This window comes from Psychrobacter sp. FDAARGOS_221, assembly GCF_002313155.2.
Taxonomy (GTDB): domain Bacteria; phylum Pseudomonadota; class Gammaproteobacteria; order Pseudomonadales; family Moraxellaceae; genus Psychrobacter.
The window spans coordinates 2,076,174-2,191,516 of the sequence record NZ_NWFK02000001.1; the positions used below are offsets into that span (position 1 = coordinate 2,076,174).

General features: G+C 43.0%; 86 protein-coding genes, 2 tRNA genes, 3 rRNA genes and 1 pseudogene (2 of these 92 cut by a window edge). 61 read left to right on the forward strand and 31 right to left on the reverse strand.

What is annotated here, in order from left to right:
- Positions 1-879, reverse strand: partial view of a phosphoserine phosphatase SerB gene (serB, locus tag A6J60_RS08740; protein ID WP_096065651.1) — the 5' portion only. It extends 435 nt beyond the left edge of the window; only the first 879 of its 1,314 coding nucleotides appear in the window; the start codon lies at positions 877-879; its stop codon lies beyond the left edge, outside the window.
- 99 nt (positions 880-978) lie between these two features.
- Here serB and A6J60_RS08745 point away from each other — a divergent pair, with 99 nt between their 5' ends.
- The 5 genes from A6J60_RS08745 to A6J60_RS08765 all read left to right on the forward strand — a co-directional run bounded on the left by A6J60_RS08745 (position 979) and on the right by A6J60_RS08765 (position 5,011).
- Positions 979-2,463 carry a hypothetical protein gene (locus A6J60_RS08745; RefSeq protein ID WP_096065652.1) on the forward strand — a complete coding sequence of 495 codons (1,485 nt, stop codon included), beginning with the start codon at positions 979-981 and terminating at the stop codon, positions 2,461-2,463.
- 357 nt (positions 2,464-2,820) lie between these two features.
- A complete protein-coding gene (locus tag A6J60_RS08750; protein ID WP_096065653.1) occupies positions 2,821-3,078 on the forward strand; it encodes a PA3496 family putative envelope integrity protein in 258 nt (85 codons plus the stop codon).
- Between the two features lie 296 nt (positions 3,079-3,374).
- Positions 3,375-3,926 carry a YecA family protein gene (locus A6J60_RS08755; RefSeq protein WP_096065654.1) on the forward strand — a complete coding sequence of 184 codons (552 nt, stop codon included), beginning with the start codon at positions 3,375-3,377 and terminating at the stop codon, positions 3,924-3,926.
- Between the two features lie 27 nt (positions 3,927-3,953).
- Positions 3,954-4,418, forward strand: a complete 465-nt coding sequence (locus A6J60_RS08760; RefSeq protein WP_096065655.1) for a YbjQ family protein — start codon at positions 3,954-3,956, stop codon at positions 4,416-4,418.
- Between the two features lie 92 nt (positions 4,419-4,510).
- Positions 4,511-5,011, forward strand: coding sequence for a YbjQ family protein (locus A6J60_RS08765; protein WP_096065656.1), 501 nt, complete (start codon positions 4,511-4,513; stop codon positions 5,009-5,011).
- Positions 5,012-5,119: 108 nt separating this feature from the next.
- Here A6J60_RS08765 and A6J60_RS08770 read toward each other — a convergent pair whose 3' ends face one another.
- The gene (locus A6J60_RS08770; RefSeq protein ID WP_096065657.1) at positions 5,120-6,337 is read right to left on the reverse strand and encodes a formate/nitrite transporter family protein; all 1,218 of its coding nucleotides are present in this window, start codon (positions 6,335-6,337) and stop codon (positions 5,120-5,122) included.
- Between the two features lie 321 nt (positions 6,338-6,658).
- On the opposite strand from A6J60_RS08770, the gene A6J60_RS08775 reads away from it, so the two are divergent.
- From A6J60_RS08775 to A6J60_RS08790, 4 genes are all read left to right on the forward strand, one after another.
- Positions 6,659-9,589, forward strand: coding sequence for a valine--tRNA ligase (locus tag A6J60_RS08775; RefSeq protein WP_096065658.1), 2,931 nt, complete (start codon positions 6,659-6,661; stop codon positions 9,587-9,589).
- A gap of 520 nt (positions 9,590-10,109) precedes the next feature.
- Positions 10,110-10,745: a hypothetical protein gene (locus tag A6J60_RS08780; protein ID WP_096065659.1), complete on the forward strand. Its 636-nt coding sequence runs from the start codon at positions 10,110-10,112 to the stop codon at positions 10,743-10,745.
- A 25-nt stretch (positions 10,746-10,770) separates the two neighbouring features.
- Positions 10,771-11,226, forward strand: coding sequence for a hypothetical protein (locus A6J60_RS08785; protein WP_096065660.1), 456 nt, complete (start codon positions 10,771-10,773; stop codon positions 11,224-11,226).
- Positions 11,227-11,682: 456 nt separating this feature from the next.
- Positions 11,683-12,903 carry a hypothetical protein gene (locus A6J60_RS08790; RefSeq protein ID WP_096065661.1) on the forward strand — a complete coding sequence of 407 codons (1,221 nt, stop codon included), beginning with the start codon at positions 11,683-11,685 and terminating at the stop codon, positions 12,901-12,903.
- A 208-nt stretch (positions 12,904-13,111) separates the two neighbouring features.
- On the opposite strand, the gene A6J60_RS08795 is transcribed toward A6J60_RS08790, so the two are convergent.
- On the reverse strand, positions 13,112-14,161 hold the full coding sequence (locus A6J60_RS08795; RefSeq protein ID WP_096065662.1) for an ornithine cyclodeaminase: 1,050 nt from the start codon (positions 14,159-14,161) through the stop codon (positions 13,112-13,114).
- Between the two features lie 168 nt (positions 14,162-14,329).
- On the opposite strand from A6J60_RS08795, the gene A6J60_RS08800 reads away from it, so the two are divergent.
- Positions 14,330-14,761, forward strand: a complete 432-nt coding sequence (locus A6J60_RS08800) for an Lrp/AsnC family transcriptional regulator (protein WP_096065663.1) — start codon at positions 14,330-14,332, stop codon at positions 14,759-14,761.
- Between the two features lie 223 nt (positions 14,762-14,984).
- Here A6J60_RS08800 and A6J60_RS08805 read toward each other — a convergent pair whose 3' ends face one another.
- The gene (locus A6J60_RS08805; protein ID WP_096065664.1) at positions 14,985-15,278 is read right to left on the reverse strand and encodes a colicin immunity domain-containing protein; all 294 of its coding nucleotides are present in this window, start codon (positions 15,276-15,278) and stop codon (positions 14,985-14,987) included.
- Positions 15,279-15,608: 330 nt separating this feature from the next.
- Here A6J60_RS08805 and A6J60_RS08810 point away from each other — a divergent pair, with 330 nt between their 5' ends.
- The 5 genes from A6J60_RS08810 (at position 15,609) to A6J60_RS08830 (ending at position 21,400) form a co-directional block, all read left to right on the forward strand.
- Entirely contained in the window at positions 15,609-17,093 is a 1,485-nt protein-coding gene (locus A6J60_RS08810) for a peptide MFS transporter (RefSeq protein ID WP_096065665.1), read from the forward strand.
- A 166-nt stretch (positions 17,094-17,259) separates the two neighbouring features.
- Entirely contained in the window at positions 17,260-17,736 is a 477-nt protein-coding gene (locus tag A6J60_RS08815; RefSeq protein WP_096065666.1) for a hypothetical protein, read from the forward strand.
- Between the two features lie 558 nt (positions 17,737-18,294).
- Positions 18,295-19,677, forward strand: coding sequence for a branched-chain amino acid transport system II carrier protein (gene brnQ / locus A6J60_RS08820; RefSeq protein ID WP_096065667.1), 1,383 nt, complete (start codon positions 18,295-18,297; stop codon positions 19,675-19,677).
- 207 nt (positions 19,678-19,884) lie between these two features.
- Positions 19,885-20,907, forward strand: a complete 1,023-nt coding sequence (locus A6J60_RS08825) for an ornithine cyclodeaminase family protein (RefSeq protein WP_096065668.1) — start codon at positions 19,885-19,887, stop codon at positions 20,905-20,907.
- Between the two features lie 52 nt (positions 20,908-20,959).
- Positions 20,960-21,400, forward strand: coding sequence for a YbaN family protein (locus A6J60_RS08830; protein ID WP_193778047.1), 441 nt, complete (start codon positions 20,960-20,962; stop codon positions 21,398-21,400).
- Between the two features lie 204 nt (positions 21,401-21,604).
- Here A6J60_RS08830 and A6J60_RS08835 read toward each other — a convergent pair whose 3' ends face one another.
- The gene (locus A6J60_RS08835; RefSeq protein WP_096065669.1) at positions 21,605-22,066 is read right to left on the reverse strand and encodes a universal stress protein; all 462 of its coding nucleotides are present in this window, start codon (positions 22,064-22,066) and stop codon (positions 21,605-21,607) included.
- Between the two features lie 550 nt (positions 22,067-22,616).
- On the opposite strand from A6J60_RS08835, the gene A6J60_RS08840 reads away from it, so the two are divergent.
- The 6 genes from A6J60_RS08840 to A6J60_RS08865 all read left to right on the forward strand — a co-directional run bounded on the left by A6J60_RS08840 (position 22,617) and on the right by A6J60_RS08865 (position 27,535).
- Entirely contained in the window at positions 22,617-22,826 is a 210-nt protein-coding gene (locus A6J60_RS08840; protein WP_096065670.1) for a cold-shock protein, read from the forward strand.
- 501 nt (positions 22,827-23,327) lie between these two features.
- Positions 23,328-23,537, forward strand: a complete 210-nt coding sequence (locus A6J60_RS08845; protein WP_096065670.1) for a cold-shock protein — start codon at positions 23,328-23,330, stop codon at positions 23,535-23,537.
- Positions 23,538-24,030: 493 nt separating this feature from the next.
- Positions 24,031-24,240, forward strand: a complete 210-nt coding sequence (locus A6J60_RS08850) for a cold-shock protein (protein ID WP_096065671.1) — start codon at positions 24,031-24,033, stop codon at positions 24,238-24,240.
- 470 nt (positions 24,241-24,710) lie between these two features.
- Entirely contained in the window at positions 24,711-25,028 is a 318-nt protein-coding gene (locus tag A6J60_RS08855) for an SH3 domain-containing protein (RefSeq protein ID WP_096065672.1), read from the forward strand.
- Positions 25,029-25,140: 112 nt separating this feature from the next.
- Complete coding sequence (locus A6J60_RS08860) at positions 25,141-26,016, forward strand: D-alanyl-D-alanine carboxypeptidase family protein (RefSeq protein ID WP_096065673.1); 876 nt, start codon at positions 25,141-25,143, stop codon at positions 26,014-26,016.
- 469 nt (positions 26,017-26,485) lie between these two features.
- Positions 26,486-27,535, forward strand: a complete 1,050-nt coding sequence (locus tag A6J60_RS08865; RefSeq protein ID WP_096065674.1) for a lysylphosphatidylglycerol synthase domain-containing protein — start codon at positions 26,486-26,488, stop codon at positions 27,533-27,535.
- 174 nt (positions 27,536-27,709) lie between these two features.
- Here A6J60_RS08865 and ccmE read toward each other — a convergent pair whose 3' ends face one another.
- From ccmE to ccmA, 5 genes are all read right to left on the reverse strand, one after another.
- On the reverse strand, positions 27,710-28,237 hold the full coding sequence (gene ccmE, locus A6J60_RS08870) for a cytochrome c maturation protein CcmE (protein ID WP_096065675.1): 528 nt from the start codon (positions 28,235-28,237) through the stop codon (positions 27,710-27,712).
- A 78-nt stretch (positions 28,238-28,315) separates the two neighbouring features.
- Positions 28,316-28,516, reverse strand: a complete 201-nt coding sequence (gene ccmD / locus A6J60_RS08875; RefSeq protein ID WP_096065676.1) for a heme exporter protein CcmD — start codon at positions 28,514-28,516, stop codon at positions 28,316-28,318.
- Positions 28,517-28,553: 37 nt separating this feature from the next.
- Positions 28,554-29,342, reverse strand: coding sequence for a heme ABC transporter permease (locus tag A6J60_RS08880; RefSeq protein WP_096065677.1), 789 nt, complete (start codon positions 29,340-29,342; stop codon positions 28,554-28,556).
- A gap of 326 nt (positions 29,343-29,668) precedes the next feature.
- A complete protein-coding gene (locus A6J60_RS08885; RefSeq protein ID WP_227526103.1) occupies positions 29,669-30,421 on the reverse strand; it encodes a heme exporter protein CcmB in 753 nt (250 codons plus the stop codon).
- Positions 30,418-31,158: a heme ABC exporter ATP-binding protein CcmA gene (gene ccmA, locus A6J60_RS08890; RefSeq protein WP_096065678.1), complete on the reverse strand. Its 741-nt coding sequence runs from the start codon at positions 31,156-31,158 to the stop codon at positions 30,418-30,420. The genes A6J60_RS08885 and ccmA overlap by 4 nt, the downstream gene beginning before the upstream one ends.
- Before the next feature lie 272 nt (positions 31,159-31,430).
- On the opposite strand from ccmA, the gene A6J60_RS08895 reads away from it, so the two are divergent.
- The 4 genes from A6J60_RS08895 to A6J60_RS08910 all read left to right on the forward strand — a co-directional run bounded on the left by A6J60_RS08895 (position 31,431) and on the right by A6J60_RS08910 (position 44,621).
- Entirely contained in the window at positions 31,431-32,531 is a 1,101-nt protein-coding gene (locus tag A6J60_RS08895; protein WP_096065679.1) for a hypothetical protein, read from the forward strand.
- A 1,304-nt stretch (positions 32,532-33,835) separates the two neighbouring features.
- Positions 33,836-42,628, forward strand: a complete 8,793-nt coding sequence (locus A6J60_RS08900) for a YadA-like family protein (protein WP_096065680.1) — start codon at positions 33,836-33,838, stop codon at positions 42,626-42,628.
- Positions 42,629-42,723: 95 nt separating this feature from the next.
- Positions 42,724-43,554: an OmpA family protein gene (locus A6J60_RS08905; RefSeq protein WP_096065681.1), complete on the forward strand. Its 831-nt coding sequence runs from the start codon at positions 42,724-42,726 to the stop codon at positions 43,552-43,554.
- A gap of 164 nt (positions 43,555-43,718) precedes the next feature.
- Entirely contained in the window at positions 43,719-44,621 is a 903-nt protein-coding gene (locus tag A6J60_RS08910; protein ID WP_096065682.1) for a histone deacetylase, read from the forward strand.
- A gap of 159 nt (positions 44,622-44,780) precedes the next feature.
- Here the strand turns inward: A6J60_RS08910 and A6J60_RS08915 are convergent, their stop codons facing one another.
- Positions 44,781-46,574 (reverse strand): sensor histidine kinase, encoded by a 1,794-nt coding sequence (locus tag A6J60_RS08915; RefSeq protein ID WP_096065683.1) that lies wholly within the window; start codon positions 46,572-46,574, stop codon positions 44,781-44,783.
- A gap of 293 nt (positions 46,575-46,867) precedes the next feature.
- The gene (locus tag A6J60_RS08920; protein WP_096065684.1) at positions 46,868-47,590 is read right to left on the reverse strand and encodes a response regulator transcription factor; all 723 of its coding nucleotides are present in this window, start codon (positions 47,588-47,590) and stop codon (positions 46,868-46,870) included.
- A gap of 630 nt (positions 47,591-48,220) precedes the next feature.
- Between A6J60_RS08920 and pilG the strand changes: the two genes are divergently transcribed.
- From pilG to A6J60_RS08965, 8 genes and pseudogenes are all read left to right on the forward strand, one after another.
- Complete coding sequence (gene pilG / locus A6J60_RS08930) at positions 48,221-48,607, forward strand: twitching motility response regulator PilG (RefSeq protein WP_096065686.1); 387 nt, start codon at positions 48,221-48,223, stop codon at positions 48,605-48,607.
- 141 nt (positions 48,608-48,748) lie between these two features.
- Complete coding sequence (locus tag A6J60_RS08935; RefSeq protein WP_096065687.1) at positions 48,749-49,117, forward strand: response regulator; 369 nt, start codon at positions 48,749-48,751, stop codon at positions 49,115-49,117.
- Positions 49,118-49,119: 2 nt separating this feature from the next.
- Positions 49,120-49,683, forward strand: a complete 564-nt coding sequence (locus A6J60_RS08940; protein WP_096065688.1) for a chemotaxis protein CheW — start codon at positions 49,120-49,122, stop codon at positions 49,681-49,683.
- Positions 49,684-49,958: 275 nt separating this feature from the next.
- Positions 49,959-51,197 (forward strand): annotated as a pseudogene (locus tag A6J60_RS08945) (methyl-accepting chemotaxis protein); the annotation flags it as partial.
- A 10-nt stretch (positions 51,198-51,207) separates the two neighbouring features.
- Positions 51,208-56,862, forward strand: a complete 5,655-nt coding sequence (locus tag A6J60_RS08950) for an Hpt domain-containing protein (protein ID WP_096065690.1) — start codon at positions 51,208-51,210, stop codon at positions 56,860-56,862.
- Complete coding sequence (locus A6J60_RS08955) at positions 56,855-57,898, forward strand: hypothetical protein (RefSeq protein WP_127891443.1); 1,044 nt, start codon at positions 56,855-56,857, stop codon at positions 57,896-57,898. Before A6J60_RS08950 ends, A6J60_RS08955 begins: the two co-directional genes overlap by 8 nt.
- Positions 57,889-58,482 (forward strand): hypothetical protein, encoded by a 594-nt coding sequence (locus A6J60_RS08960; protein WP_096065692.1) that lies wholly within the window; start codon positions 57,889-57,891, stop codon positions 58,480-58,482. Before A6J60_RS08955 ends, A6J60_RS08960 begins: the two co-directional genes overlap by 10 nt.
- A gap of 179 nt (positions 58,483-58,661) precedes the next feature.
- On the forward strand, positions 58,662-59,210 hold the full coding sequence (locus A6J60_RS08965) for a cytochrome b (protein WP_096065693.1): 549 nt from the start codon (positions 58,662-58,664) through the stop codon (positions 59,208-59,210).
- Between the two features lie 159 nt (positions 59,211-59,369).
- Here A6J60_RS08965 and minE read toward each other — a convergent pair whose 3' ends face one another.
- The 5 genes from minE to A6J60_RS08990 all read right to left on the reverse strand — a co-directional run bounded on the left by minE (position 59,370) and on the right by A6J60_RS08990 (position 64,034).
- On the reverse strand, positions 59,370-59,651 hold the full coding sequence (gene minE, locus A6J60_RS08970; RefSeq protein WP_096065694.1) for a cell division topological specificity factor MinE: 282 nt from the start codon (positions 59,649-59,651) through the stop codon (positions 59,370-59,372).
- 1 nt (position 59,652) lies between these two features.
- Positions 59,653-60,465 (reverse strand): septum site-determining protein MinD, encoded by an 813-nt coding sequence (gene minD / locus A6J60_RS08975; RefSeq protein WP_096065695.1) that lies wholly within the window; start codon positions 60,463-60,465, stop codon positions 59,653-59,655.
- Positions 60,466-60,866: 401 nt separating this feature from the next.
- Positions 60,867-61,742, reverse strand: a complete 876-nt coding sequence (minC, locus tag A6J60_RS08980) for a septum site-determining protein MinC (protein ID WP_096065696.1) — start codon at positions 61,740-61,742, stop codon at positions 60,867-60,869.
- A 228-nt stretch (positions 61,743-61,970) separates the two neighbouring features.
- Positions 61,971-63,050: a hypothetical protein gene (locus tag A6J60_RS08985; protein ID WP_096065697.1), complete on the reverse strand. Its 1,080-nt coding sequence runs from the start codon at positions 63,048-63,050 to the stop codon at positions 61,971-61,973.
- A gap of 15 nt (positions 63,051-63,065) precedes the next feature.
- On the reverse strand, positions 63,066-64,034 hold the full coding sequence (locus A6J60_RS08990; RefSeq protein ID WP_096065698.1) for an acyltransferase: 969 nt from the start codon (positions 64,032-64,034) through the stop codon (positions 63,066-63,068).
- A gap of 803 nt (positions 64,035-64,837) precedes the next feature.
- On the opposite strand from A6J60_RS08990, the gene A6J60_RS08995 reads away from it, so the two are divergent.
- The 6 genes from A6J60_RS08995 (at position 64,838) to A6J60_RS09020 (ending at position 72,728) form a co-directional block, all read left to right on the forward strand.
- The gene (locus tag A6J60_RS08995; RefSeq protein ID WP_096065699.1) at positions 64,838-65,494 is read left to right on the forward strand and encodes an OmpA family protein; all 657 of its coding nucleotides are present in this window, start codon (positions 64,838-64,840) and stop codon (positions 65,492-65,494) included.
- A 239-nt stretch (positions 65,495-65,733) separates the two neighbouring features.
- Positions 65,734-67,194 (forward strand): imelysin family protein, encoded by a 1,461-nt coding sequence (locus tag A6J60_RS09000; RefSeq protein ID WP_096065700.1) that lies wholly within the window; start codon positions 65,734-65,736, stop codon positions 67,192-67,194.
- Between the two features lie 333 nt (positions 67,195-67,527).
- The gene (locus A6J60_RS09005; RefSeq protein ID WP_227526190.1) at positions 67,528-69,144 is read left to right on the forward strand and encodes a di-heme oxidoredictase family protein; all 1,617 of its coding nucleotides are present in this window, start codon (positions 67,528-67,530) and stop codon (positions 69,142-69,144) included.
- A 130-nt stretch (positions 69,145-69,274) separates the two neighbouring features.
- The gene (locus A6J60_RS09010) at positions 69,275-70,429 is read left to right on the forward strand and encodes an imelysin family protein (protein ID WP_096065701.1); all 1,155 of its coding nucleotides are present in this window, start codon (positions 69,275-69,277) and stop codon (positions 70,427-70,429) included.
- Complete coding sequence (locus tag A6J60_RS09015) at positions 70,429-71,829, forward strand: DUF1513 domain-containing protein (protein WP_096065702.1); 1,401 nt, start codon at positions 70,429-70,431, stop codon at positions 71,827-71,829. The genes A6J60_RS09010 and A6J60_RS09015 overlap by 1 nt, the downstream gene beginning before the upstream one ends.
- Before the next feature lie 182 nt (positions 71,830-72,011).
- The gene (locus A6J60_RS09020; RefSeq protein WP_319830061.1) at positions 72,012-72,728 is read left to right on the forward strand and encodes a SprT family zinc-dependent metalloprotease; all 717 of its coding nucleotides are present in this window, start codon (positions 72,012-72,014) and stop codon (positions 72,726-72,728) included.
- A 29-nt stretch (positions 72,729-72,757) separates the two neighbouring features.
- On the opposite strand, the gene A6J60_RS09025 is transcribed toward A6J60_RS09020, so the two are convergent.
- Together A6J60_RS09025 and A6J60_RS09030 are read right to left on the reverse strand one after the other, a co-directional pair.
- A complete protein-coding gene (locus tag A6J60_RS09025; RefSeq protein ID WP_096065703.1) occupies positions 72,758-73,522 on the reverse strand; it encodes a hypothetical protein in 765 nt (254 codons plus the stop codon).
- 48 nt (positions 73,523-73,570) lie between these two features.
- Positions 73,571-74,485, reverse strand: a complete 915-nt coding sequence (locus A6J60_RS09030) for a hydrogen peroxide-inducible genes activator (protein ID WP_096065704.1) — start codon at positions 74,483-74,485, stop codon at positions 73,571-73,573.
- A 786-nt stretch (positions 74,486-75,271) separates the two neighbouring features.
- Here A6J60_RS09030 and ahpC point away from each other — a divergent pair.
- Positions 75,272-75,838: an alkyl hydroperoxide reductase subunit C gene (ahpC, locus tag A6J60_RS09035; RefSeq protein WP_096065705.1), complete on the forward strand. Its 567-nt coding sequence runs from the start codon at positions 75,272-75,274 to the stop codon at positions 75,836-75,838.
- Positions 75,839-75,998: 160 nt separating this feature from the next.
- Here the strand turns inward: ahpC and A6J60_RS09040 are convergent, their stop codons facing one another.
- From A6J60_RS09040 to frdA, 7 genes are all read right to left on the reverse strand, one after another.
- The gene (locus A6J60_RS09040; RefSeq protein ID WP_096065706.1) at positions 75,999-77,255 is read right to left on the reverse strand and encodes a toxic anion resistance protein; all 1,257 of its coding nucleotides are present in this window, start codon (positions 77,253-77,255) and stop codon (positions 75,999-76,001) included.
- Between the two features lie 432 nt (positions 77,256-77,687).
- A complete protein-coding gene (gene infC / locus A6J60_RS09045; protein ID WP_096065707.1) occupies positions 77,688-78,191 on the reverse strand; it encodes a translation initiation factor IF-3 in 504 nt (167 codons plus the stop codon).
- A gap of 23 nt (positions 78,192-78,214) precedes the next feature.
- Positions 78,215-80,149, reverse strand: coding sequence for a threonine--tRNA ligase (gene thrS, locus A6J60_RS09050; RefSeq protein ID WP_096065708.1), 1,935 nt, complete (start codon positions 80,147-80,149; stop codon positions 78,215-78,217).
- A 385-nt stretch (positions 80,150-80,534) separates the two neighbouring features.
- A complete protein-coding gene (gene frdD / locus A6J60_RS09055; protein ID WP_096065709.1) occupies positions 80,535-80,885 on the reverse strand; it encodes a fumarate reductase subunit FrdD in 351 nt (116 codons plus the stop codon).
- Positions 80,886-80,959: 74 nt separating this feature from the next.
- A complete protein-coding gene (locus A6J60_RS09060) occupies positions 80,960-81,352 on the reverse strand; it encodes a fumarate reductase subunit C (RefSeq protein WP_096065710.1) in 393 nt (130 codons plus the stop codon).
- A 2-nt stretch (positions 81,353-81,354) separates the two neighbouring features.
- On the reverse strand, positions 81,355-82,302 hold the full coding sequence (locus tag A6J60_RS09065) for a succinate dehydrogenase/fumarate reductase iron-sulfur subunit (RefSeq protein ID WP_413772364.1): 948 nt from the start codon (positions 82,300-82,302) through the stop codon (positions 81,355-81,357).
- A 1-nt stretch (position 82,303) separates the two neighbouring features.
- Positions 82,304-84,112 carry a fumarate reductase (quinol) flavoprotein subunit gene (frdA, locus tag A6J60_RS09070; protein WP_096065711.1) on the reverse strand — a complete coding sequence of 603 codons (1,809 nt, stop codon included), beginning with the start codon at positions 84,110-84,112 and terminating at the stop codon, positions 82,304-82,306.
- 430 nt (positions 84,113-84,542) lie between these two features.
- Between frdA and A6J60_RS09075 the strand changes: the two genes are divergently transcribed.
- From A6J60_RS09075 to yjgA, 19 genes are all read left to right on the forward strand, one after another.
- Positions 84,543-85,256, forward strand: a complete 714-nt coding sequence (locus A6J60_RS09075; RefSeq protein ID WP_096065712.1) for a hypothetical protein — start codon at positions 84,543-84,545, stop codon at positions 85,254-85,256.
- Between the two features lie 309 nt (positions 85,257-85,565).
- The gene (locus A6J60_RS09080; RefSeq protein ID WP_096065713.1) at positions 85,566-86,258 is read left to right on the forward strand and encodes a hypothetical protein; all 693 of its coding nucleotides are present in this window, start codon (positions 85,566-85,568) and stop codon (positions 86,256-86,258) included.
- Positions 86,258-89,419 (forward strand): YjbH domain-containing protein, encoded by a 3,162-nt coding sequence (locus A6J60_RS09085; RefSeq protein WP_227526104.1) that lies wholly within the window; start codon positions 86,258-86,260, stop codon positions 89,417-89,419. The genes A6J60_RS09080 and A6J60_RS09085 overlap by 1 nt, the downstream gene beginning before the upstream one ends.
- An 842-nt stretch (positions 89,420-90,261) precedes the next feature.
- Positions 90,262-91,796, forward strand: a 16S ribosomal RNA gene (locus A6J60_RS09090).
- 62 nt (positions 91,797-91,858) lie between these two features.
- Positions 91,859-91,935, forward strand: a tRNA-Ile gene (locus A6J60_RS09095).
- Between the two features lie 11 nt (positions 91,936-91,946).
- Positions 91,947-92,022: transfer RNA gene (locus tag A6J60_RS09100), tRNA-Ala, on the forward strand.
- 327 nt (positions 92,023-92,349) lie between these two features.
- Positions 92,350-95,199 (forward strand): 23S ribosomal RNA (locus A6J60_RS09105).
- Between the two features lie 136 nt (positions 95,200-95,335).
- Positions 95,336-95,449 (forward strand): 5S ribosomal RNA (rrf, locus tag A6J60_RS09110).
- Together the 16S, 23S and 5S rRNA genes with 2 tRNA genes alongside form the textbook arrangement of a ribosomal RNA operon.
- 392 nt (positions 95,450-95,841) lie before the next feature.
- Positions 95,842-96,918 (forward strand): TRAP transporter substrate-binding protein, encoded by a 1,077-nt coding sequence (locus A6J60_RS09115; RefSeq protein ID WP_096065715.1) that lies wholly within the window; start codon positions 95,842-95,844, stop codon positions 96,916-96,918.
- A gap of 16 nt (positions 96,919-96,934) precedes the next feature.
- Positions 96,935-97,462 (forward strand): TRAP transporter small permease, encoded by a 528-nt coding sequence (locus A6J60_RS09120; RefSeq protein WP_096065716.1) that lies wholly within the window; start codon positions 96,935-96,937, stop codon positions 97,460-97,462.
- Positions 97,459-98,748 (forward strand): TRAP transporter large permease, encoded by a 1,290-nt coding sequence (locus A6J60_RS09125; RefSeq protein ID WP_096065717.1) that lies wholly within the window; start codon positions 97,459-97,461, stop codon positions 98,746-98,748. The genes A6J60_RS09120 and A6J60_RS09125 overlap by 4 nt, the downstream gene beginning before the upstream one ends.
- A 209-nt stretch (positions 98,749-98,957) precedes the next feature.
- Positions 98,958-99,989, forward strand: a complete 1,032-nt coding sequence (locus A6J60_RS09130) for a 5'-nucleotidase (RefSeq protein ID WP_096065718.1) — start codon at positions 98,958-98,960, stop codon at positions 99,987-99,989.
- Positions 99,986-100,588, forward strand: a complete 603-nt coding sequence (locus tag A6J60_RS09135) for a rhomboid family intramembrane serine protease (protein WP_096065719.1) — start codon at positions 99,986-99,988, stop codon at positions 100,586-100,588. Before A6J60_RS09130 ends, A6J60_RS09135 begins: the two co-directional genes overlap by 4 nt.
- Positions 100,589-100,992: 404 nt before the next feature.
- Positions 100,993-103,188 carry a polynucleotide adenylyltransferase PcnB gene (gene pcnB / locus A6J60_RS09140; protein ID WP_096065720.1) on the forward strand — a complete coding sequence of 732 codons (2,196 nt, stop codon included), beginning with the start codon at positions 100,993-100,995 and terminating at the stop codon, positions 103,186-103,188.
- 48 nt (positions 103,189-103,236) lie between these two features.
- Positions 103,237-103,764 (forward strand): 2-amino-4-hydroxy-6-hydroxymethyldihydropteridine diphosphokinase, encoded by a 528-nt coding sequence (gene folK / locus A6J60_RS09145; RefSeq protein WP_096065721.1) that lies wholly within the window; start codon positions 103,237-103,239, stop codon positions 103,762-103,764.
- Between the two features lie 256 nt (positions 103,765-104,020).
- On the forward strand, positions 104,021-104,833 hold the full coding sequence (panB, locus tag A6J60_RS09150) for a 3-methyl-2-oxobutanoate hydroxymethyltransferase (protein WP_096065722.1): 813 nt from the start codon (positions 104,021-104,023) through the stop codon (positions 104,831-104,833).
- A 66-nt stretch (positions 104,834-104,899) separates the two neighbouring features.
- Positions 104,900-105,760: a pantoate--beta-alanine ligase gene (panC, locus tag A6J60_RS09155; RefSeq protein WP_096065723.1), complete on the forward strand. Its 861-nt coding sequence runs from the start codon at positions 104,900-104,902 to the stop codon at positions 105,758-105,760.
- 25 nt (positions 105,761-105,785) lie between these two features.
- Positions 105,786-106,766: an RNase adapter RapZ gene (rapZ, locus tag A6J60_RS09160; RefSeq protein ID WP_096065724.1), complete on the forward strand. Its 981-nt coding sequence runs from the start codon at positions 105,786-105,788 to the stop codon at positions 106,764-106,766.
- 83 nt (positions 106,767-106,849) lie between these two features.
- Entirely contained in the window at positions 106,850-107,359 is a 510-nt protein-coding gene (gene yjgA / locus A6J60_RS09165) for a ribosome biogenesis factor YjgA (protein WP_096065725.1), read from the forward strand.
- A gap of 92 nt (positions 107,360-107,451) precedes the next feature.
- Here the strand turns inward: yjgA and A6J60_RS09170 are convergent, their stop codons facing one another.
- From A6J60_RS09170 to dapA, 4 genes are all read right to left on the reverse strand, one after another.
- Positions 107,452-107,763 carry a YqfO family protein gene (locus tag A6J60_RS09170; RefSeq protein WP_096065726.1) on the reverse strand — a complete coding sequence of 104 codons (312 nt, stop codon included), beginning with the start codon at positions 107,761-107,763 and terminating at the stop codon, positions 107,452-107,454.
- A 201-nt stretch (positions 107,764-107,964) separates the two neighbouring features.
- A complete protein-coding gene (gene purC, locus A6J60_RS09175; RefSeq protein WP_096065727.1) occupies positions 107,965-108,684 on the reverse strand; it encodes a phosphoribosylaminoimidazolesuccinocarboxamide synthase in 720 nt (239 codons plus the stop codon).
- A 155-nt stretch (positions 108,685-108,839) separates the two neighbouring features.
- Positions 108,840-109,190 (reverse strand): hypothetical protein, encoded by a 351-nt coding sequence (locus A6J60_RS09180; protein WP_096065728.1) that lies wholly within the window; start codon positions 109,188-109,190, stop codon positions 108,840-108,842.
- Positions 109,191-109,274: 84 nt separating this feature from the next.
- Positions 109,275-110,183, reverse strand: a complete 909-nt coding sequence (gene dapA, locus A6J60_RS09185) for a 4-hydroxy-tetrahydrodipicolinate synthase (protein ID WP_096065729.1) — start codon at positions 110,181-110,183, stop codon at positions 109,275-109,277.
- Between the two features lie 618 nt (positions 110,184-110,801).
- Between dapA and A6J60_RS09190 the strand changes: the two genes are divergently transcribed.
- Together A6J60_RS09190 and A6J60_RS09195 are read left to right on the forward strand one after the other, a co-directional pair.
- The gene (locus A6J60_RS09190) at positions 110,802-112,115 is read left to right on the forward strand and encodes a saccharopine dehydrogenase family protein (protein WP_096065730.1); all 1,314 of its coding nucleotides are present in this window, start codon (positions 110,802-110,804) and stop codon (positions 112,113-112,115) included.
- A 367-nt stretch (positions 112,116-112,482) separates the two neighbouring features.
- A complete protein-coding gene (locus A6J60_RS09195; protein WP_193778048.1) occupies positions 112,483-113,358 on the forward strand; it encodes a hypothetical protein in 876 nt (291 codons plus the stop codon).
- Between the two features lie 131 nt (positions 113,359-113,489).
- Here the strand turns inward: A6J60_RS09195 and A6J60_RS09200 are convergent, their stop codons facing one another.
- A protein-coding gene (locus tag A6J60_RS09200; protein WP_096065731.1) for a Tex family protein crosses the window boundary here: on the reverse strand, positions 113,490-115,343 show its 3' portion. It continues 651 nt past the right edge of the window; the window shows 1,854 of its 2,505 coding nt (coding positions 652-2,505); its start codon lies beyond the right edge, outside the window; its stop codon occupies positions 113,490-113,492.

The window sequence follows — 115,343 nt, forward strand, 5'->3', positions numbered from 1 at the left end:
GCTTTGTTGAATCTCATCCAATACATCGGTAGACAAGCCTTCTAATAAAGCGACACGCTGACTAAATGAGGTATCAAAGTCAATCTCACCGCGCATTGCTGATTCAGTAATCTCGCTGACCTGATCGCCAATATTGGCATGCTTGGCCAACTCGACAATCACTTCTTGCTCAATTAAGGTTGAATCCATATCAAACACAGCGACTTTGTGAGGACGCAGCATTTTGGCCAATGAAACGATATGACAGTCAATTGCAGCGTCGCCGCCTAAGTTTTCTGTAATCGGTAGGGTAGCGATAAATTGACGCAGGTGTGAGGTCATGCCATCATCTAGTAAGCGTGCTGCCGCTGCCTTTTTGCCAGGTTGCATGGTTGCTGTATCCGTCGGCATTAATACGTAACGATAAGTCAGTACTGGGGTCAAGCGGTCGCTACCACTGATGTCTTGCAGGGCATCGACAGTGTGCGTCACTCTAATAATCTGCCATGACGGGTTTTGACGTGCCCAGTCATCAATATGAGCTTCAAACGCTGCCTTTTGATCGGTATCTGCATTGTCAGGGGTGATAAGCGCTTGTTTTTGCACCACTACTGACAAGGCAAACACTGGCAAGGTTTCTAATTGTTCGATCAGGCTTAGCGAGATTTGACCTGCTTGCTTTTCACGACACTGCAATTGAACGTCATCAAAGCGTAATTGTTGCGGCAATAAGTCGTTGGCTTTTTGTAAGGCAGTCAGCCAAGATTGCAAGTGTGCGGTCATACCGGGACCGAAGGTAGCAAAACTGGCCTTGCTTTGACCTTCATTGGTCACGTTAATATCCATTTGTGGTGTCAAATTAGACGTATTTTGGTAATTAGTTGTACTATTTTTTGTCATGGTGAGCGATGCCTCTTGTAAGCGTAAGCAAGATTAGGAATAATAGAGCGTGCTGAAAAATCGCGCACCCCCTACCTATTAACAAAAGTTTAGCATAACATGACCTATTTAGCGCCACGGCAAGGCTTGTTTGCCATAATTATTCTTATCAGCTTTTTTATACAGACGCTTTTACTGTTGATCAGTAGCAGTCAGCAAATTGATGAGCTAAAGATGCAAACAGGCGAGCGAATGTTGGTACAGCTTATTGAAGAAGTAAAGCTGCCTTTATTGAGTAAAGACAAGGTGAGCTTGAGTGTCTTAACTGGGCGCTACACCAGTGAAAACAATGTTGCCAGTCTCACCATCAAAGACATCGATAACGAGGTGTTATTACAGACCGGGCAAGCTCAGATGCTAGAGGGTGATAATATCGAGCAATCGGTTATCTTAGGTGATACGGTGATTGGTTCGGTACAAATGACGCTGCGCAAAACCAGCAACGGTGAGATTATTGCCTCGCAGTGGATGTTCATCTTAGGGTCATTTATTACCCACTTGTTAATCTGGCTATTATACGGCTACATTGCGCGTCCAACACGGGCACAGCTTGCTGCCTTAAGTCGTGAAGTACAAGACTACCTGATTCATCAAAAACGCATCCCTGCGACGCAACATCTGCCGTCGACAGCTGGGTTAGATACTGACAATGAGCAGACACAGTCAGGCGGCAGTATTCATGAGGCGCTTGGCCAATATATTAAGTCGCACCAAGAAGGCGGTGAGCACGCTGATGTGCAGTCAGCAGAGACTCAGACGCAAGCTGGCGTGAATATCAATGCCGCGCTTGATGCCAATAGCAGTGATAACGTTGAAAGTAGTATTAACAATGCTAACGCCAATGCCAATAGCAATGCTCAAGGTGCCACAGAAGACAGTGATGCCGCTAATGACACTCAAGCAGGCGCATTAACCAGTAACAAGCCAAAAGCGTTAGCAGCCAATAGACCGTTAGATGTGGCCAGTGTTCAGATCCATTTTCATGATCCTAACTTATTGTTAAATACTTTGGCCTTTGAAAAGTCGACGCCATATTTTGCATTATGTACTCAGCTGCTACAGCGCACTATTGATGAACTGTTAAAGCAACCGATTTTATTTGGTATTAAGCTAAACAATAAGCCGGTATTTGATGAAAACGGAGCAACGGTTGAATTTATCGGTACTACCAGTCATAGTAAGGCAGGCTTAGCGGCTATGATGTTGGCCAAAGCGTATGTTATGCTCAATCAGGTGACTTACATTAAGCACCGTGAGTTGCAGCGTTTTGCGTTAGAAGTTATGGTTGGTGTTAGTGATAAAGAAAGCAGTGATAAGCTAGAGCAGTTGATGGTCAATAACGCCAAAGCCAATGATGTGTTAACGCTGTTACCGGTTGAAGGTATTAAGCAGCTGCGTGGCTTGATACAGTTAAGCAGCTTAAAAAATCCAACCACTGTCTATGAGCGTGATTGCGCTTATTTAGATGGGGTGAGTGATTCTATGATGCAGCGCTTGATTGATGTCAGAGATGCGGTATTACTGTCTGCATTAAGCGCCAATTAATATGCTGCTGCTGGCTTAAAAAAGTAAAATTTTTGAGCCATTTTTAGAATAACTTTGATTATAGATCAAGGACTTATGTGCCATTACGTGTTGTCTACTGTTCTTTAGCTATTGCCTAATTAAGCATGGCTGTATAGAATTCGACCCTTGATTCTGAGTGAGGCTGTTTTTACACTGATTTTTGATGGTTTTGGTGACTTAGTTCAATGTCATGAGAATAACATTGCATAACAATTGTTGAGGATTTAGACTAAGTCCTGGTTTTGGATTAACCAGAAGCCAGATGACAATCAGATAACAAGCAGAAACTAATAATTACTAGGTCAAATCAGGCCATTAAGATAAGAGGAAAATGACATGAGTGACAATGATCTTGATGATTTCGATGATGATAACTTTGAAGACGATGATGATGCCAAAAAGGTAGATGAAGTAGAGGCAGAAGCAGAAGCGGCTCGCTTAACGAGCTTAGAAAAGCGTCGTTTAATCGATAATATGTTAGAAGAGAAGCGCTTGGCTCAAGAGCTTAAAGACGGCTTTGATGACGACTTCGATGATGACTTTGATGACGACGATTTTGATGACGACTTTGACGATGATTTAGAAGACGAATAATAGTAGCGGTTGGCTGGTGCTGGCCGCTTCTTTTGTTCATTGTCCTCTGTATTAGTCCTAATGTTTGCCAAGCCGTCAGCGTCATCTCCTTTCTTGCTTGATACTACTCCCTTTGTGATATCTTCCTAATTACGATTACAGCTTTAACGGTGCTTGTACTGTCATGTTGAAGTAAGCTGTTAATACTATGATAGCTTGATGATTCATCGTTCATCTATCAATCGTATGGCCATAATCACATCACCGCATCACCATAAATAAATAGAATAACCATAAATTTAGTAAAAGAGACTACTATGACCTTAGATGAGCTACTACACTTTTTAGATTCAGATGCAAACGAATTTGGATTAGATTCTGTTGCTACCCACGGCTTTTTGACGGCGACAGTGGTTGGCAAACCTTTACCAAACTGGTTGTCACATCTGTTCGAAGGACAAGACAGCAAAGTCGATAAAGACGTTAAACAAGCCATTAAAGACTGGCGAGAAGCGTTACTAGAAGATTTACAAAGCGAAGAAGGCATTGCTTTGCCGTTAGAAGTGGATGATGAGTCAGGTGAGATGGACTTTTCACCAGAGTCTGAGTTAACCGCTTGGTCAATTGGCTTTGTCGATGCCATGTATGGCGATGAAAATGTCGACTGGTTTAGCGATGATGAGATCAGTGAAGACGTGGCGATGCTAACCTTACCTATGATGGTATTTAGTGGCATTGACGCTGTTGATGGCGAAGAAGATGAAGATTTGGCGGCCATTCGCCAAGACGATGATGCACTGGCACAAATGGCCAACAGTATCGAAGCCAATTTAAGCGAACTTTTCTTGTTATTTAATACAGATGAGTAGCGTTAACACCTTACAAAAGAGTCAGACATGAGCGTGCAGTTATCCAATTTAGAACATTTACCCGGTTACACCATCACTGAGCGATTGGATGTGGTCTATGGCAGTACGGTGCGCTCAAAGCATGTGGGCAAAGATATTTTTGCCAGCTTGAAGAATATTGTCGGCGGTGAGTTGACCGCATACACTGAGCTGCTTGAAGAATCACGTCAAGAAGCCATAGATAGAATGCTGGTAAAAGCCGAGGCGTTAGGCGCAGATGCCATTGTCGGCATTCGCTTTTCGACCTCAAGTATTGCTCAAGGTGCCTCTGAGCTATTCGTATATGGTACTGCAGTAAAAGCAGTGCCAGAGAGTCAAGCGAATCATCAGCTTGTAGCGGCTAATCCGGCTTTTTCTGTAAGCGCTGAGTCTCAATCGCCACATCCCGCACACGCAGCAACAGTCACCCCACCACCGATTCCGCCCATATCATCATCGACTGAATCTGATTAAATTTGATGTATAAGATAACGCTTAAGATAAGCGTATGCTGAAAGGAGAAGGGCGGTGACAGTGGGTAGAGTGTACAAGCAGGCAGATAAACGATGGATGTGATTATTGATTTTTTGATTAATAATGGCGTTTTTATTGGACTGTTTTTTATCGGTTGGTTTTTTGGCCGTTACAATGAACGTGATCATTTCAAAACCTTAGCCATCGCTGAAAAAGAGCTCGGTCATATTGTGGTCTCTAGCGAACGTTTTTATCAGCCAAAGATTGCTGATGACACTCAAGGCGAGCTGGTCATGGGCAGTGTGGTCATCGCCCAAGATTATTTCAAAATGATTATTGCCAGCATCTTTAACTTGTTTGGTAAAAACCTAGTCACTTACGAAAGCTTGCTTGATCGTGCCCGCCGTGAAGCGATTGTGCGTATGAAGTTAGAGGCGAGCTTTAGAGGTTATAACCAAATATTTGGCGTGCGTTTGGAAGTTACTAGCATTAATCTGACTGGTAGTATGGTTGAGGCCATTGCTTATGGCACCGCGGTATATGCGGTTGATAATCCGAAGATACCACCGCCGCTACCGAGCCTAACGTCTTAATAGTTTTAGCACAGCAGCGACTTAATACAGGACCAGCCCAATCTAGAGTTTCATCTGAATACAGACAGCAGTCTAATAACCTCAACTGGCTATCAGTCAAGTTTGGTATTAGTCATGACCTGGCCAGGTGTTACGCAGCTCATCTAAGCGGTCTTCTTTTAGTTTGTTGATGTCGTATTTTAAGCTACCAAACTTCAATACCGTCACAAATACCACACCGCCAATAGTATTACCCAGTAGAGCTAGCAGTAAAAAGCTGATGTAATCGACAAAGCTGGTATCACCAAATACAAGCCCTGAGAATATCTCGATATTACCGACAATACTGTGGTGCAGACCTAATACACCGATACAGGCGGTGATCAATGCCACCAGTACCACACGGCTTAACGTGTCGCGAGCAGAGGTGGCGAGCCAAGCGGCAAGTCCCATCATCCAACCTGCAACAATAGAGCTTGCGAGTAGTATCCACCACGGGTATTCCAACACATGATGCGCTAAGAAATTAATATCAGCGACCTCAAACCACTCCATATTGAGCCCTAGCCAAACCACAAACAAGCTAAACACACAGCCGCCGATAACGTTACCGATAATCACGATACCCCAAAGCTTAGCCAATTTAGAAACCGTCTCAATGCCTGCCACAACCGGTAAACTCAAAAGCGAAGTCTGTTCGGTATACAGAATAGATTGGCCGATAACAACGGTAATAAAGCCAATCGGGTATAACAGCGAAGCCAGCGTTATCGCGTACTGTGACGGAATGAGGTCAGACAGTATGGCGTACACGGTGATGAGCATGATAAAGCTAATACCAATCTCAAGACCGGCGATAAAGGCACTGGTAAACAGCGAGCCATAAGAGCGTCTGAACGTAGCGCGGGCATGGACAAATTCTTCGGCTAAGATGCTGCCGTAGCTTTTGGGTTGGCTAAAGCTTTCATCTTCAGCAAGCTCTTTAATCGACTCTTTTTCGACTTGGTCGATGTCATCGCCTAAGTCTTCATCTTCAATGCTGTTGGTCAGGCTTTGCTCGCCGTCTCTTTGTTTGCTACTCTCTTTAGCGTCTGCTGCGTTATTATGATCTGCATCGACCGATCGAACATGCTTCAAAAAATCATCGCTGATGGGAACAAATACTCTATCTGAGCAGCTGATTTGTGACGCATCGATAATCAATGCGCCTCTGACAAGCGACTGTCTTAATTCAGTACTATTGTCTGAAGCAGGGGTATTCACTGAACCAGAGCTATTCACTGAACCAGAGTCTTTGTCAGTTGCTTGTTTCACGTTAGATTGAGAGTTTGATTTTGAAGAATCCATAAGCTCGCTTTAATCGTTAGTCAGATGGGATGGGGCGCTATCAGTCGTTGTCTGTCAACAGCGGCTGTTAAGGCTATCAGATAAGAGTATCAGGTTTATCATAATTCTCATTAGTGATTAAGTTACCAATACACACCGAATACAGAGTGTTAATTGCACGCAGCATCTAACAAAATTTCGTCATCTGCGTTAAAATCATAGTATTGCGTCCATCTTGTTTGTATTGAACCCAGATGGCAGACAACCCATATAGTATTTAAGTCAGATAACCTTTAATCAATTACCTTTAACCATTCATCATTAATATAAGACACTTCTATTATGAGCAATCAAAATTTGACGGCATCCATCCAATCGGCATTGAAACAATTAGAAAATGCGTACAACCCAGGCGAAGTCGAAAAGGGCATGTATCAAAATTGGGAGGAAAGTGGTTATTTCCAGCCAAAATACGACAGCGATAAATCATTCTCTATCGCCTTGCCACCGCCGAACGTCACTGGTAGCTTGCACATGGGTCATGGCTTTAACAACGCCATTATGGACTCGTTAACCCGCTATCACCGTATGCTGGGTGACAATACCTTATGGCAACCAGGTACAGACCATGCCGGTATTGCTACCCAGATGGTTGTAGAGCGTCGTCTGAATGCTGAGGGCATTAAGCGTACTGACCTAACTCGTGAAGACTTTATCGATAAAGTGTGGGAATGGAAAGAAGAGTCGGGCGGTAACATTACCAGTCAGATTCGTCGTTTGGGCTCATCGGTAGATTGGACGCGCGAGCGCTTTACCATGGATGAAGGCTTATCGAATGCCGTAAAAGAAGTATTCGTACGTCTGCATGAAGATGGTCTGATTTATCGTGGTAAGCGTCTGGTGAACTGGGATCCTAAATTCCAAACTGCCTTATCTGATCTAGAAGTTGAAAACCATGACGAGAAAGGCTCACTGTGGCACTTCCGTTATTACTTCACTGACAAATCAGTGAAAACCCAAGACGGTAAAGATTACGTCGTAGTTGCGACTACACGTCCTGAAACTTTACTGGGTGATACTGCGGTTGCGGTTAATCCAAAAGATGAGCGTTACGCACATCTAGTAGGCAAGACTATTACGCTACCGATTACCGGTCGTGAAGTGCCTATCGTTGCTGATGATTATGTTGAAAGTGACTTTGGTACCGGTGTGGTAAAAATCACCCCTGCGCATGACTTTAATGACTACGAATTAGGTCGTCGTCATGACATGCCACTGATTAATATCTTTGATGGCAATGCACACATCTTGCCAGAGATGGAGATTTTCCCAGATCTACAAACGCGCGACCCACAGATTGAGAAAACGCCAGAAGCGTATGCCGGTGTTGAGCGTTTTGAGGCGCGTAAGCAATTGGTTGCTCAAGCCAAAGAAGAAGGCTGGCTAGAAGACATCGAAGATTATCAACTAAAAGCCCCACGCGGTGACCGCAGTGGTGTTATCGTTGAGCCATGGCTAACCGACCAGTGGTATGTGGCGGTTGAAGAGCTTGCTAAGCCATCGATTGAAGCGGTAGAAAACGGCGATATCGAGTTTGTACCAGCTCAATACAAAAACATGTATATGGCGTGGATGCGCGACCTGCAAGACTGGTGTATCAGCCGTCAGCTGTGGTGGGGTCACCGCATTCCTGCATGGTATGACAACGACGACAACATCTATGTTGCCCGTGATGAAGCCGAAGTTCGCACTAAGTACAACTTAGATGACAGCGTTGAATTACGCCAAGACGAAGACGTGCTAGACACTTGGTTCAGCTCAGGTTTATGGACATTCAGCACCCTAGGTTGGGGCGACCCACAAGCGGACAAAAAAGTGCTTGAGACCTTCCACCCAACCAGCGTGTTGGTGACCGGCTTTGACATCATTTTCTTCTGGGTTGCCCGTATGATTATGATGACCATGCACTTCATGAAAAATGAAGATGGCACACCGCAAATTCCGTTCAAGACTGTGTATGTACATGGCCTAGTGCGTGATGGTCAAGGTCAGAAGATGTCGAAGTCAAAAGGTAACGTACTAGATCCAATCGACTTGATTGACGGTATCGACCTTGAGACCTTGGTTGCCAAGCGCACCAGCAACATGATGAACCCGAAAGATGCGGCTAAGATTGAGAAGCAAACCCGCAAAGAGTTCCCAGAGGGTATCCCATCTTACGGTACCGATGCGCTGCGCTTTACATTCACATCGCTTGCCAGCACTGGTCGTGATATCAACTTTGACCTAAAACGTGTCGAAGGTTACCGCAACTTCTGTAATAAAATCTGGAACGCCAGCCGTTTTGTATTGATGAACTGTGTGGACAAAGAAGGCAATGCGCTACCGATTGATAGCCAAGCGAATGTAGATGTGTGGGAATTGCCAGAAAAATGGATTATGAGCCGTCTAAACTCAACGGTTGCCAATATCCATCAGCATTTTGAGCAGTATCGCTTAGACATGGTCAGCCATGATATCTATGAGTTCATCTGGAACGAATACTGTGACTGGTATGTTGAGCTTGCCAAAGCCAGCCTAAACGATGACACCGTGGCAGACGAGCGTAAAGCTCAGATTCGTTATGTATTACTTCACGTATTAGAAACAGCGATGCGTTTTGCACACCCAATGATGCCGTACATCACTGAAGAGATTTGGCAGACGGTTGCCCCATTATTAGGCCGCAAAGACACCGACAGCATTATGATTGCCGACTTCCCAAGCGTCAATCAGTCACAAATCAATGACCAAGTCGAAACCGACATGACCTGGCTGCAAGAGCTTATCGCTGGCGTGCGTAACATCCGTGGTGAAATGAAGCTTGGCAACGCGGTACGTCTACCAGTACTGCTTGAGAACATCACTGATGAGCAGACTGAGCGTCTAAACCGTATCGAAAACCAGTTCAAAGCACTGGCTAAAGTCGAGAGCTTAACCCTGCTTAAAGAGGGCGATGAAGTCCCATTATCATCATCAAGCATGGTCGGCAAACTGCGTGTCTTAGTACCAATGAAAGGTCTGATTGACCCAACAGCGGAGCTAAAACGTCTGGCTAAGTCTCAAGAGAAGCTGCAAAAGCAAGCTGATGGTATCGCGCGTAAGCTTGCCAATGAAGGCTTTGTGAGCAAAGCGCCTGCTGAGGTTGTTGAAGCAGAGAAAGTGAAATTAGAGGAGCTAGAAGGTCAGCTAAAAGTGATGGCAGATCAAATGGCGCAGTTAGAAGCGTTGTAGAGTCTAATCTGAAAGTTCAGATTTAAACTTTATAATTAAGTCGTAGCTTACTTTCATTATCTAAAATTAAGTTTTTAGATTGCCTAAGACAAAAAGCCGCTACAGTATTATGCTGTGGCGGTTTTTTATATTTAGAATAATGCTGTCTCTTAAAATCAACCCTCACCATGTAAAACCAATAACAAAACCATAAGGACTTTCATACCATTACAATTCTTAAATTAATCCAAATCCAAAACCAAAAAGTAAATCTCGCACCTGCTCTAACCGTCATAATACTCATCACAGGTTACTCAACCATTGATACAACTTTGAAAATGATTCAGTAACCAACCTCTACATCCTCCTAGCCGATCTAAACAGTGGTATTAACTTTATGGTTAATAGCGAATTATTTGCCATTTGTTTGGCCACATCTGGAATAAAGAGGTTGAATTAAAATAATCTTTATACTTTTCTTTTAAGTGTATTAAAATAGACTTTTTAAGTCAGCCTGTTTTAAATTCTGAGGATACTTAATATGATAAGAAAAATTTTAGCTGTTTTAATTACAGTAAGTTTAACGGCTTGTACTGCCTTTACGAGTCCGACCACGCAGCGGGGTAGAGATTCAAGTTTACCTCTATTAAATGTTGACGGTACTAGCTATGAACAAAGATTAGATAAGTATGCTAATCAATTCGTATCACAGGATAACGAAGAGTATGCCACTGTTAGAGGTTACCCTTATGCTAAGCTTGCTAGTGGTGTATTTGCAACCGATCCGCTGCGTGTAGTCAAAGTAGATAATCAATGGGTAAAAAATATTCCCATTAGTTTTAACATTGGACATTTATTAAATACTTATCGTATGAGTATTACACCAATTAAAATACCTACAGGTAATCATCAGTTACTGATAACAGGTACTGGGTGGGAAAATAAGGCGTTATATACGCAGCTACCTGTTATTAATTATGAAAGCGGTAAATACTATGTATTTAAGCCAAACTTTGTCAAAGGGGGAGGTAGTACGCTGGAAGTATATGAATATGAACCGGATTCAAGATTTGAATTAGATGATAAAGATGGCATTGTTTTAAAATCTCCTGTTAGTGAGCCGGTCGCAATAGGTAATTACGACAATCAAAAAGTTGCAGATGTTTTTGTAAAATAATTAGCTATTAGAATAGGGTATAACAATGTTTTTTAATAAGAAACCGATGGCTATTTGTAGCGTATTTTTATTAAGTGCTAGTTTGACAGGTTGTATAAGAGCTGTGTTACCAACTTCTGAAATAGATCTTGAGAACAGAGCGAGAATTGTGTCAGGTGATGTAGACTTAGATGTTGTTTCAACTTACGCTAATTTGAAGACATATATGCAAAAATGCCTAATATACTCAAATCAGTATGGCTATCATGACATTGATGCCAAGCTTGATAGAGAAGAGGGTCGTGCTAGATTTATTGGTAAATCAAATTATAATACATATACCTTTAAGGTATCATTGGAGGAGATAGGAAAGAATAAGACCAAGATAACCTACTTTTCTCCAAAGAAAAAGATAGGGTTTAGTGAGTCTAATCCGCAAAAAAGACTAGACGAATTCACAAGATTTGCGCTTTATGATGGTAAAGCAACTTGTAAACTTTAAATAGATAGCTCACTAAGTTAATCAATGAGTTGACTATAATCGTAGTCGGATAATAGAGGTGAACGAGCGTAAGCTTGCCAATGAAGGCTTTGTGAGCAAATGGCGCAGTTAGAAGCGTTGTAGTAGCTTTAGAGCCAAAAGCAAAACCCTAAAGAGCATGGCCTTAAAATCGGGGACTCTTTGACCACTGAAATATGCGTGTCGAAGCCCCGATTTTCTTTTATAGTTATGTCCGCGCTTCGTCCCTCAGAAAAAGCAAGCATAACGTAAAAGCCACCATTTCTATGGTGGCTTTTCTATTCAATTATTCTAATAATAAAAGAGTTATTTCATTGATATTAGCTTCATTATAGTTTATTAATACTTTTTTAAAACTAAATATTGCAGTATTGTCATAAAGGTAATTGAGTACTTAAAGTTATAAGTTTATTTTTCGATATAAGAGGATAGTTCAGAATGACACCTGAAAGCTTTAATGAGCACATAGTATTTCAAAAAATAAACTCATTAGAAGATATACTTTCTAGCGATGACTTGGAAAGCGAACTAGAGCCTGAGGAGTTACTGTTTCTTCAATCTGCTTATAGTTTTATAAACCAAAGAATTAAGCTAGTAATTCCAAGTTTAATTCAAAAGTCTGAACTCGATAGTTTAAGTAATGAAATAAACTCTGCTTTTTCGAATTTAAATCAGTTCGTTAGTTCAAATAATAGAAACGTACTGAACAGTGTGATAAATAGTCTCAATAATGCTGTTAGTAAAAGTAGGAACTTACCTCTAAAAATAGTTGAACAGGATTTTAATTTCTCTAAGGAAGTAGCTAACTTTCAACAAGTTGTAAGTAGTAAGTATAAAGTTCTTAATAAAGAAAAAGATGCCCTTGAGAGTAAAGTAAACGAATTGACTGAAAGCCTATCTAATCAAAAAGCAGAGTTAAAAAGACTTAGCGATATAATTGAAGATAAAGAAGTAGAGATAAAGAATCTAAACTCTATTTTTCAGACTAATTTTGAGAATATAGAATCAAAGCATGAGCAACAATTCACTAATGCTCTTGGGATTTATCGTAATGAAATAGATAAATCTAAAGAACAGTTTCGTAATGAAATAGACGAGATTAAAAATAATTTAGAGATGAGCGCTACAGAGATAGTCTCAGAATTAGAAGCTAAGCATGACGAAGCGAAGAAACTAGTTAACCTGATAGGTAATGTTGGTATAACAGGTAATTACCAGAATATTGCTAATAAGCATAAAGAAGACGCCGATTGGTGGAGGTGGGCTGCAGTTGTATTTATGATTATATTTTCAGGTTTATTAGTTTGGGCAATTTATGATTTAAACTCAGATAATTTTGATTGGGTTAAGTCTTTATTGAGGATTATCGCAGCCGCTGCCTTATCATATCCAGCCACTTATGCAGCTCGTGAATCGACAAGGCATCGAAAGCTTGAAACTATTAATAGAAACGCTGAACTGGAGTTAGCTTCTATTAATCCATTCATTGAGGGTTTAGATAATGATAAGCAGCAAGAGGTTAAAGAGAAACTAGTAGAGAAGTATTTTGGTAATAATAGTGGCGATATATTTGAAGAAAAAAAAGATAGTGAAAAGTTGTCGGTTAAAGATGTAAATAAGTTGTTAGAAACAATACTAAACTCTATGAAAAATAAATAAGACTACATTTAATTGATTTTAGGAGAGATTTCCGTCGACTCTTGTCTAATGTTTAAATCAATGCGACCTGACAATGGTACTGCGGTACTGCGTCAAATGACGACTAGCATGTATTAATCAAAAAAAGGCTCTAGATTATCTAATAATCTAGAGCCTTTAAAATAACTGACCATAACCAATATATTTAAATATGTTGGATAACCAAATACTATGTATTGTTTATCACAGAGTAGAGGTTTTTAGGGTTTGATTGCTGAGGGATCATATCCAATATTTCATAATCAGCTTGGTCTTTGATTAAATCGCGCAAAAATACCAGACCCGTATAATCTTCTGAAGCAAAGCCTACGCCATCAAAAATAACCAATTCATCGTCTGATGTACGTGCTTTTTCTTCACCTTTAAGAATACGATGAAACTCGATAACAGGGAAGTCTTCAGATTGATGTTGAATCTCGCCTTCAACACGGGTTTGAGGTTCAAACTCTACAATAACGCGGTCTGCACGTTGCATTGTGTTGCCATCAAGTTCTGTTTTGCCTGGGCAATCACCACCTATCGCAATTAAACAGACGCCTTTCTTAACCAACTCATCTTTTAAGACAGTTGCGTTTCGTTTGTCTGCTGTGCAAGTAATAATTATTTGTGCCCCTTCTACCGCTTCATCAGAAGAGTTGCAAGCGACTACTTTTAAACCAGAGTCTGATAAGTTTTCAACTGCTTTTTTGGTCGCTTCAGGGTCAGTATCAAATAAACGTACCTCGGTAATACCCATCACTGCTTTCATGGCTAATGCTTGAAATTCGCATTGGGCACCATTACCGATAACCGCTAAAGTTTTTGCGTTTTTAGGCGCACATTGTTTAGCAAGCATTGCAGACGTTGCCGCTGTGCGCAGCGCAGTAAGCAGGCACATCTCTGTTAGTAGAATGGGATAACCGGTATCAACGTCGGATAAGATGCCAATCGCTGCGACAGTTTGTAAGTCACGTTGGGTATTAATGGGATGGCCGTTGACATATTTACAAGCAAACATTTTGCCATCACTAATAGGCATAAGCTCAATGACGCCATCTTTAGAGTGGGTGGCATAGCGAGAAGACTTTTCAAATTCATCCCAGCGTAGAAAATCTTGTTCTAAAGCATCTACCAACTTTAAGAGACACTGTTCAACGCCATAAGACTTAATGATTTTTGCCATCATTTGTACGCTAACAAATGGTACGCCTTGTTTTGGCGATATGATGAAATTCGACATACTTCTTTCCCTGATTGTATTAATTAAATTGTATAGCCTATGATAACAAAGCGAAATGTTAGTTAAAATGTAATAAACATACCAAATTATCGTTAATAGTTATCAATTTGATAATAGTAAGTGTACAATTTGATAAACATTCCCTTTAATGACGTATTTTGAGAATTTATGAGTCGATATATCTATGACGATTTAGATAGGCAGCTGATTGCTGAATTAAGAGCAGATGGACGGGCGACAATTTCATATCTTTCCAAAGCCCTAGGTGTCTCTAGAGCCACTGTACAAAAACGCCTTGATCGTTTGACGTCAAGCGGCGCGATTTTGGGTTTTACAGTGCGTGTACATGAAGCATTAGAGAAAGATGCCGTCAAGGCAATTATTATGATTGAGATATCAGGTCAATCAACCTCTCAAGTGATACGAAAAATGCGGGGAATACCTGAGCTTTCAAGAATACACACAACGAATGGTCGGTGGGATCTTATTGCCGTGATACAGACCAATACACTCAGCGAGTTTGATGAGGTTTTGAGTAAGGTAAGAGAGGTCGATGGTGTTTCAAGCAGTGAAACCAGTTTAATACTGTCTACTTTTTAATCTCTTAACCTCTAACACTGCAAATCACAAGTTTCAGTATTCAAAAGATAATCTAGTGCCGCACCCAAGTTCAGTGGGTCTGCTATATAAGAAAACCGCGACAGCCAAGCTGTCGCGGTTTTTTTGACTCCTTATGACTATGCAAGTAAAGCTATAAGCTGGTATCGTCAACTTTGATGATTTACTTAATTTTAAACATATATAGTACGGGCTACTGTCGAAATTATATAAAGTTAATGGGATATCCTTCTTCTTTTAGTTTTTCTAACTCTTGTTTAACGTTTAGGCGCAATTCTTCTTCGTCAAATTCATAATCATCTCTATCAGACTCAGGATTATAAAGGTCTGCCATTAGAAATATTGTTGAGTTAACCTGACTTAATATCCCTGCATCTTGTGAGGCTAATCCTAAATCTCTTTCAATATTCCAAAGTTCAATATACGCATCTGCAAATATATCAGCAGTTAGTCTTTCATTGACAAAAGACTCAGCAAACTTAGGTAAAACCATACTCATCTGCATACTCCATTTTTTTACACTATTTTTATTTTCCATTCAGCAGAAGAATTATTTTATATTATTTAAATCTAGTTTAGTGTCTAAACCTTAAACAGTTGCAAAACTAAAACCAAAAAATAGTCGGTTATTCAAAGCATTGGTATAAACTAGGCGCGTCAAATTTTAGGGCATATTTGTAGTATAAAAGCCCAACACACACGCTATTGTGTAGAACGTTAGACATTATTCATCTATCTAATGCTCTAATTATTTAAACCACAAATTTCGATATTAAAACTTCAATATTCAAAATACACCAACCATTGCTCCCAACAGTCGAGGTGCTCCATGTTTAATCAACGAAACCTGACCATGATGCTGTGTCAGATGATATTTGGTCTGTCTTTTTATGGCGTTATGATTATTCTAACGCCGTTCTTTTTGGATAGGCTAGAGTACAGCGAAGCCGACACCTTGATGGTAATTGGTGCGTTTAGTGCAGTGGGGACATTTTTCTCGATTGCAGGCGGGGTGATAGGTGACCGTTATTTGGGTGCATATCGCTCGCTTATCATTGGCTATGGCGCGTTTACGCTCGGTTATGTGTTACTGATGCTCAGTGCGGTAGACATTAATATTCCGCTAAGCTTAATCGGTATTGCACTGGTCAGTTATGGGCGGGGCTTGATGTCGCCAAACTATCCGACCTTGTTCCAGACCACATTCAAGTCGCAACAAGACTTTGAGAAGATATATCCCATTAACTATTCGGTAAACAATGTTGGTGCGTTTTTAGGTCAATACGTGTTCCCGTTCTTGACGCTATATATCGCCTACAAAGGCAATTTTATGCTTGCCGCTGGCATGTGTGGACTGGGCGTGTTGTCATTGATACTTGTACGTAAGCCATTAATCGCAGGGGCGGATAAAATTGACCAAGCCAAAGTGCCACTGCAAAACTGGCTTAAGTTTTTAGGCTTAAGTGCGATTATGATTGCGGTTGTGTTCTATATGTTCAGTGACATGGATATGGGGCAGTATATTGTTTATGTCATTAGCGCCGCTGCCATTGGTTACTTTGTTTATTTAACGCTCAAATCAAATCGTGGCACCGCACTGCGTATGGGCACTGTATTAATCATGATATTGCTGACCATCGCTTTCTTTATCTATTACAGCCAGATGATGACTTCAATGAATATCGTGGCGATTAACACCATGCGTGGCGATTTATTTGGCATTATCCCGATTCAGCCCGAAGGCTCTATGGTGATGAACCCATTATGGTGTGCGGTAGCAGGGCCTATTATCGCACTGATTACCAACCGTTTAGAGAAGCGCGATATCTTTTTGAGTACCCCGACCAAAGTCAGTGTTGCTTTTGTGGCGACGACCATTGCCTTTGCGGTATTGACGTTCTCACTATTAAATATCAATGAAGATGCAACTTTAAGCCCAGAGGTGTTTATGGTGGTGCATTTCTTCCAAGCCTTTGCAGAAGTGATTGTCGGCAGCTTGGTAGTGGCTTATATCTTATCGGTCACGCCTAAGGCGATTTCGAGCTTCTCAGTGAGCTTATTTATGGTAGCGATGGCGGTGAGCGGCATTATCGGGGCGGTATTCTCGACCAGTATTGCGCTAGAGAAGGGCACTCAAGTCACCCAAGCCATTGCGGTCGAAAACTATGGTAGCTTCTTTATGACCCTAACTCTGTTTGCGCTAGGCATCACTGTTGTTGCGTTTGTTTCATCTCATATCATTAAAAAGATGCTGCATGCTGCTGATGAGTGGGACAAAAACAACCCACAGCCAGAGAGCGAGTCTACGCTATAACTATAAAAATCCTACAGTAGTGTAAGACAGGGTAGCTGCGAGGCTGGCTGTTTTACGCTAAACTGTTATTGCAATAAATAGGCTATTGTTGGGTGGCTGTTCAGTGATTGTTCAGCAAAAGACCAAAAACTATAAAATCCACAACTACAAAATCAAAGGAACGATTATGAGTAAAACTATTAAACTTTCAACCGCTGCTATGATAGGTGGCGCATTACTGTTATCAGGCTGTGCCAGTACCGGTGCGGCACCAACCATGCCCAACCAAGGCGCCAATGGCTATCAATTGCCTCAATCTATCTCTGATGGCTATTGGGCAATGACTGAAAAAATGAGCGGTCAAGCGACTGTTATCAGCTTCAAAAATGGCAAGACCTATAACTACCGCTTTAACTGTGGCGTAAATGGCAGCTATCAGCAGGCAGGGCAAGAGGTATACAACCTAGTACCGCATCCAAATTCAGTCGGCTTGCAGTACGGCAATGAGCCTGAATTCTCAACAATTAAAGTGGTGAACTTTAAGCCTAAACAGTCGCTGACGTTAAACCAGATGTTTAATGCACCTGATTTAAAACAAGCGTATCCAAATGGTCAAAACTATAGCTATGTTTATAAATCACAATTACAGCCAATTTGCCGTTAATAGCGTTTGCTTTTAATCAAGCAAACCAGAGGCTGAGCTTTAAAAAACAGAAAAACCGTTATAGCAAGATGCTGTAACGGTTTTTGACTTTATCAGCCTGTGATATCAGCTACCATTTTGAATGAACTGGTTTAATCAACTGGTTTTCATAAACCAACTTTTAATAAATGAATCAATCAACAGTCAGCAGCATACGCTAAGGATGAACCATGTTTACACTGTTTAATAAAACCAAAATGATATTGGCATTAGTAGTCACCAGCTCATTATTTCTGACCGCTTGTACTGTCACCGGTATGGCAGGTGGTATGACTGGGCACTAATGGCTAATCAGCGATCACCACAATCCCATATATCATTTACTCAGAGCTTCAATTAGAGCCAATAATCAGGACTAAAAAACTACTAATGCCCAAAAAAATCGCAATCACTTTTTGCCAACCGCTTTAGGTTACTATACAATTCCCCATTTTTTAGCCGTTAGTTTTTACACTTAATCACCGGTGTTTAGGAATTAACTAAAAGCTTTTTAGAAACCAAATAAGGGCGCATATTGCGATGGGAAAACTAACATCTGAGACACAACGATCAAAAGCAAACCCTCTGTTTTTAGGATTTATGCTACTGTCATTCTTTTTTGGCGCAGGTAACCTTATTTTCCCGCCAATGTTGGGAATGGAATCAGGCACTCAATTTACACCAGCGGTGATCGGCTTTATTGCCACTGGCATCGCGCTGCCTTTGCTTAGTCTGATTGTGGTGGCTAAGTCGCCAACCGGACTGTTGGGTATCGGTCGCCGTGTGCATCCACTATTTGCCTATTTTTTTGCGATATTAGTCTACTTGTCAATCGGGGTGATGTACGGTATTCCACGAGCGGCTAATGTCGGCTACGAGATGGGCTTTCAGCAGTTTGTGGATTTGCCAGATAAGATGAGTCTGGTGATGTATGTTGTGGTATTTTTTAGTATTTGTTATTTATCTTCCATAAAATCTGGGCGCTTGATTGATATTATTGGTAAGTTTTTGACACCGATATTATTGGTATTTATCGCCCTGTTATGTGGCTTGGCTTTTTTGAATTTAACGCCTGGCTCGCAAGCGCCAACAGAGAAGTTCGCTAGCAGTCCTTTCTCAGCGGGTATCATCGAAGGCTATTTTACTTTAGATGCTTTAGCGGGCTTGGCCTTTGGTAGTGTATTATCAGCTTCTATTATTGAAGCGATGCGTCCTAAATCGTTAAGCGCAGAAGATACACAGGCAGGCCAAGCAGTGATTAATGATGGCGTCGATAATCAGCAGTTGGTTAAAACAATGATTCAGTCATCATTGGTCGCAGGATTTTTCTTAGGACTGGTGTATTTAGGTCTGGCATGGGTTGGTCTGAGTATGTATCAGCCCGAAAGCTATGAAAATGGAGCGGTTTTATTATCGAGCGCAGCACGGTTATTGATGGGAGATTTGGGTAACTTTGTACTGGGTATGATTGTATTGCTGGCGTGTTTGACGACCTGTATCGGTCTTATTAACGCCTGTTCAAGCTTTGCACAACGTCTTTTTCCGAAAGTCAGTTATAAAGCCTATGTGCTGTTATTTACGGTTACTGGTGCGGTTATCTCAAACCTTGGCCTAGAGCCAGTTTTAGCCATTGCGGTGCCGATTATGATGTTTTTATATCCTATTAGCATCGCCTTAGTGCTATTGTCTTTGATACACCCATTGATTGCGCATCGCCCGTTAACCTATGTGTTGGGTGTCGGTACAACCACGCTATTTGCCTTCAATGCAACGCTTGCCAATCTTATCTCTACGTCTTTGCCATGGCAGGGATTGGTTGATACACTGCCTTTAGCTGAGGTGGGATTGGGCTGGATTGTTCCTGCTTTGGTGATGGCCTTGGTTGGCTTTTTAATCAAGCGAACAGATCAAGCGGCAGCTTAAGCCATGGCTATGAATATAACCATAACCATAACTCGATAATACAGTGATGATTACCTAGAGCCCTAATTCTAGAGCTATGATTAACGCATCGAATCAACAACGGTCTTCACAATAGGCTCGTATTATTATTAGTCATTATCATCATTAGCCACTATTATTATTAGCTACTGACGCAATTAATCAATATCAGGATACTAAGGAAGGATCATGCAAGTATTAGACCTAGCGACCGTAAAGCAGCAATTGACAATGCCAATGGCGATTGAAGCCATTGAAGACTTACTTAAAGTGCAGCATAGCCATCCCAACTGGGTTAAAACGCCAGAGCGATTGGTAATACCAACCTATAAAGACAGCGACGCGCATCAAACTGGCTCACACCTGTCGATGCCTTCGGTGGTATATGATGGCACAGATGAATATGCGGTGGTTAAGCTGGTAACTATTTGCCCTGATAACCCGAAGCAAGATAAGCCAACAACGGTTGCAACCATTACCGTTTCTGATACTGCGACAGGCGATACTTTGGCATTTATGGATGGTATCTACGTCACTCAGGTACGTACCGCTGCTTTATCAGGGGTTGCCACAAAGTACTTGGCCAATCCTGAAAGTCAGACAGTGGCTGTGGTGGGTACCGGCGGTATGGCGTACGAGCAGCTAAATGCCGTATTAACCGTCTGCCCAAATATCAAGCAAGTCAACTTATGGAATCGCACCGAAGAGACGGCACATACCTTTAAACAGAACTTTGAGCGTGACTATCCGCAGTGGGATGTGAGTATAACGGTTTGTGACACCATGCAAGCCGCAATCAAAGAAGCAGACGTTATTAATTTGGCGACCCGTGCTACTGAAGGCTTGTTCGAAGCGGATGATATTAAGCCAGACGCACATATCAACGCAGTAGGCGCTTACCAGTCGCATATGAAAGAAGTTAGTGATTCAGTTATTGAGGCCTGTGCTTATGTGGTCATTGATGATTTAGCAGGCGGTAAGCATGAAGCCGGTGATCTGATTCAGGCTGATGACAGCGCCGCTTGCAGTTGGACATGGGATGAGCTTAGTGGTGAGCTGATTGATCTAGTGAGTGGTGAGCTTGAAATAGGTAACCGCTCTGGCATGACATTGTTCAAATCAGTTGGCGCGGCCAGCTTTGATGCGGCTGTTGCCTTAAAAGTGGCTCAGTTAGCAGTTGATAAAAACTTAGGTGAAACCGCCAAAATCTAAGCTCAATCTTCTAGCTGCTGACTGAACAAAATAAATGACAATGTGACGGCTTATGACCAAACCCGATGATCCTATTACCGAAGGCGAACAGCCCCGTTATACTGGTAATATCAGCCAGTCTGAATATGCGCATATGCGCTGGATTTATCTGATATTGGGTTTTTTGTTCTTTGGGTTAGGAGTTATCGGAGCCGTGTTACCTGTGATGCCAACCGCTCCATTTGTGTTATTGGCAGCAGCTTGTTGGGCTAGAGGCTCGAAGCGATTCTATTTGTGGTTAATCAACCATCAATATATGGGTAAGTATGTGCGTGATTGGGAGCAGCGCCGAGCAGTACCGCGCCGAGGCAAGTGGCTGGCCTGTACCATGATGAGCATCTCTAGCACTATGCTGTTTTTCACAGTACCTGCTGCCATGATATGGGTCGCTTGGGCGGTTGCTTTAACTTGCTTTAGTGTGGCCATCTATTTATGGCGGTTACCCGACGCCTAGATACTTCTAACGTTAGGTTTAAGCTGTTATCTAATCGATAACTATCTAACTCATACTCTAAATAACGTAACCATAAAGGGCGCTCGGTCGATTGAAAGTTTCAACCGCTGGCGCCCTTTATCGTTTAATCAGACAATTGCTGATTCAAAAAAAGTCAAAACAACTCAAAAATAGTCATGCATAGTCAAATATGCCCTAAAGACACTAGTCTTTGACTGGCTTATCTAGCTTCACGACCAATACATCACAAGGCACATTTGGCAAAATGCAATCTGCAGTGGCGCCATTGATCCATGCTGAGATACCGTGACGTTCATGGCGGCCAATGACCACAAGATCCACATCGTGCTTATCACAGTAGTTAATAATGCCTTCACTATTAGAGATAGCAGTGGTCACTTCTTGTGAGTTACAGTCAAGTCCATTACGCTCAAGGAATTTTACCAAGTCAGACTTCGCGCTTTCACGGCGTTCATCATCAATTTCATCATAAAGGCTGGCCGCTGGAACCATCTCATAACCAAAACCAACGACGGTATCTTTAATAATGTGTAATACAGAAAACTGCGCATTGGTCTGACGTGAATGGATGATTTTTGCTTTTTGGGCAACCACATCGGCGTCAGAACGTAGGTCAGTCACTAACAAAATATGTTTATAGCTCATGGCAATACCTATATAAGTCAGGTGAATAGAAGTCGGGCGGATAGAGACATCTATAGTATAACGAACTATCAGTACGCTCATCAGGCCCAGTTGGTTGTTTTACTGTTCAACACAATGCTGCTTATCTATTAATATCATAAAACTTATTGATTACGCTGGCTAGGTGCTTTGGTAGATTTGTTGGGCTAGATTTCTGTTCTGCTAGCGTTTACGATGACATTTGGACTAAAGTCACTAATTATTCAGCAGTTATACAGTTTATTCAGAAGTTATATAGTGCTCCGTTATCTCTCTAAAGTCAGGTTATCAGAGGCCTGCAGTAAAATTAAGCATAATTTTTAATTTAATTTTAACTATTATTTATAATTATTTAAAAATAAAGCTTGCATAGCGGGGGTGCTCAGCATATACTGTGCTCCTGCTTAAGAGAACCGCAGCAAATCATTACCTCGTAGTATTAGCATTAATCCTCCGTTTTAAGATTTACAGAAGTTGCTCAAGCGTTACCCGACCGAATTGGTCATTATGTTTTAAAATTAGGATTATATATATGTCAGATACTATTAAAGGTACAGTAAAGTGGTTTAACGAAGCTAAAGGTTTTGGCTTTATTGCTCCAGAATCAGGTCCAGACGTTTTTGCTCATTACAGCGAAATCGCTAGCTCAGGTTTCAAAACCTTAGCTGAAGGCCAAGAAGTTGAGTTCACAGTAACTCAAGGTGCTAAAGGCCCACAAGCCCACGGTATTACTGCAGTATAATTATTACTCATACTGCTTAAGTGCAGATTGAGAATAGATATACAGTAAAAGAACGAGCCTAACGGCTCGTTTTTTTGGTTTATGCAAAGTGATTTTGATCCGTGTTTAAAGCCAGCTTGGTCAAAAGGGTAGGGTGATAAGCGAATAGGTGAGCTCTACGATAAATAAACATGCTAGAAATCGACATGCTGATTAGCCAAACATCTCAAAACATTTAATATTTTGCTGTTAGGCACTAATAGCTCTCAGACCATACCAGACATAGCCTACAGGTGTTACTTTTAAAGAATTTAAATTAAATAATTGAATTATTTAAGTTTATTTTAAAATAAAGCTTGCTTAACCGTGGCATTGGTATATACTGGGCACCTGCTTAAGAGAACCGCAGCAAATCACTACCTCGTAGTATTAGCATTAATCCTCCGTTTTAAGATTTACAGAAGTTGCTCCAAGCGTTACCGACCAAATTGGTCATTATGTTTTAAAATTAGGATTATATATATGTCAGATACTATTAAAGGTACAGTAAAGTGGTTTAACGAAGCTAAAGGTTTTGGTTTCATTGCTCCAGAATCAGGCCCAGACGTTTTTGCTCATTATAGCGAAATCGCTAGCTCAGGTTTCAAAACCCTAGCTGAAGGCCAAGAAGTTGAGTTCACAGTAACTCAAGGTGCTAAAGGCCCACAAGCCCACGGTATAACAGCAGTATAATTATTACTCATACTGTGTAACCACAGATTGAGAATAGATATACCATAAAAGAACGGGCCTTGCGGCTCGTTTTTTTGGTTTGTGCAAAGTGGTTTTAATCAATGTTTACAGCCAGCTTGGTAAAAAGAGGTGAGTGATAGGCGAGCTCTACGATTAATAAACATGCTAGAAATCGATATGCTGGTTAACCCAACATCTCAAAACATTAAATATTTTTCTGTTAGGCGCTAACAGCTCTCAAGCCATACTGACAATGACTCACAGAGATTGTTTTCAAAATATTTAAACTAAATAATTGAATTATTTAAGTTTATTTTAAAATAAAGCTTGCTTACCTGTGGTATTGGTATATACTGGGTACCTGCTTAAGAGAACCGTAGCAAATCATTACCTCGTAGTATTAGCATTAATCCTCCGTTTTAAGATTTACAGAAGTTGCTCAAGCGTTACCCGACCGAATTGGTCATTATGTTTTAAAATTAGGATTATATATATGTCAGATACTATCAAAGGTACAGTAAAGTGGTTTAACGAAGCTAAAGGTTTTGGTTTCATTGCTCCAGAATCAGGCCCAGACGTTTTTGCTCATTATAGCGAAATCGCAAGCTCAGGTTTCAAAACCTTAGCTGAAGGCCAAGAAGTTGAGTTCACAGTAACTCAAGGTGCTAAAGGCCCACAAGCCCACGGTATTACAGCTATCTAATAGCTAAGATAATTTAAACTGTGGTTATACTAATAACACAGTTCTAAATGAATCAAAAAAAGCGAATCCTGAATAAGGGTTCGCTTTTTTTATGGGCATTGTTTTCTATAGGCTCTTTTTTTTATAACCGCAATAACAGCCATTTATTACCGCTGTTATTGCTTGGAACACCTTATAAATCCTTATCTGCTAATGACTAAAATCAGTCGGTTAAAGCTACCGATGTAAGAGTTTTTATCATTGTAAGAGAGAGTTAAACAATGTTTTTTATTGTAAAAAAAATTAGTTCTGATATTATTATATATAAGTAGAACTTAAATGGTTTAGTATGTGTTAAGCCTTTTAGGTCGCTTTTTTAGTCTTTTCTTTGGTCATCCCTAGTCTTGCTATGAGTAATAGTCTAGATAACTTATGTGGGTGGTAGGAGATGTCTCTTACGATTTGTATACTTTACTAATAGAGAGAAAAATATGAAAAAGAATATGATTTATCTTTCTGCTGCAGGTTTAATCGGTTCAGCAGTTGCTATGACTGGTATGAGTGCACAAGCAGCAGTAGGCCCAGCATATTATGGCTCAGCCGCATATGCTTGTACTCACAGCGTTAACGGTAAAGTTACTTTACGTACTGGACCAAGCAGAGGCTATAAAGCAAGATTGTATATGCCTAATGGTAGAGATGTACAGATTATTGATAGCGTAAATGCCAAAGACGGTTTTGTTTGGTACAAAGTACGCTATGGCAAATATATCGGTTGGAGCCGTTCAGATTATATCTGTACTTACTAATCCTCTGATCTCTTACCGAGCGTCTCTTGTCTTGTTAATCACATAGTGATGATAGCCAGCAATAATGTCTGGCTATTTTAATGATTAATCATATTTAATATTAGGTATCTAGATGAAACTAAGAAAGAATGGATTGGGTGGTATTGGTGCCGGTGTGGCGTTATTCGTGGTTGGTCTTGGTATCATCCCTTTGGCCTATTGCCATGACAATGTTGGTCTGATTAATAATCAAGAAACCACAAAATATACGCAAATATCTAACTCAAATACAAATACAATGGGTCACCAGCAGTCAGGTGATACTATTAACTATCAAGGCAACAATACCAACTATCAAGGCAATAACAATCATGCAGCTGGTCAACAGCTTGGTCCAGCAGCAACGCAAAATGCACCTGCTACGCAATCTCAGGATCGCTTAGGTGGTTTTATTGACCAATTAGAATCTAACCCAGGTCAAGGAAAAAAATATCCGACAGGGGAGTGTAATCCTGATGCTCTTGCGGTTGGTATCCAGCATTTCCGTTATGATAATGCCAAATCTAGTGACTTAGTCAGCTTCGGTAGTCGTAAGTTGCATCGTGATGCTGCTGCTTCAATGAGACAGATGCAAGCTGATGCCAAGCGTGATGGGGTAACGTTAACCGTGGGTTCTGCCTACCGATCTATCAACTATCAGCAAGGCATTGTTAACCGTAAGAAGCAGCGCGGCATGTCAGATCTTCAAATTTACTCAGCATCAGCGCCAGCAGGTTACTCAGAGCACTCAACTGGCTATGTGGTTGACTTCACTCCGATTGAGTCAAGCTTTGGTAATACTCGTGCCTATCGTTGGTTGACCCAAAATGCACATAGATATAATTGGGTTCAAAGCTTCACGCCAGAAGTTTCTCGGGTATCAAATGTGATGGTAGAGCCATGGCACTGGCGTTATGAAGGTACTGAAGAAGCACGTCAATTGTTTACACCAAGAAGTTGTTATCGATAGTAACCGCTATTAAGATTAAGATGTACTATTTGAAATAGTAACTATTGTTTAAACGCAAACATTATTTAAAAGCGAATATCGTTTAAAAGTGAGTGTTTAAAAGCGAGCCCATGGCTCGCTTTTTTAGTTTTTAGCATTTAAATGATTTAAATGATTCAAATGATTTATAAATGATATTTTTTGTATTTGGATACCGCGAAAATAAGGATTAATGCACAAACCTAGGCCTTAGACTGTTATTATAATAACTCTGAATAATAACCTATCTGCATCAATCCCGTTTAGCCTACAGTTTATAGCACTCACATCCGTTTTCCTCGGCATGTAAATTCTCAGAAGTGCTATGATATGCATTATAATAAATCACCGCATCGGTTTAACTTGTATACGTCCACTAGAGCCAGATAAATGCAGTTGTTAGTCCGTTATATGTTTTTTTAAAATTTATAGCATCTCAATAAGTGTCTATATGTCTATTAACCTAAAGAAAATTCTTAATCCTAAAGTAATCTTGCTGCGTGGTGCCCTGTTTCTATTGGCGCTGGTTATTTTTGTGCTTGCTATAAAGACACTATATACCATCACTCAAACCATCCAAATTTCGGAAGTATTTGAAGCAATCGAGCAGATTCCTAATATGGATATTTTTTTGGCGGTTATTGTGGTCGCTTTTGGGTATTTAGTGCTCACCTTGTATGACACCATTGCTTTTAAGCATATGAATATCAATTTACCGTTTAAAAAGGTAGCGTTTACCTCTTTTACCGCCTATGCCATTGGGCATACGATGGGATTGGCTATTTTGTCTGCCTCAGGGGTACGGTTTCGGATGTATGGGGTCAACAAGGTGCCGGCTGAGAATATTGCCAATGTGGTGTGGTTGGTGTCTATGGCCTTTACCTTTGGTATTACTACCTTGGTATCGATGTCATTAGCCTTTAACCCAGAGGCGACGGTTACCATGATGGCGCAACTGGACACACAGTTAGAAGATTTGTCGCTAGATATACCCAATATATTGCATAACGTGGCAGTGATACGTGGTATTGGCTTGGCATTACTGGCATCAGTAGTGGCTGCTATCGCTTGGTCAGGTAAGCAGGGTCGGCATGTACAGATTAAAGGATGGCGTTTTGATATGCCGCCAGCGACCATGCTCATCAAGCAAATTATTATCTCGATTATTGATTTGGCCAGTGTGGCCTTTGTTCTATATTTGCTGTTGCCTCATGGGGCAGGAGTCGGCTACTTTACGGTGTTCTCCGCCTTTGTTCAGTCTATGATTTTGGCCATTTTAAGCCATGTTCCTGGTGGACTGGGTGTGTTTGAGCTGACCATGATTGCCTCGTTACCTCAGGTAGATAAAGCGTATCTGTTGGCAGTATTACTGGTGTTTAGATTGTTATATTATATTCTGCCTTTCTTTTTAGCGGTATTTTTCTTTATTACTCATGAAATATGGTTACGTTGGTTCCATCGTGAGGACGTTAACTCAGTTGAATTAAACAAAAAACCTTAGTTATCGTATTCAAAAGCTGGCATTTAAAAAGCGGCTATTTAAAGTGTCAATAGTTAAAGTCTCCTTATCTAAAATGCCAGTAGTTAAAAGGTCAGTATCGAAATAAAAAAGTGCGCCATAACATTGCTATGGCGCACTTTTTTAATTCTATATTTAACCTTTTAAGTTTAGCGTTTATTCAGCTAAAGTCTCAGTTTTATGTTGACCATCTTTAATAGATTCTTTCACCGGAATGGCTGGGCTAAACTGTTCAGAGTCTGGGTTAACTCCTTTGGCCGCATGTTCCTCTTTTAAAGACGCAGCAACTTCAGGCGGCATATAGTTTTCATCGTGCTTGGCAAGCACTTCACTGGCAACGAACACGTCGCCTTGCATTGTACCTGTTGCTACAACACCAGAGTTCTCAGCGAACAAATCTGGCAAGATGCCTTGATAACTGACCGGTACTTTGGCATTGAAGTCGGTAATCTCAAACTGCACCTTAAGGTCATTGTTTGGATCACGTTTGACACTGTCTTTAACTACCATGCCACCGGCACGAATACGCTTATCTTGAGGCGCTTCACCGGCTGCGATAGCCGTTGGATCAAAGTAGTAGTCAGTTTGTTGACGCATGGCATAAAGCACCAATAGCACCGCTATGATTGCGCCTGCTAAGGTGGCTGCGACCCATATTAATTTTTTACGACGTACAGCATTCATAGAATTGCCTTCTGATTAAAATGTCTGTTTTGACAGTGGTAACTGTTTTGCTGTCTGAATGGATGTTTTGTAATAGCGTTAGCGTTTGGCTGCCTGTTTGCGTTGCTGTTGACGCGCTTGTTGTACTTTTAAATCTTTTAATAAACGGCGGCGCTGATGAATACTATAAAAGATAAAGCCGATGACCGCAGCAACGGTAATTCCCCATGTACTCCAAACGTAAGGGCCATGCTCACCCATGGCTAAAAACTCTTGTATGCTATAAAAATAGGGCTGCATTACATACTCCTTAAGGGCTGAATAGGATGAGGGTCAATTACTTAGACAAACGCACATACTCTTTGACCCAGGCCTTATTCTGATCGCGGCGTAAGATCAAGGTATTGGTACGATAAATGGCCAAAGCAGCAACCAACAAATAAGTGCCCAAAATCATCAGTAGTAAGGGTGCTAGCATATTAAGCGACATCTTTGGGGCTTCGGTAATGGTCAATGTTGAACCCTGATGCAGTGTATTCCACCAGTTTACTGAATACTTGATAATAGGTAAGTTAACCGCGCCAACGATGGATAATACAGCGGCTGCTTTACCTCGGTTGGGGCTGTGTTCAAAGGCGGCGAATAAGGCCATCACCCCGGCATATAAAAATGCCAAAATGAGCATCGAGGTTAAACGAGCATCCCATACCCAAAAAGTACCCCAGGTTGGTTTTGCCCAAATAGAGCCTGTGATTAAGCTTAAAAAACACAGCAAAAAGCCAATAGGCGCAATGGCTTGTGCGACTAAGTTGGCCGTCTTGATACGCCAAACCAAAAATATCACACCGAGTATGGCCATTGCTAAATAAATCGATAAGGCAATACTGGCTGCTGGAACGTGAATGAAGATAATGCGATAGCTGTTGCCTTGTAGGTAGTCAGGCGGAGCAAATCCCAGCCCCCAGACACTGCCTATTGTCAGGCAAATGATTGCTAAGCCTGCTAGCCACTTTATCCAAGGGGTGAAAATGCGAAAAAATTCACGCGTACCTACGGTAACTAAGAAGCCCTGCCAAAGACGTGACAAAAAGCTAGGGTTTTTGGATGATCGATTAGCGTTCGGCATAATAAAACAACCTTGTAAGCCACAGTGTGAGTAAAGTCATACTCTGCAAAATGGAGGCTACGTGAGTCTGTGTGATACCACGTATCCTATAAAGTGGGTGCAGTTAAGTGGGTGCAGTTGCAAGCAAACCTATCACAAACCGCGAATAGTCGGGGTGTTCATTAACGGGTATGGTCGATAACTCTAGCACATGATTCACGTGAATTAAGACATGAGCCACGTGAGCATCATCATGGTCGGTCATCATTAAATACTAACGTTGTAAACCTGTTCGAAGCCAACCGTTCGACCCGCCCTAAGAGGCCCTATTATAGCAAATATTGTGACTAGTTCAGCCATGCCATCTTCAGAGTCATAGCAATGGCCCAAGGCATGATAATCACCGAAATGATACTGCCAGCGGCAAGTAGGGCTAAGATAGGTAAGCCATTAAGACCAGTGGCATATAGATCAACGGCGCCGGTCGCAAAAATTAGCACTGGCAGCTGCATGGGTAAAGCAATCAGAGGTACCAATACCGCGCCATTTTTAAGAGATAAGGTTAAGCTACTGGCAATAGCGGATAGCATCAAAAGCATGGGACTGCCGACAACAATCGACACCAATAGTGCGCCTGCTTCAGACCAGCTTAGACCAAACAAAGGCACTGCCAATAGGCTAAGTAGCGCAACTAGACCGCTACTGAATATCCAATGAATGGTGAGTCGGATCAGAACCCAAATCGGGATTGACGCTCGAGAAACGACCAATTGAGCAAGTGTGCCATTATCCAGCGCCGGCTTAAAGAGACTGTCAACACCCATGACTAAGGACAGCAGTGCTGCAATCCACACAGCGGGCACACCAAGACGATGTAGTAGCTGAGGTTCACTACCTACCGCCAATGGAAACAGGGTAATTATCACCAAAAATAGCACCAATGGATATAGCCATTGAACCGCACCTTGCTGTTTAACTTGCCATTCACGACGCCAAAGCTGGCGGGTAGAGATGACATTCTCTAGATGTTGATTGGCTAAGTGCTGACTGGCTATGTGCTGACTGGCTATGTGCTGAGGCGTTGTATTGTGTTGAGTCATACTGCCCCCTGAGTTGAGTCAGAGTCAGTCACGTCATCAGAAAAATCATCTGATAAATAGTCATCTGGCTGCTCTGATGGGAAGTCAGAAGGCAAATAGTCAGACAGGTTGAGACGCTTATTGGCCACATCTACTGGCTGGTGACTGGTCATCAATACGGTGCCTCCAGCACTCACAAACTGCTGTAATCGTTGCTGTAAGCGCGCAACCATACTGACATCTAGCGCCGTAAATGGCTCATCTAATAGCCACAATGGCGTTTGCTGTGGCGTCATCAGATATAGACGCGCCAAGGTCACGCGGCGGGTCTGACCTGCTGACAGTTGATTGCTACCCATTGACTCAAACCCTGACAAGTCGACCCAATCTAGTGCTTCTTCAATTTGATCGGCAGTCGGATGAATACCGTACAGATTTAATAAAAAGGTAAGGTTTTGTTGTACGGTTAGGCTAGGGTGTATGCCCAATTGATGCGACACATATAAAGGCGCAATAGGCAGGCTGAATTCACCCTGATACAAGATATCCCCTTGCAGCACAGGCAGTAGTCCAGCAAGTTGCATTAATAACGTGGTCTTGCCCGTACCGTTGGCACCGACTAAGTGACAGATCTCTCCTGATTTTAAAGATAAGCTGACACCAACGCACAAGGGGAAATCGCCCCGCTGTACCGTAAGATTACGTAAGGCTAATATAGGCGGTAGGCTGTCAGCTGCATCGGCAGGTTGAGCGTTCATCTTAGAGTGCATGTTAACCTAAATATTAATGGGGTTAAGGGTTAGATTACCGGTCAATCTAGCATTGATGGCAAATATAACATAGTATAACAAACCTAAGCCCATAACTAACCTATTGTCCTACTTTTTAACCGGTAAGTCTTAAAGTTATTAATTGTTAAAGTTATCAATACGGACGTGTCTTAGAGTCAATATCAGTGATCAACAGCATAAGTGATTAATACTAACATCAGCCATACTATAAGCAGCAACACGATAAGCATGTATAAACTATGAGCAGAAATAAAAAACCTTCGTTTTGGCAGCGATTAAAGTATCTAATAACCGCCAAACAAGAAAGCACTCAAGTAGATAGTACTGGCGCTGAATCAGGCGCCTCTGAATCTCAGCCGCTAACGCAAAAAAAGGCGCAAAAACCGACGCAACAACAAGCGTCAAAGCAGCCGTCTGAGGGCTCTAAACAGTCCCAACAGCAATCATTGTCGTCACCATCATCAGAGGAGGAATCAGTTAAGTTTATTCGCTTAGAAGATTTGGATGCTGCCGATACCAAGGCTTCTTTTGACAAGGCACAGCACAACGAAAATCAGCTTTATTCTGATAGTCCAATTACCGACAGTATTTTAGATTATCTTGAGGCGAGTGGGCTTAGTTATTACTATCACGATCCCAATGACCGAAAGCCGGAACAGCAACAGGATCAGAAAGGCACTGGAGATAATGCAGCTCAGGATAGAAGCGCTCATGATAATGAGATAGCGAGAAACGTGCATCATATCTCGATGGCCATGCGTTATCACAAAGATAAGCAGCCCGATGAAGATCCAAATAATGCGGCTAGGCACGACCAAGATTACAGCCAAGAACACCGCCAAGACCACGACCAACAACATACGCCTTGGCAACAACAGCAAGAAAAAGGGGATGATGCAAGGGTAGACGTAGAATCTGAACAGGTAGAGTGGGGCTGTGTCATTCGCATCCATGAGCACACCCAACTTGTTGCTATGTATGGTGTGCTACCGTTTCAATTACCTGCAACTCACTTGCAGGCAGGACTAACGTTAGCCGCACAGCTCAACTATGACATGATGCTCGGTTGTATCGAGATAGATATTCGTGATGGTGAAATTCGATTTAAAAACTCGTTGGACTTTGAACCGATTATTGAGTCACATCAGGGTGAAATACCGGCAGTTGTGATCAGCTACTTATTAAAAGGGGTGATGGCAATGACTGCCTCTTTTGCCCCTTTATTCAGTGATCTTATTAATAGTGATCCACAAGACTTTGAATTGTCTAACATTCTTGAGCAGCGGCATCAGCAACAAATCGAAAACCTATTCTTTTTAGCCAGTACCACACCGCAGTAGATATATTGTTTAAAGACGTCTATTAGATATGCCCCTGGTGGTTATCAACCATCAGGGGCATTTTTTGGTCTTTTTTGGCAATTATAATGGTTTTATGCAGTCGTTTAGGGTTATCAAAATAAGTGGGTTTAAATCAAAACGAGACAACCAGCATTAGCACTGCGAAGCTGGGATAAATTAAAGTTAAACAATTATTTCTGTTTATGGTTGAAATGTTAATTAATCTAATAAATTGGGGCTATAGATAGTGTCAATGATAGTGCAAATATGAGTCATTAAAATCTATTAAATACGATGTTATATAGCGGAACAGGTTAATAAATGATGAGCTGCGATAATACTATGAATAGTTCTCAAAGAATTTAACCTATTGATTTAAAATATATTAATTATTCTTGTTTTTTTATTTCTTTATATTTAGTGGTATTTCCCATCTATTAATTGGTCAACTTTAGTCATATTTTAAGTTGTACTAATAAGTCCAGCGCTAACGGAGTCTGAGAAAAGTTTGATTGATAAAACTGAATTACACAAAAGCTACGATAGCCACTTGTGTAGCTTTTATTTACATAAAATAAGAGTAAACTAAATGTAATGCAAGCAGAAACATTTGTTAGTGTCATACTACTGTAATAAACAAGCGTTCATGTGATTTTAAGTTTTTATATATTTAGATTTAAACATTTAGAGTTAAGCTTAAGATAAAATGCATGTCTTCACTACTTTATTTTCCTACCGCATTAATAGACTGTTAGACAACTAATACGTCTATCTGATCCATAAGATCTTTGAGTCTATGATTTGCAAGGCTTGATTTGACTTACTCCTCACTTTATTTTCTCACTATTTACTTCACTCCTTACTAAGCTGTTGCGAAAGCTTACTGTAACGACTTCTATTTTTTATATTGTTAAGTTATTATAAATTTGGTATTTATAATACTATTTTATTTGGTTTGCTGGTTTTAGATAACCAAGTGAAATACGACATACTGATGGAACACAATCATTAAGTGTTCATCGCTATAGATGCGATATTAAATAGTAGTTGCCCTTAAGCAATCAGCGCCACACTCAAGATAGTGTTAAGGCTGAAATCGAATCTTAATATGCCATTGTTTGTATAGGTGGAAAACGAAGTAATACAGGAGAAGATATTACAGTTGATAGTGTGACTTACGGCATTTACTAACATTCTAATGTAAAGGATGATGGTCTAAATGTATTTATCGAACAGGGTATTATCGCTATTTAAATACCGGTTATTTATGTTAGAAAAAAATTAATTAAAAAAAGGCGTTCATTATGAACCATATTTATAAAGTTGTAAAATGTAGAAGTACCGGTGTTTTTAAAGCGGTTCCAGAGTTTGCTAAATCAGGCAAGAAAAGTAAATCAGTCTCTATCGCAGCGGCATCATTTGCAATGGCAATGGCTGCCTCTCCTGCATTTGGTTCAGGAATTATAGCTGGCCAAGGTAATGTATGGGATAATGCTACCCACATGATATTAGGCGATCGCAATGAAATAACTGGAGAGTTACACGACATTTATGGTGATGACAATGTTGTTGAGGGCGGTGAGTCTCACTTAGTAACAGGTGATGGCAATATTGTTGAAAGTGACACTTTTAATAACACCATTTTAGGTGATGATAATACCGTTGAGCAGTTTGCTGAAAATAATACTGTCGTAGGTAATGGCACCACAGTAGGCCTAAATGCCAACAATATAACTTCAGTCGGTAACGATAATGAGTATGTTGATGGACCTTCAAAAGCAGCTGTACTAGGCTCTAGAAATACTATAGATGGGCTTGGCTCTGATAGAAATACAATTACAGGGTTTGAGAATGTCGTTACGGCTGTCGATACCTTTACAGCTGGTAATGGCAATCTTATGGATGCTGATCGCTCAGCTATTGTTGGTTTTGAATCAGACATACAAGTAGGATCTGAAGACTCATATCTGATGGGCTCAAATGCTTCTATATCATATGAATCTTCAAAGTCTGTAGCACTTGGTAGCGATTCAAAAATTGGAGAGCTCTCTCCAAATGCAGTCGCTTTAGGTAGTGGCGCTTCCGTTGTTGATGAATTACCTGATGCCGTTGCATTAGGCTCTCAATCCATTGCAGATCGCGCCGCTCTAACTATTCCGACCACCAGTGACAGCGCAATTACAGATTTTTCCACTAATAACGTTTACGCCTTTTTAGATGATACAGCAGTAACGGATACTGTCAAAGGCACTTTAAGCGCTGTGTCTGTCGGTAATGATGATAGTACGCGTCAAATTACCAATGTTGCTGCTGGCTCATTAGATACAGATGTGGTAAACGTTTCGCAGCTTAGAAATGTTGCTACTAATTTAGACAAAAATACTTATTTTCATGTAAACGATGGCACGAATGCCGGTACAGGAAATGCAGCAACAAACCTAGGAAAGGTTGACGAAGCGGCCGGTGCGACGGGTGAAAGTACATTGGCAGCAGGTATTAATGCTAGAGCTCGAGGTGCTAAAACTGTTGCTGTGGGACTGAATTCAGGTGCGTTTGGCACTGAATCCGTTACCATTGGCAATAACGCACGCACTCATCCAAATGCGATTCAAGGTTATCAAGGGGTTGCTATTGGTTCTAATGCTTATGTTAAAGATAAACGTGGAGTTGCAATCGGTGGCAATGCTTCTGCAGCTGGTTCTTCGGTTTCCATTGGACCTGACTCTACGTCTACCACAGGGGGCTCTGCATTAGGACATAGATCTAATTCTGGTGTACGCGGCGTTTCTGTTGGTCAAGTGAGTAAATCAACGACAGATGCTGTTGCTGTTGGCTATGAGTCTAGTGCTAGTGGTGCTAGGGGTATAGCTATTGGACGCAGAGCTGGAGCTGCTAGTAGCAATTCTATTTCTGTAGGTGCTTTTTCTCGTGCTACTTCTGATTTTGGCGTAGCATTAGGTAATAACTCTATTGCGAACAGAGCTGCTTTAAGTGGTGCCTCAACATCTGAAACTCCCATTCTAAAATCAAATCAAGTATACAGCCTTGATGAAGCAAGCCAAACTGATAAAGAAGCCATTGGTAATACTGTAAAAGGTAGCTATGGTGCTCTTTCAGTGGGTAATGCAACCAATACTCGTCAAATAGCTAATGTTGCGGCAGGTTCAGAAGATTCTGATGCCGTTAATGTTAGCCAGTTAAAAGCGGTAGCAAATGCCTCTGATGAAACTTACTTCCACGTTAATACAGGTAGTAATACAGGTGGCGATGCTAATACTAACTTAGGGAGCATTGAAGAGGCAGCTGGTGCAACTGCTAAGGGAGCTATTACAGTTGGTGTTAACGCTTCTGCAACAGGCGAGTCTAGTGTTGCTATAGGCCAGAGCGCCACAGCTACCAACGGTGGATCTTTAGCCTTTGGTGAATCAAGCCAATCAACTGGCGCAAATAGCATTGCTATGGGTGAAGCAGCACAATCGCTCGGTAACAATACGATTGCTATCGGGGCTGACAGTAATGCGGATACTACTTATGCAACAGCATTAGGTCGTGCTACCAGTGCCACAGGGTCAGGTTCAACGGCGATAGGCGGTGGTACTAATAATGGAGCGGCTACGGCTAATGGCTCAGGCGCTACCGCTATTGGTGGTGGGTATAATAGCAATCCAGGTGCAAATGCAGCAGGGACACGCTCACTTGCATTAGGCAATGCCTCTTCTGCTACTTTTGATGACTCAATAGCTTTAGGCTCTCAGTCTATTACTAGTGTAGATGCTGGTGTGACAGGCGCAAACCCTCTGGGAGCTCCTGTTGCAGATTTGACCAACAGTACTTGGACATCAACTCGTGCTGCTGTATCAGTAGGCGATGTTAGCAATAATATTACTCGTCAAATTACCAGCGTTGCCGCAGGTACTGAAGCTACAGATGCGGTAAACGTGGCTCAACTGGAGTCAGTAGCAGAAGGCGCTGATAGACAGACTTACTTCCACGTTAATGATGGTACGAATGCAGGTACAGGCGATGCAACTACTAATTTAGGCGGTATTGAAGAAGCAGCTGGAGCAACAGAAAATGGGGCACTAGCAGCGGGTATAGAGGCATCTGCTGGCTATATAAATGCTACCGCAGTGGGCACGCAAGCCAAAGCAACAGGTGAAGATAGTGTTTCTATCGGTTATTTAGCTGGCTCAGGTGCCAACTCGTCAGGCAATAACACTGCATATGTGGGTTATAAAGCAGGAGAAAACGCAGCGGGCACCTATAACGTGGCTGTTGGTGCTGATGCAGGTGCGGAGGTGACAGGGGACAATAATGCTGCGCTAGGGGTTGATGCAGGTAGAAACATTACTGGTGACAATAATGTCTCTTTCGGTAGAAACACAAACGTAAACGCAGTAGGCTCATCCAACGTCTCTATTGGCAATTTAGCCGGTTCAAATTTGGAGGGTGACTCAAATATATCTATAGGTAACAATACAAATAATGGTGTCAAAGGTTTAACCAACGGTATTGCCATTGGTAATGGTGCTAAGTCTGAAAAGAATGTAGGTATTGCGTTAGGTAATTTAGCAAAGTCTCAAGCCGTTTTTGCCACAGCGATTGGTCATAATAGTACAGCGTCTGGCAGCAGTTCGGTCGCTATTGGTCCATTGGCAAAAAGCATCCAAACCGGGTCAGTGGCTTTGGGTCAAAGCAGTGTGGCTGATACAGCTGCAGGCGTTACAGGCGTAAACCCTCTAGGAGCTCCTGTTGCGGATTTGACCAATAGTACTTGGAGATCTACACGTGCGGCAGTATCTGTTGGTGATATTAGTAAAAATATTACTCGTCAAATTACCAGCGTTGCCGCAGGTACTGAAGCTACAGATGCGGTAAACGTGGCTCAACTGGAGTCAGTAGCAGAAGGCGCTAATAGACAGACTTATTTCCACGTCAGAAACGCAGATCAATCAAATACAGGCACAGGTGACGCTACTAATAACTTAGGTAGTATAGACGATGCTGCTGGAGCTACAGGTCTAACCTCAGTTGCAGCAGGTGAACGAGCAATCGCTAGTGGAGATCGCGGTGTTGCGGTCGGTTTTGCAGCTGCAGCTTTAGGCCAAGATACAACCGCTGTTGGCTATCGTGCTACTGCTCAAGATATGCAAGGTGTTGCTGTCGGTTATCGCACAGAAGCGAATGGAACTGGATCTACCTCTTTAGGTTCACAAAGTGGGCGTGGGTCAACTGGTAATGCTCAAACAAATGTTGGTGCGTTAGCGGGTGCCTATGCCAATGGCTACTCTAATACATCTTTAGGTATGCAAGCTGGCTCAGGAACTGCTAATAACAATAATACAGGCCATGATAATGTATCGGTTGGCTATCAAACCGGCTCTACAGTAACAGGAAGTTGGAATACGGCGATAGGTTCTCAATCCGGACGTAAAGTCACAGGCGCTCAGAATACAGCAGTAGGTCGCTGGTCTGGTCAAAACGTAACGGGTGCAGATAACTCTACTCTAGGTGTTCGCTCAGGTCAAAACATTACAGGCAAAGATAACGTAGCTTTAGGAGCTGGTGCTGGTAACAGCATAGTTGGTAGTACAAATATCGCTATTGGTGAAAGTGCAGGTAATAATATTGGTAGTACAGACGCTTCTGTGAGCAGCACCATTTCTATTGGTGAGCGTGCACAAGCAAATAATGAAAGCTCTATTGCCATAGGAACAAGCGCAATTGCTAGTACTGATAATAGTGTTGCATTAGGTGCTAATTCAGTCGCTAATAGAGATGTGCCTACGGTTAGTGGCTATGATATGGCTACTGAAACAAACTCTACACTAGAGACACCAGTATGGCGTGCTACTCGTGCTGCAGTATCTGTTGGTGACGTGGATGGTGAGACATCAATTACACGTCAGATTACTAGCGTTGCCGCAGGTAGTGAAGATACCGATGCAGTTAATGTTGCACAATTAAAGACAGCGCGTACGGAAGTTGAAGCTGGTACTAACGTTACTGATGTTGTCTCTGAAGTTGGTGATGATGGACAAACTATATACACTGTAAATGCAGATGGCACAACTGCCTCAGCAGGCTCAAATGCCGTGAAAGTGACTAAAGGCACTAAAGATACTAACAATGTCACAGACTATGCCGTTGATCTGTCACAAGACAGTAAAGACAGCTTAGCCAAAGCTGACAGTGCCTTGCAAACTGTGATTACTCAAATTGATGGTAGCGACGTTAAAACACTCACTAAAGATGCCAACACCGCTAACTTTGTCACAGGCGACAATATGGTACTGAGCGATGATGGTAATGGTGGTATTGAAGTTGCCACAGCCAAAGACGTTACCTTTGATAGCGTGACTGCTGACAAAGTCACAGTTGGCCCTGTGACTATTAACAAAGACACCGGTATCAACGCTGGTGATACCGTTATTACCGGTGTTGCGCCAGGCACTATTAGTGACACATCTACCGACGCTATTAATGGTAGTCAGTTAAACACTGTCCAAGACCTAGCCAACCGAGAACTTACCTTCACTGGTAATACTAATGCTGATACTGATAATAACGGTACACAGCAACAGTTAGGTTCTACATTGAATATTATCGGCTCAACAACTGCTATTGGCGGACTATCAGAAGATACCTCTGCTGAAACAGCAGGTACCGAGTATTCAGCGACTAACCTGCAAACGGTTGTCACTGATGGTCAGGTACAAGTACAAATGTCAGATAATCCAATATTTAAAGATGTTACTGCCGATAGTGTGACCACAGGCAATACAACACTAAATAGTGATGGTGTCACGATTGCAAATGGTCCAAGCCTCACTAATACCGGCCTTGATAATGCAGGTCAAACCATTACCAATGTTGCCGCAGGTACAGCTGACACTGATGCAGTAAATGTTAGTCAGTTAAAAGACACCAATACCAATGTAGCCAAAGGCTTTAATGTTGGCGATGGTAATACAGACAATAATTATGCATTAGGCGATACCGTTAACTTTACTGAAGCTGACGGTAATGTATTGACGACCACAACAGCAACCGGTGTTGAATTTGGTTTAGCAAATGTTGTAAACGTCGGTAAAGCCAAACCAGTTACCATCAATGGTGATGCTGGTACCGTTAATGGTCTAACCAATACCACTTATGACCCTGCTAATATCGTAACCGGTCAAGCTGCCACAGAAGATCAGCTACAACAAGCGGCTGCTGCTTCACAAGAAGAAGTTACCTCTGAAGATGGTTCGATTACCGTTGCAACCACACAAAACACTGATGGTGCAGACGTATTCGACTTAGCGGTTAACACTGATGGCACGACCATTACTAAAGATGATGATGGCAACATCATGGCAAACACCTCACCTATCACCACAGATAGCAGTGGCTTAGTAAATACTCCAGCGAATCCAAAAGCCCTAGCCACTTCAGGTGATATTGCTAACGCCATTAATAACTCAGGTTTTAATGTCATTGCTGCAGGTAATGAAACGGGTGCCCAAACAACATTAGTTAAGCCAAGTGAAACAGTGACCTATGCTGCTGGTGATAACCTAACAGTTGCTCAAGACGGCACTACGTTCACCTATGCCACTGCGAAAGATGTGGTGTTTGATAGTATGACTGCTGGGCCGGTGGTTATTAACAGTACTGGCATCAATGCAGGTAATACTAAAATTACTAATGTTGCCCCAGGTACTGATGCAACCGATGCAGTAAATGTGAGTCAGTTAAACGATACCAATACCAATGTAGCTAAAGGCTTTAATATTGGTGATGGTGATACTGACAATAATTATGCATTAGGCGATACCGTTGACTTTACTGAAGCTGACGGCAATATATTAACGACCACAACAGCAACTGGTGTTGAATTTGGTTTAGCGAATGTCGTAACCGTCGGTACATCTAATCCTGTTACTATCAATGGTGATGCTGGTACCGTTAATGGCCTAACCAATACCACTTATGACCCTGCTAATATCGTAACCGGTCAAGCTGCCACAGAAGATCAGCTGCAACAAGCGGCGGCGGCTTCACAAGAAAAAGTGACCTCTGAAGATGGCTCTATTAAAGTTACTGAATCTGTAGATGCAACGACAAAAGCTAAAACCTTTGATGTATCGGTTAACACCGATGGTACAACCATCACTAAGGATGCTGATGGCAATCTTACTGCGAACACAAATGGCTTTATACCAGACAGTAACGGTACAGTAATGGCAAACACGCCTAGTGCCCTAGCCACTTCAGGTGATATCGCAAATGCTATTAACAGCTCAGGTTTTACCGTTAAAGCCAATGGTGATGCAGGCGAGCTGATTAATCCAAGTAATGAAGTTGAATTCATTGACGGTAAGAATGTCGCTATTACTCGCGATGGTGGTCAGTTTACCGTTGCAACTAAAGCAGACGTTGATTTTGATAATGTCACTGTTGGTCCGGTAACGATTAATAAAGACACAGGCATTGATGCTGGCGATACCGTTATTACTAATGTTAAAGCAGGCACAGCTGACACTGATGCAGTAAATGTGAGTCAGTTAAAAACTCAGGTAGCATCAGCTAAAACTGAAGTCAAGGGTGGTACTAATATTGCCAATGTTACTGAATCTGCAGGCGCTAATGGCCAAACCGTATACACGGTAAATGCTAAAGGCACTACTGTGTCATCAGATAGCTTAGATGTGTCGCAAACGGTAGATTCAACAACGAATACAACTGACTATAAAGTAGAGCTTACGGCAGATGATAAAGCCAGCCTAGATAAAGCAGACAGCGCTTTACAAACGGTTGTGACTCAGATTGATGGTGGAAATGTTAAAACCATTGATAAAGATAACAACACAGCGAACTTTGTCACTGGCAAAAACATCAAGCTTGAAGATGACGGTAAAGGCGGTATCAAAGTATCAACCGCTGATGATGTGACCTTCACTAACGTTACCTCAGAGAATGTTGCTGCAGACAATATGACTGTAGAGAATGTCGGTGATACGCCAAACTCAGTGACTAACAAGCAGTATGTTGATGATGGTCGCACACAAGTGAAATCTAGCAATGGTACTGTGTCCGTGACTAAGACGTCTTCTGGCAACGCCAATGTATACGACTTGTCTGTAGATTCACAAGGTGTGATGAACAACTCACAATTGCCAGTTGTTTATACAGATGCCGAGGGTAACAAAGTCTATAAGCAAGCTGATGGCACCTTTAATACTGCTATCAATGGCTCGGGAGACATGGTTAATGCTGGAGAGATTATCACTAGCATTAATAGCGCTGATGGTTCTACCACCACACCGACCAAGCTTAGCAATGTCGCTGATGGTGAAATTAGTGCAACATCTAAAGATGCGGTTAATGGCTCACAGTTATTCGCTACCAATGAAAAAGTTGAGAAAAACGCAGGGGATATCGCTACTAACGCCGGTAATATCGCTAACAACACCACCAATATTGCGGGTAATACCGCAAGCATTAACAAAGGGTTAAACCTTGGTGATGGCGTGACCGCGAATAATTATCAGCTTGGAGATACTGTTGAAGTCACGGGTGATAGCAATATCACGACTTCTACCACGGCAAAAGGTGTTGAAGTTGGCTTAGCAAAAGACATCACTGTTGATAGCGTAACCGCAGGCAATACTACGGTTAACAACGAAGGTGTTGTGGTCAAAGCTCCCGCTAATGATGCGGGTCGTACAGATGTAGCTGTTACAGCACAAGGACTTAATAACGGCGGTAATACTATCACTAACCTTGCTCCAGGTATTAAACCTACCGATGCAGTTAACGTTAGCCAGTTAAGCGATCTTGGTTATAAGCTAAGTAATAAGATTGATGACATAGAAGACGATGCCAACGCAGGTGTTTCTTCAGCCATGGCAATGGCAGCATTGCCACAAGCGTATCTGCCTGGTAAGAGTATGTTGACTGGTGGTATGGCGTCTTATAATGGAGAGGCTGCGGTTGCTGTTGGTCTGTCTAAGTTGTCAGATAATGGTCGTTGGGTATTTAAGATCAGTGGTAGTGCCGATACAGAAGGTAACGCCGGTGGTGCAGTCGGTGCAGGCTTCCATTTTTAATCGGAAATCAAACTAGCGAAAGCACGCACACTTTGATATTTAAAGTGTGCGTGACCTAAATATCAAAATAACAACGATTCAAATAAGGAAGTTTTATGAAACACGCACATAGCAGTAAATTAAAAGGTATCGGTATCGCCTCACTGGCGTTATTGGCAATGACAGGCTGTATGGGAACCAAGTATCTGAGTCAAGGGATTAGCGACGACGGACATGTACAGCAGAAAGACATTGTTTTTCCAGATATTGAAGATGCTTGGCAACATCAGGGTCAATTTGCGAACAGCGAAAACCTTTCAAAAATTAGACCTGGCGTTGCCAAAGATGAGCTGTATCAGCTCATCGGACGCCCTCACTTTAGCGAGGCTCAGTATGCTCGAGAGTGGGATTATATTATGAAGTTTTATATGCCTGATGACTCGGTCAAAATATGTCAATACAAAGTGATTTTTGATAAAGACTATCGTGGTCAAGAATTCTATTGGAAACCGGCTGATTGTCCGCCACAGCAGGCTGAGACAGTTGCTGCAGCACCTGAGCGTATTAATTTAAGTGCAGATGCTTTGTTTGCGTTCGATAAGTGGCAAACCCAGGATATGTTACCTCAGGGTCGCAATGAGTTAGATGCTTTAGCTGCTAAGCTGAGTGAATATCAACAAATGGGCAAGGCTCAGATTATTATTACAGGTCATACCGATCATCTTGGTGATGACATGTATAATATGAACTTATCACAGTTGCGTGCGCAAACGGTACGTAGCTATTTGGCCAGTCGTGGCATTAACCCTGATGCAATGTTAGCCGTAGGGGCAGGAGAGACTCAACCTGTTACGCAGTGTTCAACAGGTTTATCTCGTGAGCAGGAAATTAATTGCTTGCAGCCAAATCGTCGCGTTACGTTAGATGTGACAGTTATTCAACAGTAAACAGATATCACTATTGATTGATGATTTTAAAGAGCGCTAACTTGATTAGCGCTCTTTTTTTTATTTTATATTTTTGACACTCGGTTTTATAAATCGCTATAGTGAGCGTTATTTATTATTTGTCAGCATGTTTTAATCCAATAAAAAGAAGCCAGGTCACATATATGTTAAAAATTGCCTATTCTCCAATCTACGTTTACCAAGTGCCTGAACGACATCGTTTTCCCATGCAAAAATATCCGTTGATTGTGCAGCAGTTATTGCAAGAGAAAACCATCAGCACTGACAATTTATTTGCACCCAATAAACTAAGTGAAGAGGAGATACTGACCACGCATACTGAAGAATATTGGCATAAATTAAAAACCCAAACCTTGCCACGCAAAGAGGCAAGAGCAATAGGGTTTGAGATGACACCACAGCTGGTGGAACGCGGACGTTACATCGCTCATGCGACGTATGAGTGTGCGCTCTATGCCAAGCAATATGGCATCTCATTGAATGTGGCAGGCGGCACTCACCATTCGTTTGCCGATCATGGGGAAGGGTTTTGTGTCTTTAATGATGTGTGTATTGCTAGCAATTTGCTATTAGCTCGCGGGGAAGCAACGCGTATTTTAATTGTCGATTTGGATGTGCATCAAGGCAATGGCAATGCCAGTATTATGGCCAATGAGCCAAGAGTTTTTGTGTTTAGTATGCATGGTGAAAAGAACTATCCATTTCGCAAACAGGCTTCTGATCTAGACATTGATCTAGCAACTGATACTGGAGACGAAGCCTATCTAGAGCAGTTGCAGCAGACTTTGCCAAAATTAATAGAACAGCATCAGCCTGACATGATTTTTTATCAATCGGCAGTGGATGTATTGGCAACTGACAAATTAGGAAAACTGGCGTTGACTAAAGAGGGATGTCGGGCACGCGATGAGTTTGTATTACAGCAGGCAAAGATGCATGCCATTCCTATCGCAGTGGTAATGGGCGGTGGTTATTCTGAGAGTGTCGAGGATGTGGTTGAAGCACACTGCAATACGTTTAGATTGGCGCAGCAGATGTTTTTTTAGTGGTTGTTAGTGTTGCTATTCTATTGTTGATTAACGTTTTTAACGCCTGTTTTTAGGGCAGTGCTGTACCATTTATAAGCTTAAGCTAAGCGCAGCCAAGTCTTATTCAGCTGCGCGGTTCTTAGATTACGGGTTATAATTAGAGAAAATAAGGCGGCTCTAAGAGAAGTTAGGTCGCTCTACCTCTACTGTATCATCAACCGGTAAAAGCACGATAAAGCGAGTGTGACCTTGATAAGTATCGGTGCGAATTCGGCCATTATGCGCTTCTACAATTTGTGATACCAAAGACAAGCCCAGACCTGAGCCTTTTTTCTTTTGCTGTAAGCGCACAAAAGGACTAAATATCTCTTCTCGTTTGTCTAAAGGAATGCCTTTACCTTGATCAATAACGGCCAGTACAGCGTATTTAGGCACTTCTACCGGCTCGGCTTTCACACGGCGTAGTCGTCTTGCAAAGCCAGTTTCATTTGACTTAGTGCTGTTATTTTTCGCTTTTTTAGAGGCGTTCTTTTTGCTATTAGCTTGTGTCTCTGAAGACTCTACAGCAGAAGCGCTCAAGTTGTCACCTTCACTGTGTTCAGTGTTATTTGCACTGATAGAGCCGTTGGCCTCTTTTAAATCAGTTTGCTCAGTATCATTGCCAGTGCCTGCCTCATTTTGAGCCAAATCATCTTCAGATTCGGAGAGGTCGGCGTTGAGTCTCAATGCTTCGGCATCGCTTTCGGCTTTCAGTTCTGCTTTATGTGCAGCAATTTTATCAGTCAGTTGTTTTGGTGGTTGCAGCGCATCTTTTTGCTGAACCACGCTGTATACCTGAACTTCGATAGGTGGCTCGCCGTGAATCAGGGCGTTATTAAGCAAATTGCGCACTAGGTGAATCAGAAGCTTGGGCTGTCCTTCAATCACCAGTGGATCACCGTATAGTGTGGCTTCTGGGTAATGTTGACATTCCTGACTGACCAAGTCATAGAAGTCCAGACGCTCATTTGCCTGTGCAGCATGACCGGCGTCCAAACGACTGACCAATAAAATACTCTCTACTAAGTCATTTAATCCAGTAAGATCACGGTTGACTGCTTGAGCGCGTTTATTAAACTGTGCTTTGGTCTTTTCGGACAGCTCATTGGTCAGCATGTCCATCATTTCAACTTGTAGGCGAATACGAGTAATGGGAGTGCGTAGCTCATGTGAGGCATGCGCCAGTAGTAGATTATTGGCATTGATTAGTTGCTCAATCTTTTGCGCCGCTTGGTTGAAGCCACGCGCTAAGCTGGCAATCTCATCGTTACCTTCGGCAGGAACACGCACGCTAAAGTCACCTTCACCCAGCTGCTCCATTTGCTTGCTCATTTGATTGATACGCCATGTCATAGAGCGTGCGATCTGCCATAGTACCAGTGACATTAGCCCGACCAACACAACGGTCCCAGTAAACCAGTTCAATACGGCCCATAGCTCTGAACGCTTCGGAGGATTGCGTGGTTCATACAAGATGGTATAGCCGCGATCGCTCATGGCAGTCACATGCAAGGTATCTGATGAGAAGAATGCTGGCAGGATGCGCGTCATTAATGACGGGTCTGCAGGCAGCTCTTTAGGCAAGTCACTGTCATCGGTCTGGATTAATAGATGACCTTGACGATCATACAGTCCCATTTTTGCCTGAAGCGATTCATCGAAGATGTCGAAGCTTTTTTTGATCACTGCCAACATAAAACGAGCCTGTAGCAGCTCATTCATAGTGGTCGCATTATCCAACTCATCGACAAAAGGGTCGACTTGAGTGATGATTTGTTTGGCAAGCACTTCCCAGCGGGCATCGACTGAGTTGTTATGCACCATGTTCATTAGTATTACCATACAGGTGGCGAATAACACTAAGGTCAACATCACACTGGAAAACAGCTTACTAAAGACAGATTTAAGACCAAAGCTAGGCATTCGAGGCATAAGGGTATCTAACTATAGGTTGGGTTTATGAGGGTTGGGTGATTCAGCTCAGCATTGGCTGCACTTTAAATTAGCCCTGTGCTTTATGCGTTAAGCTGGTACGGTGCAGGTTAAGCTAATAGGGGGCTTGAGGTAATCAGTAGTTTGGTTATGCATTAGCCGATTATGAGTCTTTATAATTGACCCGGTATAACTGATTCTATATAAGTAAACCCGTTATGAACCGAGTTGTGATAAACACTCCTCGATTCATAACAGATTAGCCTATAACCAGCAATAATTGAGACTAGGGCTTATACCTGATCGGTCGCAAATTGATAACCGACACCACGAACCGTAATAATACGTTTTGGTTGACGTGGATTGTCCTCAATTAAGGCTCTTAAGCGTGAAATATGCACGTCGATGGCACGGTCAATGTTGTCCGAGCTGTCATCATTTGGCATCGCTTGCCACAGCTGTTCACGGTTCAGTACTTTACCCGCATGCGTTGCAAAGTAGTGTAGTAGCTGGAACTGGTGGGTGGTTAAGCGTACAGGTTTGTCATCAATAGTAACTTCATGGCTGTCTGGGAATACGCTTAAACGACCAAAGGTCAGGCTGTCTGATTGACCATCTGCTTGGTTTGGCTGCTCATGACGGCGTAACACTGCACGGATACGTGCCAGTAGTTCACGAGGCTCAAATGGCTTGGCGATATAATCATCCGCACCCATTTCAAGACCCAGTACGCGATCGGTGGTATCACCTTTTGCCGTCAGCATCACAATTGGCACTTTGTTAATCTGGCTGTTTTTGCTGCCACGGATTTTTTGGCACACTTGCATACCATCCATATCAGGTAGCATTAAGTCCAAAATAATCAGATCAATGGCACGCTCTTTGGTATCTAGAATGTCTAGACCTTCTTGACCCGTTGGCGCGTGATGTACTTCATAATAGTTCATCGCCAGATAGTCACTGATTAGCTCTGCTAAGTCTGGATCGTCTTCGATTAATAATATTTGTTTGCTCATGATAATCCTTAAATAATTTAAAATAAAAAATGGTTGGGGGTATTTTGTGATTAATTTTTGTTTATTCAACCCGTACTGTTATAGCGCCTGTAATTAAGTGCGAAGTCTATAAAAAGCCTGTAATAAAAATTATGGCTAGCTAGCTTAGCCTGTATTATAGCTATAATGCCCAGTCTCTGTCTGTCTTAACAATACACAGTTTGTTACTTTATCTTCGCTATTGTTACACATCCATGCATTGCTGCGTATAATGACGATGTAGTGATACGATTTAAGGCTGGTAATCGCGATGCCATTAATTGGCTTTAAGCGTGTAAATTGGTAGTAAAGGCCGTTAATTTGTGCTAAAAATGGCATCAAATTTATCAATACTTATCAGCACCACGGCTGTATATCAATATTATTAACGTTACGCTGTATTAATAACAGTTTAAGCTTAACCTATATTATTATAAATAATACAAATCAGTTAAAAGATATTGGTTAGTAATACCCTGATAAAGCCAAAGAATACAGAGTGTTATTTTAACATTATAAATTTACTCAGCAGTTGATATTTACAGTCTATTTAATAGATATATATGATACCGTTGTTGAGTGCAAGCATTGACATTAATAAAGGTAAATACAATGGATATTCGTTTTGAAGGCTTAAAGGTGATGGTGATTGATGACTCAAAAACCATCCGCCGCACCGCAGAAATGCTATTACAAAGAGTCGGTTGCGAGGTAGAGACAGCAGTAGATGGCTTTGAAGCATTGGCCAAAATTGCAGATTATAAGCCAGATATTATTTTTATTGATGTGATGATGCCGCGTTTAGATGGCTATCAAACCTGCGCCATTGTGAAGAACAACAAAGCCTTTGCAGATACGCCGATTATTATGCTGTCATCGAAAGATGGGTTGTTCGATAAGGCCAGAGGACGCATTGTTGGTGCCGATGAGTATTTGACCAAGCCGTTTAGCAAAGATGAGCTGTATGCTGCTATTCGTCAGCATCATAAGGTTGCTTAAGTTAAAGCTGTTTAAATAAAGGCTTCTTAAGTTGGAGCAGCTTAAATTAAGGTTGTCATTAAGACTGTAGCTAAGGCTGAATTTAACTAAGAGTAGTCATCGGTATAGTCCGCGTTGTCCGTCTAATAATGAGAGAAAGTAATGCATAAAAAGGTGTTAGTGGTTGAAGACTCACAATCTGAAATGGCACGTTTTCGTAATATTTTGAGCAACAGTAACTTTGAAGTCCTAGAAGCCAATAATGGCCAGCAAGGGGTTGAGATGGCAGCGCAGCATCTGCCAGATGTCATCTTAATGGATATCGTGATGCCAGAAATGAACGGTTTTCAGGCGACACGTAAGATTACCCGTAATGACGCCACTGCGCATATTCCTGTGGTTATGATCAGTACCAAAAACCAAGAAACCGATAAGGTATGGGGCAAGCGTCAAGGCGCAAAGGCTTATTTGACTAAGCCAGTCTATGAAGCTGAGTTACTGAGCACCATTGAATCCGTGATAGGACAGTAACTGTGGCTTTAAAGGGATTTATCGAGTTATTACGTTTACAACATCTGGCTGAGTCGCGTCAGCAGACAGCGCCGCAAACGCCGCAGTGGCAGGGTGTGGCATTTAGTATTGCTGGCATGCAATTCGTGGCGCCTATCGGTGAGGTTACGGAGGTAATCGCCAGTCCGCAGCAAATAACACCAGTGCCTTTATCCAAGTCTTGGCTGCTGGGTATTGCTAATGTGCGCGGGCAGTTATTGCCGATTATGGATTTGGCCAAGTTTTTAAATTTAAACAGCCGAAACAGTCGCTCACACACGCCAGGCGCTGCTTATACCGCATTGCAAGAGCGCCAAAAAGTATTGGTGATTCGTCAGCAAGATATATCGGTCGGACTGCTGGTCGACGCCGTGACCCAAATAAAAAAGTTCTTACCTGAGCAATACGTTGCTAAAAGTCTGCCGACCGATTCGCCTTTTTTAGCGTATAACCATGGTCAGTTTGTGGCAGATGATCAGCAGCAGTGGCCAGTATTTATGCCCAGTTTATTAATCGAAGATCCCCGTTTTTTAGAAGCGCGGATTTAATATAAATCTGAATAAATGAACTGATTAGCCAAATAATTAATCAAAAGCCAAATACCAAAAAATAATTCAATCAAATAAAAAACAGTCAGAAATAAGCCGCATAAAAAAGACTTATTTTAAGGATAGCCTGAATGAAAGACGCCACTAACTCGCCCACACGCCACGTCTCGTATTTTGAAAATAAACAATTATTAGCTGATCAAGAAGGCCATCAAAAAAAATGGATTTATGGCCTCGCTATTTTGGGTGTCATTGCGGTGCTCAGTCTTATTTACTTATTGATTAATGTCAATAAAGTGGCGGACTACCTGCTATCCAGTAACCAGATTGTTTGGCCGGCAGCCCTGTTTATCATCAGCCTATTAGGTGCCACTTATATGCTGTATCGCTTATATAAAGCGGGCAGTACCACACAGCGACTGTTAATTGAAAAAGAAACCTTGCGTCAACGTGATGAAATGGATGCTCAGGCTCAGCGGGCACGTGTGGTAGAAGAAGAAAACCAGCAAAACCAACAAGCAATTTTACGTTTACTTGATGAGCTTGAGCATTTGGCAGATGGTGATTTGACGGTCAATGCCACTGTGTCAGAAGACATCACTGGTGCCATCGCTGATTCGGTTAACTATGCCATTGATCAGCTGCGGCAACTGGTACAAGCTATTAATAATACCGCGGCCAACGTTGCTGAGTCGTCAAGTCAAACTCAGCTTACCGCAACTGAGTTGGCTGAATCATCTGAACAGCAATCACAAAAGATTGTTGAAGTATCTGCTGCTATTAACAAAATGGTGGACTCTATCGAACAGGTATCGACCAGTGCTACCGAATCTGCTTCAGTTGCGCAGCGCTCAGTGGCCATTGCGCATAACGGTGCACAAGTGGTGCAGCGCTCGATTGATGGTATGTCGACCATTCGTGAGCAAATCCAAGAAACCTCTAAGCGTATCAAGCGCTTGGGTGAGTCTTCACAAGAAATTGGAGATATTGTTGGCCTGATTAATGACATTGCCGACCAAACCAACGTATTGGCGTTAAATGCAGCAATTCAGGCTTCTATGGCTGGCGAGGCAGGACGAGGCTTTGCGGTTGTTGCTGATGAAGTACAACGTCTGGCTGAACGTTCAGCCAATGCGACCAAACAGATTGAAAGCTTGGTAAAAACCATTCAGGCCGATACCAACGAAGCGGTGAGATCGATGGAGTCGACGACCAGTGAAGTGGTGCAAGGTGCGAAGCTGGCTGCCGATGCTGGTGAGGCGTTAACTGAGGTGCAAAGCGTTTCGAATAACTTGGCCGATTTGATTCAGCGCATTTCAAACGAAGCGCAAATACAGGCGACCTCAGCCGGTCATATTTCGCATACCATGGATGACATTCAACAGGTGACCTCTAAGACAACTTCAGGGACGCTAGCCACGGCACGATCAGTTGGCCAGCTCAACGAGATGGCGGCAGCGTTACAAGAGTCAGTATCTGGGTTCAAACTCGATCAAGATGATGTGGCTGTTTAAAGGATAAATAATGAGTCGTTCTTCAAGCCCGTCATTTACCTTTGAGTGGATGTTTCCGTTAGTAAAAGAGCAGCTATCGACGCTGCATGAGCAGCTGTATACGCTACAGAACTCAGAGCTGGATACCAGTCAGTCATTGGCCACAGCTGGGGATATTGTTGAGCAGTACCAGCAGATTCATGCCACGTTAGCACTGGCAGAGTTGTCTGATTTTGCGAGCCTGACCCAGCAGCTTGTTAGCACCCTGCAAGCAGTGGCGACTGAAACTTTACCCCTGAGTGACAGTGCACAGGTGTTGATGGCCAGTGAGCTGTTATTGCAACAGCTGAGTCATTATGTCGAATTGGGCAGATATCAGCAGTCATTAATCATCGATAGCCAGCAGCAACTGCAAGCATTACTGAACAATACGCAAACAACAGCCAGTCAGCTTGAAGAGTTAAATCAAACTCATCATCAGCAATCAGAGCAAAATCAAGAAGAGCAGCAACCAGATCAAATCTCAGAAGCTTCTCAACAAACGGCACCGCAACTAAAAGACATTGCTGTCAATCAGCAGTCCAGTGATGAGCAGGTTGTACAATCTAATGTGTCACAACAGTGGCTGCAACCTTATTTAGATCAGCTTGCCATTCCGCAAGACGCTGACGATTGTGACCCTGAGATTAAAGAAATATTTATCGAAGAGGCCGAAGAAGTTCTAAAAGAGATAGAGTCAAACTTACAACAGCTACCGACGTTAAACGCGGATCAGCAGGCACTGTCGACAATACGTAGAGGCTTTCATACGCTTAAAGGCTCGGGACGTATGGCCGGCGCGCTCACCAGTGCTGAGCTGGCTTGGGCGATTGAAAATATGCTCAATCGTATTTTAGAAGGCAGTATTGAGCCGACGTCAGGCATGCAGCGCTTGCTTCAAGAGGTGGTCACTGCTTACCCACAGCTAATGGCCGCATTTGAGCAGCAAATGCCTTATCCGCAGCAGCTGCCAGTATGGATGGCAGCGGCAAACTTATATGCCAAGAATCAACATCCTAACTTTGATTATACCCAGGTTGTTACTAATGGCGCCTCGGATTCAGACGCTCAAGTTAATGAAATATCTGAACCCAAAATATCAGCACAGCAGCCTGCTGAAATTGAACAGTCGACAGCTGATGATGGCGTGTTGGCAAGTTTGGCCAATGCCAATGCCCGTTTGCAGCACGCTGCCTCTGAGGTTGCACAGCATCAGTTGCAGCAAGATTTGGCATTGCAGCAGGTGTTTGTGGATGAAGCAACTGCATTGCTCGACACTATTGAGTCTCAGTTAAACGATCGACAGCAGCAGTCTATGCTGGCAGTCGATGATGGCTTAGTGCGAGCATTTCATACCTTGCGCGGCGCAGCCAGTAGTCAACAGCTACACGCTATTAGCGATATCAGTGCCACAGTTGAGCAAAGCCTTGAGCAGTTGCAGCAGCATAATCAGCCGATGAGTGATCATCATGTACGCATGATTGGCCAGTCGGTTGCGCTGATAGGGCATTATATTCAACAGTTACAGCAGCAACACCTGTCAGCACCAGCGCAAGATTTACACCAATCACAGAGTCAATTGCAGCATCAGCTACAGTACAATTTTGATAACTCGGTACAAGCAGAGGCGGAAACTAAGCCCGCTGATACTGGTATTCACTTGAGTGTTGCTGAGCTGATAGAAGGAATTGATAGCTTATTGGATGCGCAGTGGCAGTTGCCACAAAAAATGTCATCTGTTGAAACAAACGATACTCAGTCGCAACAGGCTGAGTGTGTAAGTGCTTATTTTGAGCAGCTACTGACTCAAAGCGAGCTGTTATTGAGCAAGGTGACTCAGTCTCCTCAATTTGTCACTGTGCTTGATGCCTTGCAGCAGATGTATCGAGCGATTATTACTCAGCTTGAGAAGCAAGCAGATGTATCCGCTCAAACTCAACATAACCCGAATCTAGATAAGCCAGATAAGGACAAGTCAGCGCAGCAGCAACAAGCGGTTATTGATGCGTTAAGCACTGGACATGAACAGCTGCTCGGACTGTTTGATTCATTGGCGGGTAGCATGGCATTGCGCGTGGATCAGGCTGTTATTGAGCGTCTGCAGGCATTGGCAACTGAGATGGCTCAGTCTAAAGTATTATGGTTTAACCTAGCACAGCCTAGCACCATTGAGCTGAGTCCTAATGAGAGGCAGCCGGTAGCGGATACAGCGCTTGATGACAACCAGCCACTTATTGAGCACATAGAGACAGATGCTGAGCTGTTGTCCATCTTTGTTGAAGAGGCACAGGCACTTGATGAAGACAGCCATCAGCAGTTTGCGCTTTGGCGACAAGATCCGAGCGATGACAGCGTTATTCAGGTGTTACAGCGTCATTTACACACTATCAAAGGCGGCGCACGTATGGCTGGCATTGAAAGTATTGCTGAGCTTAGCCATGAAGCTGAAACCTTATACGAATACTTTGCCAATAAGCAGATAGTACCCACGCTTGCTTGGGTCGATTTAATGCAGTCGCTACAAGACGTGCTGTCTACTCAGATTGACAGATTAGCGACCCAAGGACACTCTTTTTATGTGCCGCACATTGTTGAAGCGCTGAAAGGCTTGGCCAGTAGCAAGCAGCTAAGCGCAGGCTATCAATTACCTGCGATGGTGTTGCCACAGCAGTCAGCTCAATCGGAGGCAGCACCTGTCTCGCAAGCTGATAGTAATGTCGATACAGACGACAACTCAGCATTTCAGAGCAAACATGAACAGGATAACAAAGCTGCTAAAGGTGTCTCATCACTTAAGATGAGTCCTGCAAATACTAATAGTGTAACTACTGAAGCAACCCAAACAGCTGACGCACCTCAAATAGCTCAAACAGTGTCAGCACCACAAGGCGTTGAAAATAAAGAAAAAGCAGCAGTTGTAGAGGTTGCAGAAACCGAAAATATAAGCTCAATTGAGCTAGAGTTTGACAGGATGAAGTCTGAGTCCTGGGACAGTGCAGCACCAGACCCAGATATTTTATCGATTTTCTTAGAAGAGGCTGAAGAGATTATCGATGCTATGCCTAAATGGCAGCAGTATATTTCGCAGACACAGGGCAACGATAGCGATAAATCTCAGAGTGCCAAGACGCCAGATCAACAATCTGATGATCAACTCGATGAGCAGCTCGATACACAACAGCAGCAGGCGTTAGCAGAAATACAGCGTATGTTACATCTGCTCAAAGGTGGCGCGCATATGGTCCAGGCCGATGCGACCGCTGATGTTGCCGAAGCGCTACAAACCACTTATAGCAAACTTGAGCAGCAACATTTGGCAGGCTCGCACTTATCGCCAATCGCTATAGAGCTACTCGAAATGGCGTATATCTGGCTTGATCAGGCTGTCTATTTATTGAAACAAGGCATTAATCCGCCCAAAGCACAGGCGTTGATTGGGCAGCTGCAGCGTTTGGGCCATCAGCAGCAGATTGAAGCCTTACCTGAGGTATCATTGCAAGCTTATGTCGATGCCATCACTCGCTATCAAAGCTGGCGAGATGCAAGATTGGGTCTGCGTGACATTAGTGATATGCCGCCAGATTTAACCCAAGCGGTAGAAGAGGAGCAGACCAGTAGCAGCAGTGAAATGATTCGTGTGCCGACCCAGTTAATGGAGCAGATGATTAACTTATCGGGTGAATCTGCAATTAACCGTTCTCGTATTGAGCTGAGTATGAGTGGTGTGAGTAGCACCCTGAGCGAAATGGGAACCACGGTGCAACGATTGGCTGAGCAGTTGCGACGCATGGATATTGAGCTTGAAGCACAGGTGCGTTCACAACTGGATGATAGCTATTTGCAGGCAGATGCCAGCTTTGATCCGTTGGAGATGGATCAATATTCTGCGTTTAATCAATTGTCTAAATCCTTAGCAGAATCGGCTTCTGATTTGCTTGATATTAAGACCACTTTATACAACAAAACACAAGATACCGAAGCGTTGTTACTGCAGCTTGCTCAAACCCAAACTCAGATGCAGCAAGGGTTAATGACCTCAAGAATGGTGCCTTTTTCACGCTTGCTACCTCGGCTACAGCGAACCGTGCGCCAAACTGCCAGTGAGCTGGGTAAGTCAGTTAAGCTGTCGGTGATCAACGAGCACGACGAGATAGACAGAACCATTTTGGAGCGTATCAGCGCGCCGCTTGAGCACATGCTTAGAAATGCGGTCGATCATGGTATCGAAACACCTGAAATACGTGCCCAACAGGGTAAGTCAGCTCAAGGTCGCATTGTTATCGATATTACTCGTGAGGGTAGTGAGATTGTGCTACGCTTACAAGATGATGGGCAAGGTATTGACGTTGATTCAGTGAGACGCAAAGCGATTAGCCGAGGCTTAATCGATGCTAAGGATAGGTTGCTCACTGATTTGGATATCATGCAGTATATTTTCCATGCCGGCTTATCGACAGCCAGTAATCTTACCCAGATATCGGGGCGTGGCGTTGGTATGGATGTGGTGCTCAGCGAGGTTCGACAGCTCGGCGGAAGCGTTTCTGCACAATCAGAACCAGGGCAGGGCACGACTTTTATTCTTAGATTGCCGTTGACCATTGCGGTTGCTGATGCCTTGATGGTAAGAGCAGGCGGGCAAGTGTTTGCTATTCCATTGTTGCAGATTGAGAGAATTGAGCGCGTTGCCATGCAGCGTCTGACTGAGTTTTATGACAGTACGCTTGTATCTACTGATGACTCTAAAACTGAGATTGCAAAGACAGAGCAGCAGACTAACAGTCGAAAAGACAGCTTGCAGATAGCCGGTTTAGATTATCGTCTGCGTAATTTAAGTCAGTTGTTGTTCGGTATTGCTCCTGAGCGTGATAGCACACACAGCAACCGCAGCGCACCGGTAATCTTGCTTAAGACTCAAACCGGTCAAAATTATGCGCTGCATGTTGATGAGATTGTCGGCTCACGGGTGTCTTTAGTGGTTAAACCATTAGGCCGTCCGCTTTCCACCATTACCGGATTATCGGCAGCAACTATTACTGCTGATGGTTCAGTGATGCTGATTCTGGACGTGCTGGCATTGATGCGCAACACTTCGCCAAGCTTGAGCGTGGCAACAGACTCGGTGTCACAAGTGCAAACCGCTACTGTAAACGATCAAAGTGAGACCAATACTGAGACTGGCCGCCAACACCAAACGCAGCTGCATCAAGAACAAATTCGACAGCAAACACCACGTCAGGCACAACGGGTCAATAATAATCTAAGCAGTACACCAAAAATACTTATCGTTGATGACTCAGTGACCGTGCGAAAAGTTACGTCACGGATGTTGGCACGTCAGGGCTATCAAACTTATGTGGCGCGTGATGGTGTAGAAGCGGTTGAGCTATTACAAAACTTGCGTCCTGACTTGATGCTGCTAGACATTGAAATGCCACGCATGGATGGCTTTGAGGTCGCAGCGCATGTCCGTCATCAGCCACAGCTACAAGACTTGCCTATTATTATGATTACCTCACGTACGGGTGACAAACATCGTCAACGCGCACTACAGCTGGGCGTCAATGAGTATATGGGTAAGCCGTTCCAAGAGCCGGTATTGATTGGCAGCATACAGCGCTTGCTTGGACAGCAGGTAGCCAGTGAGTAGGGACAATCGAAACCAATTATCAGCGATAAAGGTGATGATTATCGCTGAGTCTCAGCAGCAGCGACACGCTTTTGAGGACACCTTTACTCAGTTAGGATTGAGCATTGTGGGCTGTTTTGCTCCTGAGAAATTGAGTGACAGTGCATTACAGTATTATGCTCAGCAATCGATAGATTTATGGTTATTGGACAGCGATGATAATGGTGAGCTATATCAAAAGCTGGACCAACTGTTAGAAGCAGCGCAGTACTCTCAATCTGGACAACAAAAATTAATAACAAAGCCGCAACTGTTAATTGGCTTTGAGCAAGCGCCGCCGTTGTCAGCAAGTCAACCTTATGGCAAATGGCAACGCCAGCTGCGACGTAAGCTGGCAAGTTTATTAAATCTACCGCAGTTGAACATCACGCCAAATGCAGCAGCACGCTATCGGCCATGGCGTTATGTACTATTGCTAGTAGCGGATTCACAGCATCTAGAGCCAGTACAGGCTTTATTAACCCAACTGTCAGCTGAGCTGCCGGTGAGTATTTTGCTTGCGCCTACAGTGAGCACAAAAGGTAATGCCAACAGTGGGAACATTAATCCAGATCAGTCATTGCATGCCTTACCGGCGTATTTACAGCAAGATAATGATTGGCGCTGTCAGGTGATTAATAGCACCTTAAACATGCAAGCGGGACATTGTTATATCGTACCTCTGACTGAGCAAATAGTATGTGACTCTACTGGTCGAGTGATTATTAACCGTCAGCAGCAGGGTACGTTAGCGCAACTGTTTAATAACTGTAGTGAGGTATTTGGCGAGCAGCTGATAGCGTTGTGTTTCACTAAGATAGCCAGTGATCGACAGGTTAATACTAATAACGGCAACACTGCGCATTCCAATGCCGCGCATAGCTTGATCAAAACTAGCATAGTATTTGATGCAGCCAGTATTGCCGCTGCCAATCACAGTCTGTTATGGCAGCCAGCAGATATGTCCGCTCAAGATTTACAGGCATTAGCGGCTAAGGTGAGTCATTTGTGTCAGTAAAACAAAAGGAAGCACGTGTGAATAGTAAGCAGCTCTTTCAATCGCAGTCTCAGATTCAGCCTTCATCGCTGACAGCCAATACTTTGGTCAATGTCAATCAGGGTGTATTGGATGCAACCTTGATTCCCGCTGTGGGTCAGCCAGATTGGATTTTGCCAACTGCACTGATATTGGCGGTAGAGCCTGCTGATGTTCAGCAAACCACATTAGACAATAATTGCTTTGATTATCTATGGCGACCAGAAGCTGATCATCAATTAAAGCAACAGTCAGAGCAGCAATCAATAGACACACAGGATAAGTCACAAACCATTAAAGTTTATGCGTTAACGCCGACGCTAGAGAAGGTTGATACTATTTTGGTATTGGAAGGTGAAAATAATGATGCACGGCTTGGTTTATTGATACAAGGTGAGTTAGCGCAGCGGCAGATTAAACTGTCTGATATTAAAGATATTGAGCCAACTGAGGCTGAGGGTCTAAATATTGAGCACAGCGCAGACTTTGTTTTTCAGTTAGTGTCAGTGCAGCAGCAAGTGTGTATAGTGCCGGACTTAACAGCGTTAGCTGCTCATATACGCTAATCTACAAAACCGATTAATTTTATAGTGGTTTACTGTGGACTGAGTATATAGGGTTAAATATAGCTGGGTTTGGTAGCAGCTGTATTATTTATAAGTTATCATTTAGCATTTATATGCAATACGAGTCCCATAGAAAGATAAACAGACGAAAGGCCTACCGATAAAAGGATAAGCATGCGATGACAACCAATCTTAACCAACATCATAAAACCGTAGCGTCTCAGCCAGCCAAATGGCCCGCTGCTGTGCGACTGTTTCACTGGATCAGCGCGCTTTTGCTGCTGCTGACTTGGATAATGATTACCCTGCATGAAAATACCGATGGCTCGTATATTGAGTGGCATAAGTCATTTGGTGTCAGTGTTTTATTATGGATGGTTGCTCGAGTCATCGTTCGCGTCAGCAGCCAAGCACCGGCTGTTATGATATTGCCGGCTTGGCAAAAGCTGATATCGCGTGTGATTCATTTTGGGCTATATGTGTTGTTATTTGCGATGCCACTATCAGGTTTATTAATGTCTTGGTATGGCGGACGTACGATTGATATGTTTGGTATGGTTGAGATTCCAAGCATGCTAACCACCGATCGCGCCAAAGCACGTTTCTTCGATGATATGCATACAGAGGTAGTTTGGCCCACTTTATTGACCTTTACTGCGGTGCATTTATTGGCAGTATTAAAGCATCAATTTATCAATAAAGACAAAGTGATGAGCCGTATGAAGTAGCTGTATGAAGTAACCGTATAAAGTAATGGATACATACAGTGAGCCATAAAAAAACCGCTTCAATCAGAAGCGGTTTTTTATTATATGTCATGCTAAATCAAAGCGTTTAGATAAAATATTAACGTAAGTTTACCTAAGCGGCTTATTTTCCTGAGTGACTTATTTGCCGTCAGGTAAGTTAATGTTCATCTCTAATACGTCTAAGTTGTCTTCATGACGATGGTTGATATTCACATCATCAATCTGTACACCGTTAACGTACTTATTAACCACTTCTAAGATTTCACGTTTCATTTTTTCGATACGATCAGTGGTCAAGCGTGAGTTAAGACGGTTCTCACTGGCAACAATAACTTTCAAACGCTCGGTGGCGGTATTGGCACTACCTGTTCTGGTGTCTGTGCCAAATAAACTACTCCAAAATCCTTTCTTTCTTGACATATTAACCCCCGAACCAGCGTTGTAAGAAGCTTTTCTTTTTCACATCAATGTGACGTAATGGTCTTTCTTCACCCAAAAAGCGAGCGACGATATCATCGTAACATTGACCCGCGATAGAGTCTGGATAATGAATCACAGGCTCACCATGGTTTGAGGCTTCAAGAACACTGTTACTTTCAGGGATAACACCCAATAAAGGCACTTTTAGAATGTCATTAGAGATGGTATCAATGTCCATCATCTCTTTGGCTGCAGCACGCTCTGGGTTATAACGGTTAATAACCAGATGCTCACGTACGGTACCAGTACCTTCTTCTACTTTCTTAGTACGGCTTTGTAATACACCAATGATACGGTCCGAGTCACGTACTGATGAAATCTCTGGGTTGGTGACGATGATGGCTTCATCAGCATGATACATAGCCAGCTGAGCACCACGCTCGATACCTGCAGGAGAGTCACAGATAATATAGTCAAACTGCTTAGACAGCTCTTCAATCACTTCAGTAACGCCTTCGTCTGTTAAGGCATCTTTATCGCGAGTTTGGCTGGCAGGTAGAATGAATAGATTCTCTAGGCGTTTGTCTTTTACTAGCGCTTGAGAGAGGCGAGCATTACCAGAAATGACGTCAACGAAGTCATAAACAATGCGATTTTCGCAGCCCATCAGCAAGTCTAAGTTACGTAAACCTACGTCAAAATCGATGACAACAGTTTTGTAACCACGTAATGCTAAGCCTGCGGCAAATGAAGCACTGGTTGTCGTTTTTCCGACGCCGCCTTTACCAGAGGTAATTACAACGATTTTTGCCACAATGGCATACTCCTATAGATCTGAATATGAAGTCTGAGCATGGACACTAGGTGTCCATAATGAGAGATAATAGATATAACCGAACAGATAAATCTAACAAAAGATATATCTTAGTATATATAACCAATAGCAAGTTTAGAAAGTAGATATAAACTTGTCTATCAAGCGAATACAAGTTGGCAGGCTAATTGAGTGTCAGATTATTGGCTAAAAATTAGAAGCACAACTGCACCACATAAGTCAAATTTCATGGCGTTAGGGTATCATAGATGACACTAAAGTAACAGTATTCGCTTGCTTTTTTCATTGATATTTGTTTGCTTTTTTATTACTGCTAGTTTTCACTAACCTGGGCGTAATTAACAGTCTACGAGTAGCTACTCATAGTTTACCAGTACTTACTAATAGTTTTCTAATACTTCAAAAACTAAGCCTTCGCCTTCTACGAATCTGACCTGCACTGGCTTATCAATCATATCTTTTGGAATGCTGTCGTGCAGGATATAAGTCCCAGCAACCGAAACCAAAGAAGGGTTAAAGCGTTGGCAGAAGATGCGAGCGTCTTTGTCTCCAGTTGCACCAGCCACTAAGCGACCTTGGGCACGGCCATAGATGTGTAGGCTGTTGTCTGTAATAGCTTCAGCGCCATTATTAACACTATTGGTCAGAACTAAGTCACCGCCAACATGGTTGATGCTTTGACCGGAGCGTAGCATCTGATCATAAAACAAGGTAGTCATGGTGTCAGAGCCGCTAAAGTCACTGCTACTTTGCGATAGGCTTTGTTGCTCAGCATCTGCTGAATCAGTAGGGTCTGCAGCCGTTGTATTATCCAAGCTGTCTGTAGTTTCCGCAGCGTCACTATTCTCTGCAGCGTCTGAGTTATCTGAAGAATTAGCATCTTTTGAAGTGCTAGGCTCTGGGATAGATTCTGCTAACGTGGTGGTCGCTTTTTTGGTTGGGCGAATGCGCTCAATGCGTTTGCCATCCCCTGGGAATATTGCCAAACGCAAGGCTTTGGCTGCCTCATCTAAGATACCGGTGACCACACCAATAGGCTGTAGCCCCCATGACCAAAATAAATCGATTAAAGAGTTCAGATCTTGTTCTATGTCACTTTCTATAATCACCGGAATCTGGCTGTTTTTATTACTCAAATTCTCTGACAAATAGGCGTCAATTTGCTGTAGATCATTGCTGTGCAATTGAATGCGAGTGAAGGTGAGCATCTTACCGTACATTTTTAAGGTAGGCGTCACATCAGTTGAGGCTGTCATAAAAAATCCTTAAAGATCAAAAGCGATAAAAGAGCTAACTGAGAATAGTGAAAAATTCGGGATAAAACATAAAGCAGCTAACATCAGTCACTGCTTTTGCTTGGTTTATTGTTATAGATGATATGGATTATAAATTACAGGGTTGTGAGTTAGTGCATCTTATATATTTTATACATTATAGGTTTGTATTACAGGCTGCAATGTCATCTCTAACCACATACAGTCTGACTACAGATGCAGCTGCTGTTGATGCTTCCACTGTTGAACTTTAACCTGTTGCTCGAAAGCGGTCAATCCATCATTAACGATACTAGACACTAATTGCTCAAGCTCAGGATTATCAAGCTCAATATTGGCAATGGTTTTGGCCACTTCATCAATAATTGGATGCGCTACTTGCGGCTGAGTGAGGTGGCTGATTAAGGTTCGGGTAATGTTTTGGCCAATATTTTGACTGACTGTATGCAGCTCACTTTCGATCAGCCCACCTGCGATCGGTATCATACGCAGATAACGACGTAGCTCAGGTGTATTATATAACGCTTCTTGTACCGCTGCACCGACCTCAGAGGCGAGCTGCTTGCTGCCATCACTTTGAGCCAGTTGTTGTAATTTAGGTGTCAGTTCTTGCTTGAGCATAGAGGATAACAACTGCTCGATTTGACCACGGTTTTTGTTGAGGGTTTCATCAAGAAAGCGTTGATTGGCTTGTTCATCTGCAAACTGCTGACGCAGATTATCGGTAGAGGTCAGAATCACTCGATCCGACAGCTCCTCGAAGATAACATCGTAATAGAACTTACCAAAGGCAATCCACTTTTTCGGCAATACCTGATAGCCAAGCTGATACAGTTTACGGCCAATAAAAAAGGCTCTGAGCAAACGTAACGCACGAAATTGTGGAAAACAACCGAGTACTTCGTACCAATGCGCAAAGGGAAAGAAAAACCAACGAGAATAGGTTTTATTGATAATGGCCAGTCCCCAACGCAGTGCCAACTCGACAATTAAGAAGATGGTAAAAAAGCCGCCCAACACCCTTAACGGGAAGTGGATGCCGTCAGTATAGACGCGCAAGTACTGGCTCACATTCAGCCAGTCGGCCATTTGCGCCGCAAACTTACTCATCAATAACAGGTCGATACTGATAATTGTCAGGTCAATGACAATCACCAGTAGCATGATAATGTCGTAACCCAAACCTAGAATGGCTCTTGTCTTACTCTGGTTTGGCGGCTCATTGGGTGTTGTCGATGTTGGGTCAGAGTCTGCCTGTGTTAGCTGCGTATCCTGTTGTGAGTCAGTCATGCGGTTGGGGTGCCTTTAGGATTTAAATGATTTGGGCGAATCGGCAAAATCAGCGTGCATGCGAGTGATTAGCTCATCTTTATCACGCCAGACTTTGTCTAGCCAAGCATACATTGTCTGCTTCATATTTTCATCATTATTATAATCACCCTCTTCGATCGCGGTGAACAACTCTTGCGGAATATCAATACGTTGCAAATTAACACCTAGACGTTTGATATTACCTTTCCAAAGGTCACTATAAGAGGGGCTGCCATCAGGATAGACGATAGTCATATCTAAAATGCCATCAATTTGAGGACCCAGTGCCTGAATAGCTAGTGAGATACCGCCGGCTTTTGGTTTTAACAGGTTTTTAAAAGGTGACTTTTGTGCATCACGTTTGGCAGGAGTAAAGCGGGTGCCTTCTAAGTAGTTAAGTAAGGCAAAAGGTTTGTCTTTTAGCAACTCACAGGCACGCTTTGCTTCTAAGATATCACGGTCTTTTAATGCTGGATTTTTGGCGATCTGAGCTTTGGTATGGCGCTTCATCATTGGGAAGTCCAAAAAGTAGAACGCTTGACCGACAAAAGGGATATAAATCAGATTAAATTTGGTAAAAAAGCGGGTTAGAGGCAATCGGCCTTCACTGATGTATTGTACGATACTGGTATCTACCCATGATAAATGGTTACTGATTAACAGATACTGTTTGTCTTCTTCCAAATCATCTGGCATTTCAATGCGCCAGTCACGTTCTGGCAGTACGCTATCAATAAGCTTGTTATTGACATTGATCCAGTGCTTAGCAATCTTAATGACCTTTTTATCCGCAACCGCTGATCCAGTGACGACTTTGGTTGCGCCCAATAGCCATAATGGCAGACCATAAGTAAAGGTATTGGCACTAATAACACTGGCTGCGGTCGCAAAAGATGCCGCTTTTCCTAATGATGGCGCTTTTTGGTGTAATTTTTGATAAAAAGTGTTTATTTTCTTTTTCATAAGAGAACCAAATTAATTATTCTATAAGCGTTAAACAGCAGGCAATCTAAGTCTGATACATCACAGAGCGTAGGTTGAAATTTGACGTTAAGTTGATGTTTGCGTTAAAGTGACAAGTATGCAGTTTACGATTGTAAACCAAGCATCAGTATAAAGACAATGCCAAAGCATAATTAATGTCATTAGCCACTATTTCGGCTGAATCTCAACGATTTAAGCCCACTCATCTATATTTGCCAAATTTTAAATAATACTATTAAAACAATAAAATATGACAATTAAAATATCTGAGTTATCAGGCTAAGAGTGAATGATAATAAACCCAATTCAGTCTATTAAAGGTGCTGGTTATTGAGCGGCCAACAGGCTGTGCATAAAGCTGTGAGTTAATTACTATATGCTATACAGTAAACCACAAATTATTACATAAACGTAAGTTTGAGTTGGCATAATAAGCTATGAAACATTTGCTAACTTTATTAAAGTAAGTTTTCTGTTTATAAAGCTTTTGCTAAAACAACCTGTTAGTTTGATACAGAGTGCTTATTTGGCTCGCTTAGCTTAGGTTTAGCATAAGCTGCGTTTGGCTTAAAAACCTTTCAGTTTGGGAACAGGTATTTAGCAATGTTGATTATAAAGGTGTGTTAGGTATTGTTTTTGGCTAAAACAACTTAAGCGAATTGGGTATGGCTAATGAAATCAATCGCATACTAAGATAAACATACTACGATAAAACGGATAGCCACTTTCATGTGGCACTAAAATAACAAAACGTAAATCAACTTTTAACTTGAGGAAATATTATGAAAAATAAATTAATGATTGCCGCATTAGCATCAGGTCTAGCATTAACTGGTTGTACAACTGATCCAGCAACTGGTCAACAAAGCGTTAATAAAGGCGTTTTAGGTGCCTTAGGTGGCGCAGCAGCTGGCGCAGGTATCTCAAAAGCAACTGGCGGTGAGAAAACAGGCCGTGATGCCGCTATTGGTGCAGCACTAGGTGGTGCTATTGGTTTATACATGGAAAACCAAGAAAAACAACTTAAGCAGCAAATGGCAGGTACTGGCGTTGAAGTTAACCGTAACCCAAATACTGGTAACATTGACTTAGTTATGCCAGGTAACATTACCTTTGCTCATGACAGCACCAGCATCAACCCATCTTTCTACAACACGTTAGACAAGTTGGCGTCTACTATGGTTCAGTATGACCAAAGCACAGTAGACATTAAAGGCCATACTGACAGCACTGGTAACCCATCTTATAACCAAGGTCTATCAGAGCGTCGTGCACAAGCTGTCGCAAGCTACTTAATCAACCGTGGTGTTGCTAGCTATCGTGTTCGCACTATGGGCTATGGCCAAAACCAACCAGTTGCTAACAACAGCACTGAGCAAGGCCGTCAGCAAAACCGTCGTGTTGAGCTACAAATTAATGCACCACAAAACTTGAACTAATATGCTTCAAGCGTTTGACTTAAACTGATTTTGTATCAGTGAAAAAACAAGCCAGCACTCGCTGGCTTGTTTTTTTGTGTCAGTTCTCACAATGTGATTGATAATCGTTATCGATAACATTATAATTGTTGCTGAAGTTAAACAGTTTATTGCTAACAGTATCCTGCTTTCGTATTTCAGTTTTAAAAACTTGGGTACATCACCTAAAATTCACAGTGAACACAATTAGAGACTAAATTATGGCTTTAGCTACCCAGAATAACCTGATCAAATCAAAGCTAACCTCAGCACTACTAGCAACCGTCGTTGGGACGTTGGTGTTAACCGGCTGCTCAAAAGAAGAGAGCACTAATACACAGAGCAGTAGTGACGTCAGCTCAGAAGCAGCCGCTACTGAAAGCAGAAAAAGTAGTGAGCAAGTTGGTGATCAAGCAACCGTTGAAAAGCTGCTAACCAGTTATGCCAACATGGCTCAAGCCGGCTATGAAGACTCACTTAGCGAAGCCAAGAAGCTACAAGCGGCCATTGATACCTTCGTTGCTGATCCAACACAAGCCAATTTAGATGCGGCAAAAGTGGCTTATAAAGCAGCACGCCAGCCTTATTCGCAAACTGAAGTGTTCCGCTTCGATGAAGGTTTTGTCAGCGCCAATGAAGCACGCAAAATAGGCAGTGTCGATGGTTGGGAAGGGCAAGTTAATGCGTGGCCATTAGACGAAGCGTTAATTGACTATGTCTCAGAAGGTTACGCAGGCGAATACAATAGCAAAGACAATATTATCAACTCTGACAGCATCACTGTCGGCAGTATCCAGCAAGATACCAAAACCATTACTCCAGAGCTTTTGGCTGAAATGAATGAGATTGGCGGTAGTGAAGCCAATGTAACTACCGGCTATCATGCCATCGAGTTCTTATTGTGGGGACAAGATACCAATGGTGTCGGCGAGGGTGCGGGCAACCGTCCATTTACTGATTATAAAACCGATGCCAGCTGTACCAGCGGTGAAGGTAATGCCTCAGATGCTGCCATTTGTGCTAAGCGTGGTGACTACCTAAAAGCAGCTGCTCAATTATTGGTCAATGACTTAACGGATATGGTTGGACAGTGGCAACCAGGCTCTGAAAATACCTTGCGCAGTGATTTAATGGCGCGCAGTGGTGATAACGCAGTACGTCAATTATTTTATCAAATGGGCAGCTTAGCCCTAGGTGAGTTAGCGTCTGAGCGTATGCAGGTCGCCTTTGTCACTGGTTCAACCGAAGATGAGCATGAGTGCTTTAGTGATTTAACTCATTTAAGTTATGCCAATAATGCACGTGGTATTAGCAATGTATTCCATGGTCAGTACAAAACAGTTTCAGGTCAAACCGTAGGCGATTATGGTATCAAGCAGTTCTTAATCGATGATGGTCAACAAGAAGCGGCTAAGATGCTAGAAGCAGAGTTTGACAAAGTCACAGCCAGCTTCAATACCATTGAGCAAAAAGGTGAGAACGAGGGCATTAAGGTCGATCAAATGATTGCCACTGCCGGTCAAGTAGAGCAGCAAGGCATTAGCGCAGAACAACAAAATGAACGCCGTTCTTGGATTGAGTCTGCCATTAATGATCTTAAGTCATTGACCGATGCCATTGAGCATTCAGCAAAAAGTATGGGTATTGATAATCTAGATGCAGATGGCGGCTCAAAGTTTTAAGCAGCGATCTATATTAATCTTAGCAGCTAGGAATTTATGTGACTCAATCTAAAATGCTGTTTACAGCAGCTATATGCGTCCTAACTTAGTATGACAGACACGTTGCCAGTGTAGAATTGGCAGCGTGTTTTTGTTTTTAAGACACTTTTTGTGATCGAGTACATTTCAGTATAAGGTTCAGATTTTGCCATGACACACCGCCATAATAGCGTCACACGCAGTCCTTACAATCAACAAATGACAGACTCTCGTTTCCAGTCGACAGTTGATCAATCGCTAAAAGTTAACCAACTGCCTGAACAAAGGGGAAGTGGTGGCAATCATAAAAGACTTATGACGACAATGACAGCCGCTTCGATGCTAAGCTTAGCCGCTTTAGGAATAACTGGTTGCCAGCCAGCTGATAATGTCTCCGATAAAGAGTCGGCTACAGAGTCGGCGGCGTCCGAGCAGCAAGCAGATAGTGGTAGAACCCAAGTTATAGAAGAGCTTGCTGGCGTGCCTATCAGTCAGCTGATTGAATTTGATCCTCAAGAGGTCAAACAAGGTGGTGATACCGGGCTGAGCATTACCTCAGCAGAAAGCTATTCTAAGCCGTCATCGAATATCCCAGCATCACGCAAGGGCGACTTTTTTATTGGCAATGCGTTTTTTAAGCAGCCTTGGGTGGTCGCACCGGCCAGTACCGATAGCCGTGACGGATTAGGTGCTTTATTTAATGTCGCAGCGTGTCAGTCCTGTCATATTAAAGATGGTCGTGGACATGCGCCCCTCGATGCCAATGACAATGCAGATAGCTTATTAATTCGTTTAGCCATGCCAGCAAGTACCGACGCGCAAAAAGCCCAGTTGGCAGCATCAAAAATAGAAAAAGTAGCACATCCGATGTATGGCGGTCAGTTGCAAGATAGGGGTGTTGAGGGTGTGCCCGCAGAAGCTAAAATCGCCGTCAGCTGGCAAGACGTTCCTGTTACCTTTGCAGATGGTCACGTGGTTACCTTGCGACGTCCTAATTTTAAACTGACGCAACCGGGCTATGGTGAGTTTGATCCAGAGTTGATGCTATCGCCAAGAGTGGCATTGCCGATGATTGGACTGGGTTTGCTCGAATATATCCCTGACCAAGCTATTATTAATCAAGCAAAGGCCAATCAAGCCAAAGCTGATTCAAAAAAATCAGGAAATAACTCAACTGGAGTGCGTGGTAAATACAACTGGGTGATTGATCCAGAGACGGGTAAACAAGCCTTGGGCCGGTTTGGTTGGAAAGCGGGTCAAACACGTCTGATTACTCAAAATATGAGTGCGTTTAACGAAGATATGGGGTTAACCTCACGCATTAAGCCGGTTGAGTCCTGTACCAAGTTGCAAACTGCCTGTCTTGATGCCGCCACTGGTGCAGATAATCAAGGTGATGGCTTAGCACCGGTTGAAGTCAGTGATGAAGTGGCTAAGTTTGTTGAATTCTATACTCGTAACTTAGCTGTCCCGCACCGACGCAATGCACAGGACAGCTTGGTATTGGCTGGCAAAAAACGCTTTTTTGATATTGGCTGTCAAGACTGCCATACCCCACGCTATCAATTACCGAAAGGTGACGATGATCATCTAGAGCAGCACGGACAAGTGATTTATCCTTATACTGACTTGCTATTGCATGATATGGGCGATGACTTAGCGGATAGAACCGTTGCTGGCAAGCTACCACCAAAAGATGCGCAAGTAGAGTATTTGGCAACCTCTTATGATTGGCGCACGCCCGCATTATGGGGTGTTGGCTTGGCACAAGCGGTTGATCCACAAGCGACCTTTTTGCATGACGGTCGTGCACGTACCTTAATGGAAGCAGTACTTTGGCATGGCGGCGAGGCAGAGTCACATAAGCAACAAGTATTAAAGCTAGATAAAAAAGGACGTGAAGAGTTACAAGCGTTTTTAAATTCGTTATAACAAAGTGGTTATAACACAGCCATTACAAAAAAGTGATTATAAAAAAACAGTACTGGTTATGCTTGGATAGCGATATCATGCTAAACCAGTGACTAAGCTAGAGAATCATACTAAACCATAGAGATGCCTTATGAAAAAACACCAACTTGCCGCCATGGTACTGTCTGCTTTAAGTGCTGGTATTCTCATCAGCTGCAGTAAGCCTAATGACGATACCTCTACCGAAGCTCAAAGCACGACAGCCGAAGACGCTAATGCGCAAGCAAACACTGACAGTACATCAGCTGCAGATACCAACAGCATGCCAAAGGCTCAAGCCATTGAGATAGACAATACTCAGCTAAAAAGCTACTTAGATCAAGTGGTTAACACTCAGATCATTGCCCCTTATCAGCAAGTGCTACAACACAGTCAGGCATTAAATCAACAGGCCACTAAAGCGTGCCAAGCCAATGCTGGTGCAGATGCAGAGCAGCTAGAAGCGATGCGCCAGCAGTGGCTGGCTTTAGCCAAAGCGTGGGCTCAAGCTGAGATTGTTAATTTCGGCCCTGCCATGGACAGTATGAGTAATTTATATATTAATTACTATCCAGATGAGCGCGGATTAGTGCATCAGGGCGTTGTCGATCTTATTGCCAATAAACCAAACTTGACCGCTGAACAGTTGGCATCAGAGAGTGCCATTGTCCAAGGTGTTCCAGGCTTAGAAGAAGTACTGTATAGCAATGACAGTCTGACTGCAGCTCAGTGCCAGTATGTGATGAGCGCCAGTGAAGCATTAAGTGTGCGTTTACAGCAAGTCGTACAGGATTGGCAAACATCGCCAGATGAGCTATTGGGAGTCACTGAGTCTGACAGTAAGCAAGGCTTAAGCCGCTGGATTAATTCAGTATTGTCGTTAGTTGAGACCACTAAGAGCAGCTCATTAGATCAGCCACTGGGTCTGACTGGTAACAAAAAAGGACATTTACCAGCGCAAGCTGCAGGTCAAAGCCGAGAGATTATCACCGCAAAAGTGAGCGCGCTAAACACGGCATTGACTGACCCTGAACTGATTGCCATCTTAGAAGCAGGCAATCAGCAGCCAGTGGCTGATAAGCTATCAACCTCGCTGGCGCAGACCTCGACATTATTGGCGCAGCTGCCAGAAAATATCGCTGAGGCAAGCCCTGAGCAGCAGCAAGACTTATATGACAAGCTGACTGAAATAACCCAGATTATAAAACGTCAATTGATGCCAACTCTTGGTGTGCAGGTCGGCTTTAACAGTACGGATGGCGATTAATGAGTAACCGATCAGTAGGTGCTCAGTCTGCAAAAGCAGTAAATACTAATGAGTACGGACAGACTCAGCTTGAGACAGGGCTCAGAACATTGGCTCTGACAAGCTTGGGTACGGCTGCTTTAGTTACGGCACATCATTTAGGGCGCAAGCAATATAATCCTGATGCACGATTATCGGATTATATGCATGGTGTGCTTGATGTGGTGCAACGCAAGCTGCGACAAGATGTGAGTGACCTGCCGACTCAATCAGGGTCTGACAGTAATGAGCAGCAATTAGCCTTGTCTAAAGATGGCTTAACAGCAGACACTCAAGCGCAGTGGGTGAGTGGTGTTGCTCAGTTGCAAACCAGTGAGTTTGCGGTGGTTGGTATCAATGCGCAGCGTGATATGGTGTGGCAGACGCCTATGCCGGAGCGGGTACATGACATTGTTATTCAGCCGCAAGCATTGCAACAATCTGTGCAGCAAGTGACAGTGATGGGTCGTCGTCCCAGTCAACATTTTTGGGTACTAGATGCTCAAACGGGTGAAGTCATCCACAGTATTAAGTCGCAAAAAGACAGACATTTCTATGGGCACGCCTGCTATAGCTTAGCCGGCGATAGACTGTATGTGACTGAGAATAATACTGACGACTTTAGTGGGGTAATCGGCGTTTATGATGTGGCGCTTGGCTACAAAAAAATAGCAGAGTTTGCCACACACGGCATTGGTCCACATGAGCTGGTGATGCATCCAGATGGTGATACTTTGGTTATCGCCAATGGCGGTATCAAAACCGAGAAAGCATCACGTGAAGAGTTAAATATAGACAGCATGCAGCCGTCGCTGGTGTACCTAAATCGGCATAACGGTGAGCTAATACAACAGATATATCCAGAGCACAATCAGATGAGTGTGCGCCATTTGGCGATGCATGAGGATGGTACAGTCGTCATTGGTATTCAGTTCCAAGGTGAGCGTCATCTGTCAGTGCCTTTGGTGTTGACCCATAAGCTAGGCCAAGAGAGTTTTACGCCGCTACAAATGACTGATTCTGATACCAAAGGTTGGCATCGATTCCATCATTATATCGCCAGTGTTGCAGTGGATTCTACATCAAACCTAGTATGTGCGACCAGCCCAATAGGCGGCTGTGCAGCACTGTTTGATTTGCGTACTGGGTTGATGTTGGGTGAGGTTGATTTACCAGATTGTGCTGGCGCAGCGCTGTGGTCTCATAACTCTAAGCTCGATCACGATAGCCCTCAGTTTTTGGTGAGTGATGGGAAAGGGCAGCTGACCAGTATTGGCTTGCCGTATCAACAAAATGAGCAGGGTGAATTAGAGTTTGGCTCAATAACAGTGGATAAAGTTGCGCGCGACTTTGCTTTTGACAATCACCTAAATACGCTATAGTAGTAACATCATCAATTGCAAAGCAAATATAGTCAGCGAACGACTAAACGGTTACGATGTTAACCTCGCTAAGCCTTCATTTGTGGTACTTGCGCTCAAATGCCTTGTAACCACTTTAGACTTCTTTGACTATAACAGCAAGCTCACCCTTGCGCTTCGAGTCAATCTATTTGAGTCAACCTATGTCTTTAAACACTCAATTATCTGAACTGTCCTCACAATCTGATACTGCGGCCATCATGAAAACGCTGGCGCAGCTGTTGGCAGAGGCGGATATTGAGCTCAGTGTGACCCGCAAACGTGTAAAAAACATCAATTTTCGTCTAAAACCCAATCAATTATCTGTATCAGCGCCACACTACGCCAGAGAGGAAGATATCGTATTTGCGCTTTCTAAGCGTTTAGATTGGGCGATTAATCAGCATGGTGTATTGCTGAAGCGGCTCAAGCGTCAGCAGCAAATAGGTAGTGCTGATGAGTCAGCGGGCAATAATGCTAATGCCAATCCATTACAACCAGTGACATTATGGGGCAAGCCGCAAGGGTTGGTGATGGGTGAGGCAGAGCGGTTACGCTGGTATCGACATGAGCTGCAATCAGTGATGCCGCAGCTGTTTGCCAAGTGGCAGCCGATTGTTGGTGCTTATGCCAATGAGATGCGGATTAAGAAGATGAAGACACGCTGGGGCAGCTGTAATACCCGAGCTAAGCGGGTGTGGTTGTCTGTGTATTTATCAGCTTATCCGATTGAATGCACTGAATATGTCATTGTGCATGAGCTGTGTCATTTGCATCAGGCCAATCACAGTCCAGCGTTTTGGCGTGAGGTGAAGCGCTCAATGCCAGATTATAAGCACTGGCATGATATGTTGGCTGGCAAGTCGGGTGCTGTGGATTAAGGGGATTAACGCTGTAATCTATTAATGCTTTAATCTGTTAATTCCCTAATCTCTTGTTGTATATTGTGACGTGCGTTTTGCTCGTATTCGGCATAAAAGGCTTGAGTAAAATAAAGGCGCTCACGCTGTAAAAATCGTTCAAGAACAGCTTTTCTGCCTTGCTTAAACGCACTGTCGTTCACATGCGCATATTCTAAGCGAACCTGACGTGCATAGTCTTGATAAACCTGCCTGGGTGATCCGAGTATCGCCAAATCCATATCTAAAAAATATTGGCTGTCTTGCACTTTCAACGTTATCTTTTGTTCTAATTCAGCATCTGCTTGGCTAACCTCATGTTTAGCAGTCATCATAATCAGTGCAGTCACTTGCTGAATTAATAGATTATTCTGTTTTGCTACTAAGTCAGCCAGTTGCGGACAGGTATTAACCACACGCTGAAAATAATCAGCGCTTTGGCGTTCATTATCGGTTTGGGTGGGATCATAAATAATATCGTGGTACCAAATCGCAAGTTCGATGGCGTTTGGGTTATGCAGCTGGTTTTGATGCTTATCAAATTGATGAAACATCTGTGCCAGATGGGTTAAGGTGTGATAGTGGCGCTGCGGCTCACTATAATGATGGCAAATATCTTGCCACAGTTGATATTGCCAAAGTGGGTATTGGTGTCGGTTTTTTGGGCGCTGATTTTCTACATCAGTCAAGCATTGTGAATCAGTTAAGCGTTGCAATAAGGCAATAAAGCGCTGTTGCAGATGTTCTATGACAGCGCTATTGGATGCTTGTTGCATGTGTATTGCCTTATTTTTTTGCTGCTTATTCGCTAATGGGTTTAAAATTTATTGATGCCATTGCTTAGATGATTTTTCCAAAGCGGACTTAAATATATTACCCAATAAATTAACATCATCAACGCGTGCATAATTTAAACGAGTCACAAAAGCAATGCGGCGGTGAGGCCCTGCTTCTGATAGCGGCACCGTGCTGACGTTATTATTCTGTTGATGTACCTGTTCTAATGCCATCTCTGGAATCAAGGTGGTACCCATGCCAGCCATTGCCATTTGAATCAAAGTGTTCAGGCTAGCATCTGAGAAATTAGACTTAAACTCCTCACGATCAAACGAGCAAACCGACAAGGTGTGGTCAGTTAAACAGTGGCCTTCACCCAATAGCATCAAGTTGGCTTTACTCAAATCTTCAGCACTAATTTGCTTTAATTGTGCCAAAGGATTGTCATTTGGGAAGATAGCAAAGAAATCCTCTTCCCAAAACTCAAAGCTGTGTAAGCCTTCAAGCGCATAAGGCAGCGCAATAATGGCGGTATCAATATGGCCATAGCGCACTTGTTCTAGCAAACGCTCTGTTTGACGTTCGACAACGGTTAGGCGAAAGTTTGGGTACTGTGTTTTTAACTCAGGCAGTATTTTCGGTAATAAATAAGGGGCAATGGTTGGAATCATACCCACCGTCATCGGATAAGCCAGCGGCGTCTGATGACTGTGAGCGCGCGTGGTTAAGTCATTGATTTCTGAGAATATACGCTGCGCACGCACCAATATTTCTTCACCGATAGGGGTGATAAGCACTTGTTTATTATTGCGCTCGAATATTTGAGTGTCTAACTGCTTTTCTAACTCGGCAATACCCAAGCTTAACGCTGATTGTGAGATATTACATTCTTCAGCAGCACGTTTAAAATGACGGTGCTTGGCAACTGCAATAGCGAATTCTAATTGTCTTAATGTGATCATTTAAGGTCTCTTGGTCGTTTATTATTTTTGAGTAATTGAGTAAGTTGATTATTTCAATATCTGGTTAATTAAATATTTAGTCATTAGAAAAATTAGTTATGGTCTGCTGCCGCCAAAATAGGGTAGGCTTTTATTATAAAACTAAAAACAAAATATCAGAAATCTGACCGTAAACTTCACTGTTCACTCAGGCTTATTTACTTTTCAAATTATTGTTAACCTGACACTTTGTGCAATGACGGACAATAACTATACGTCTGCTATAAAACCTTATTAATATCAAGGATATATAGCAGAAGGTTGCACAATTTATTTCTAATACGTTGTTGCAGACACGAATTTTAGATATTGACGTTTAAGCCACCCCTTGAAATATAAGGCGGTAGCAACCATGTATAAAGGTATAGCTGCCTATAAACGCAGCGACTATCAATAGATTCTATGTTTTATAAAACAAAACATCAAGTTAAAGTGTTTCAAATATACTAATCGACTGGCTTTGTTACAATAACAGCTGTTGTTGGCCGGTATGTATATTTGCAAGCCGATAATTACAAGCCGATAATAGATAAACGGTTTTAATTTTAATATAGTCATTTGTGTTGCGATTTTAATCATTGTGTCGCACAACATAACCCACACTTATTAAATGACAATACGTCATGTGTCTGTAATGACTCGGTGTTAGGTTAGACTAAAGTTAACAAGTTATAAAGTTAACAGGTAATAATATTAACCCTAGTTATAATAAAATTTACTTAAACCCACTAAAAAAGGAGCCAAGAAATGGCGTCAATTATTGATCAAGAAATCCCTGAGTTTTCAGCTGATGCGTTCGTTAATGGTGAGTTCAAGACAATCACTTCAGACGACGTAAAAGGTAAATGGGCAATCTTCATGTTCTACCCAGCAGACTTCACGTTTGTTTGCCCAACAGAACTAGAAGACATGGCTGCTCATTATGAAGAGCTTAAAGGCCTAGGCGTTGAAGTATACTCAGTATCAACTGACACTCACTTCACTCACAAAGCATGGCACGATTCTTCAGAAGCCATTGGTAAAGTTACTTTCCCAATGATCGGCGACCCAACTGGCCGTATCACTCGTGGCTTCAACGTTATGATTGAAGAAGCGGGTCTTGCAGAGCGTGGTACGTTCGTTGTAGATCCAGACGGTAAGATTCAAGTTGCTGAAATCCATGCTGGCGGTATCGGCCGTAGCGCGAAAGACCTAGTTCGTAAAGTTAAAGCGGCTCAGTACGTTCGTGAAAACGACGGCGAAGTATGTCCAGCTGCTTGGGAACAAGGTCAAGATACGCTTAAGCCAAGCCTAGACCTAGTAGGTAAAATCTAATTGAGCTTTATCTGATTTAATAGATAAATTGCTTTAGATTAAAAAGCCCCGCTATTAAGTTAGCGGGGCTTTTTTTGTGCTTAGTTTTTATTTTAAGGTTAGTTTTAATAGTTAACCATTCAAGTATCTGAGCTTGATGAACTGCGTGACGAACTGATAACTAAAGATCAATATCAACCGTATTCGAGTCAGTACTCTTTTGGTTGGCAATCTTCTTGGTGTCTATCTCTTTAGAGACTTCTAATACCGTGGTTTGGTTAGATTTATCTAAGTATTTTTGAGCTTTGTCTACTTCATGAGTCAAGGCATCGACCGTGGTCTTCATATTATCTAAAGCTTTCACTTTATAGTCGCTGATCATATCCATGGTTTCATAGATATTGTTAAACGCATTTTGTAGCTTATCTAGCTCAATGGTACTGGTACTGGCTTGCTCATGAATCTCAGTCGATTGACGTTTCATCATCGCCGAGGTAGATTCGATTAAGCTACTAGTGGTTTTGTTCAATGCACTGATTTGATCTAATACCAGTTTTTGGTTGGTCATGGCTTGCGCAACCACGACTGCGGTACGTAGTGCCGACACGGTGGTTGTAGTCGCTCGGTCCACACCTTTAATCAGCTCTAAGTTGTTTTTGCGGATGGTGTCTAGCGCTAAATAACCTTGAACGTTAACTGCCAATTGGGTTAAAAAGTCAGTGTTCTTTTGACGCACATAAAACAACATCTCTTCTTTAATGATGCGTGCTTTTTCTGGGTCAGTCGCTTCAATTTCATACACTTTTTGTTCTAACTGCTCGTCAATCTTTTTACCAACATAGATATATTGGCGAATCGACTGCATTAGATTCCACATATTGACTTTTTCTTGCTCAATCATGGCGTTGTCTTTAAGCAGCTCATCTTTACCGTTATATAAGCTGGTAACGACCGCATTAATATGCGATTGCGCAGACTCATATTGACGGAAATAATCTTGTACTTTATTGCCCAGAGGAATCAAGCCAAACAGTTTGCGTGAGCTGGTCAGCTGCTTTTTACTCGGATCTAAATCTTCAACAATACCACGTAGCTCGGTGAGAGATTTTGCGATAGGTGAATTGTCGAATAGGCTTTTGTCTAAGCTTTTGGCCGGCATATCCAACATACGATTAGACACTTGAGCAGAGTCGCGAATTTCTTTATTACCCAAGTTATGAATCGACTGTACGTTTTGTTTGAACTCGTCACTTTGTACCGGGTTGGTCAACACGTGATTGACAAAGGCATCAACTTTGGCATCTAACTCAGGCACTTGGTTTGGGTCGAGTTTGACAATCTGATCGGCTTCACTGGTGGGTACTTCTCTGACTGGCTCAGGTGGCGTTAAGCTAATTGATGGGCTATTCGTATTCTCTGGCGGAGTTAGTTCTTGCATAAAGACTTCCTTTTTTGTTCTATAAATTATTATAAAAATGGATGATTAAAAGTGATCTGGCAATAGTGTAAAAAATAGGGATAACCAGCGGTGTTTATAAGCTGCTGTATAAAAAGTTGCTTAGTTAAAAATCAGTTTGATAAAAGTCAGCCACATAAAAAATTAATGGGTTTTAATCGGCCAGTCACCCTAAAGCATCAGCTCATCATGTTTCATTTAAGATTAAATCTAATGTACCTTAATTTGTCACCAAAACCCAATAGTGAAAGCGTAAATATATTTAACAGCAAAAAAAACCACCAATCTGCTGCTGCAAATTGGTGGCATGATTAAAACGTTACGATTAACTGACAGGCTGGTCCATAATAGAGCAGCCTTATAGCCAAACAAGATGATCAACTATAAGTTAAGCATATCAGTAATCACACAGGATTACTTTTTACGTGTTGGGCCAAGTAGCATACCCATTTGACGGCCTTCCATTTTAGGTGGCTGCTCAACGTTTGAGATGTCAGACGTATCTTCAATGATACGATTAAGCTGCTGTAAGCCAAGCTCTTGGTGGGCCATTTCACGACCACGGAAGCGGATGGTTACTTTAACTTTGTCCTGATCTTCTAAGAAGCTGATGATTTTACGCAGTTTTACTTGGTAATCTGCTTCATCAGTACTTGGACGTAGTTTCATCTCTTTTAACTGGGTTTGCTTTTGGTTTTTCTTAGCTTCTTTCGCCTTTTGCTTTTGGTCATACAAGTAGCGCTTGTAGTCCATGATTTTGCACACAGGCGGTTTAGCATCTGGTACCAATTCAACCAAATCTAGATTGTCATCACGAGCCGCTTGTAGGGCAGTTTCAATATCGACAACGCCCATTTGTTCGCCATCTTCTTTTACTAAGCGAACTTGTTTTTGCTGGATCTCTTCGTTGATGTTCAAACGGTTTGACTGTTTAATAGGTATTACTCCTCATCAGTTTTAGGTTGTAGTCGTCCTTTTTGGGCGACGGCTTTCTGTATTAATTCAATAAAGTCGGCAACAGACATCACACCAAGGTTTTCGCCTTCACGTGTACGTACGTTAACTTGTCCTGACTCAACTTCTTTATCCCCTAATACTAGCATATAGGGGATACGTTCTAATGTTCTTTCTCGTATCTTAAATCCAATTTTTTCATTACGCAAGTCACTAATGGCACGTAATCCTGCATTTTGCAGCTCACTGACGACATTTTGACAGGCCTCAGCTTGCTTGTCTGTGATATTCATTACAACCACTTGTTGTGGTGATAGCCAAGCAGGTAACCAACCGGCATAGTGCTCGATTAGCATACCGATAAAGCGTTCGAATGAGCCTAAAATAGCGCGGTGCAGCATCACAGGTGTTGCACGCTCACCTTGCTCATTAATGTATTCTGCTTCTAGGCGGTTAGGTAAGTTGAAGTCAAGCTGTAACGTACCACACTGCCAAACACGGCCGATAGAGTCGCGTAAGCTGAACTCAATCTTAGGACCATAGAACGCGCCTTCGCCTTCTTGTAGTTCCCATTTTAGACCAGCAGTATCTAAGGCATCAGCAAGTGATTTTTCTGCTGCATCCCATAGTTCATCAGCACCGACACGCTTTTCAGGGCGAGTCGATAGCTTCATTTCGATGTTATCAAAGCCAAAGTCTTTGTACACATCTAATGTCAGCTTAATAAAGTCAGAGGCTTCTTTACCAATTTGTTCATTGGTACAGAAGATATGCGCATCATCTTGAGTAAATCCGCGAACACGCATGATGCCGTGTAGCGCACCAGAAGGCTCATTGCGATGACATGAACCAAATTCAGCTAAGCGAAGAGGTAGGTCACGATATGAGCGCAAACCTTGGTTAAATACTTGTACATGACAAGGGCAGTTCATTGGCTTAATGGCATAATCACGGTTTTCACTGTTGGTAGTGAACATGTTTTCTGCGTAGTTATCCCAGTGTCCTGATTTTTCCCACAGACTTCTATCAACAATCTGTGGCGTTTTAATTTCTTTATAGCCATTGTCGTGTTGAATCTTACGCATGTACTGCTCAAGCACTTGATAAATGGTCCAGCCATTTGGATGCCAGAACACCATGCCCGGTGCTTGCTCTTGTAAATGGAATAGATCAAGCGCTTTACCAATTTTGCGGTGATCACGCTTTTCCGCTTCTTCAATACGCTGAATATAGGCTTTAAGATCTTTTTTATCCGCCCACGCTGTACCATAGATACGCTGAAGCTGTTCATTTTTGGCATCACCGCGCCAATAAGCACCGCTCATTTTCATTAGCTTAAACACTTTTAAGAAGCGGGTGTTAGGCACGTGTGGACCACGGCACATATCGACATATTCTTGGTGATGATATAAGCCCAGCTCTTTTTCTTCAGGCATATCTTCAATAAGCTTCAGCTTATAATCTTCGTTACGTTCTTCAAAGATCTTGATTGCTTCTTCACGCGGTGTCATCTTTTTGATGACATCATAGTTTTGCTTAATCAGCTCAGCCATGCGTTTTTCAATGGCAGCCATGTCATCAGGGGTGAATGGTTTTTCACTATAAATGTCATAATAAAAACCATCATCGATGACTGGACCAATAACCATTTTCACATTTGGATACAGCTGCTTAACCGCATGACCCAATAAGTGGGCAGTAGAGTGGCGAATAATATCTAGGCCATCTTGTTCTCTTGCGGTCACAATTTCGACCTTGGCGTCATCGGTGATTGGATCACAGGCATCGACAAGCTTGCCATCCACACGACCAGCAATCGTCGCTTTAGCAAGGCCTGGACCAATACTTTCCGCCACTTGCATAACTGTTGTCGCACCGTCAAACTCTTTGACACTGCCATCAGGTAGAGTAATTGCAACCATAATTTTTAATCCAAATAATCTGTAACGCAAATAAATTAACCATCATTATTATGATGATAATAAGAATAATTGTGTTGATAATAATAAATACAACCGTTAGAACAGATTCTAACAGAAAAAACCGACCTAAAAGTCGGCTTATTGCACTGTCGTTGCTTATATTATAAAGGAATTTGGCGCTGTTTTTGTAGTGAAACCTTTAGATACGATAAATAAATTTAGTTTAATCCGTTAAAGTAGCGACAAATTTGATGTTAACTCTGCTGATACCAATAGAGTTAAGTCTATTTTAGGACACTATCAGCTTTACTCAAGCCAATCTAAATCTAGCATTCTCAGTTTTCACTTCAAGGTTTAAAACAGTCTTTGTCGCTTGATAACACTACTACAGTGCTAGCCCGATATATAGCGTGACTAAAAACGCGATAACTGTCACTGCGTACAACGCATAACGCACGCCATTGCCGACAGGGTAGTGCATGTCATGCAAAATATAATACAAGCGGTGCGCGCCATGCCACATAAACAAAAATACCAACACACTAAAAGCAATAAGGAAAAACCAGTGGTTTATCCAGCTGTGTGCGTTGTCATAAAAGGTATTGGGATCGCCTAACACGCCGAATGGCAATAAAAAGCAGATCACCACTATCATAGGTGCTAAGGCCAGTGCCGCTGCAGTGCCGCCGCCAGAGAATATGCCCCAAAATATAGGTTTTAAGTGTTTTTTACTCATGATGACTCCTTTTAATAGGCCAACTTTTTAATGCGCTAACTTTTAATCCACCAACATTGATACGCCAGTTGCGCCTAAATCAAAGCAAAAATAACGTCAAATACAATCAACGATATCAGTGCAAAAGCAATCCAGCTGCCAGCAATCATCTTTTTATCTTCAACAAAGCGCTCACCAACTTGGATGGGCATTGCTTTTGGCATCGCCTTAAACCATTCGACGCTATTAAATAGGGCAGCGATTAGAGCAATTAAATTAATGACGATGACAATAGGATGGCGCTGAAAGTTAATCCAAGTTATCCATGCTTCAGCAGAGCTTGCAAGTGCTGCAATGCACCAAAAGAAGTTAAGCGCCGCCAGCATCACAGGGATGCAGGTCAGCTCCCGTAACATGTATTTTTTGTAAAAAGGAGTCTGCAAATACCAATTATCCGACTGCTTGGCGATGTATGGTTTTCTAGCCATGATTAAGACTCCTGTTGCTGAGTATTTTTTTGCTTAGAACTTGTCTGCTTTGAGTCCTTGCTAAACAAATCCATTGCCCAATAACCAACGCCCTGAGCTTTGGCTTGTTGAATAGCGCCAGCAGGATCGACTTGCTTTGGACAGACGTCAGAGCAATAGCCGACAAAGGTACAAGGCCAGATGCCGTTTTCTTCATTTAGTGTTTTAAAGCGGATGCGTTTGCCATCGTCGCGGCTATCTAAATTGTAGCGGTGTGCTAATGCTGAAGCTGCGGGCCCTAAAAAGTCGGCATTGAGTCCTACTTGTGGACAAGCCTGATAGCAAAGCATGCAGTTAATACACATGCTGTATTTTTTGTATTTAGCCAATTGTTTAGGCGTTTGTCGATACTCTTTGGCGCTTAATGGGCGTGGATTTTTACTAATAATATAAGGGCTGACTGACTCCAACTTTTCGATAAAAGGCTGGGTGTCCACTATTAAGTCTTTTTCAATGGGGAAGTTGTCCATTGCACCGATAATGATTTCACCAGTACCGCCGTTTTGGTTGACGTAATCACGCACAAAGGTAGAGCAGGCCAGTTTTGGCACCCCATTAACCACCATACCACAAGACCCACAGACTTCCATGCGACACGACCAACGATAAGCCAGCTCTGGGCGTAAGTTGTCTTTAATGACCCCTAACGCATCGAGAATAGACATGTCATACGTCCACTCAATATCAAAGCTTTCCGGCCAAGGTTTGGCATCTTGATCAGGACGATAACGCATCACAGTGACTTTAATAATGCCGTTAGACTCTATGCTTTTGGAGCCATGTGAGTCTTGAGCCATTTTCTGTTGCTCAGCAGTTTGGTCAGCTTTTGGTTGCGGCGTATATAATGTCGGTTGGGCGTTGTTTGTCGATTGGCTGAGTGTGGGTTGGATATTCAAAGCTTGTGCGCTCATATTAGTTGTCTCCTCTAGCATCTCCGGCAGCACCATAAGCACGTGTGGCAGGTTGTGACTTGGTAATTAACACCTCACTATATTTAATCTCAGGGGCTGCGTCAGGCTGATAAAAAGCCAGAGAGTGTTTTAAATAATGCTCATCATCACGTTCAGGGTAGTCGAGACGTTGGTGTGAACCGCGTGATTCTTTACGCGCGCTGGCGCTATAAATCATGCTTTCTGCCACATCAAGCAGATAACCCAGCTCAATAGTAGTTAGCCAGTCAGTATTAAAGGTAGCGCTGTGATCGGTGATTTTGACATTTTTATAGCGCTGCTTGAGCTGTTTAATGCCGGCAATGGCAATTTCTGAATGTTCAGCACTGCGATAAATGCCCACATTTTCTTCCATCAGCTGCCCCAGATCACGACGAATGTCAGCAGGCTTTTCTGTGCCATCGCTGCGGTGTAATAACTCGGCATAGGGCTGAAAGGCTTGCTGCGCTAATTGTTCAAATTGTGACAGCGTGAGCTCATTTTGATTTGACTGTTTTGTCTGCGCATAGTGTTGCGCATGACTCAGGGCAGACTCACCTGCCACTTTGCCAAACACACACAGTTCGCTTAATGAGTTTGAGCCCAAGCGATTGGCACCATGCAGTCCCACCGACGCACATTCACCAACCGCAAATAAGCCGGCAAGACGTGTTTGACAATGACGGTCGGTTTCAATGCCGCCCATGGTGTAGTGGACGGTTGCACGGACTGGAATCGGTTCATGGACAGGATCTACACCAACAAACTTTTGCGCCAATGATCTAATAAAGGGTAGGCGCTCATTAATATAGGCTTCTCCCAAGTGGCGAAGATCGAGATGAACAGCTGGTCCTCTGGGTGTGTCGATGGTACGACCTGCCTTCCATTCGTGATAGAACGCTTGTGACAATCGATCGCGTGGCCCAAGTTCCATATATTTATTCTTCGGCTCACCCACTGGGGTTTCAGGTCCAAGTCCATAGTCTTGTAGATAGCGATAGCCGTCTTTATTGACCAATATTCCGCCTTCGCCGCGGCAACCTTCGGTCATTAAAATGCCAGAGCCTGGTAGACCTGTTGGGTGATATTGTACGAACTCCATATCACGAAGGGGCACGCCATGACGGTAAGCCAACGCCATACCATCACCGGTGACAATACCGCCATTGGTATTAAAAGCGTAAACACGGCCAGCGCCACCGGTTGCAATAATGACGCTTTTGGCCTGTACACCAATCGTTTTGCCGTTCAATAAATCGTAGCAAATAACGCCTTGCAATTGCTTGCTATCTTCGTTGCCACTCACAACCAAATCCAACACAAAGTGTTCATCTAAGCGCTTAATATTTGTATACTGTATAGAGGTTTGAAACAAGGTGTGTAAGATATGAAATCCGGTCTTATCCGATGCAAACCAGGTGCGTGGAATTTTCATCCCACCAAAGCGGCGTACATTAGCACGACCATCCGGCAGGCGTGACCAAGGGCAGCCCCAATGCTCAAGCTGCACCATCTCTTCTGTGGCGTGCTCAACAAAGTACTCAACCACATCTTGCTCACATAGCCAATCGCCCCCTGAGACAGTGTCATTAAAGTGATTTTCTAGTGAGTCATCATCACGTACGACGCCAGCAGCTCCACCTTCTGCGGCAACCGTATGGCTGCGCATGGGATATACTTTCGAGATTAGCGTTACTTCTGTGTCTGGTGAGCTGCCTGCAATTTCTATCGCAGCGCGAAGTCCAGCACCGCCAGCACCAACGATCACTATGTCTGTTTTTATGGTCTGCATATTGCCCTCATAATCGGAATCTTCTCACTCTATTGTATCAAACCCTTAAAAATATTGTGGTTTAAATTTAATTAAATGAAGTGTCGATTATTGTTTATTATTGGTTATATCTGACATGATCTAGTGGTGAGTTGAGGAGTGGGTAAGGCAACCTGTTGATTTAAAGGTTTTTATTAGAAAGTAATGATTTTTATTATTATGAAAGGTAGGCTATGCAAGGCTATTGAGTGATTGTTACATTAAATGCTATCTCAGCTTTATATAAGTACAAGTAATATACTTGTTTATAAAAATATGTACATCTTAGTAAAAATAGTGTAGTTTATCGCCAACAATTGAATTTTTATTCATTAAAATTTTTTTATAATTTATCTATTTAATTTAATATTTTTATTTCATTTATACAGCTAAGCAAGTAAAGGAAAATATTATGGGAAGGTTAATCGGTTCGCTATCGTTATTGACGTTAGGCGCTGCAATGAGCGTTTCAGCACAAGCAGCTATTCATTATGACTCACATGGTAACGTTGGCTATGACACACTTGATGAGTGTCGTGCAGCGATTCAAAATGGATCTGCAAAATTCTATCAGTCAGTTACCCATCACAAGCCAATGCTACGTAGTGGTGAAGTTGCTGTTCAATCCGGTCGTCTGGGTGATTTAGCCCCTCAGTATCGTCAAGGTACTTGTGACCTTGGTACCGGTCGTCGTGATGGTCGTGATGGTGTTGCTAAAGCCATTCAGGGGAAATATGTTCCTTATTCGCCAGATATGCAAATTAACCAATATACCAATTCATCAGGTGATATCGTTCGTGTATCTATGAAGCAGTGTGATAACTGGTTCAGTGGTAACTTCCCTAAAGGTATGCCTGTACCGACAGCACCTGAGCCAGTTGCGGTTGAGCCGGCACCAGCTCCACAGCCAACACCTGCTGTTGAACCACCTCCAGCACCACAACCTGTAGCAACAGTACCAACAGCGCCTAGCCCAACAACAGCAGTTGGCGCAGCGTCTGGTTCTATCCCAACATGGGTTCCTGTTGCAGCCGGTGTGATCGGTGTGGCTATTTTAGCGTCATCAGGCGGCTCTAGCTCTTCAAGCACGACAGGTACAACCGGTACGACAGGTACTACCAAGTAATAAGTAGTCGCAGTTTTAAGCAGCAATCTCTTAGTAAAAGTATTCTAAGGAATAAAGGTCTATGCGACATTAATCTACAAGTATTGATGTTGCTAGAACCCTAAGCAACTGAGGTAGAAATAACAATAATTACCTCAGTGGTTGCTGACTCTATTTTTAAATCTAACAAAATACCTTAAGTTGTTAAATTTAAGGTATTTTTTTGTCTATATCAGTTTGTTGCTCAGCATATGTTGTAAGTCACTAACATTGTAAAAGTGAATCATTAAAGTTAAAACAAAGCTGAAAAATTAAAAAGTTGAAAAGAACATGCAAAACAAGAAAGGAATCTTTAAGCTACAAAGATACCTGCTCGGAACAGCAGCAGTTGCTAGTATCTTAGGATTAAGTGCCTGCCAATCGACAACAGGCTGTGTCGCAGGGGAGTCTAAGTGCTTTAAAACACCAAGTAAAGTATTTAAGCAAAAGTCCACTACGCCACAGCTGAACCCACAGTTTAATTATATTAAACTGAATATGAATGGTCAGACATTATGGTTAGCGCAGGGTGCTACTCAGCAATGGCCTGCGGCGAATACTAAGGTATTTTATAGCGCGGATCGCTCGGTGTTTAAATGGTCAAATGGCCGGCTTATCTCAGTGACAACACCATTAATTGACTGGCGTGAGCAATTACAGCAGCCATTTAGTTGGTCTGCAGCAAAGCCGTTTCAATTTCGTCGACAAGTTGACCAGGTTAATGGCGTTGTTGCATGGCCACAGCTTAGGGAAGTTAATGAGGCTTCACAACCTAAGCACCATAGTTATGTTGGCGAAAACAGCAACTTGATCTGGTTGCATGAGACCACTATTAATCCTTCTCAATCTGCTTCTTCTCAACCTTATGCAACCTTTGATTATTGGTACGCATTCGACTCTCAAAGTATGAACGAACCTGTTTATGGACAACAATGTATTTCCAAACAATACTGTCTGTCTTGGCAAGTATGGAAAACATTATAATGTCAAAAAATATCTCTACACCCCGTTTTAAAATGAAATATCTGGTTATTGCTTTAGCCTCAAGTGCTACGTTGATGGCACATGCCAACTCAGAGGCATCTGCACAGTTAGCAAGCAACGCATCACTATCAACCAATTCAGCAAGTCGCTTGGCAAACTCTAATGATACACAAGTAGCTTTAGATATCGTATCGCGTCCTGCAGTCAGTACTGCTAAACCATTATCGCCCCCTGAAGGAGCGCGGATGGGTGAGTGGCTCAGCGAGCAGTTAGATGATAGTGCCAACAGTGCACATTACTATGAGCCGGCACTTGCTTGGGAAGCTGATGTTGAAGTGGCCGCACAACAGGCAAAATTTAATCAGTTAGATCTGCAATTGGCACAATTTATTGCTAACCAACCGATATATCATACGTCTGGTAATGCGGTTAGCAACAAGATAAATAACACCATCAGCAGTGTCAAAAATAATGTAGCCAATCAAGTATCAACGCACATCACTAGTCATATCACAGGCACTTCTGTTAATCATAGAGCCAGCATTGCGCCATTGAGACAGTGGTTAAACAGCTTGTCTGTTACTGGCAGGGTTGTGTTGCCTAAGCAGGATGCAAGTTATTTACAAGTTAATCCCAGTAAAGATCCTGTTTTCAAAAGCAATGATACGGTTATTTTGCATCAGCAGCCAACGACAGTGACCGTATTATTTGATGATGCAAGCGCTTGCCGCATTATTCATCAAGCTGGTGTGCGCGCAACAGACTACGTCTCTGAATGTCAGGTTAAGTTTGGCAAGTCATTTGTCTCAGATGAGGCGTATCTGATATCTGCAGATGGCAGTGTTGAGCGATTGACATTAGAAAAGTGGAACGTACAGCAACAATCAACACCAGCACCAGGCTCATGGTTATGGGTGCCCAGCGCATCAAACAAATGGCCAGATGAGCTGGCTGAAGAAGTGGCTCAGTTCATAGGTACCCAGGGCATTGACTTGTCTTTACCCTTAGGTCAAGACGAGACACCATTAACCTTGTCTCAAGCGCATCCAGAAACAGCACGAGATTTGCCTGTTACCCCAAGTGATTGGGGGATAACTGGGTTGCTACAAACACCTACGGCCAGAATGCAAAAAGCTGGCAGTATGACTGCTCATGTATCACATGTCGATCCATATACACAATATAATATTGTGCTTCAGCCTTTTGATAGAATAGAAACCGCTGTTAGATATACTAATATCGATGGTGTTTCTTATGGTCCTGTCAGTCCCAATCAAGACCTTAAAGATAAGTCTTTGGATATTAAGCTGAAGGTTTTAAATGAAAGTAAGTGGATACCTCAGTTGGCAGTTGGTTGGCGAGATCCTGCTGGAACGGGACTATTTAGCGGTGAGTATCTGGTTGCTAATAAGCGCTATGGAGACTTTGACTTTAGTTTAGGGATGGGCTGGGGTTACTTAGGTGGTCGTGGCAATTTAAAGAATCCTCTTGGTGTTATTGATAGTCGTTTTAAAGAGAGGGTTTCTGATGGTGGTCTACTAGGCGGCGATAGGGGTGGAGGTATCAGTCCTAAGTCTTGGTTTACTGGAAAAACTTCCTTATTTGGTGGTGTTCAATGGCACAGCCCCTATGAGCCACTAACAGTGAAGGTTGAGTATGATGGCAAAGACTATGAGTCGGAGCCTTTTTCTGATAAAGATGACAATTCCAAAGATTTTCCAGTAAATGTGGGCCTCACTTGGCAAGATAAGAGCAAAGGATTGACTGTCAGCAGTGGTCTAGAGCGTGGCGATACCTTAATGTTGGGCATCAGCTTACAAGGTGATATGTCTGGATTAGGTAGGGTTAAGCCAAAAGCGCAAAACGTTCAAAACCTTGAAAGGCTTCCTAAATCGAGCTATTCGAGCTTAAGTTACAAGCTTAACTTCGCTGAAGATGACACCGAAGGGCTGTCGAAAAATCAACCAGTATTAAATGCTTTCTCTCAAGCAACGGGTTGGAGAGCGACTGATCTTGCTTATGATAATGGAAATGCATTTATTAATGTTGAAGAACATGGTGGCGTATTCATAAAAGAGCGTCTAAAACAAGGCATGGAGATATTGCGTCAAGGTCTGCCAGCGGATACACGCTTTGTGCAGATTCAAGTCTCTCGTTATGGCGAACCTGTCGGCGTTTATAATATTGATCCGAAGACATGGACTGAGCAATATCTACAGTTACTACCGCCATCACAGCGTATAGAACAGCCAGTAACCGTAACTTCTGCCTCTCAAAGTTATCAGCTGACAGAAAATAAAATCGTGGCTCATGCTGAAATGCCAAAAGGCAGTTTAAGCTTGTTCCCAAGTGTTAGTCAGAGCATTGGTGGCCCAGACGGTTACTTGTACGGTATATTTGCCAATGCCAGTGCCGATTATAGACTGTGGCAAGGCGGCTGGGTCAGTGGTCAGGCACAGCTACGCTTGGTAGATAACTTCGATAATTATAGTTATACCGCGGACAGTAAGTTGCCTCGTGTACGTACCCATATCGGCGAATACATGACGACTTCACGGATCTTAATGCCTAACTTACAGCTTAACCAGTTTAAGTCATTTGGAGATAATTTATACGGTTTAGCCTACGTTGGTTATCTTGAGTCAATGTATGCTGGTGTTGGTGGTGAGCTAATGTATCGTCGACCTAATCAGCCTTGGGCGATTGGTATTGACTTAAACCGTGTGCGTAAGCGTGACTTTGATCAGCATTTTGGTGTTCGTGATTACGAGGTCAATACCGGCCATGTTAGCTTATATTGGGATACACCTTTATATGATGTAGATATGAAGCTATCTGCTGGACAATATCTGGCAGGTGACAAGGGCGCAACGCTTGATTTATCACGCACCTTTGATAACGGTGTTAAAATGGGCGGATGGCTAACCAAGACCAATGTTTCTTCAGAAGAATTTGGCGAAGGCAGTATGGATAAGGGTGTATATGTTTCTATCCCAATAGATACGCTGTTCCCGCAGTGGGCCTCAGGCCAGACCAGTTTAGTTTATCAACCATTGATACGTGATGGTGGTGCTAAGCTGCAACGCAGATATGATTTATATAGCTTAACTGCACCATTGGATAAAGCAGCGCTTGAGGTTACAAATCCGGTTGAGCATTAACCACTAATGTGCTTATCAGGTTTAAGTTAGATCATAACTTGCCTAAGTGAATAATAGTTTTGATTAATTGAGATGTTAACGACAAAGTGGGCTTTAGCTCACTTTGTCGTATATATAGCTTTAGTAGCCTTAACCAACCCCCATGCAAAACCAATAAATCTCAATTAAACCCCGCCAAACCGACTAAACCTAACTAAAAAGAGATAAATTTAGAAAAGGGGGTTGACGGCAATTAAAAACAGTATATAATACGCCCCTGTTCAGACAAAAGGGCGAAAGCTTAGCGCTAAAAACTGAGTAAAAACAGTTATTTAGAGGAAGTTGAGTTAGAGCTGGTTTCGGATATGTTGCAAACGTATTAAAAGCAACAAATATCAAATAAAACGAAACAAAGTCTTGACAAGAAAAATAAAGCGTCTATAATACGCACCTTATCGGGACAACGGAAGCGACCTTTGGGTTGGTCTGAAGTTTTGGTGAAATTATAAAGATTTAGATTTTAAAATATTTAAATCTTACCGAATAAAAAAGCTTGACAGATATTAAAATGATGATATACTGGATGGCTCGCAAGTAACACTAACCATCTTAAATTAAGAATGAGTTTTTGATTACATGCACAACTTACCTTGGACGACAAGATAAGTCAACTATTTAAAAGCTAAAATCAAAGAACAACTTGTGTGGATTTTTGCTAATACAGAATGCGATAAGAAATTATCATTCATTATTAGTAGAAAAACTCGAAGTTAATTCATTATATGAAACATACGGAAAGCAAATTTGCTAGTAACGAATGAGCCAAGTTTAGAAGCTTCTTTAAAGAGCTTCATAGCAAGATTAAACTGAAGAGTTTGATCATGGCTCAGATTGAACGCTGGCGGCAGGCTTAACACATGCAAGTCGAGCGGAAACGATGGGAGCTTGCTCCCAGGCGTCGAGCGGCGGACGGGTGAGTAATACTTAGGAATCTGCCCAGTAGTGGGGGATAGCTCGGGGAAACTCGAATTAATACCGCATACACCCTACGGGGAAAAGGGGGCGCTTGCGCTCTCGCTATTGGATGAGCCTAAGTCGGATTAGCTAGTTGGTGGGGTAAAGGCCTACCAAGGCGACGATCTGTAGCTGGTCTGAGAGGATGATCAGCCACACCGGGACTGAGACACGGCCCGGACTCCTACGGGAGGCAGCAGTGGGGAATATTGGACAATGGGGGAAACCCTGATCCAGCCATGCCGCGTGTGTGAAGAAGGCCTTTTGGTTGTAAAGCACTTTAAGCAGTGAAGAAGACCTAGTGGTTAATACCCATTAGCGATGACATTAGCTGCAGAATAAGCACCGGCTAACTCTGTGCCAGCAGCCGCGGTAATACAGAGGGTGCAAGCGTTAATCGGAATTACTGGGCGTAAAGCGAGCGTAGGTGGTTTGATAAGTCAGATGTGAAATCCCCGGGCTTAACCTGGGAACTGCATCTGATACTGTCAGGCTAGAGTAGGTGAGAGGGAGGTAGAATTTCAGGTGTAGCGGTGAAATGCGTAGAGATCTGAAGGAATACCGATGGCGAAGGCAGCCTCCTGGCATCATACTGACACTGAGGTTCGAAAGCGTGGGTAGCAAACAGGATTAGATACCCTGGTAGTCCACGCCGTAAACGATGTCTACTAGTCGTTGGGGGACTTGATCCCTTAGTGACGCAGCTAACGCAATAAGTAGACCGCCTGGGGAGTACGGCCGCAAGGTTAAAACTCAAATGAATTGACGGGGGCCCGCACAAGCGGTGGAGCATGTGGTTTAATTCGATGCAACGCGAAGAACCTTACCTGGTCTTGACATATCTAGAATCCTGCAGAGATGCGGGAGTGCCTTCGGGAATTAGAATACAGGTGCTGCATGGCTGTCGTCAGCTCGTGTCGTGAGATGTTGGGTTAAGTCCCGCAACGAGCGCAACCCTTTTCCTTAGTTACCAGCGGTTTGGCCGGGGACTCTAAGGATACTGCCAGTGACAAACTGGAGGAAGGCGGGGACGACGTCAAGTCATCATGGCCCTTACGACCAGGGCTACACACGTGCTACAATGGTAGGTACAGAGGGCAGCTACACAGCGATGTGATGCGAATCTCAAAAAGCCTATCGTAGTCCGGATTGGAGTCTGCAACTCGACTCCATGAAGTCGGAATCGCTAGTAATCGCGGATCAGAATGCCGCGGTGAATACGTTCCCGGGCCTTGTACACACCGCCCGTCACACCATGGGAGTTGATTGCACCAGAAGTGGGTAGCCTAACTTTTAGAGGGCGCTCACCACGGTGTGGTCGATGACTGGGGTGAAGTCGTAACAAGGTAGCCGTAGGGGAACCTGCGGCTGGATCACCTCCTTAACAAAAGCATTCGGTTAGCAAGAATTCACAACAAGTTGTTCTTTGATTTAGCAAGCTCTGAAGGGTCTGTAGCTCAGCTGGTTAGAGCACCGTGTTGATAACGCGGGGGTCATAAGTTCAAGTCTTATCAGACCCACCATTATCCTATACGGGGCCATAGCTCAGTTGGTAGAGCGCCTGCCTTGCACGCAGGAGGTCAGGAGTTCGACTCTCCTTGGCTCCACCATAATAGGTGCAGATAATCAGAGTGGATAAAGTAGAATTAAGTGATTATTTAGTTGTTAAATAATAAATTACTTACTTCTGTTTTATACAGAGAATATATGACGATCTGATGAAGACGTTATTACTATTTAAAAACATAGATATGAGTTGTAATACGGTTAAACGATGAATCATTCACTGAGCCATTGTTTAACCAGTAACCAACCTTTTAATGACATCAGTTGTTATCCCAAGGGGTTGGTTACAAAGTAAAGAGAACTGAATCAAGCGTAAATTATCAAGGTGATATCGTTATAATTGCTGAACATAAGACCCTTTGGGGTTGTATGGTCAAGTAATTAAGCGCACATGGTGGATGCCTTGGCAGTCAGAGGCGATGAAAGACGTGACAGCCTGCGATAAGCTTCGGGGAGGCGGCAATATCCTGTGATCCGGAGATTTCTGAATGGGGAAACCCACCCAGTGTAAGCTGGGTATCCTAATTTATTAGGAAGCGAACGAGGGGAAGTGAAACATCTCAGTACCCTTAGGAAAAGACATCAAATGAGATTCCCCTAGTAGCGGCGAGCGAACGGGGAGGAGCCGACGGATTTATATGTAGAAGAACAGTGTGGGAAAACTGGCCATAGTGGGTGATAGCCCCGTATTCGAAACATATAATGAAGCATATTAAGTAGTGCGGAACACGAGAAATTCTGTATGAAGATGGGGGGACCATCCTCCAAGGCTAAATACTCCTGACTGACCGATAGTGAACCAGTACCGTGAGGGAAAGGCGAAAAGAACCCCTGTGAGGGGAGTGAAATAGAACCTGAAACCGTGTGCGTACAAGCAGTGGGAGCACTCTTGCAGTGTGACCGCGTACCTTTTGTATAATGGGTCAGCGACTTATATTCTGTAGCAAGGTTAACCATTAGGGGAGCCGTAGGGAAACCGAGTCTTAATAGGGCGTTTAGTTGCAGGGTATAGACCCGAAACCGAGTGATCTATCCATGAGCAGGTTGAAAGTGCCGTAACAGGCACCGGAGGACCGAACCCACTGTCGTTGAAAAGCCAGGGGATGACTTGTGGATAGGGGTGAAAGGCTAATCAAACTCGGTGATAGCTGGTTCTCCCCGAAAGCTATTTAGGTAGCGCCTCGGACGAACACCATTGGGGGTAGAGCACTGTTTCGGCTAGGGGGTCATACCGACTTACCAAACCGATGCAAACTCCGAATACCGATGAGTGATATCCGGGAGACACACGGCGGGTGCTAACGTCCGTCGTGGAGAGGGAAACAACCCAGACCGCCAGCTAAGGCCCCAAATTCCTAGTTAAGTGGGAAACGAAGTGGGAAGGCATAGACAGCTAGGAGGTTGGCTTAGAAGCAGCCATCCTTTAAAGAAAGCGTAATAGCTCACTAGTCGAGTCGGCCCGCGCGGAAGATGTAACGGGGCTCAAACTAGGAGCCGAAGCTGCGGATTTGAACATGTTTCAAGTGGTAGGGGAGCGTTGTGTAAGCCTGTGAAGGTGTATCGTAAGGTATGCTGGAGGTATCACAAGAGCGAATGCTGACGTGAGTAACGATAATGCGAGTGAAAAGCTCGCACGCCGGAAGATCAAGGGTTCCAGTCCAACGTTAATCGGGGCTGGGTGAGTCGACCCCTAAGGCGAGGCCGAAAGGCGTAGTCGATGGGAAATCGGTTAATATTCCGATACTTGTTTATGATGTGATGGAGGGACGGAGAAGGTTATGCCAGCCTGGCGATGGTTGTCCAGGTGGAAGGATGTAGGTAGACGGCTTAGGTAAATCCGGGCTGTTAATACTGAGATCTGATAGCAAGCTAGTTTACTAGCGAAGTGGCAAATACCATGCTTCCAGGAAAAGCTTCTAAACTATAGTCATAAACGAATCGTACCCTAAACCGACACAGGTGATCAGGTAGAGAATACCAAGGCGCTTGAGAGAACTCTGCTGAAGGAACTAGGCAAAATGGTACCGTAACTTCGGGAGAAGGTACGCTGTCGATGGTGAAGGACTTGCTCCGTAAGCTATTGACAGTCGCAGATACCAGGCTGCTGCAACTGTTTATTAAAAACACAGCACTCTGCAAACACGAAAGTGGACGTATAGGGTGTGATGCCTGCCCGGTGCTGGAAGGTTAATTGATGGGCTTAGCGTATGCGAAGGTCTTGATCGAAGCCCCAGTAAACGGCGGCCGTAACTATAACGGTCCTAAGGTAGCGAAATTCCTTGTCGGGTAAGTTCCGACCTGCACGAATGGCATAATGATGGCAGCGCTGTCTCCAGCAGAGACTCAGTGAAATCGAAATCGCAGTGAAGATGCTGTGTACCCGCGGCTAGACGGAAAGACCCCGTGAACCTTTACTACAGCTTTACATTGAACTTTGACCTGACTTGTGCAGGATAGGTGGGAGGCTTTGAAGCAGATACGCCAGTATTTGTGGAGCCAACCTTGAAATACCACCCTGGTCATGTTGGGGTTCTAACTCAGGTATAACAATACCGAGGACAATGTATGGTGGGTAGTTTGACTGGGGCGGTCTCCTCCTAAAGAGTAACGGAGGAGTACGAAGGTGCGCTCAGAACGGTCGGAAATCGTTCAAAGAGTATAAAGGCAAAAGCGCGCTTAACTGCGAGACCCACAAGTCGAGCAGGTACGAAAGTAGGTCTTAGTGATCCGGTGGTTCTGTATGGAAGGGCCATCGCTCAACGGATAAAAGGTACTCTGGGGATAACAGGCTGATACCGCCCAAGAGTTCATATCGACGGCGGTGTTTGGCACCTCGATGTCGGCTCATCTCATCCTAGGGCTGAAGCAGGTCCTAAGGGTATGGCTGTTCGCCATTTAAAGAGGTACGCGAGCTGGGTTTAGAACGTCGTGAGACAGTTCGGTCCCTATCTACCGTGGGCGTTGGAAATTTGAGAGGATCTGCTCCTAGTACGAGAGGACCAGAGTGGACGAACCGCTGGTGTTCGGGTTGTCATGCCAATGGCATTGCCCGGTAGCTACGTTCGGATTGGATAACCGCTGAAAGCATCTAAGCGGGAAGCCAACCTCAAGATTAGATTTCCCTTAAGAGCCGTTCAAGACTAGGACGTTGATAGGCAGGGTGTGGAAGCGCAGTGATGCGTGTAGCTAACCTGTACTAATTGCTCGTTTGGCTTGACCATACAACACCCAAGTGGTTTTAGTATGTCACCAATTATTTCGATATCATCCTGATGATTACTTGATTCAGGTTCTTGATATACTAGTCAACATAAAGTTAAGTAAATAACTTAACCAACTCATATCTATACCCCCTTTGCTGACGACAATAGCACGATGGAACCACCTGATCCCTTCCCGAACTCAGAAGTGAAACATCGTAGCGCCAATGGTAGTGTGGTTCGCCCATGTGAGAGTAGGTCATCGTCAGCTCCCTATACCTAAAAGCCCCCGCTCAAACCGAGCGGGGGCTTTTTCTTTGTGTGGGGGTTGGGTAGAGTGGTTTTATAATAAAATGATTTGACATCTATCGTTATAGCTGATAATTTCTATACTAACTTTAAAGTTAAGTAATAGTATAAGAAGTGTAACCTACTTTGTACTTATATTAAAAAAGCCAGCTTACATTTTTATATCTAATCCTGCCTTTTACTGCTTTTCTCAACTGAGCAGATCCTCTAAGATAAGTAAAATACCTACCTCTCTTTAATTGCATTCGTGCAAATATTTTCTTTATAACAAAGTCTTTATTATTTGTACTCTCATATGATTTATTGACAATGATGTTAATAAGCACACCTTATACTTATCAAAAGGAATTGATAATGAAATATTATACTGCTATTCCAATGGCTGCATTGTTGGCTTTCACCTTATCAGCATGTTCAAACTCAGATAAAACTCAAACCTCTGAAGAATCAGGCTCAGAAAATACTGAGGCGGTATCAACGGAAGTTACCAAGCTGCGTTTATCACATTTTTGGCCAGCGACTTCTTCATTCAGTAAAGAAGTACTAGAGCCTTGGGCTAAAACTATTGAAGAAGAGTCAAACGGCCGTCTGAAGATCGAGCTTTACCCTTCAGCATCATTAAGCAAGCCTCAGGTAACCTATGAGGCCGCGGTTAAAGGAACGGTTGATATCGGCTCTCAGGCGCATGGTTATACTAATGGTCGTTTCCCTTTAACTCAAATCGCTGAGCTTCCAGGTCTCTCAAGTTCTGCCACTCAAATGGGCTGTATCTTACAAACCTTATATGAAGACGGCACCATTGCCAGTGAATACGAAGATTCACATATTCTATTTATGTATGGCGCCGGTCCAGGTGCGCTGCATACCACTAATAAACTTATCAAAACTCCTGAAGATATGAAGGGATTACGTATCCGTCGTCCTTCTGCAGTTGCCGGCGATATCATTGAAAGCATGGGGGCCTCTCCTGTTGGCTTACCTGCCAATGATATGTATACCTCGCTACAACGTGGTGTTGTTGATGGCCTAAGTTTCCCTTGGGAAGCGGTTACTACTTTCAAAATTGATGAAGTGACTAAGTACCATACTAATATTCCATTTTATAGTTCTGGTTTAATGCTTGCGATGAACAAAGATACTTATCAAGGCTTACCGGAGGACCTGCAAAAAGTATTAGATGATAACTCAGGTATGGAATGGGCTAAGAAAGTCGGTGAAGTATTTGATAAACACGACAAAACAGCACTTCAAAATGCCAAAGATTTAGGCCATGAAGTCATTGAAATTCCTGATCCATTAAACGATCCTGCATGGAAAGGTCCTTTAGAAAAAGGTACCGAGAAATATTTGAGTGATGTCGAAGCGTTAGGACATGACGCTCAAGGTGTTTATGAAAAAGCCAAAGCGGCTAGTGCAAGTTGTAAAGTTTAATTGTTAGGATAACAAGATGTCTTTTTTGAATGATATAAGCCGCTTTTTAGCTAGGATTTGCGAATTCATAGGCGGCATTAGCTTGGTTGTTATCGTATTGGTTACAGTTGCTGATGTAATTATGCGTTACCTATTCAAGCTGACCGCTGGTGATTTTGGATTTACGATTAAAGGGACGGTTGAGATTGTCTCCTACATGATGCTATTTGGTTTGCTAGCAGCATTTGCTGCATTTGTAGAGCGGGCACAGGTGATTGTCGATGTGTTTACTCAACGCATGTCGCACAGTCTCAAAGCATACATGATGGCCTTTTTCATGCTTGGCTTTTTTGCCCTTGGTCTTATGTTTGTTTGGGGGCTTTATGAAAGCGCCCTTGATGCAGCTGAGTATGGCAAAGTCACTCAAGATCTGACCATTTCAATGACACCAATTTATGGGTTTAGCGCTGTGATCAGTGCTATGTTAGCCGTTCGGGCGCTGATTGAGTCTATTAATATTTTTAAAACGGGCGAATTTTATGACGCCGAGGAGACAGGCGCATGAGTCCAGAAATTATTGGTGCCATTGGTTTAATTTGTATGATTTTGTTGGTATGCCTACGCGTACCGGTTGCTCTAGCTATGTTAGGCGTTGGTGCGGTTGGGTTTGGTTTTGTTACCTCACCCAGCAGTGCCTTACAGATGTTAAGAGATACACCGCCAGATGTATTGGCAAAATATGATTTTAGCGCGATACCCTTGTTTATTTTGATGGGAGTGTTTGCTGCGAAGTCAGGGATGGCCAGTAAGCTTTTTGAAGCGACAAGGATTATCTTTGGCGGTGTTAGGGGAAGCTTAGGGGTTGCAGGTATTGGTTCTTCCGGTATCTTTGCCTCTATTTCAGGCTCCTCGCTAGCGACTGCTTCTACTATGACCCGAGTGGCTTTACCAGAAATGGAAAAGCATGGTTATAACCCTGGCTTTGCTTGCGGCGTACTTGCAGCAGGCGGCACGCTAGGTATTATGATTCCGCCCAGTATCGCGTTACTTATCTATGCCATTTTGACTGAGCAATCGGTAGGTGATATGTTTATTGCCGGCTTCTTGCCAGGTATCTTGGGCATGGTAATGTACTCGTTGACAGTGATGATTATGGTGCGCTGGAAGCCGCATCTTGCTCAACGTGGTGAAAAAACCAGTTGGAAAGAAAAGTTTTTATCTTTAACTGGGCTTATTCCATTCGGCTTTATCTTTGTCATTATTATTGCAGGTATTTTCTACGGCCTATTTACACCCACTGAAGGTGCAGCAGTTGGCGCATTTGTGTCTTATTTATATGCTGTGTTTAAAGGGTTAACTTTTAAAGGCCTAAAGCAGTCATTAATTGAGACATTAGCTTTATCTGCCGTAGTATTCTTTATGCTGCTAGGTGCAGAGGCGCTGGGTTACTTTATCTCTGTGTCACGTATTGCTTACTCATTGGCGACATGGATTGGCGCACTTGATGTGAGTCCCATGATTATTTTAATTTGTATTTTAATCATGTACTTCTTACTCGGTCTGTTTATGGATGCGCTAGCGATGCTAGTGATTACCATACCGGTGGTCTATCCTTTAATCTTAGCGTTAGGTTATGATCCAGTTTGGTTTGGTATTATTGCAGTATTAACGGTTGAACTTGGATTGATTACACCGCCTATGGGCATGAATATCTTCGTGATTAAAGCGGTGGCGCCACACATAAAACTCAGTGAGATGTTTAAGGGGGTTGCCCCATTCATTGTGTCGGATGTGATTCGATTGGTTATATTGGTTGCTTTCCCTGCCATCTCATTAGTGTTGGTGTATTAAAATCAGTATGCTAACTGAGCAATGAATTAAGCTACTAAATAAACAGTAATTTTTACAGATGACAAAAACCACACTATTATTAAATAACAGTGTGGTTTTTTGATTATAGCGTTAGTGCTATGATAGCCGACTCAAACCGGACACACTATTATAGTCAGTGTTTAATTAGTCCGCTTCTCATTAGGCAGGGTCATTTAGGGTAGGTATTCATGGCTGTAGATTTTTCCAACACGCTCATTGTCGCCATTTCTGCGACTGCATTATTTGATCTGACTGAATCAGAGCAGTATAGAGAGCAGTTACACCTAGAGGATCCGGTTACTGCAGCGGCTAAATTTCGTGACTATATGCATGAACGTGAGAATGAGCCACTACAAGTTGGTGCAGGCTTTCCGTTGATTCAAGCCATATTAAATTTAAACCATTGCCGTCAAGCTAACAGCGATCAAAGCCAATCGAGCTCAGAGACCCAAGATAAGCCAGATGCGCCATTGGTTGAGGTGGTTATTGTCTCCAAGAGTTGTCCTGAGACTGGTATTCGTGTGTTAAATGCGATTCGAGACAGGCAGCTGTGTATCACGCGATCAGCTTTTATTTCAGGCTCGCCAGTTGTGGATTATATTGCTGATTTTAATGTCGATTTGTTTTTAACCACCAATCGTGAAGACGCGCAGCAAGTGGCCGATGCTCGAGTGTGTGCTTGCGCCATATTAGATGCGACACCCGTCAATACTTTTACCTTAGATACAGATCAGCTACGTATCGCCTTTGATGGGGATGCGGTGTTGTTTGATGATTCAGGCGAGCTGTTATATAAGCAGCAAGGGTTGAGAGCTTTTCATGAAAGAGAAGCACAAATGACAGATTTGCCGATTGAGAAAGGGCCTTATGCCGACTTTTTAATCAAACTGTCTTTGCTGCAGCAGCGACTACCCAATGTTGGTGAACACAGTCCAATACAGATTGCGTTGGTAACGGCTCGAAATGCGCCTGCAGATTTACGAGCAATTAAAACCCTGCGCGAGTGGGGTGTGACCGTTGATATGGCTTTCTTTTTAGGTGGGCTTGAAAAAACTCGAGTACTAAAAAGCTTTGCGCCGCATATTTTCTTTGATGATTCTATCCAGCATATTGAAGCAGCAAAAGGATTTGTTCCCTCAGGGTTGGTCCCTTATCATTCTCAGTCTAAGTTAAATCTATATACTTGGCATCCTACCCACAAACAGTCTGGTGACGTATGAATTGGCAACGCGCTTTTAATCTCATCAAGCACCGTATAAGCCAAGTTTTTGGTTTATACGGCTTTGTGTTTATACCCATCTGGGTGATGTATTTTTTAAATGCTACCGTGCTTTTTAATTACTGGAATGCATTTGGTATCGTGCCTCGCAGTTTGAGTTTGGGCAGTATGGTAGGGGTAACCGCCTCTTGGACAATGCATGGTAATTTTGCTCATCTTTTAGGTAATACGGTAGTTCTGGCGCAAATCTTATTTTTATTTGGTTTGTTTGAGCGTAACGCCTATCGCACTGTGGTGAAGTTAATTATTGGTTCTGGGTTGATGACTTGGGGACTGGGATCGCCTTTTTCGATACATATCGGTGCATCAGGACTGATATTTGCCATGCTAGGTTATATGATTGGCGGTGCTATTTTTGCTAGACGTTGGGGATATCTCCTAGCTTGTCTCATCATGGGAACCAGTTATTGGTTTATTCTAAAAGAAGGGCTCATGCCACAGACGGGTATTTCGTTTGCTGCACATTTTGGTGGTTTGTGTGTTGGCTTGTTAATTGGCGCAAACTCTAAACACTATGAGCCGCAGAGCTATTATCGATAGCATCTGGCTTATCGCTGTTTTATTATTCTTAGTAGTTAGTAGTTAGTAGTTAGTAGTTAGTAGTTAGTAGTTAGTAGTTAGTAGTTAGTAGTTAGTAGTTAGTAGTTAGTAGTTAGTAGTTAGTAGTTAGTAGTTAGTAGTTAGTAGTTAGTAGTTAGTAGTTAGTAGTTAGACATATATTAGACCCGTAAATTTAGTGCGACGTATCAGCAGCTAGGTGAGTAAAAACTCACTAATCAGCATAAACTAACGGCTAATCATGCTTAGTTACCAGTATTTTGGGCAGTAAGCTTGAAAATTTGTTACACTAGCGCATATATATGCCTTGTATTCTTGGCTAAGACTCATCAGTAGATGAGCAGTCAAATTAATATGGCTTTTGATGGTTTGTAGGGAGTAGATGCATGGCAGAACGTTCAGCCAAGCAGTTAGGGTTAAGTAAGGCGGATTTACCTAATTCAATTTTAGAAGTGATAGCCACTTTAAATAAAGGCGGCTTTGATGCTTATATTGTTGGTGGTGGGGTCCGTGACACGCTATTGGGTTTAAATCCCAAAGATTTTGATGCCGTAACTGACGCAAGACCGCATGAAGTAAAAGACTTGTTTGGCAAACGTTGCCGTATTATTGGCCGTCGTTTTCAGTTAGCTCATGTTTATTCAGGCCGCGATATGATTGAGGTCGCGACGTTTCGTGCGCCGCCAAATGGCGATGCTCATACCACCAGTGACGGTATGATTGTGCGTGATAATGTCTGGGGTGATATTGAGCAAGACTTTGCCCGCCGTGACTTTTCAATTAATGCCATGTACTACCAGCCGTTAAAAGGCATCGTTCATGACTTTTGTAATGCATTAGATGATATTAAGAGCAAGACGCTACGCTTACTCGGTCATGCACCGGTGCGTATCGAAGAAGATCCGGTGCGTCTGTTACGTGCGCTGCGCTTTAAAGCTAAGTTAGGCTTTGAGTTTGATAAAGAGTTATCAGAGCAGTTTCATGACGATAACTGGGATTTACTAGATCAAGTATCACCGCATCGACTGTATGATGAGTCGCAGAAGATGTTCACGGGTGGTTATTTGGTACCTTTATTGCCATTATTATTTGAATACGGTGCCATCCGCCACTTGATTATCTATCCGCCAGAAAAGCCAACCGCGTTGGTAAATCAGGTAGCTATTAATACAGACAAGCGCATTGCATTGGGTAAAAGTATTAACCCAGCTTTCTTTTATGCGGCATTGTTGTGGGATAATTACCTACATCAGCTGGCAAAATTTAAAAAGAAAAACATGCCATTTCATGATGCTCAGCTACAAGCGGCGAGTAAGGTTATTGAGCGTCAACGTATCAAAACGGCCATTCCACGTTTTGCTGAACAATTTATCCGTGATATCTGGATGATGCAGCCAAAGCTGGCCAATCCTCGTGTCAAACAGATTCCACAGTTGGCAGAACATGCTCGTTTCCGTGCTGCGTTTGACTTTTTATTGCTGCGTGAGCAATGTGGTGATGAGTTAAATCCATTGTCAGAATCTACCAATGGCATGGGTGAGTGGTGGCAGATCTATCAAACCTTGTCAGACAAACAAAAGCAGCAAGCGATTGATGACTTCGCGGGAGACAGTCGCCGTGGCAAGTCGACTCGCAACCGTAATCGCAATCGTAATGCTGATAATAAGGTCGATAGCGCAGATACTCAGGGTGCGAATGGTCAGCATAACTATCAGCCTAAGCCGCCCAAACTGCCAGATGAAGTGTTGTCAGAGACTCAAAATAAATCTGCGCAGCAGTCACAAAAAGGGTCATCAAAATCGTCTCATAAAACGCAAACCAGTGCTGCAAAATATCAAGATCATTATGCGCTTGAAAGAGCACAGCTTGAGAAGCTGTCACTGGGTAAACTGGTTGATGCCGCGCCTGCCAAACAGCAGCCGAGCCCACTGTTTACTATCAGTGCGGATAAGTTAGCTGAGCAAGTGCCACAGCAGCTTACGGTCGAGGCGCAGATTAAAGCAGAGGCTGATAAATCAGCTGCTAGTGCATCTAAACAGCAACATCGCTCTGAGCAAAAAGCTAACTCTGAACAGGCGACGAATACTCAGCAGGGTAGTGATGCGCCATCTCAGGCTCAGAAACAATCTCAGCAAAAACAGTCTCAGCAAAAACAAGCTCATTCAAGCAGTGACACTGAGACTGAATTAAGTGCTGATGTGGTATTTATACCTAAGCCTGAACCGGTCCCAGCGACACGCCGTCGTCGACAGCCGAGCCAGACAGCTGCTACCTCGGCCCAGTTAGAAAAGCCAAAACAGTCAGCACAGCCGAAGCAGTCGCCGAAAGCTCAAGACTCAAGCGATCAGCGCAAGCAACAGTCAACACAGAAATCTGTAGCGGCAAGTAAGTCTAATGATGACGTTCAGCAGGCTCCAAAACAGCCAGCCGCAAAGCAGCCTGTAAAACAACCGCAGGCACAAAAGTCATCATCGAAAGCTGAAGCAATTACTCCAGAGTTAATTGCCAAAAGTGAGCGTGTTCCAGCGACTCGACGCCGTCGTCAGCCAAGCTCAGAATTAACTGTCAATGAGCAAAAGTAGGAAACGACTGCTTAGCTTAGCCATAGATTAAATACAGTAGGGTGTTAGATGGATCAGGCTTCTCAACATAATTATGGCAATTATCATCGCTGTTATCTTGGTTTAGGTAGCAACTTAACCACTGAGCTTGGTACGCCAAGCGAGCATATACAGCGAGCCATTGCAGTGCTTGCGGATCATCCTAGCATTAGCCATGTTAAAGCGTCGTCTTTATATGAGTCTAAGCCTATGGGCCCGCAAGATCAGCCTGATTTTATTAACGCTGTCGTTGAAGTGGATACCCGTTTATCGCCACATGATTTGCTGAGCTTGTGTCAACATCTAGAGCAACAGGCTCAGCGCGTGCGCTTGCGTCGTTGGGGTGAGCGTAGTCTTGATGTGGATGTGTTGTTGTATGCTGATCAAAGTGTCAATACGCCGACCTTAACTGTGCCACACCCAGGGGTTACTGAGCGTAATTTTGTGCTTATTCCGTTGGCCGAGCTCAACTCTGATCTGACCATTGATGGGAAGTTACTTATTCAGTTGCCAGCTGCGCAGGATTGGACTGGATTGAGCCGTTTGTCATCTAAATAGTAGTTTATCTATAGGACTATCACTCAGATGTCATGACCGAATAAACTTAACCCTGATGATATGTTTTAGCTGCCCCAGAGCTTGAATAACATGACTTAAATAAACCCTACCTACCGCCATTTTTTATCTACTAGTCTCTACTACTTAGCAACTGAACTATATTAGTCTTTATTAGTTTTTGACCTACAAGGTTAGGTGACTTAATAGACTATGTTGTTTGTTTACTCATTATCGATTTATGCTTAGGTAACCCGTTATGATTACCCTGTCTACATTAAAAAAATATAAAAAAGAAGGCCGTAAGTTTAGCTGTCTAACTTGCTACGATGCGATGTTTGCAAAAATGATGCAAAACGCACAAATAGACACCATTTTAATTGGTGACAGTTTGGGTATGGTTGTACAGGGGCATGATTCTACACTGCCTGTGACCGTTGATGATATGGCTTATCATACCGGTAATGTCGCTCGTAGTAATGAACATGCGTTAATCCTAGCCGACCTGCCTTTTATGAGCTATGTCACGCTAGAGGATGCCATCGCCAATACACGTCAAATCATGCAAGCCGGTGCCCATGTTATTAAAATTGAAGGCGGTGCAGAGTTGGCAGATACGGTCGCTGCTTTAACCGCTGCAGGGGCGCCAATTTGTGTTCATTTGGGGCTAACCCCACAGTCGGTAAACGTGTTTGGCGGCTATAAAGTGCAAGGAAAGTCTGAAGACAGCGCTGCTAAATTAATGGCAGATGTACGTGCTGTGGTTGATGCCGGTGCTGCTATTATTTTATTAGAATGTGTGCCTGCTGCTTTGGCCAAACAAGTCACTGAGGCAGTGGATGTACCGGTAATTGGTATAGGTGCCGGTGCTGATACCGATGGTCAAGTATTGGTGATGCATGACATGCTTGGCGTTACTCATGGTCGTACTGCTCGCTTTGTGCATGATTTTTTGACCGATGAGCGCAATCAACAAGGTGAGCGTGTAGGCAGTGTTGAAGGTGCTTTTGCGTTATATCATCAGTCAGTAATGGAAGGCAGTTACCCAGGCCCTGAGCATCAATTTAATTAACGGCTGTATATAGTTTAACCGGTATTTTTAGTTTATTCGCCACACTATCAGTTTTGGATATTGAGCATGAGCACAACCATCACATTGACGACTATTGAGGCATTACGTAATGCCCTGCAACCACATAGATCACAAAAAACCATTGCTCTAGTACCTACTATGGGTAACTTACATCAAGGGCATATTTCTTTGGTCAAGTTGGCCAAGCAACATGCCGATATAGTCGTGGTCAGTATTTTTGTTAATCCAACCCAATTTGGGGTTGGTGAAGACTTAGACAGTTATCCGCGAACCTTAGAGGCGGACACTGAGCTGCTAGCAGCGGAAGGCGTTGATTATATCTTTGCGCCGACTGTCGAAGAGATGTATCCACTGATGCCGCCGCCGACTCAGGTGCTGGCAGGCTCTATCAGTCAACAGTTATGTGGTCAGTCACGACCGACACACTTTGATGGCGTAGGTATCGTGGTGACCAAGTTGTTTAATATCGTACAGCCGAATGTGGCGGTATTTGGTAAAAAAGACTACCAACAGTTGGCCATTATCAAGCAATTAGTACGCGATCTAAGTTTTGATATTAAGCTAATCGGTGGGCCGATCATCCGTACAGAAGATGGTCTGGCATTGTCCTCACGTAATCAATATCTAACCGAGCAAGAACGCAGCATTGCGCCGTTATTAAACAAACATATTAGTCAGTTAGCAGATCAGTTAAGACAACTGCCGATTGATCAGATTGAACAACGATTTGCCCTTATTAATGATACAAAAACGGCTATTAATCAATCTGGATTTGAGGTAGATTATCTTGAAGTAAGAAATCAAGACCTAACCAATATCGACGCATCAGCAACAGAGAAAGCCTGGGTTGTTTTGGTCGCTGCTTGGTTGGGCAAAGCACGGTTATTGGATAATCAGGAAGTGTAAGCGTGGGATAGGGAGAGACGTGTTTATGTCGGTAAATCAAACCGCCACTACAGCTGCACATTCAGATACGCAGCAACAACAGCAGAAATCTCAGAGTAATGTGACCGATACAGGGATTAATATCTTAATCGTGTCTGGGCGCTCAGGCTCTGGTAAAACCTCGGTATTAAATATATTAGAAGATTTGGGCTATTACGCCATTGATAATATGCCCTTGTCATTATTACCGAATGCGGCGGCAAAATTGATTGAAGATGGCGGTATCACTAAACTGGCGCTCGGGGTCGATATTCGTACTCTGCAAGCCGACTCCTCAAACTTTATGAGTATCAAGGACGACTTGGTTGGCAGCTATGGCACAGGTAGTGTCAAAGTGATGTACATTACCGCACGTGAGGCGGTGTTGGTCGCACGTTATGCAGCGACTCGCCGAGTACACCCGCTGATGGCGACTGAAGATAGTGATAATCAGGCTAAAAACTTGCCTAGCGCCATCAAAAAAGAAAGTGATGCGCTGCAGCCTGTCATGAGTAATGCTGACATTATTATTGATACCAGTCAGTTAAATATCCATCAGCTCAAAGATCAGATACGTGAACATATTGGCGTTGATAATCAAGTCACTGTCAACTTATTGTCTTTTGGCTTTAAGTATGGCGTGCCAATTGATGCTGACTTTGTATTTGATGTGCGCATCTTACCCAATCCACATTGGGAGCCAAATCTTAGAGTGTTGACAGGGAGAGATGAACCGGTACAGCAGTTCTTTGAGCAGTTCCCAGAAGTGGACGATATGAAGCAAGATATTCATCGCTTCTTGAGTCGCTGGCTACCGGACTTTTTGCACAATAATCGCCACACTGTTACCATCGCTATTGGCTGTACTGGCGGCAAGCATCGCTCGGTATTCATTACAGAAGGCCTGTATACTAGCCTGTCAGAAAGCCTACCTTCTGACTTAAAGGTAATGATTAAGCACAGAGAAAAAGCACAGTGGTCTCATTAAAAGATGATAGAGTAAAGAGACACCAGAAAGAAATATCAGCACAGAAATAAGTGGTTTAATTTTATTAACAATTTGAGAGTATTATGATTGATTGGTCCGAACATGATATGCGAGTATCGCGTACTGAGCTAAAAAAGGCTCATGAGCGTTTACAGCAATTATCTGTCCCTCTATCTGCTTTATCGAAAAAGCAGATGAAAAAGTTGCCGGCAAGTGAGTATTTTTTAGCTGAATTAATGGCATTAACTGATATCACCAGTGCCGCTGCGCGTAACCGTCAAATTAAGCGTGTTGGTAAGCTGATTGCTGAAGAAGACAGACATGCTCTAGTAGATGCGCTGTTTCAAACCCGTTTTAGTGTGGAGCAAGCTGCTAAGATTGAGGGTTGGTATACGCGTTTAAATATCCATGATGAAGGCACGTTAAAACAGTTTGGTAAACAGTTCAAAGCCGCTGAGCGCAACAGTGTATATCAACTACTGTTATGGATTGAGTATGCTAAGCATATGGCTGATGATGAATTACTACAAGAGTCTGAAGCGGATCTGATTAGCTATATTAAAGAAGTGGCAGTATTAAGCCAGTTGTCTTAATTAGCTTAGTTACACCTCACGACAGACCCTAAGATAATATCTACTAGTTTAGTTGGTATTAAATAAAACCCCTTAATAGGGGTTTTTTGCTGTTAAATATCAACCATGGCAATGACATCATAGGCTGGTGTTTCATAAGGGTGCGCTTGCTTTAAGGTATCAATGACAGCGTGAATATTATTTTTAGCCACAACCATTTCAACGCGCCATTCTGTGACTTGTTCAATACTATTATGGCTGCCAATATGGGGTTGACTACCATCAAGCGGCATAAACTGTCCTGTACCTTGCACCTGCCAACAGCAGTTTGAATAATTGCCAATTTGACCAGCGCCGGCTGCAAATAGGGCAGACTTCACTGTTTCTAAATCTGAATCGGGAATGAATACGGTAAGTTTGTACATAGCTTATCCTTTGTCATACATCATATTTTCAAAACTTAAATAAAAGTGAAAGTTCAAAATCACATTAATTACTATTAGTGCGTTTTGTTGTATATAAAAAAAGCTGACTATGCGTTAAGCACAGTCAGCTTTTGGTTTCTATTATTGGCCGCAGATTTAATGTATCTTGCTAATGCTAAACCGGCAGACACTAATTAGAAACTAATCCATTGGAACGCCGATACGCTGAGCTACTTCTTCATAAGACTCGATCACATCACCTAAGCTTTGACGGAAACGGTCTTTGTCCAGTTTCTTCTTAGTTTCTTTGTCCCAAATACGGCAGCCGTCTGGTGAGAATTCATCACCCAATACGATGCGATCGTGGAAAATACCAAATTCTAATTTGAAATCAACCAGCATTAAGCCGCCATCATCAAATAACTTGCTTAATACTTCATTTACTTTGAACGAAAGCTCTTTCATTTGAGCCAGCTGCTCAGGGGTAGCCCAACCTAATGAAACAGATAAAGATTCGTTGACCATAGGATCGCCAAGCGCATCATCTTTGAAGAATAGCTCATAAGTTGGTGGCGTTAAGGCCTGACCTTCTTCTAAACCTAAGCGGCGTACTAAGCTGCCAGCAGCGAAGTTACGTACCACGCATTCTACTGGAATCATGTCTAGACGCTTAACCAGTACTTCGTTATCAGAAAGCTGTTTTTCAAAGTGAGTTTCGATGCCCGCTTCATCAAGCTTTTGCATAATAAACGCATTAAAGCGGTTATTAACCTGTCCTTTGCGACCTAACTGCTCAATACGCTCACCGTTGAAGGCAGAAGTGTCATCACGGAAGTGAAGGATTAAGTAGTCTGCGTTTTCTGTTTCATAGACAGATTTTGCTTTGCCTTTGTAAAGAAGACTTTGTTTTTGAAGCTGCATGATGTCAGTCCTATGCAAATAGCTATATTGGGTTTCCCAGTAGCTAAAAAGGGTGGTTTAAAAGAGTGTGTTAGTTATCAGTATCAGTAAAGTATCAGCAATAGGTATTCAGTAATCAGGTATCAAATTCAGAACCCATTTTACTGATTTACTTATTACTGCTGCTGTTGCTTCTGTTGTGTCGGTACTTGACGATAAGGTGCTGGCAGTTTGAAGCGTTTACCTGCTTCGTTTTCAAGCTCTAGCGTATTAGCGCCAACCGGTGGTGTTGGATATAACGGCACAAAAGGTGCGGTTTCTTGATCAGCAGGAAGCTGTAAAGGCTCTAGCTTTTCAGAGTCTTGATACGCCAAGCTGCCATCATTAAATTTACCGAAAAAGCCCTTAGAGGCTTGGCAACCAGATAAAAAAGCGATGCTGCTAATCCCGATCACAGCAATTTGCATGCTACGACGTAACAGTGATGGGGCAGCTTTTGAGCGTGTAGATAATTGGAACGAGTGCATGGATCATCCTTTGTCGTTGCTAACAGGCGAGTTAACCGCTAGTTTTATGGGGCTAGCTTTTATGCTCGTCTGGCTTATATCGATTTAGTCAATTAAGCCAGCGGTACGTAAGCCTGCATCAACTTGTTGTTGATATTTTTCGCTTAGCCAAACCAAGGGTAGGCGGATACCTGTATCAATTTTGCCCATTTTATTTAGTGCATATTTAACAGGTATTGGGCTAGATTCAATAAACATCAGCTTATGTAATGGCGCGATATCATCATGTAACTTCTGAGCGTGCTCAAAGTCGCCTTTTAGCGCTGCGTTAAAGATTTCGCTCATGGTTTTTGGAATAATATTGGCAGTTACTGAGATATTACCTTTTGCACCATGATGCATTAATTCAAGCGCAGTAGCGTCGTCACCAGACAGTACCACAACACGATCACCCAAAGCTTCGATCAGCTTTTTGCCACGTTCTACTGAACCGGTTGCGTCTTTGATGGCCACAATATTGTCAAAATCAGCCAGACGCTCTACCGTTTCTTGTGCAATATCGACAACAGTTCGGCCAGGCACATTATAAAGCATTTGTGGCATATCTACAGCTTCAGCAATGGCTTTATAATGCTGATATAAGCCTTCTTGTGTTGGTTTGTTGTAGTAAGGGGCAACCAGTAATGCGCAATCAGCACCTGCTGCTTTGGCTTCTGAAGTCAGGTGAATGGCTTCTAGAGTATTGTTGGCTCCGGTGCCTGCAATTACTGGGACACGGCCATTAACATGCTTCACAAAATAGTGGATAACGTCGCTGTGCTCTTGCATTGATAAAGTAGCAGACTCACCGGTAGTACCAACCGCGACTAGGCAATCAGTGCCTTGCTCGATGTGCCAATCAATCAGCTCAGCTAGGCGTGGATAATCAACATCCCCATTAGTCTGCATGGGGGTGACTAAGGCAACCATGGAGCCTTGCAGTTGGGTTTTAAAGTCAGAATAGGGATTACTCATAATATTGCCTTGTTATCTTAACTGTAATTTTAACTAAAATCTGGTTAGTTGTCTGTTGCGTGCATTGGTTGACCACTACTATGATATGCCACAATAAGGTATCTATCAAAATAACATCTGCTCAACATAGTGTCAGCCAGCCTGATAATATCTGCATTCCTAAACAGTGTTTACTTAGCTATTGTTTATTTAGAAATCAGTGGTGGCTATTAATAAAAATGTGGCCAACAAAGCGGGCGGTAAACCATAATAGATATCAAACAAAGTAAGTGTGATAAGTGTAGCACATTCCGCCTTACTCAATCATCAAGCTATTTTACGTTTTAATGTAGCATAGTGATAGCATGCAATGAAGAAAAAAGCGTGAAATTAAGGCTAAAGTGTTTGTTTATGCCTGTCATGTTAATAAAAATCAGACACGACAATAACAACAGCATCCATTAATTAGCCCACAATAGGCAGTAGTGTTAATAAGAAGCACCATTAATAATAAATAGATTTTATATCAACATAGCTTGCTAACCCACTACGAACAAAATTAGACAGTCAGTAAGCTTTAAACAAAGTCCTAAAATATCATTAACCAAAATACAATGAATAACAATAAGGAGTAGCACAATGACGGAAGCACAACAGCAATCACAAGCGTCAATAACATCAACAGAGGCGCCTGTACAACAGAGCCAGCAGCGTCAGTTCGATATCGTTCTATATGGTGCCACTAGCTTTGTTGGACAACTGGTCGCCGCTTATTTGCAACGCTTCTTGACTGATGTCAATGACAATAACCAACAGTCAGTGCGCTGGGCGATAGCAGGGCGTAATCAGGATAAATTAAATCAAGTTAAAAAGGACATTGGCAATCCTGATATTGAGACTATTATTGCCGACAGTGAAGATGCCACAAGCTTAGATCAGATGACAGCACAGACCAAAGTCATTATTTCAACTGTTGGGCCTTATCTGAAATATGGTGAGCCGTTAATTAAAGCCTGTGTCAATAATGGCACTGATTATGTCGATCTCACCGGTGAAGCCATTTTTATCAAAGACATGATGGATGCTTACCAAGACAAAGCGCGTCAGACAGGTGCCCGTATTGTGAATGCCTGTGGCTTTGACTCTATACCCTCTGATTTGGGTGTGTTATTTACCCAAAACTGTGCCAAAAAAGATTTTGGTGAATATTGTGAGCACATTAAAATGCGCGTTAAGGCGGCCAAAGGTGGTTTGTCAGGAGGCACAGTGGCGTCTATGGCAACTATTTTTGAAGCTATTGGTAAAGATAAACATCGCCGTAAACAATTGGCCAATCCGTATCTATTAAATGATGACAGTCAACGTCCAAATGCACGTCAAATTGAGCTGAAAAAACCGGAGTGGGATGAGCGCAATAACCGCTGGCTGGCCCCATTTATCATGGCTTCTATCAACACCCGTGTGGTGCATCGCAGTAATCAGCTTAAAGACTATCAATATGGTCGTGAGTTTCGCTATGATGAAGCAATGTGGATGCCGGCAGGTGTTAAAGGCCGTGTCTTAAGCTACGGTCTGACTGCGGCTATGGCAGGTTTTGCTGCGGGCATGATGTTCAAGCCCAGCCGCGATCTGTTAAATGAGCGCGTGTTACCGAAGTCTGGTGATGGCCCAAGTGAATCTGAACAGCAAAACGGTTATTTTGATATCCGTTTCTTTGGCGCATTGGCATCAGACAAACAGTCACAGGTATTGACTAAAGTGACTGGCGATAAAGATCCGGGCTACGGTAGCACCTGTCAGATGTTGTCGCAAAGTGCGTTATGTCTGTTGCAAGATATTAGTAAAGATGAGGTTGGTGGCGGATTTTGGACCCCAGCATCTGCGATGGGTGAGACGCTTATTGAACGACTTCAACAACATGCTGGTCTTAAATTTGAACAAATTTCGGCTTAATAATGCCTGACTACCACTGACCCTAGAACTAAAATACCAAAAAGCCCCGTTGATATTCAGCGGGGCTTTTTTATTATCCATAATATAGATAGAGATATTATTTAGTTATTATTTAAAGTTTATGTAACAGAAAATACTAACTCAAATATAAATAAAACTGTTTAAAAAAAGTTTCAGACTGTTAATAAGATACATAGAGATACATTTTGTTAGCGTACTTAAACGTCGGAAAGCCGCACAATTGTTTATCCTAATAGCCATAATTAAGATTAAATCATTTAGATTAAGCTAATTATTTAAGTTTTTATCATTTTTATTTCTGAATTTATTTGCGAATTTATCTTTGAATTATTTAGGAGAAAATTTTATGAAACTGAATCTATTAACCGCGTCGATACTAGCATCAGGTGTGGCATTATTTGCAAACTCAGCCAATGCAGCAGTCACTACAGACAGCCATGGTAACGTTGGCTATGACAGCTATGATGAATGTGTGACCGCTGTAAAATCTGGCGAAGCTAAATTTTATAAGCCATATACTTATGAAAAGCCAAAATTATTAAGAGGTGAAGCGTCAGTGAAAAAGATGGCGTTATCAGACGTGACTATTCCAGACGGCTTTGCTGCAAGTAACAACATTGCCACTAAAGACTATAGTGCAGGCGCGTGTGACTTAGGTGTGGGTCAGTCAAACGGTCGTTATGGCGTTTCAGGTGAGTTAGTGGGTAAATATATACCGATTTCTCCAGATATGCCGGTGAACGTATATCGTGATAGCAAAGGCAACCCAGTTCGGATTACCATGCAGCAGTGTGACAACCACTTTGGTGGTAAATTCCCAACACCGATTGTTAGCGAGATGAAAGCGCCAGATGCCGAAGTAGAGATTGAAGAAGAGCGTAATGTTGAGCCCGTCACTGTGTCTGAGAAGCGTACGGTTAAGCCAACTTCTTATCATGTAAAAGAAGTTATCGTTGCTCCTAGTGATCAAGTTGAACGTGTTGAAACTGAGTCAGGCACTAAAGTTGCTATCCAAGATGCTCAAAATAGAGCAGTTGTGGTAGGTGAAGAAGCCAATAGAGAGGTTTTAGATCGTGTTGAGCAGTCTGTAGAAGAAGTGCCTGTTCAGAAAGTACCTCCTCAAAAGGTACCTGCTCAGAAAGTACCAGCTGCTAAAATTCAGCCAGCAACAAAAACAGCACCTGCAACACAGCAGCCACGTCAAACCCAACCACGTAATTAAGAGCAAGCACTGACAAATATAAGCGATAAGCTGCAAAAGTAAAAAATAAGGGGGCGACCCATTGGTTGCCCCCTTATTCATTGTTAATACTTAAACGCTATGTACTGGTTATCAAACAAGCACCATTTAGATTAACGTGCTTTTTTAAGTCCAGCTTCTTTTAGTAGTGCACCAAGTGAGCCGATTTTGTTGTCATCCGCTTTAGGCTTGGCAGTATTAGACTTACCTGCTGGCTTGCCACTATTCGGACGAGCGCCTTTTTTAGCGTCTGCTTTAGGTTTTGAACGTGTGTTCTTGCGCGAGCCTTGAGGCTTATCAGCAGCTTTATCGGCTGGAGCGGCAGCACGCTTGCTGCTTGCCTCTTGCTCAGACTTCATACTAAAGCCAATACGGCCACGTTTTTCATCAATTGAAATCACACGCACGTTGACAATATCACCAGGCTTAACCAGATTCATTGGATCTTCAACAAAATCATTGGCCATCTCAGAGATATGTACCAAGCCATCTTGATGAACACCAACGTCAACGAAGCAACCAAAGCCAGTCACGTTAGTCACCACGCCTTCTAACTGCATACCTTCTTCTAGATCACTAACGCTATTAACGTCATCTCTAAATTGCGCAGTTTTGAATTCAGGGCGTGGGTCATGTGCAGGCTTAGCAAGCTCTTGTTTGATAGCAGCAATACTGATGTTGTCATCATTGGCAGCTTCAATGCCATCGACTGCTAAGGTATTGATAACGCTATCATTACCTAGTACTTCTGAGATGTCTTTACCTGACTTCTGTAGAATTTGCTTCACTAAGTCATAGCTTTCTGGATGCACACCGGTTGCATCTAATGGCTCTTCGCCATCACGGATACGTAAGAAACCAGCGGCCTGCTCGAACGTTTTCACGCCCAGTCTAGGCACATCTTTTAGCTGCTCACGATTGGTAAATGCGCCATGCTCTTTGCGGTAATTTACAATTTGCTGTGCCACGTTGCGGTTTAGACCAGCAATGTGTGCCAAAATAGCAGGGCTTGCGGTATTGACGTCAACGCCAACTGCGTTTACACAGTCTTGAGTGACTTTGTCTAGGCTATCAGACAGCTGAGTTTGGTTAACGTCATGCTGATATTGACCAACACCAATCGCTTTAGGTTCAACTTTAACCAGCTCAGATAATGGATCTTGTAGACGGCGAGCAATAGATACGGCACCACGGATGGATACATCTAAGTCTGCTAGCTCATCACTGGCCAGTTCACTGGCAGAGTAGACTGAGGCGCCTGATTCATTGACCACAACCGCTTTGGCAGTAATGTCTTTGTCGGCGTCGATCAATTCTTTGATCATCGCATCGGTTTCGCGGCTGGCAGTGCCATTACCGATAGCCACTAACTCTACCTGATGTGTCTTTAATAGCTCAGCGATGGTTGCTTTGGCTTCATCCATTTTGTTATCCGGTGCAAAAGGATAAACCGTGGCAGTCGCCGGGTTGCCTTCAGCATCATGAATCACATGACCTTGGGAATCGATAACGGCCATTTTGACACCATGGCGAATGCCGGGATCAACGCCTAATATTACTTTACGGCCGGCAGGTGCAGCCATTAATAAGTGCTGCAAGTTGCTGGCAAATACATCAATCGCATCGGCTTCTGCTGCCAAGCGTTTTTCTGTTAATAAGCGGTGCTCTAAATGTGGGCGCCACTTGTCTTTCCACAAGCTGTTAGCAGCTTCCACTAAGAACTCACGGCGAGCATCTGGCTGCTTGGCGTCCAGCTCTAATTTGCTAATAATTTTTTCAATAAATGGCGCGTCTTCGCCATCAACTTTAAGTACCAATACGTTTTCTTGACGGCCGCGTAACATAGCCAATAGGCGATGGTTAGGTAGGCGTGCTAAGTTTTCGCTATGGTCAAAGTAATCTGTAAACTTCTCACCCACTTCACGCTTTTCTTCATTGGCTAAGCTTGAGTTGATGGTCGCAGTTTT

Coding starts and splice junctions, on each gene's coding strand:
- A6J60_RS08745 (WP_096065652.1), top strand. CDS start 979: ATGACCTATTTAGCGCCACGGCAAGGCTTGTTTGCCATAATTATTCTT.
- A6J60_RS08750 (WP_096065653.1), top strand. CDS start 2,821: ATGAGTGACAATGATCTTGATGATTTCGATGATGATAACTTTGAAGAC.
- A6J60_RS08755 (WP_096065654.1), top strand. CDS start 3,375: ATGACCTTAGATGAGCTACTACACTTTTTAGATTCAGATGCAAACGAA.
- A6J60_RS08760 (WP_096065655.1), top strand. CDS start 3,954: ATGAGCGTGCAGTTATCCAATTTAGAACATTTACCCGGTTACACCATC.
- A6J60_RS08765 (WP_096065656.1), top strand. CDS start 4,511: ATGGATGTGATTATTGATTTTTTGATTAATAATGGCGTTTTTATTGGA.
- A6J60_RS08770 (WP_096065657.1), bottom strand. CDS start 6,337: ATGGATTCTTCAAAATCAAACTCTCAATCTAACGTGAAACAAGCAACT.
- A6J60_RS08775 (WP_096065658.1), top strand. CDS start 6,659: ATGAGCAATCAAAATTTGACGGCATCCATCCAATCGGCATTGAAACAA.
- A6J60_RS08780 (WP_096065659.1), top strand. CDS start 10,110: ATGATAAGAAAAATTTTAGCTGTTTTAATTACAGTAAGTTTAACGGCT.
- A6J60_RS08785 (WP_096065660.1), top strand. CDS start 10,771: ATGTTTTTTAATAAGAAACCGATGGCTATTTGTAGCGTATTTTTATTA.
- A6J60_RS08790 (WP_096065661.1), top strand. CDS start 11,683: ATGACACCTGAAAGCTTTAATGAGCACATAGTATTTCAAAAAATAAAC.
- A6J60_RS08795 (WP_096065662.1), bottom strand. CDS start 14,161: ATGTCGAATTTCATCATATCGCCAAAACAAGGCGTACCATTTGTTAGC.
- A6J60_RS08800 (WP_096065663.1), top strand. CDS start 14,330: ATGAGTCGATATATCTATGACGATTTAGATAGGCAGCTGATTGCTGAA.
- A6J60_RS08805 (WP_096065664.1), bottom strand. CDS start 15,278: ATGAGTATGGTTTTACCTAAGTTTGCTGAGTCTTTTGTCAATGAAAGA.
- A6J60_RS08810 (WP_096065665.1), top strand. CDS start 15,609: ATGTTTAATCAACGAAACCTGACCATGATGCTGTGTCAGATGATATTT.
- A6J60_RS08815 (WP_096065666.1), top strand. CDS start 17,260: ATGAGTAAAACTATTAAACTTTCAACCGCTGCTATGATAGGTGGCGCA.
- brnQ (WP_096065667.1), top strand. CDS start 18,295: ATGGGAAAACTAACATCTGAGACACAACGATCAAAAGCAAACCCTCTG.
- A6J60_RS08825 (WP_096065668.1), top strand. CDS start 19,885: ATGCAAGTATTAGACCTAGCGACCGTAAAGCAGCAATTGACAATGCCA.
- A6J60_RS08830 (WP_193778047.1), top strand. CDS start 20,960: ATGACCAAACCCGATGATCCTATTACCGAAGGCGAACAGCCCCGTTAT.
- A6J60_RS08835 (WP_096065669.1), bottom strand. CDS start 22,066: ATGAGCTATAAACATATTTTGTTAGTGACTGACCTACGTTCTGACGCC.
- A6J60_RS08840 (WP_096065670.1), top strand. CDS start 22,617: ATGTCAGATACTATTAAAGGTACAGTAAAGTGGTTTAACGAAGCTAAA.
- A6J60_RS08845 (WP_096065670.1), top strand. CDS start 23,328: ATGTCAGATACTATTAAAGGTACAGTAAAGTGGTTTAACGAAGCTAAA.
- A6J60_RS08850 (WP_096065671.1), top strand. CDS start 24,031: ATGTCAGATACTATCAAAGGTACAGTAAAGTGGTTTAACGAAGCTAAA.
- A6J60_RS08855 (WP_096065672.1), top strand. CDS start 24,711: ATGAAAAAGAATATGATTTATCTTTCTGCTGCAGGTTTAATCGGTTCA.
- A6J60_RS08860 (WP_096065673.1), top strand. CDS start 25,141: ATGAAACTAAGAAAGAATGGATTGGGTGGTATTGGTGCCGGTGTGGCG.
- A6J60_RS08865 (WP_096065674.1), top strand. CDS start 26,486: ATGTCTATTAACCTAAAGAAAATTCTTAATCCTAAAGTAATCTTGCTG.
- ccmE (WP_096065675.1), bottom strand. CDS start 28,237: ATGAATGCTGTACGTCGTAAAAAATTAATATGGGTCGCAGCCACCTTA.
- ccmD (WP_096065676.1), bottom strand. CDS start 28,516: ATGCAGCCCTATTTTTATAGCATACAAGAGTTTTTAGCCATGGGTGAG.
- A6J60_RS08880 (WP_096065677.1), bottom strand. CDS start 29,342: ATGCCGAACGCTAATCGATCATCCAAAAACCCTAGCTTTTTGTCACGT.
- A6J60_RS08885 (WP_227526103.1), bottom strand. CDS start 30,421: ATGACTCAACACAATACAACGCCTCAGCACATAGCCAGTCAGCACATA.
- ccmA (WP_096065678.1), bottom strand. CDS start 31,158: ATGAACGCTCAACCTGCCGATGCAGCTGACAGCCTACCGCCTATATTA.
- A6J60_RS08895 (WP_096065679.1), top strand. CDS start 31,431: ATGAGCAGAAATAAAAAACCTTCGTTTTGGCAGCGATTAAAGTATCTA.
- A6J60_RS08900 (WP_096065680.1), top strand. CDS start 33,836: ATGAACCATATTTATAAAGTTGTAAAATGTAGAAGTACCGGTGTTTTT.
- A6J60_RS08905 (WP_096065681.1), top strand. CDS start 42,724: ATGAAACACGCACATAGCAGTAAATTAAAAGGTATCGGTATCGCCTCA.
- A6J60_RS08910 (WP_096065682.1), top strand. CDS start 43,719: ATGTTAAAAATTGCCTATTCTCCAATCTACGTTTACCAAGTGCCTGAA.
- A6J60_RS08915 (WP_096065683.1), bottom strand. CDS start 46,574: ATGCCTCGAATGCCTAGCTTTGGTCTTAAATCTGTCTTTAGTAAGCTG.
- A6J60_RS08920 (WP_096065684.1), bottom strand. CDS start 47,590: ATGAGCAAACAAATATTATTAATCGAAGACGATCCAGACTTAGCAGAG.
- pilG (WP_096065686.1), top strand. CDS start 48,221: ATGGATATTCGTTTTGAAGGCTTAAAGGTGATGGTGATTGATGACTCA.
- A6J60_RS08935 (WP_096065687.1), top strand. CDS start 48,749: ATGCATAAAAAGGTGTTAGTGGTTGAAGACTCACAATCTGAAATGGCA.
- A6J60_RS08950 (WP_096065690.1), top strand. CDS start 51,208: ATGAGTCGTTCTTCAAGCCCGTCATTTACCTTTGAGTGGATGTTTCCG.
- A6J60_RS08965 (WP_096065693.1), top strand. CDS start 58,662: ATGACAACCAATCTTAACCAACATCATAAAACCGTAGCGTCTCAGCCA.
- minE (WP_096065694.1), bottom strand. CDS start 59,651: ATGTCAAGAAAGAAAGGATTTTGGAGTAGTTTATTTGGCACAGACACC.
- minC (WP_096065696.1), bottom strand. CDS start 61,742: ATGACAGCCTCAACTGATGTGACGCCTACCTTAAAAATGTACGGTAAG.
- A6J60_RS08985 (WP_096065697.1), bottom strand. CDS start 63,050: ATGACTGACTCACAACAGGATACGCAGCTAACACAGGCAGACTCTGAC.
- A6J60_RS08990 (WP_096065698.1), bottom strand. CDS start 64,034: ATGAAAAAGAAAATAAACACTTTTTATCAAAAATTACACCAAAAAGCG.
- A6J60_RS08995 (WP_096065699.1), top strand. CDS start 64,838: ATGAAAAATAAATTAATGATTGCCGCATTAGCATCAGGTCTAGCATTA.
- A6J60_RS09000 (WP_096065700.1), top strand. CDS start 65,734: ATGGCTTTAGCTACCCAGAATAACCTGATCAAATCAAAGCTAACCTCA.
- A6J60_RS09005 (WP_227526190.1), top strand. CDS start 67,528: ATGACGACAATGACAGCCGCTTCGATGCTAAGCTTAGCCGCTTTAGGA.
- A6J60_RS09010 (WP_096065701.1), top strand. CDS start 69,275: ATGAAAAAACACCAACTTGCCGCCATGGTACTGTCTGCTTTAAGTGCT.
- A6J60_RS09015 (WP_096065702.1), top strand. CDS start 70,429: ATGAGTAACCGATCAGTAGGTGCTCAGTCTGCAAAAGCAGTAAATACT.
- A6J60_RS09020 (WP_319830061.1), top strand. CDS start 72,012: ATGTCTTTAAACACTCAATTATCTGAACTGTCCTCACAATCTGATACT.
- A6J60_RS09025 (WP_096065703.1), bottom strand. CDS start 73,522: ATGCAACAAGCATCCAATAGCGCTGTCATAGAACATCTGCAACAGCGC.
- A6J60_RS09030 (WP_096065704.1), bottom strand. CDS start 74,485: ATGATCACATTAAGACAATTAGAATTCGCTATTGCAGTTGCCAAGCAC.
- ahpC (WP_096065705.1), top strand. CDS start 75,272: ATGGCGTCAATTATTGATCAAGAAATCCCTGAGTTTTCAGCTGATGCG.
- A6J60_RS09040 (WP_096065706.1), bottom strand. CDS start 77,255: ATGCAAGAACTAACTCCGCCAGAGAATACGAATAGCCCATCAATTAGC.
- thrS (WP_096065708.1), bottom strand. CDS start 80,149: ATGGTTGCAATTACTCTACCTGATGGCAGTGTCAAAGAGTTTGACGGT.
- frdD (WP_096065709.1), bottom strand. CDS start 80,885: ATGAGTAAAAAACACTTAAAACCTATATTTTGGGGCATATTCTCTGGC.
- A6J60_RS09060 (WP_096065710.1), bottom strand. CDS start 81,352: ATGGCTAGAAAACCATACATCGCCAAGCAGTCGGATAATTGGTATTTG.
- A6J60_RS09065 (WP_413772364.1), bottom strand. CDS start 82,302: ATGAGCGCACAAGCTTTGAATATCCAACCCACACTCAGCCAATCGACA.
- frdA (WP_096065711.1), bottom strand. CDS start 84,112: ATGCAGACCATAAAAACAGACATAGTGATCGTTGGTGCTGGCGGTGCT.
- A6J60_RS09075 (WP_096065712.1), top strand. CDS start 84,543: ATGGGAAGGTTAATCGGTTCGCTATCGTTATTGACGTTAGGCGCTGCA.
- A6J60_RS09080 (WP_096065713.1), top strand. CDS start 85,566: ATGCAAAACAAGAAAGGAATCTTTAAGCTACAAAGATACCTGCTCGGA.
- A6J60_RS09085 (WP_227526104.1), top strand. CDS start 86,258: ATGTCAAAAAATATCTCTACACCCCGTTTTAAAATGAAATATCTGGTT.
- A6J60_RS09115 (WP_096065715.1), top strand. CDS start 95,842: ATGAAATATTATACTGCTATTCCAATGGCTGCATTGTTGGCTTTCACC.
- A6J60_RS09120 (WP_096065716.1), top strand. CDS start 96,935: ATGTCTTTTTTGAATGATATAAGCCGCTTTTTAGCTAGGATTTGCGAA.
- A6J60_RS09125 (WP_096065717.1), top strand. CDS start 97,459: ATGAGTCCAGAAATTATTGGTGCCATTGGTTTAATTTGTATGATTTTG.
- A6J60_RS09130 (WP_096065718.1), top strand. CDS start 98,958: ATGGCTGTAGATTTTTCCAACACGCTCATTGTCGCCATTTCTGCGACT.
- A6J60_RS09135 (WP_096065719.1), top strand. CDS start 99,986: ATGAATTGGCAACGCGCTTTTAATCTCATCAAGCACCGTATAAGCCAA.
- pcnB (WP_096065720.1), top strand. CDS start 100,993: ATGGCAGAACGTTCAGCCAAGCAGTTAGGGTTAAGTAAGGCGGATTTA.
- folK (WP_096065721.1), top strand. CDS start 103,237: ATGGATCAGGCTTCTCAACATAATTATGGCAATTATCATCGCTGTTAT.
- panB (WP_096065722.1), top strand. CDS start 104,021: ATGATTACCCTGTCTACATTAAAAAAATATAAAAAAGAAGGCCGTAAG.
- panC (WP_096065723.1), top strand. CDS start 104,900: ATGAGCACAACCATCACATTGACGACTATTGAGGCATTACGTAATGCC.
- rapZ (WP_096065724.1), top strand. CDS start 105,786: ATGTCGGTAAATCAAACCGCCACTACAGCTGCACATTCAGATACGCAG.
- yjgA (WP_096065725.1), top strand. CDS start 106,850: ATGATTGATTGGTCCGAACATGATATGCGAGTATCGCGTACTGAGCTA.
- A6J60_RS09170 (WP_096065726.1), bottom strand. CDS start 107,763: ATGTACAAACTTACCGTATTCATTCCCGATTCAGATTTAGAAACAGTG.
- purC (WP_096065727.1), bottom strand. CDS start 108,684: ATGCAGCTTCAAAAACAAAGTCTTCTTTACAAAGGCAAAGCAAAATCT.
- A6J60_RS09180 (WP_096065728.1), bottom strand. CDS start 109,190: ATGCACTCGTTCCAATTATCTACACGCTCAAAAGCTGCCCCATCACTG.
- dapA (WP_096065729.1), bottom strand. CDS start 110,183: ATGAGTAATCCCTATTCTGACTTTAAAACCCAACTGCAAGGCTCCATG.
- A6J60_RS09190 (WP_096065730.1), top strand. CDS start 110,802: ATGACGGAAGCACAACAGCAATCACAAGCGTCAATAACATCAACAGAG.
- A6J60_RS09195 (WP_193778048.1), top strand. CDS start 112,483: ATGAAACTGAATCTATTAACCGCGTCGATACTAGCATCAGGTGTGGCA.